This is a genomic window from Sorangium sp. So ce296 (assembly GCF_051529605.1).
Classification (GTDB): domain Bacteria; phylum Myxococcota_A; class Polyangia; order Polyangiales; family Polyangiaceae; genus Sorangium; species Sorangium cellulosum_D.
Map to the genome: position 1 here is coordinate 5,533,805 of NZ_CP150325.1, position 115,343 is coordinate 5,649,147.

Consider the following 115,343-nt stretch of genomic DNA (forward strand, 5'->3'; position numbering starts at 1 on the left):
ACAGCCGCAGGTACGTGAGAGCCTGCGCTTCGAATACTCCGTTGTACGCGACCGTTGCCTTGCACTCGACGATGACTCGCTCGCCTACGAGCAGATCGAGGCGCAAGTCGGACGCAAGGCGCTTGCCCTTGTACACGAGCGGCACCGCCTTCTGGCGCACCACGCTCAGCCCTCGCGACTCAAGCTCGAAGGCAAGCGCCTCTTCGTAGACGCCTTCGAGCAGCCCCGGACCTCCAAGGCCGCGATGCACCTCGATCGCCGCATCGACGACGATCTTGGCTATCTCATTCTCGTTCATCCCCCTCTCCGTCGTTTTGCGCCTTTGCGCCTTTGCGCCTTTGCGTTAAATTCTGCTGCTCTTCAGAACATGCGCTGTTCGTGCGGATGGCCGTCTCGGTCCGTTGGTGCCGAATCCGGATCTCAGGGCAGCGTGTCCTCATCAGAGTCCTGATGGTGTGTCAGCGCCCGAGCCGATCGAGCCTGTCCTCGGCCGCTTCGAGGCGGCTCGCGCCCTCGGCCGCCTTTTGCTGCGCCTCCGCCGCGCTTCGCTCTGCTTCGTCGGCGCGCTTCCTCGCGGCCCGCGCGGCCTCCTCGGCCTTCTCCGCGGCGCGGCTCATCCTGGCTGCCTCTTTCGTGAGGCGATCTGCCTCCTTGGCGGCCCGCGACGCCTCGCGGCTCGCCTGATCCCGTCCTCTCTCTGCCGCCGCGAGCTGCGCCTTCTGCTGGCGCTGCTCTGCCGCGAGTCGCTCCTTCCGCTCTCGCCTCTCGGCGGCGAGCTTCGCCTTTTGCTCTCGCTCGTCGGCCGCGCTCCGCGCCTTTTTCTCGCGCTCCTCGGCGGCGAGCTTCGCCTTTTGCTCGCGCGCCTTCGCGGCGCGCTGCTTCTCGCGCTCCTCTCCCGCCCTCTTCTGCCGCTCCGGCGGCTCCTTCTCCGCGCGCCCCCGGCGTCGCGCCTCTGCCTTCGCCCCCTTGCTCCCGCGGCCCGCCCCGGCTTCGGCGGGCCTCTCGGAGGGCCGCCCTCGCAGCAGCCCGAGCATGTCCGAGAGATCCCCCGGCTCGAGCTCTCCCGACAGCCGCCCTCGCGCGAGCAGCTCCAGATCCGACGGGCTCGCGGTGGGGGTCGCCAGCAGCGAATCCCGCAAGCGGTCCATCGGATTGCCCTTCTCCCGATAGCCCCCCTCCGCGAAGAGCGCCGGCGCCGCCCGCAGGAGCTCGTTCACGATCGCGCGGTGCTTCTGGCTCGCGTCCTTCAGCCCCTGCGCGCCGCCCGGCCCGAGCGCCCCCCGCTGGGCCTCGCGCAGCCGCTCGCCCGCGTCGAGCAGGGCCTCCATCCGCTGCGGATAGCGGCGCGCGAGCTGGTTCAAGGTCCAGGCCGCCGCGGTCGGCCGCCGCAGCGCCTTCACGCGATCCGACGCGCCCTTGTCCCCGGCTTGCCGCAGCCGCTTCGCGAGCTCGTCCCGGGCGCGCGTGAAGTCGGCGAGCGGCTTCTTGTAAAGGGCGTCGACCTCCTCCTCCTCGTCGACGATGCCACCCGGAGGAGGAGCACCGCCGCGCGTTCCCTTGGTTCGAGAGGCCATTCCCGCGCAAGCTCAGCCGAGCTCCCGCGAGCTTACTCCGCTCAGGCGGCCTCGGCCAGCGTCGACGGCACCTCCGGGAGCTCCCAGCCGCGCGTCCGGATCTCCTCGTTGATCCAGCGGATGTGGCGCCGCTCGTCCTGCCAGTTCGCCTCCACCATCCGCCGGACCTCGTCCAGCAGATCGCTCGCCAGCGCCGAGGCATAGGCGTCGTTCGTGAGCTCCTCGTTGCCGCGCATGGCGACGAGCGCCGTCCGCTCCTCGCGCGCCGACAGCTCGGTGTAACGGCGAATGCACTGGCCGCGCTCATCGGGCTGGTCCGGCAGCGAGGCGCCGAGCGCGTCCAGGAGCTCGCGCTCGTGCCGCTCGTGATCCGCCCGGAACCCCTCGAGCTGCTTCTTGATCTCCGGCGTCTTGCACACGCCGATCGCCACGCGGTACGCCTCGGCAGCCGCCCTGTCGAGCAGGATGAGCCCCATGATCTGCTCCAGGGCCGTCGCATCGCCGATCTCGCCGCCGCCCGACGAGCGCCGCTTCGTCGCCGAGCCCGGCTCCGCCTCGGCCGCCCCTCCGGCGCCGGCGCCCTTCCCCGAGGCCCCGGTCGCGCCGCCCAGCGAGCCGCTGCGCTGGAGCTTGCCGAGCATCACGCCGTCGATGCCGGGCACCTGGTGCAGATCCTCCCAGCTGCGGAAGGGGCCGCGCTCGCTCCGGTGCTCGATGATGAGGCGAGCCCGCTCGCCGTCGACACCCTCGATCGCGGTGAGCTCTTCTTCCGTTGCCGTGTTCAGATCGATGCGCGGTTCGCGCGATGCCTTCTTGGTCATGGTCGAGCCTCCCCGGGCCGTTTGTAGGGCCGACGGAAGCCCGCCGAAAGCTGGCATGGCTGTCAATCCGGCGCGGAGCTCGAGCGGCCGGCGCGCTGTGGGAGGAGATTGGTCTGCGCTGCGGGGTTGCGTCAGCGCTAGAGCGGAGCGTCACCCGCGAGGGCGACGGCGGTCACGCGCCGGGCGGCGGCTCGGGCGACTGGACCGGCTGCGGCGGCGGCTCGTCCCCGCCGCGCGCGCGGCGCGTCGCGAAGATCTTCGCGAGCGGGGCGGTCACGGTGCGGAGCGCGGGGTTCACCTCCGACGCGGCCTTGGCGACGCCGTAGGCGACGAGCGAGGGGCTCCACGCCTCCGCCGACCAGGCGAGGCGGCTGTCGGCGAGCCGTTGCCAGAGCTCCTCGACGCGCTCGAAGAGCGGCCTGATCACGTCGAGGTTGTTCAGGTCCTCGAGGACCGCGTCGGAAGAGAAGCCGGCCGCGGTGGCCACCGCCGTATGCTCGGTCATCGCGCGGCAGAGCGACCGCGTCGCCTGCTCGAAGCCCTCTCGCGCCCGCGGCATGGCGGCGCGTTCAGCCTCGTTCAGCACGACGAGATAAGGAGCGAGGAGCGCGAAGGCTTCGTCGATCTTCTTGCGGGCCTTGGCGGTGGCGAGCTCGAGCTCTGCCGTGTCGATGCGGGTCGGAGTAGGCACGGGGATAAACCTCCTGATGCGATGGATGTGGAGCGGTGAAAAAAACAACCAATGTGGCGGAACGCCGCCGTATCGATGTCCCGAGGAGCGCATCGCCGGAGCGCCTGTCAAGGGGAGCACATCGACGAATCGACGTGGATCATCGAAAAACCGATGTAGATCATCGAAAAATCGAGGTGCGGCAGCAGAAAACCGACGTGAGGGATCGAGAGGGCGATGGGGGACAGCAAAAAACCGACGTGCGCCATCGGAGGACCGATGCGCGCCATCGGCGGCGCGAGGTGGGGGTCGGGAGAGCGAGGCGCACCTCGCCGCATCGCCCGGCGCTCAGGGATTGGCTATCTCGGCTCGCTCTCGCGCGAGCTCCACGAACGCTGCGAGCGCGCGGGCGTGATGCTTGTAGGCCGTCGAGAGAGGGAGCCCGCGTCGCCTGGCGATCTCCGCCATGGGGATCTCCTCCACGTGGCGATCGAGGAGCAGCGCTCGATGCTCGGGCGCGAGCGCGTCGATCCACGAGCGCACCAGCCGGCGCTGCTGTTCGCGCCCGATCAGCTCCTCGGCGCAGGGCCGCTCGGCCGCGACCGCGAGGTCCGGCGCTTCTTCGAGGAGCACCTCGCGCCGGTGACGCTGGCGCTCATGGTAATGGGCGGCGACGTGGACGGCGATGCGGTTCATCCAGCGCGCCGGCGCGGCGCGCCCCGGGTCGTACCGCGAGAGGCTCGTGAAGGCCGAGAGGAGGATCTCCTGCGCGAGATCCGGCCGATCGTCGCGCGGGACCCCGAGCCGCCTCAGCCAGCCGAGCACGGCGCGAACGCTCTCCTCCCGGAACAGGCGTCCCGGCATCTGCACCTCCGCGGCCGGCTTCGCCGCCGCCGGGGGAGGCCGGCAGGCGAGGGGCGCCGTGTCCGCCCCGTTCGTTCGTGACGCTGCATTCACGGAGGAGGAATCCGGGCGCTGCCTGCGATGCGTGGCGAAATCGACCGGCCCCAACGATCTTCCGGGCGCGTGGCGCCGAGGGGTCGGGTCGACTCGTCAGAGGTTCACGGCGGCTGTAGCGCGGCGTCGAGCGAGGGCAGGAACAAGCTGTCCGGGAATGCGGTACGGAAGCGCTCGGCCCGAGCGGCGGCCTCGTCGCGGCGTCCAGCAACGACCAGGACGCGAACGGCCAGGGCCTCGCGCTGCTCGGTGCTCGATCCGCGCGGGTATCTCCGCGCGTGCCGCTCCAGGAGATCGAGCGCCTCCAACGCTCGCCCGGCCCCGAGCGCGGCATCGGCCCGCCCGAGCAGGCCGATGTCCGCGCCGCCGCCCTGGGTGGCGGCTCCCTGCGCGGCGCGGGGCGCGGCCCTCTGTGCGGCGCTGCGCGCAGCACGTCCTGATGCCGGAACGGCGGTGGCCGGCGTCGGAACGGCGGTCGCCGGCACGGCTGCGGCTGGCGCGGCAGGCGGGCCTCCGGGCGGGGTCGCGCCGGCGATCGCGGGCGGGAGCCCGGCGATCTCGTCGCGCCGGATCTCGATCGCCGCCGGGGGCGGATCCGGACAGCGCATGGATCGCTCCGGCGCTGGCGGCCCCGCCGCTCAGGAACAGCGCGGCTCCCGCGGCGGCGAGCTTCGCGCGCGAGATCGTCACGGCCGCTGTGGCCAGCTGCGGCCGCGCGATCATGGCCACGAGCGCCGCGCCGCCCGGGGAGCGTGGGTGCGGCACGCGCAGCGGATCGCGCCACGCACCGCGAGCGCCGCCGCCGGCGGCAAGAGACGCCTGAAGCCGGGCCCAGAGCGGAGCCGCGAGCGCCTCGGCGGCCGCATCGAGCCCGCGGGCGCCCCCATCGAGCAACAGCGGCGCGGGCGAGAGGACGCCTGGCACCAGGGTGAGGCGCAAGCCGCGCACCCCGAGCGCGTGGCGGTCGCGGGCGTCGAGCCGCCTCGCGGCCGCCTCGAACTCGTCGCGGGCACGCCGCAGCCGGTCCCACGCGGTGTTCTGGGAGATGTGGAACGCCTGCGCGATATCGCGCATCGACACGCCATCGAGATCGTGCAGGATGAAGATGGGACGCCGGCGTTTCTCGATGTGCTGAATGAGCCGGCGGACCAGCCGTCCCGTCTCCGCCTGCGCGTGCAGCTGCTCCACGTCGAGCCCGGGATCCGCGACGTCCACGGCCTGGTCGTCCTCGGAGAGCAGCTCTCGAGCGTTCCTGGCGAGCTGCCGATGCCGCAGCGCGACCCGGGAGGCGATCGCCGAGAGCCACGCATTCAGGGAGCCGCCGGGCTGGTAGTCTGGAAGGCGCCGGTGGACGACGAGGAAGACCTCGTGGGCGACGTCCTCAAGGTCGCGTGACTCCACCCCCAGCCGCCAGAGCAGCCGGAGCACGTAAGCGTGCGAGGAGCGATAGACCTCCTCGAACGACGGCCGCACGGGCTCGGCCTCCGGAGCAGGAGGGGGCGGCGCAGGAACGGCCCCGGGGGGCGCTGGGACGGCGGGGGGCGGGGTCGGCGGGGGCGTGGAGCGGGAGCGCGGGTCGCTCATCACTACAAATTCCGGCGACGGGGCGCGCTTCGTGGCGAAATCGTACGCCGGGGGGAAGAAAAGTGGCGCGGGGGTCGGAAGCGCGCTCGGCGGCGCGCCTCGCTGCCTCGTTCAGGGAGGATCGCACCCCATCGCGGATGCGTGGTGTTGACCCCATCGCGGATGCGTGGTGTCGACCGAGCGCGAGCCACGGGCGCACCGCCTCTTCCCGGCGCGTTCGGGGCGTGGTCCTCTCGCCGCCGGAGCGGCGGCCGCGCTGGGCCGGTGTGCAGGCTCCGTGGCCGGTGAGGGCTCGATGTGGCGAGGTGCTTCGATGGAACGGCGTGCTGTGCGAGCGAACGTGCTGATGGGGAGCCTGGCGGCGGCGCTGATCGCCGCCGGCGTGGGGGCCGGCGGCTGCACCCAGCGCCTCATCGTCATCTGCGACGACCCGAACACGCCCGAGCAAGAGCTGTGCAGCACCGTCATCGACAGGTACCGGGCGGAGCGCTGCGAGGAGGCCGGCCCCGGCGCGGAGGGCTGCGAGGATGCGGGCGCGCCCGGCGAGCCCGACCCGCAGGAACAGCCTGGCACGCCGGAGGATCCGGAGGGTGAGGAGGGCGGCGCCGACGCGAGCACCTGCTCCGGACAGTGCGTGCCCGGCAGGCCGCTCGGGTGGTTCGAGCCGCTGCTGCTCTGGTTCGGGTCGCCGGGCGATGCGCCGCCGGAGTGCCCGCCCCAGGCGTCGGTCTTCGGCTACGAGGGCCACGGGGATCTCGTGGTCGAGCCGCACCGGTGCGCGGCGTGCGCGTGCGATCCGCCGGACGCCGCGTGCGAGCTGCCCGAGGCGTGGGCCGCCTACGACACGCGGGCGTGCGGCGCCACCGCCGGCGCGGAGCGGACGTCCTTCGCGGCGCCCGAGGGCTGGGACGGCGCGTGCACCGCGGCGGGCGCGATCCCGGCCGGGGAGGCCTGCGGAGGTGGGCCATGCGCGCAGTCGCTCGAGATCCAGGCGCCGCGCGTGGTGCCGGGGGCCTGCGCTCCGCGGCGCGCCGAGCCGCCGCCGGCGCCGCCCGCCGTCCGCTGGGGGACGTACGCCAGGGCGTGCGTCGGCGTGGCGATCGGGCGGTGCGCGGATCCCGGGGAGGTGTGCGCCCCGGCGCCGCCGGCGGGCAATGCTGCGCCGCCGGTCGGCTTCTCGACGTGCATCATCCATCACAACGTCGTCGAGGAGTGCCCGTCGTTCTCGCCCTACTCCGAGCGCCACGTCTTCTACCAGGGCGCGGACGACACGCGCGCCTGCACGGAGTGCTCGTGCGGCGAGCCGGCCGGCGGGGCGTGCAGCATCCTCGCCTCGGCCTACAGCGACAGCCGGTGCTCGCAGGTCGTGGTCAGCGCGCGGGTGTCGTCCGAGGCGACCTTCTGCGGCGCGGTCCCGCGCGGGGTGGCGCTCGGGAGCAAGTCGGCCAGCGTCGTCGACATCGCGCCGGGGACGTGCGCGCCGGGCGGCGGGGAGCCGACGGGAGGCATCGCCCCGCGCGAGGCGATGACGTTCTGCTGCCTCCCGGAGTAGCCGCGAGCCGCGGTGCGGAGGAGCGGGCTCGTCGGCGGATGATTTGCGGATGCGGGGGCGGTCCGTTGGTCGCCTCGGTCCCGGCTATGGGCGGACTTGGCGCATCTGCGAGCTGCTCATTCGTCCTCCTTCATTCGCGGCTCGAGGGGCGGATCGAGCGCATCGCCATGGAACTCGCGCAACAGGATCGCGGCGTGCCGAGCTCCGGTCTCGACCGCATCGAGAGGATCTTCCCCGTATGTGGTAAATGGACGTCCATCCACATCCACCGTGACAGCCCAAGGCCACTTTTTCTCCGGAGGGTTTCGCGTCGGCTCGTGGATGCGAACCACGATGTCGCGCGGCTCGCCGTTTTCCGGGGTCAGCTTGAACGTAAGTTCGATCATCACTTGCACCTCTTGTCGCAGTCCTTGAGACATCTCGAATATTCTTGCATGCACCCGTCCTTGCACTTCTTGTCGCCCTTTGGGCAGCTGTCGAGGCACCGCTCCCAGATGTGATCGCACTTTTCCTTGCATGCCTCTTTGCAGTCGGACGAGCTTGAGCCTGTCGCCCACCGGCACGAGTCGCACGACTGCGCTCCGGAGCCGCTTCGGACCCCAGAGGCCACTTCACATCGATCCTTGGCTTCGTCCAAACTCGCGTGCTCGCCCTGGTACCGCGTTGTGCAGCTACCGGCCGCGCCCTGGTTGCTGCAAACCGCCGACCCCGCCTTCCACGTGACCGTGCACTCCACGGTCTGCGAGCACGGATCCCCATCGAAGCCGGTGTGATCTTGCGGCTCCAGCGGCACATGCCACCCGAAGCCCCCGACCCCTCCGGTCGGGGTGATGATGCTGCCGCCGGCACCTTCGTTCCCCGAACCCCGGACATAGCACTCACCTACATCGTAATTGCACGCCGCGAGACCGAAATATAGAACAACAGGCGCTAGCTTGTTCATCTCGAATTTACCTCAAATCTCCAAATGGGTCCAGTGGTCACCATCACGACCAGACTTCCAGGAAGAACGCGACTACTGCCGCTGGCCCAGTCCGCATGGACGCTGGTGGATACGCCCAAGGGCCCGGCGAAGTACCAGTCGGACTGGGCGCGGCCGCCTGGAGCAACCCCCACCACGCGGTGGCAGATCACGGCACCACACACCGGCATCGAGTAGATCGCCAGGGACGGCCCGAGGCTGACGGTGGTCGTCTTCGTGGCGTACCCGAGAGTGACGGCCGTTCGATCGTAGACCCCTACGCCTGCCCCTGGAACGATGCTGAGCATGTTGTGGACGTCGAGCCGGAAGTCCCCCTCGCTGCGCCAGAGCCACCCGGCGAAGGGACTCACCGCAAGCCTGGGCTCGATCCCGACCTGGATGCCGCCCACGCTCACGCCGCCGGTGAACTCGAGTGCAAGTGCCGGCGCAGGAACACTGCTGACGAGCGCACAGGCACAGCCGCAGAGCACGAGCGCGCTCGCTCTCCCCCTCAGCCCGTCCCCCATGCCTTCCCCTGATTCCGGATGCTCCTTCCATCGGAGGGGCGGGGTCAACGGTAATCTAGTTCCGCCCGCCAGAAGTCCGGCCAGGGATCCGGAGGGAGAGTTCAACGCCAAGGCGCAAAGACGCAAAGACGCAAAAAAGATTTGTAGTTTTGCGCCTTTGCGTCTTTGCGCCTTGGCGTTTATTTCTCTATCGCTCGCGAGGCAGATCCCTGGCGGGAGTTCTGACCCGCGGCACGAGGCCCCATGTTACGTCCTCGCTGCCGCTGCATTGGCGTGCCGAGCGCGGCGGGTCGCGTCATGGCGCGCGACCGCCAACGGACCGCGCGGCGCCCGTGGTAGGGGCGCCGCGTGCGGGTGCGGCTCATCCTGGAGAACGGCGGGCACACCCTGTCGTGAGAATCCGGTGCGCGTGTTCGTAATGCTTCGTCGTAGGGAGCGCCGGTCCCGCACGCACGGGGCCGATAAAACGTGGGGCCCAGGTCGCCGGGGACGCTTCCCGGGGCGCTGCGGGTGTGGTTCTCTCGCGCTCGGCGCAGCGGCGCGCGGTCCGTGTCGTCTCCGCTGACGGTGCGCTGTGCCACTTCCCGGAGATCCTTCGATGAATGCGCAGAATTGGCGATGGCTGATGGTGGTGGTGGGCGGCGCGATCCCCGCCCTGCTCATGGCCGGGATCGCAGGCGGCGGCTGTACCGACGACGCCTACTGGTACAGCTGCGACGACGATATCCCGCCGAACATCGACAACAAGCCCTGCCGTGATGCCGGCCCTGCCGCGGACGCCTGTGACGGCGCGGACGACTGCAACGACGTGGGGACCGGTGGAGGCGGCGCGGGAACCGGTGGTGGCGAGGAGGAGGGCGGGGGGGACGGCATCGGCGGCGGCCTGTCGTCCCTGTGCGTGGGGCAGTGCGTGCCCGCGGAGCCGCCGGGCTGGTTCGAGCCACTGCTGCTCTGGATGGGCCCGCCGGACAAGGCGCCGGACTGCCCGGCGACGGCACCGATCCCGGGATTCGAGCTCCACGCGGATCTCGTGGTGGAGCCGTACCGGTGCGCGGCCTGCGCCTGCGATCCGCCGGACGCCTCGTGCGAGGTGCCGGCGACGTGGAGCGCCGTCGACTCCTCGACGTGCCCGGCCGGTCCCGGAGCGCAGCGGACGTCGTTCGCCGCCCCCGAGGCGTGGGACGGCACCTGCACGACGGCGAACGCGATCCCGGCCGGGCAGGCGTGCGCCGGCGGGCCGTGCACGCAGTCGCTCGACATCCCGGCGCCGCGGGTGCGCGCGGGCGCGTGCGCGCCGTCGGTGGTCGAGGAGCCTAGCGAGGAGCCCGGGGAGCCGCAGGGGAGCTTCCGCTGGGCCACGTTCGCCAGGGCGTGCGCCGGCGTCACCCCGCCCGCTCCGTGCGGCGGTCCAGGGATGAGGTGCTCCCCGGCGCCGCCGGAGGGCGACGCGGCGCCGCCGGAGGGCTTCCTCACCTGCATCCTGCACCACGAAGGGGAGCACGAGTGCCCGCCGACGTATCCTTCACGGCGCGTCGTCTACGAGGGCGCAGAGGACTCGCGCGGCTGCACGGCGTGCACGTGCGGCGAGCCGAGCGGAGGGGCGTGCAGCGTGTGGGTCTCTGCGTTCAGCGACGAGGCGTGCTCCGACGGCGTCGTCAGTGTCCTGATGTCGTCCGAGGCTTCGTTCTGCGGCGCGATCGCTCCCGGCACGGCGCTCCGGAGCAAGTCGGCGGCCGTCGTCGACCTCGAACCAGGGAGCTGCACGCCGGGCGGCGGGGAACCGATCGGAGAGGTCGCACCGCGCGGGGCGGTCACGTTCTGCTGCCTGGACCGGCAGCCGCAGCCGCCGGAACCACCGCGCCTGTGGAACCCCGAGCTCGGGTAGCGCCGCCGCCCTGACGAGGGGCGGCGATGCGCGGCGCGAGCGGCGGAGGGGAGGAGCGCCGCCGCCGTCGGGCGCCTCTCGACCGCGAGGCTTCGCGTGAGGTGGCGCTCCTGCCGCCGGCGTCCGCCCGGTGAACGGGGGGCGCTGCTCAGAACGAAGCGACGAAGCGGAACGCGACGACGCCCGAAGCCGCGCCGGCGAAGGCTGCTTCGCCGTCGTCGAACCAGAGCCGCGGCCGCCGGGCATTGACCAGCAGATCTGCGGTGAGCTGCGCAGCAAGGCGAGGCGCCAAGGGCGCCTCTGCGCCTGCTCGGAGCCCAACCCCGAGGTAGACCCGCGTTTCCAGGAAGGTCTTCTTGGCGCGCAGGTCGCTTCGGAGCTGACCGGCCGTGATGACGCCGCAACCGAAGAACCATGTCCCGTGCAGGCAGGGAACGAGGGATCCACCGAGCCACGACGTGTCGACGGTCAGGCCCGGCCGCGGCGCGGTGGTGACCGGGAGATCGCCGCGCGCCTCGAGCAAGAGCGACGTGTCGGGCCAGCGGAGCCCGACGAAGCCGGAGAAGCCCACGGACAGGCCCGGGGCGAAGCCGGCGGCCAGCACGGGGCCGGCGCCGAGCTGGAGCTTCGGCGGAGCCGGCGGGGGCGAGGAGGGCGGCGCCGGCCGCGCCGGTGATGGGGTGCGACCGGGCGCCGGAGGCGGCGGCGGAGCGGCCTGCGCGCGCGACGACGCGGGCGGCCGCGGCGCGGGAGCGGCCGGCGGCGGCCCCGGGGGCGCCTCTGCGGGGGCCGTGGCGTCGGGCGCGCTCGGCGAAAGGAGCGGGCGCAGGGCGACGCTCAGCGTGAGGGAGACGTCGTCGACGAGCGCGCGGCAGTCCGCGGCCGAGCGCTCGTAGTTTCCGCGCAGCTGACCGCCGCCGTCGTACAGCGCGATCGCCGCCTCGAACGCGTGCGCTCGGCGCGCGAGGGCCACCTCCACCCGCCACGCGCCGTCCGGCGAGAACGGGTCGACGCCGCCGAGCCGCGTGGCCAGGGCGTCGCGGAAGCCCTCCTCGTCGGGGCACGCCGCGGCGGCGGGATCGCGCGCGTAGGACAGCCGCGCCCCGCCCGGCAGCACCTCGCCGGCGGCCGACGGCGCCGCGAGGAGCGAGAGCCCGGCGGCGATGGCCCCGGCGATGACGTGGCTGGGCCGCAGCGTCCGCAAGCGGGGTCTATTTACGGGAGACGCTCTCGATGTGGAACCCCCGGCGGCGATCGGAGGCGGCGGGCTCGTGCAAGCGCGGAGCGCGGCCCGTGAGGGGCGGCAGGGGGCGTTCTTGACGTCAGGAGCTGGTGGAATCGAAGAGCGCTTTCGCGTCGGTGATGAGAACGGCGCGGCGGAGCCAGCGATCGAGCTCGGTCATGTCGGTGCTGCGGGCCATCCTTGGCTCGACCGAGGTACGTCACGTCGCCGTCCGCCCGCGAGGGGCATGGCACATTCCGTCTCACCGCATCACAGCTTGGGCCACGCCGCGGGGGTGATCGGCGCCAGAGGCCGTGATCTTGTCGTGTCCGCACTGGCACACGGGTTGCGATCATGCCGCCGCATGAGGCGCACCTCTTCTGCTCTCGCATTCTTGTCGCTCGTCCCCGTCTGCATGGCGATCGCGTGTGGTCCCGTCGAGACGTCGCAACCCGTCATCCCGGACGACGGCGACGACCCGACGAGCCCGGAGCCGACGTCCGCTTGTGAGCCCCGACAGGCTGGGCTCTCGGCGGATTTCGAGCTCACGATCGAGGGCTGGCCGGGCGACACGAACGGCTACTTTCTGTACAACGTCGCCGCGCCCTGCCTGGTGGAGGCGGCCACCCCGACGTCGCGCGACCTTCGCTGCACGGACGGAGACGGCGAGCACAGCGTGACGCTCACCATCGCCGACTCTCGCATTGCCGACGCCATTCCCGCGAGCGGTCCCGTGTTCCTGCGGGCGGCGCGGACCGACCCGGAGTTCGGCGAGAATCAATGGTTCGCGGTGCGCGCCGGCTCCGAGGTCACGGGCGCGCTGCTCGCGGGGGGCATCCGAGCTGGACACGATACGCCAGAGCCCGGCGACGGCTATTTCTTGCCGATCTGGATGGTGCTCGGCCCGGAGGAAGGATGCCCCGTGGAGGTCGAGGGCCAATGCTTGAACCGCCGCAGAGGGCGGATGGGCTTCTGGGTCGACGACGTCCAGGGCGCGTCGATCCTCGACGGTCACGAGGGGGACATCGACGCGAGCGGGACGTATCTTGCGGTCGTGGGGGCAAGCGTGGAGCACAAGCGGGGAGTCATGCTCTCCTGCGCGGGCGACGATCCGCGCTATGCGGATGATCTGCGCGTCTTGATCGGAGCAAAAGCGCAGGGGGGAGCTCCGGGGACCGCTCGATGAGCGCTGCGACCGGGGCGCGGCGGCTGCGCCGCGCGAGACGCTTGTACGCCGATGGTTGAGCCAGATCGACTACGGCTTCAGGCAAACCGCTTCCAGGTTGTTGCCGTCGGGGTCGTGCAGGAAAGCGGCGTAGTAGGTCGGGGCGTAATCCGCGCGCACGCCGGGCTTGCCGTTGTCTCGGCCGCCGGCAGAGAGGCCGTCTCGGTAGAACCGATCGACCGCGGCACGATCCGCGGCGCGCAGGGCGATGTGCGCGCCGGGGCCCCGGGGGCCGTCGTCCGCTTGCAGATAGAGGGCCGGCGCGCCCTCGGGGCCGAAGCTCGCGGAAGCTTCGTCGCGGGAGCAGAGCACGTGGCCGAGCGGCGCGAGCGCGGCGGTGTAGAAGCGCACGCTCGTTTCGATGTCCTTCACCTTCACGCCGATGTGATCGTACATGGTACCTCCGGTGGAGGAGGGCCCAGGATGGGTGGCCTCCACGTCGGGGACCCTAACGACGGAGCGCGGGGCGTTCTTGGAGAATGTTGCGGTCCATGCGCTCGGTGACGTCCCTCCGCCATGTCTGCCCGCCACCGCGGTCCGGCGAGAACGGCGCGGCGACGCCGAGCTCGCTCGCCCTACTCGCACCTCGTATTGAAGGACGTCTCCGGCTCTAGCCGATCATCGGGGGCGAGCTCCGACTTTTCTGCCGTTGGCGGAGGAGTTGGACTTGCTTGGCTCTCGAGCTGCCGCTTTGGGGCTGCGGCTGGCTCCGTTCGCAGTTCTGCTGTTCTGGGCAGCCTCGGCGCGGAGGCGCTCGAGGAGGACGTAGGCAGGTTCGTCGTTCGGGTCCTGGGGGACGAGCTCGCCGCGGAAGGCTTTGGCCAACAAGGACTTTTCTTGAAGGCTGAGTCTTTGCGTCGCTTGTTTGGCTATTGATTCGATGTTCTTGCTTCGCTCTAGTGCTTGTCGCACACGAGTGCTGATTGATGTCTGCTCTTTGAGCGGCGCCAACGGAAACGGAAGCGGCTTCAGGCGCTCAGAGGTCAGATGTGCAATGTTGGTTGTGAGAGATGCGGCGCTCCGGAAGACTTCTGTATGCAAATGATGTAGAAAGACGAGCTGGGCATACTCGGTAGAAGTGCCAGACTTGTATGGTCTGAACCGATGTACCGTTGCTTGGATACACAGGTTTTCATGGCCGCCTTCATACACGGCGCTCTGTCCGACCAGCTCTGGGCTTTGTCCCTCGCTCAGAATGATGTCTCCAGGCTCGAGGCGGTAGAGCGATAGTTCATCGTCGTTGAACGGCATTTGTAGGACATCGGAGAGATCCAACCGATCTCTTTTTACGTTTGCAACACGTACGTACGGCCTGAGTACACGTCCGTCCTCGCCTTCGACATACTCAGGAGCACGACGCCTACCGAGCAGAAGATGCCCGACGGTATCAATGGTGGCCCAGCACCACCCCTCCGGCAGCTCCGGCAGTTCGTTCGGGTCTACCGGCTCCGGCTCCTCGTAGCGCTCCTTCCACCGATCGTCCCCCGGCACCTTCCCCTTCGCCCGCATCTTGGCGAGCTCCGCCTCCTCCCATCGCCGCCGCCGCTCGGCGCGGATGCGCTTCAGCAGCTCCTCGGCCGGCTCCACGTCGGGGTTCTTCTCCCGCCAATCGGCGGTGAGGTCGCCGCGGAAGGCGGCCGCGAGCACCGACTTACGGAAGCGCTCGAGGAGCGGCGGGATGGCGTCGAGCGCCTCCTTTGCGCGGCGGCTTTGCGAGGTGAGGGTCTCGATTTTGGCGACGATGCGGCGCTGCTCCGAGGCTGGAGCCAGCGGAACGCGCAGCGCTCGCATATCCGCCATGTTAATCCGAAGCCGACCGATTCCGTGCGCCGCGTCCTCGGCACGCTTGCGGCCGTCCGGCGAGTTGAGACAGTACATCACGTATTTTCGCTCAATCTCGCTGTGGACCTTCAGTCGCACGCAGTCGGCCTTGACAACGGCTTTGCCGAGATCGACGGGGAGTTCGATGCAACGCCCGACAGGCTCGGCAAGAGCTGCGATGACGAGGTCGCCTGCAAAGGCCCCGTGCTTTTTTAGCGTTTCATATTTGGATGTAGATATGTACGCTCGATCGTTTTCGAGGAATTTTCCAATGCCGAGGTTTCCTAGCCGTATTACGCGAACCCCTCGATCAACGTAGTCAGACGTCTTGAGGTTGCTGCCAAATGGCCCGTCCGTCATGGCATTGGGCTCATGTGCCGCAATCTCCTGAAGTGTTGCCCATGCCCACCCGTTCGGCAGCTGGCTCATGGTGCGACTCCCAACGCAGCCTGCAACCCCTCCATCTCCTCCATCGCCACCCGCAGCTTCTCCATGATCTCCGCCGCGATCTCCTCCGGCTCCGGCAGATCATCCGCCCCGTGCACGCTCTCATCCCTCAGCCACGCAATATCAAGGTTATCCCCCCTCCCCTTGATCTCCTCCCGCGTGAACCTCCGGAACCGCCCCTCTTCCCCCTGATCCTTCCGCTTGCTCTTCCCGTACGGATCGCTCCCGTACGCCTTCTCGAACTCCGCGAAATGCTCGCGCGTCAGCGGCGTGCGCTTGCCGAACGACGGCATGTTCGCCCGCATGTCGTAGACCCACACCGCCCGGGTGTTCCCGGTGTCCGTCTGCCCGCGCGTGAAGAACAGCACGTTCGTCTTCACCCCCTGCGCGTAGAAGATCCCGGTCGGCAGCCGCAGGATCGTGTGCAGATCGCACTTGTTCATCAGGTCGCGCCGCACCTCCGTCCCCACGTTCTCCTCGAAGAGCACGTTGTCCGGCAGCACCACCGCAGCCCTCCCGCCCGGCTTCAGCCCGCGATAGACATGCTGCAAGAACGCGATCTGCTTGTTCGACGTCGGATACGTGAAGTCGTCCCGCGTCGGCAGCCCGCCGCCCTTCTTGGTCCCGAACGGCGGGTTCGTGAGGATCACGTCCGCCTTCGCGAGCCCGGCCCCCAGGTTGGAGAGCGAGTCCCCGAGCTCCAGCGCGGCCTCGATGTCGTGCAGCATCAGGTTCATCAGCGCGAGCCGGTGCGCGTCCTGCACCAGCTCGACCCCGTAGAACGCCTGCTTCTTCTGGAAGCGCTGCTCGGACTCGCTCAGCTGGAACAGCCCGTCCGTCTGCTCCTTGATGTACCGGTCCGCCGCGATCAGAAACCCCGCCGTCCCCGCGGCCGGATCCTGCACCAGCTCGCCGGCCGCCGGCTTCACCACGTGCACCATCGCGTCGATGAGCGGCCGCGGCGTGAAGTACTGCCCGGCGCCCGACTTCTTCTCGGCCGCGTTCTTCTCGAGCAGCCCCTCGTACAGGTCGCCGAGCCCCTCGGTCTTCGCCGAGTACCAGTCCAGCTCGTCGATCGCGTCGACGAGCTTCTTCAGGTTCCGCGGCTGCGTGAGCATCGTCTGCGCGTTCGCGAAGATCGCCTGCACCCGGCCAGAGCCCCGCGTGCCGAGGTGAAGCAGGAGCTCCCGGTAGAACGTGAGCTGCTCGACGCCGTCCCTGGCCTCGAGGTCGCCCCAGCGGTACCCCTTGGGCAAGAGCTTCTCCTGCTCGGTCTCCTTCATCATCTTGAGAAAGAGCAGGTAAGTCAGCTCGGTGACGTACTGGTGGTAGGTGATGCCGTCGTCGCGGAGGACGTGGCAGAGGTTCCAGAGCTTCTGGACGATATCCTGGGTGGTCATGGCGCGGGCGCTCGGAAGCGATTGGTACGCCGAGCCGGCGAAGAGATCCACAGGGTCGTGCAGGCGGGACGGCGCGCCGGGCTCATCGCTCCTGGGGGGCGACGGCGACGCGAGGCGGCAGCGCGACGAGACGCGGCGGGAAGGGGCTGGCCGGTTACGCGCGCCTCGTCGCGCGCAGGACCGAGAGGCGACGGATGTGCGCTGCCGCCCCCGCGGGCGTGCGCGTGCTACCTTCCAGGCCATGAAGTCGGTCGTCGATGTCGCGAAAGACCTGGCCCTGGCCCACAAGAGAGCGGACCCGGACATCCAGCAGATCTGGATGATCGAGGATCCGGCGGGCAGCGAGGTTCGCCTGCTCGAGGTCTCCGGCTCCGTGGGCAACGTCGGTGCCATCATGCCCTTCCGCTTCAACGCTCGTCCCCCGGACGTGCCCTACCCCTCGGTCGTCATCCTGCTCAGCCCCGAGGAGAAAACCCAGCTCGATCGCAACGAGCTGGAGCTCCCCGCGATCTGGGGGGCTTCCCCGAAGCTCGTCCAGATCGCGTGAGCTGAGCGCATGGCAGCAGACATCGAGAAGCTCACGCGCCGGTGGCTCAGCCAGACGGAGGCGGAGCTCAACGCCACACCCGCGGATACCGCGCGCTGTCAGGCCGCCTTCGTCAACCTCAAACAGCACGTCGAAGAGCTCCTGGGGAGCTACTTCCCGCCGATCAAGCTCTCCGCGAGGCTGTGGTCCGATGCGCTGCTCCTGCAGGCGGACGCAGATCTTCGTGCGGCCGAGGCGCTCGCCCGAGAAGGCGGATCGGCCTCGGTGCTCTGCATGCTGCTGCAGATGGTCTTCGAGAAGCTCGCGAAGGCGGCGCTGGCGCGGTTCGATGCGCAGTGCTTCATCGCTTTCCGGGTGTCACATGCCGCCGCATCGCGGCTCGTGAGCACGATCAAGAACCACGGCGCGTTCGTCGACCTTCGCTACAAGTGGAGGGACGTCCTGCCCCTCGTCCAGGCCCTCGAGCGGGCACACCCCGCGCTCGCACGAGGAGGGCCTCACCTCGAGTACCCGTGGGAGGCCGGCGACCGGATGGGCTTACCGGAGGAGCTGCCGATCGTTCGACAGTTCGATGACCCGCTGGATCCCAAGGGACCGCGGCTCCTCCGCTTTGCGCGCGAGCTGCACGACCGCTTCGACGAGCTGTTCCCTTGAGCCCGCCGGCCGCGCACCGCTCACCCCGCGCTCCTCCAGATCTCCTCCCGCAGATCCCCCAGCACCTCCTCGATCTTTCCCTCGAACACCTTGTCGAGGTGCTTGGACCCGCCGTGCGACCGGAACGCCTCGCCCTCGTCGAGCACCTTCCGGTCGACGACCTTCTCCTTCTTGAGCTGCCCCCCGATGCGCCGCAGCCAGTCGCGCTGCGGCGTCGTCCAGCTCCGGCTCGCCAGGATCCGCTGCAAGGCGCGGTCGACCCGCTCGTCGTACGCCACGAGCGCGTCCCCGAGCGCCGCCTGCCGGATGTAGCCGACGATCGACGCGGCGATGTCGGCGTTCGTCCTCTGCCGCCACGCCTGCTGGAGCGCCGCCTCGGTGTAGCCCTTCGCGTCGAGCGCTAGCTGCAGCTCCCGGAGCTGCGCCCGCGTCAGCTCCCGCGGCCGCTGCGTGACCACCACGAGCGCCGGGATCTTGTTCATGTTCTCCCGCAGGAAGGCGGTGAACCCATCGAGGTAATCCTCGGGCCGCTCGCCCTTGCCGTAGCCGATCTCCGTCCGGACCAGCCGATCCGTGCCCTCGTGCACGTAGAGGGGCCGCCCATCGCCGGAGGGGCCGTCGAGCACCGACACGACGTACTGGTGCTCCTGGAACCACCGCGCGGCCTGCTCCACCGTCTGCCGCTTGAGCAGGCCGCACAGCTCCTTCGGCGGCATCCCGGCGATGCCCTCGAACCGGCCGAGCGCTTCGCCCTTCAGCGTGTGGCGCCGCCGCTGGAGCTTGCCGATGAGCTGATCGAGCACCACCTGCCGCGCCTCGGTGTCGGCCAGCGTCGTGAGCTCCCGGACGAGCTGATGAAACGAGATGTTCGGCGCCGGGACGACCGGCTTCATCTCGGTGTACCGCTCCAGCGCGGCGTACAGGTCCACGGCGTCGAAGATGCGGAAGACCGCCTTGTCGATGTCTGGGCAGAGGCGCGTCGCCCGGCCGAGCATCTGCTCGTAGAGGATGCGGCTCTTCACCCGCCGCAGAAACACAATGTTCGCGATCCTCGGCACGTCGATGCCCGTCGTGAGCAGGTCGACGGTGACGGCGACGTTGGGCAAGCGCTCGTTCTTGAAGCGGCGGATGAGCTGCAGCGGCTGGTCGGCCGCGCCCGTGATCTTGAGCACCGCGTCGTCGTCGATGCCGCCGTACCTCGCCGCGAACGCCTCCTTCAGCAAACGCACGACCATGTCGGCGTGCGTGTCGGTGGCGGCGAAGATCAGCGTCTTGCCGTCGCCCCTCGGATCGAGGTGCTGCGCGAGCGCGTCGCACACGACGCGGTTGAACGCCTCGGTGATCACCCGCTTGTTGAACCCCTCGATGTCGATCTTCACCTCGTCCTCGAGGTGGATCAGGTCGAGCTGCTGCGTGGCCGGGTCGAAGACGCTCACCTGCTCGCCCTTCGCCCAGCGGATCCCGTTCTCGGCGAGCTCGGTGACGAGGCGGACCGGCAGCTCGTGGTCGACGAGGCAGCCGTCGATCACCGCCTCGCGGTACGAGTAGCGGAACGTCGGCTCGCCGAAGATCTCCGTCGTGTGCAGGGCCGGTGTCGCGGTGAGCCCGATCTTCACCGCGTCGAAGTGGTCGAGGATGCGCCGGTACTTCGAGATGTAGTCGTCGAGATCGCGGAAGCCGAGCTCCGCGTCGCTCATCTCCCGGTCGAGCCCGTAGCCGCGGTGGCACTCGTCGACCACGAGGCAGTCGTACTGATCGACCGGCGGCGTCTCGCCGGCCTCCGACGGGTAGAGGATGCGCTTGACCATGCCCTGCACGGTCGCGATGTGGAGCTTCGTGTCGGGATCGGGCTTCTGATCCTTGAGCTCCTTGAGATCGAAGATCTGCGCGAACGTCTGGAGGTTCTCGAGCTTCGTGTCCTTGAAGGCGTTCGCGGTCTGCTCGCCGAGGGCGCTCCGGTCGACCAGGAACAGCACGCGCCGGAACCGCCGGGTCTTGAGCAGCCGGTAGACGAGCCCGATCGCCGTCCTCGTCTTGCCCGTGCCCGTCGCCATCGCGACGAGACAGGTGGTCTGTCCGGCCTCGATCGCGCGCTCGACCGACTGGATGGCGCGGACCTGGTAATCGCGCAGCCCGAGGTACTCCGTGGGCTCGCTCCGGAGCCTGTCGTGCGCGGTCTCGACGTCCTGCTTCAGCAGCGCGGCGAGGCCCTCGGGCGAATACCAGCCCGGCAGGGCGCGCGCGTGGTTCTCGTCGCGGCGCGCGTCGCGGAACCAGATGCCGCTCTTCTCGGCGATCTGCTTGAGGTAAGGGCGGCCGTTCGTCGCGAAGAGGAACGGGACCTTGTACCGGTCCTTGCCCCAGGGGCCGCCGGGCGGCGCCGCGCCGTCCGCCGCGCCGAAGCCGCGGCTGTAGCGCTTGGCCTGCTCGATGGCGCCGGCCACGTCCTTGCGCTTGCGCTTCGCCTCGACCACGGCCGCCGCCTCGAGCCCGAGGAAGAGCACGTAGTCCGCCGGGCCGTTCGCGGTCGGCCACTCGGCGATCGCCAGGTTCTTCCCCTTCTGCGGCCTGGCCCCGCGCTCGTGGCTGAGCCGCTCCGAGTCGACCTCCCACCCCGCGTCCCGGAGCTGCGCGTCGATGAGCCGCCGCGTGGCGGCCTCGTCGAGGTGAACCGCCTGCGCCGCCTCCGCGGCGCGGTCGACCGTCGCCTGGAGGACCTCGGGCGGCGCGGCCGCGGCCTGGGCCTGCAGGGCGGCGAGCTCGGTCGCGAGCTGCGCCTTCTGGCGCTCGACCGCCGCGACGTCCTTCGCCCGCTTCTGCTCGACCTCCGTGGCGAGCGCCTCCCAGAGCGCCCGGTCCTCGGCCTCTTTCCGGGCACGCTGCTCCGCCGTGAGCCGCTTCCTGGCCTCCTCCTCGGCCGCGGCGCGCACGGCCTCGATGTCGACCTTGCTCCTGGCCAGCTCGTCCCGGAGCCGCGTGAGCTCCGCGGCGAGCGCGGCGTCGTCCTTCGTCGCCGGGCCGGGAGGCGGCACGAAGGGGCCCGGGTCGAACTTGCGGTTGTTCCCGAACGAGCGCTGGAACCAGACGGCGAGCTCGCGCGCCATCCTGAGCTGGTGCAGCGCCTCGCGGTGATCGCCCTGGAGCTCGTGGGCCGCCCTGTTGCCGGCCATGCGGAGATCGTGAAAGAGCTGCCGCGCGGTGGCGTCGAGCGCGCCCCGGTCGCGGAGCCGGTTGAGCAACGAAGCCTGGCTCTCCTCGGGTGAGAGGTAGAGCCCGAGCCGCGCGGCGGCGCGCTGGGCGAGGAGCTCGCCGAACTGCCGCAGCTTCACCAGGCAGGTGTTCGGATCCTCGGCGAAGTACCGCTCCGCCTGCGTGCCCACAACGACGAGGCGCGGGTCGTGGTGGCCGAGAAAGGCGAAGTTCGGCGATGGAGTGAGCGGTGCGGTCATCGGCTTACGCGTCGCGGGTGGATCCGTTCATGGAACACCAGCCGACAGCTCGATGGGAAGCGCAACAGGCGGGGCGAGACGCCGCCGCGGTAGACTGACACTGACTCCGTGGAGCTACATCAGCGCCGCAGGCGGGCAAACGTACGCATCGTCCAGCTGCACGAGGACGCAGGCATCGATGAGCAGGAGCACCTACCCTGGTCTCCTCGCGTCGCCACGAATCAGGGCGCGGCGGCGCGCTCGTGCCGCCGCGTGACGGCCGCGACGGCGACGGCGATCAGCGCGGCGAGCAGGAAGCCCCCGCCGAAGGCGAGGACGATGATCCAGGGCTGCATCGCCCTCCCCAGGCCGTCCGCGAAGCCCGCGGCGGCGGCGCGGCTCGCGCGCTCGATCGCGGCGCTCGAGCAGCCCGGATCGCCGGCGGGGCAGCCGGCGAGCTGCTCCACGAGCTCCGCCGTCCCCTCGCGCGCCACCGCCCTCGCCGCCGCGCCCGAGCCCTGCTCGACGAGGGTGACGAGCGCCCGATCGTGCTGGAGGGCGCCCTGGACCACGGCGCTGCTCACCGCCTCGCTGGTCTGCGTGATGACCGGCGACAGGCGCTCCGCCTGCCGCCCCATCTCCGCCGCGCCGGCCCGGACTGCGTCGTGGACGAGCTCCCCCACGAGCGGCCGCTCGCGCGCGCCCTCGGCCGGCGTCGCCTCGGCCGATCCGCCGGCGGGCGCGGACCGGCCCTCCGTGCCGCGATCGAGCGCCTCGAGCGTGCCGCGGGTCGCTTGCTTCGCCGCCTCGCGGACGCACCCCGGCGCGAGCGCGAGCAGGAGCGCGGCGAGGAGCGCCGCGGCGACGGCTCGACCGGAGCGCGCCGGCTCGCCCGCGCGCGGCGCCGCGGGCGCGTCCGGTCCACTGGAGAGCGAGCCTTGCACAGCCGCGATGGCCTTCATCAACCGTGCCCGCCGCGCCCTGCGCAACGCGCGTCGCCCCGGCCCCTCGCTCCCTGCCCTCGCCTGCGCCTGCGCCTGACCGAGCGCGCGGCGCCGAACAGGAGGCCGAAAGGAAGGGACAGGAGAAATTCTTCACGTCGCCCCGCCTGCCCGTGGGCTATCTCTCCCGGCGCAGATCGCGAAACTAGGGAGAATCCATGTACGAAAGAATCATCGCTGGGGTCAGCTGCCTCGGTCTCCTGGCCGCGTGCGGCGACGATCCCGACGTGGGGCCGGGGCCGGTCGGCCAGGGGGACTATCAGGCCACCATCCGCTGGACGAGCCACGGCGTCCCGCACATCCTCGCCGAGGACATCGGCAGCGTCGGATTCGGTCTCGCCTACGCCGGGGCGCGCGACTTCGTCTGTACGCTCGCCGATCAGGTCGTGAAGGTGCGGAGCGAGCGCGCGAAGACGTTCGGCCCCGGCGAGGACGACGCGAACGTCGACAGCGATTTCACCTACCTCGCGCTCGGCGTCGTCGACCGCGCCGAGGCCATGCTCGGGCGGCTGTCCCCCGACGGCAGGGCGCTGCTCGACGGGTATGTCGCGGGCTACAACCAGTACCTCGCCGACACCGGCGCTCAGGGCCTGCCCGAGCCCTGCGCCGGCGCGGGGTGGGTCAAGCCGGTCAGCGCCGTCGATCTCGCCGCCTATTACCTCCACATCAACATGTTCTCCGGGAGCCTGCAGCTGCTCGATTACCTCAGCCGCGCCGCGCCGCCGGAGGCCTCCGGCGAGGACGCGGGGTCGTCCGGCGAGGGCGCGAAGGCCCCCGGCGACCGGGCCCGCTCGCGCGATCTCGAGCTCCCCGACTTCACCCGGCTCCACCTCGGCAGCAACGCCTGGGCGATCGGCCGCGATCGCGCCGAGGGCGGCCGGGGGATGCTCGTCGCCAACCCGCACTTCCCCTGGGAGGGAGAGCTCCGGTTCCACGAGGCCCACCTCACCATCCCCGGGCAGCTCGACGTCTACGGAGCTGCCTTGACCGGAATGCCGATCATCAACATCGGATTCAACGAGCATATCGCGTGGACGCACACGGTCTCTCCGGCCAACCACTTCACGGTCTACCGGCTCTCCCTCGATCCGGACGACCCGACCGCCTACGTCTACGAGGGCGAGACCCGGGCGATGGAGCGCCGCGAGCACACCATCGATGTCCTCGGGGACGACGGCTCGATCGCGCAGGTGTCGCGGGTGATGTACCGGAGCCACCACGGCCCGATGCTCGGGGCGTCGGTCCTCGGCTGGTCCACGAAGCAGGCCTTCGCCCTGCGCGACGCCAACGAGGACAACGGGCTCGCCCTCGACCAGTGGCTCGCGATGGACCGCGCGAGGAGCCTCGACGAGCTCCGGCGGGCGCACGAGGAGCTGCGCGGGATCCCGTTCGTGTTCACGACCGCCGTGGACGCGGAGGGGCAGGCCCTGATCATGGACGGCTCGCGCGTGCCCCACCTGAGCGCCGAGGCGGTCAGCGCCTACGAGAGGGCGCTCGGGCGGGACGGGCTGACCGGCGTGCTCGCGAGCTCCGGCATCGTGCTGCTCGACGGGAGCGAGGAGCGCGACGAGTGGGTGGAGACGCAGGGCGCCGGCGCGCTCGTGCCGTGGGGCGACATCCCCTCTCTCTCTCGGACCGACTTCGTCATGAACGCCAACGACACGGCGTGGCTCGCGAACCCCGCCGCGCCGATCACCGGGTATCCGAGGCTGTTTGGCGCGCCGGGCACCCCGATCTCGGCGCGCACGCGCATGAACCTCGTCCTGCTCACCGAGCAGGGCGAGGACGGCGCCTCGGGCGAGGACGGCCTCTTCTCGCGCGACGAGCTCAAGGACGCCATCCTCAGCAACCGCGGGATGACGGCCGAGCGCCTCCGCGCCCAGGTGGTCGAGCGCTGCGACGGCGCGGCGCCGGTCGACGTCGAGGGCGAGCCGGTCGACATCGAGGGCGCGTGCGCCGCGCTCGCGGCGTGGGACGGCCGGGTGGACCTCGAGAGCGTGGGCGCCGTCGTCTGGCGCGAGCTGCTCGGGCGGTTCTCGGCCCCGGACATGACGGACGCGGGCAAGCTCTACGCTCAGCCGTTCGATCCCGAGGAGCCGCTCGAGACCCCGCGCGATCTCGTCGAGCCCCCGGCCGAGGGCGCGGATCCGATCCTCGTCGCGCTGGCCGAGGCCACGCTCGCGCTCGCGCAGGCGGGGCTCGACCCGACGACGCCGCTCGGCGAGGCCCAGTTCACCACGAAGGACGGCGCCATCCCCATCCACGGCGGCATCAACCGGGAAGGGGTGGCCAACGTCGTGCTCTTCTCCACGGCGAGCCTCAACAGCACCCGCCTGCCCAGGCTCAACACGGGCGAGATCGTCTCCGCGACGACCGGCCTCACCACCTCGGGCTATCCGATCAACTTCGGCACGAGCTTCGTCATGGCCGTCGAGCACACGAGCGGCGGCCCCCGCGCCGAGGCGCTGCTCAGCTACTCGCAGTCGACCGACCCCGCGTCGCCCCATTTCGCGGATCAGACCGAGCTGTTCTCGCGCAAGGAGTGGCGGCCCGCGCTGTTCGCGCAGGAGGAGATCGCCGCCGATCCGGAGCTCGTCGTGAAGGAGGTCTCCGGGCGGCGCTGACCCGCGGCGCCGCTCGCGCGGGCCGCTCCGCTCGCGCGGGCGGCGCCGAGGCGCGGCGCGCCGGCCTCACGCGGCGTCGATCGTCCGGAGCAGCGCGTCGAGCTCGAACGGCTTGCTGATCACCTCGCGCGCGTGCGGCGGCATCGGCTGCTTGATGTTCGACGCCGCGGTCATGATGACGACGGGGATGTCCTCCAGCCCGGGGACGGCGCTGAGCTCGTCGCACACCCTCCATCCGTTCATCTTCGGCATCATCAGATCGAGCAGGATCACGCCCGGCCGCGCGCCGTCGTGGAGGCGCTCGAGCGCCTCCCGCCCGCTGAAGAAGGGCGTGGCCTCGTACCCGAGGTCGCAGAGCGCCTCGGCCAGGGTGGTCGCCAGATCCACGTCGTCATCGATGATCAGGACTGACTTGCTCATGGGGGAGGGGGAGTTCGACGGTGAAGGTGGAGCCGGCGTCGAGCTCGCTCTGCACGGAGATGCGGCCCTGCATCCTCTCCACGAGCTGGCGTGTCACCCACAGGCCGAGCCCGAGGCCGCCGTAGTTGCGCACCGAGACGGCGCGCTCGAATTGCTGGAAGATGCGCGCGTGGTCCGCCGGGGCGATGCCGATGCCGTGGTCCCGGACGACCAGCCGAGCGGCGCTGTCGCTCCGCTCGACGGAGATCTCGACGGGCGCCCCGCGGCCGAACTTCCACGCGTTCGACAGGAGGTTCACGATCACCTGTTCGATCCGGAAGCCGTCCCCCTCGCAGACGACCGGGCCGTCCGCGTGGATCTCGACCTCCGGCGCGACCTCCGCGACCCCCTCCAGGAGCCGGCCAACGACGTCGCGCACGGTCTGGGTGAGGTCGACCGGCGCGCGCTCGACCTCGAGCCGGCCGGACAGGAGCTGCGTGGCGTCGAGCAGCTGCTCGACAAGCTTGAGGAGCTTCTTCCCTTGCCGCTCCAGGTTGCCCAGCTTGGGCGCGATCTCCCGGAGGGGCATCGACCCCGCCGCCCGCTGGAGCCGCTCCAGCGAGGTGATCTGCAGGAGGAGGGTGGCGATGGGCGTCTTCAGCTCGTGCGAGGCCACGGTGAGGAAGTTGTCCCGAGCGCGGAGCACCTCCTCGATGCGCGCGGTGCTCTGGCTGCGCTCGATCGCGATGCCCGCGAGATCGCAGGAGATCTCGAGCAGGGCGAGATCGCGTGAGCTCGGCGCGCGCGGCTCGCGGTAATAGAAGGCGAACGTGCCGAGCGGCTCGCCCTGGCCGTCGAGGATGGGCGCGGAGGTGCATGCCCTGAGGTCGTGAGAGAGCGCGAGCTCGCGCGCCCGCGCCCAGAGCGGATCGTGCTCGATGTCCGACACGATGACGGGCTGCTTGCGGTGGACGGCGGTGCCGCACGAGCCGCTGACGGCGCCGATGCGCAAGCCGTCCACGTCCTGGTTGTATGCCTCAGGCAGGCTGGGCGCCGACGCCCAGCGGAGGTGCGTCTTCGACGCGTCGACGAGGAGGACCGAGCAGAGCGCTTTGCCCGACTGGGCTTCCATGAACCGGATCAGCGCGTCGAGCACCCGGGAGAGCGGCTCTCCGGCCGCGACCATCCGGAGAATCCGGTTCTGCCCGCGAAGCAGGGGCCCGGCGCCCCGCGCCGGACCGTCGGCCCGGGCAGGTTCGCCCTCGTCGAGCCCCACCGCCAGGCAGGGATCCATGGATCTCAACGCCTGCATGCGCCCCCGATTCCATTGCGTAGTCGGGCGTCGCGCTGTCGCAAGGGGAAACGCCGCTGCGTAGGCGCCGATTTTGCCCTTACGACGGACGACGGACGACGGCGAGCGCGCGGCCCGCTCCCGCGCGGCGGCCCGCCCCGCGCGGCGCGCCGACGCCGCAATCGACGCGCTCGTCTGGTGTGGCGGCCGGCGCCTTTGCTTTATGCTGCGGCGCCATGCTCGACACGCGGGAGCTGCCCCTCCTCCGCGCCCTCGCGGGCCGGTATCCGACGACCGAGGCCGCGCTCTCCGAGATCGGCCACCTGCGGGCGATCCTGTCGCTCCCGAAGGGGACGGTGCACGTGGTCAGCGACGTCCACGGCGAGCACAGGAAGCTGAAGCACATCATCAACAACGCCTCGGGGAGCCTGCGGCCGCTGGTCGAGCGGGTCTTCGGCGACCGGCTCACGGCGGACGAGGAGCGCGCGCTGCTCTCGATCATCTACTATCCTCGCGAGAGCTACGCGAAGGTAGCCGCCCGCGGCGAGGCGGAGCGGCGGGCCTTCTTGCTCTGGACGCTCGCGCGCGAGGTCGAGATCATCCGCGAGCTGTCGCTGCGCTACACGCTGCGCCAGGTCGAGCAGGCGTTCCCGGACGACATGCGCGGCCTGCTCCGCGAGCTCGTCTCGGCGCGCGCCGCCCTCGGCGAGGGCTCCTATCTCGACGCGCTCATCGACCCGTTCGTGCAGCATTGCCGCGAGATCGAGATCCTGCGCGCCACCGCGCGCGTCATCCGGAACCTGACCGTCTTCGAGCTCGTGGTCGCGGGCGATCTGGGCGATCGCGGCCCCCGGCTGGACAAGGTGATCGAGTACCTGATGCGCCAGCCGCGGGCGCGCGTGGTGTGGGGCAACCACGACGTGAGCTGGATGGGCGCCAGCCTCGGCCAGGAGGCGCTCATCGCCACCGTGGTGCGCCTCTCGCTCCGGTACGGGCGCCTCTCGCAGCTCGAGGAGGGCTTCGGCATCCCGGTCGCGCCGGTCGATCGCCTCGCGCGCACCGCCTACGCGGACGACCCGGCTGAGCGCTTCGCGGTGCGGGGCGAGGGGCTGCGCGACGCGCTGCTCATGGCGCGGATGCAGAAGGCGATGGCGGTGCTGCAGTTCAAGCTGGAGGGGCAGCTCTGCCGGCGGCGCCCGGAATACGCCCTCGAGCACCGGTGCTTGCTCCACCGCGTCGACCCGCGCGCGGGCACGGTGGCGATCGACGGCGAGGTGTACCCGCTGCTCGACGCGCGCTTCCCGACGGTCGATTTCGGCGATCCGTACGCGCTCACGCCGGAGGAGGCGGCGTGCGTCGCGCTGCTCAAGGAGTCGTTCTCGAAGAGCCCTGCGCTGTCGCGCCAGATGCGCTGGATGGTGCAGCAGGGGACGACGTGGCTGCGGCGCGATCGGGCGCTCATCTTCCACGGCTGCGTCCCGGTGGACGGCGAGGGCGCGTTCTTGCCGTTCGAGGTCGACGGCGAGCCTCGCCGCGGCAGGGCGCTGTTCGACGCGCTCGAGCGCGTGGTGCGCCGGGCCTTCCGGACGGGCGCGCCGGAGGACCTCGACATGCTCTGGTACCTCTGGACCGGCCCGCTCTCGCCCATGTTCGGCAAGGACCGGATGACGACGTTCGAGTCCTATTTCGTCGCCGACGCGAGGACGCACAAGGAGACGAAGAACCCGTATTTCCACCTGATCCACGACGCCGGCTTCTGCGGCCGGGTGTGCCGCGAGTTCGGGCTGGACGAGGAGCGCGGGCTCATCGTGAACGGGCACGTGCCGGTGCGGGTCGAGCAGGGGGAGTCGCCTATCAAGGCGTCGCACCGCGCGGTAACGATCGACGGGGCGTTCTCGGAGGCCTACGGCGACAAGGGGTACACGCTCGTGCTCGAGGCGAGCGGGGCGCGGCTCGCGCAGCACCACCATTTCACGTCGGTCGAGCAGGCGGTCGAGGCGGGGGAGGACATCATCCCCGTGGTCTCGGACGTGGAGGTCTACGAGGCCGAGCGCCGGGTGGGCGACACCGAGAAGGGGGAGGAGCTGGTGCGGGAGATCGAGATCCTGGAGCGGCTCATCGCCGCCTATCGAGACGGAGCGCTCCCGGAGCAGCCGAGGTGAGGTGAGGCGCGGCGGTGATCGCCGCGCCTCATGGGGTCACGGCTGCCGGCCGCCATCGATCCACGCCTGGATGACGTCCTGCTCGTCCTGGGTCAGGCAGTAGGCGTTGTCGACGTCGAGCTCCGGGTCACCGGTGCAGGCCAGGGTGGGATCGGACACGCGCGGCATCTGGCCGCTCTTGATGCGCACGAGGGCGCACTCGCCCTTCGTCATCCCCGCGCAGCTCGCATGGACCGCGGGGAGCTGCACAGTTTCCCAGTCGGTGACCCTGAACCCGCGGCTCGGGGTCGTGTTGGTGGTGTGGCAGGGCGCGCAGTAGTGCTCGAGGATGGGCTGCACGTCCAGCGCCCAGCTCGTGAGCCCCGGGTCCTCGCCGCCCTCGCCGCCAGCGCCGCCCTCGCCACCGCCAGCGCCGCCTGCGCCGCCGACGCCGATGTCGCCGCCCGCGCCGCCCGCGCCGGTGTCGCCACCCGCGCCGCCCGCGCCGACCGCCGATGCACCGCCGTCGCCACCAGCGCCGCCAGCGCCGACCGCGGAGGCACCGCTGTCGCCACCGGCGCCGCCAGCGCCGACCGCGACGGTGGTGGACTCGCCGCCCGCGCCGCCAGCGCCGACCGAGACGGCGGTGGACACGCCGCCCTCGCCGCCAGCGCCGACCGAGACGGCGGTGGACACGCCGCCCTCGCCGCCAGCGCCGACGGTGGTGGACTCGCCGCCGGCGCCGCCCGCGCCGACCGCGACAGTGGTGGACTCGCCACCGGCGCCGCCAGCGCCGACCGCGACGGCGGTGGACTCGCCACCGGCGCCGCCAGCGCCGACCGCGATGGCGGTGGACTCGCCACCGGCGCCGCCAGCGCCGACCGAGACGGCGGTGGACTCGCCGCCCGCGCCGCCAGCGCCGACGGTGGTGGACTCGCCACCGGCGCCGCCCGCGCCGACCGCGACCGTCGAGGACTCGCCGCCCGAGCCGCCGACGCCGGCGCTCGCGGTGGTGGTCGTGGGATCGCCGCCCGAGCCGCCGACGGCGGCGCTCGTGGTGGTCGTGGGATCGCCGCCCGAGCCGCCGACGGCGGCGCTCGTGGTGGTCGTGGGATCGCCGCCCGCGCCACCGACACCCGTCGTGGGATCACCGCCGGTGCCGGTCGCGCCGCCCTCACCGCCGGTGCCGGTCGCGCCGCCCTCGCCGCCGGTGCCGGTCGCGCCGCCCTCGCCGCCGGTGCCGGTCGCGCCGCCCTCGCCGCCGGTGCCGGTCGCGCCGCCCTCGCCGCCGGTGCCGGTCGCGCCGCCCTCGCCGCCGGTGCCGGTCGCGCCGCCCTCGCCGCCTGTACCGGTCGCGCCGCCCTCACCGCCTTCGCCGCCCTTACCGCCGGTCCCCGTGCCAGTTCCGGTTCCGGTTCCGGTGGTGCTGCTGCTGGTGCTACTTGAGCCGGTGGTCGTGTCTGAATCGTCGTCACCGCACCCAGCGAGCGCGACGAGCAGCATGCCCGTGGTCATGAACAGACGGATGGAAGTGCGTGGAATAAAAACCATGCGCGGAGAATAGGCGTGCGTTGCGTCGCGGGTAAATGCCGCTGACAGCGAACGCAGGATTTCAGCATTGCCATCTCGGCGGATTACGCTTTCGCTGCATCCGCGCTGCATCCGCATCACCTGGCGCCCGTGCTCGGCCGGCGGCTCGCCCTGCGATGACGGACGCCGTTCGGCCCGGCTGGCCTCGAGCGGTCGTGTCGGTGGCGTGACGCCCGGCTGCGCCCTCGGGGGGTCATCTCCCGAGGATCGCGCTGCGTGGGCGGCGGCGGTTCCTGCCCGCGAGCGCCGGTCCGCCACCGCGGCGCCGAGCCGCGCGGCGGCGCCCTCATGGCCCGGAGAGGGGTCGCGCGACGTCGAATGACATAGATAGTTAGACGTACGAATCGTTCCGCACGCCTTCGCCCGCCCGCCCCCGCGCGCACGGGCGCCGCGCCCGGCCGGGGTCACTTCGCGCGCACGCCCTCCGGAGCCCCCGTCGCGTTCGGGAACCTGGACTTGAGATCGTCCACGCCCCGCTGTGGGTTCGCGATCGCCGCGAGATCGGCGCGATCCTTCCGTTTCTCGGCGGTGTCGATCCCGGCGCGCTTGTCGCGCGCCTCCACGAGGGCGGCCGGCATCTCCCCATCGCGGTTGTACGACCACGCGAGGAGCGGCTGGCCGACCGGGAGGTTGTGCGCGGCGGGGTGTCCCAGGTGTCCGGTGTCCCAGATGTGCCACGTCTTCCCGTAGCTGTTCATCTTCTTCTTGAGCGCCGCCTTCTCGGCCACCGACGGCACGCCGGGCAGCGTCAGCTGGCCTGAGAGGATCTCGTAGTTGTGCGGGTGCCAGCGCCGCTTCTCGTCCTCGGGCAGGCCCTCGAACATCGCCTCGGAGATGATGTACTCGACCCCGATGATGTTCGCGTCCTTCGTGTTCCCGTCGAAGATCACACACTGCGTGAACTCTTCATTGATCCCTTTGCAATAATGATGGGCCTCCATGTGATGGTCCGGGTTCTCCTTCATCACGTGGAACCCGTCCAGGTAGTGGTCGATCGCTCGCACGGGGCTCAGGTCCTGGAGCGCCTCTGCGCCCTTCTCGAGGATCTTCGTGTCGATCTTCTTCTCCTGTCCCGGCGGCGCGCCTCGATTCGAGGGCGGCGCGTCCGCCTGGCCGCAGCCGGCGAAGGGCCCAGAGGCAAGCACGAGCATGGCAATCGCAAGATGAGGACGTCTCGCCATCGTCAGGATCTCCCCGGAAATGCGGCGTGCGCGATCGGCCAATCGGCCAAAGTAGCGTGCAAATCTGCGGCCACCTCCGAAAAAAGCGCGCGCCCCCGGATCGCGGGGGCAGGCCGTGGCCCTCTTGCGCAGGTTGTGGCGTTCTGCCACGGGTGAATTACCGCGCTGCGCCATCATGTTTCCGTATTGCCGCGCGACTCCGGCCATGGTTAACCGGTGAGCGTTCCAGGACGCACCGTGTCATCCAGCGCGCCACCCTCGCTCGGGCGCATCGCAAGGGCGCGCGGGGCTCATCCCAATCGACGCTTTGCTTGACTGTCACGGTTCACCTCGGAGCCCATCCTTCATCTCATTGACAAAAAGGGGAGCACCTATGCGCCTCACACGGTATGCGACATGGATCATGGCGGCGGCGGTTGTCATCGCGCCGGCCGCCTGCGGTGACGACACGTCCGACAATCCGAGCAGCTCCTCGACCGGAGCGGGCGCCGGCAGCGGCACGAGCGCCAGCGGCAGCGGCAGCAACAGCGGCACGGGCGGCAACGGCACCGGCGCGGGCGACAGCACCGGCGGCGGCGGCAACGGCACCGGCGCGGGCGACAGCACCGGCGGCGGCGGCAGCGGCGCCGGCGACAGCGCGAACCTCCTCCCCTGCGACGCCGGCTGGCCCGAGGTGGAGAGCGCGATCGCAAAGGATCCGGAGATCGAGGCGGCCGTGGCCGAGCTCGTCGGCAAGCTGAGCGTCGAGCAGAAGGTCGGCCAGATGGTGCAGGCCGAGATCGGCTCGATCACGCCGGCCGAGGTCAAGCAGTACAACATCGGCTCGGTGCTGAACGGCGGCGGCTCCTGGCCTGGCAGCAACAAGGGCGCGACGGCGGCGGACTGGGTCGCGCTCGCCGACGACTTCTACCGGGCCTCGGTGGACACGTCGGGCGGCCGCCCGGGCATCCCGATCATCTGGGGCATCGACGCCGTGCACGGGAACAACAATGTCCGCGGCGCCACGCTCTTCCCGCACAACATCGGCCTCGGCGCGGCGAACGAGCCCGGTCTGCTCGAGCGCATCGGCGCCGCGACGGCCAAGGAGGTCGTCGCCACGGGCCTCGACTGGACCTTCGCCCCGACGCTGGCGACCGTCCGTGACGACCGGTGGGGCCGCACGTACGAGGGCTACTCCGAGGATCCCGAGATCGTGAACGCCTACGCGGGCCGCGTCGTGAAAGGCATCCAGGGCGCGGCGAACAGCCCCGACCTCTTCGGCGCTGCGCGCGTCATCGCGACGGCCAAGCACTTCATCGGCGACGGCGGCACCGACAAGGGCGATGATCAGGGGAACAACCTGTCGAGCGACACCGAGCTGTGCGAGATCCACGCCCAGGGCTACCTGTCGGCCATCCCGGCGGGCGCGCAGACGGTCATGGCGTCGTACAACCGCGTGCGCGGCGACAAGATGCACGGCAAGGGCGATCTGCTCACCGGCGTGCTCAAGGACAAGTTCCATTTCGACGGCTTCGTCGTCGGCGACTGGAACGGCCACGGGCAGGTGGACGGCTGCACCAACAGCTCGTGCGCGGCCGCGATCAACGCCGGCGTGGACATGATCATGGTCCCGACCGACTGGAAGGCGTTCTACATGAACACCCTCTCGCAGGTGAACTCCGGCACGATCAAGATGGAGCGGGTCAACGACGCCGTGACGAGGATCCTGCGCGTCAAGATGCGGGCCGGGCTCCTCGGCCCGAAGAAGACGAAGGGCGCCCCGTCGGAGCGCATGTTCGCGGGCGAGCAGTCGGTGCTCGGCGCCAGGGAGCACCGGGACCTCGCGCGCGAGGCGGTCCGGAAGTCGCTCGTGCTCCTCAAGAACGCGGGCTCGGTGCTCCCCCTCGAGCGGTCGTCGCGCGTGCTCGTGGCGGGCAAGTCCGCGGACAACATCTCGAACCAGGCCGGCGGGTGGTCGCGGACGTGGCAGGGCACGGAGAACACGAACGCGGATTTCCCGGGCGCCACGTCCATCTACAAGGGAATCCAGGAGCTCGTGTCGGCGGGCGGCGGTCAGGCGACGCTGAGCGCCGACGGCGCCGCCGCCTCGTCGGGCAATTTCGACGCGGCGATCGTGGTGATCGGCGAGACGCCCTACGCGGAGATGAAGGGGGATATCCAGCCCGGGAAGGACGCCGACGACAACATCGAACACGCGAAGACGCTGGAGCACGCGCGCTTCCACCCCGAGGACCTCCAGGTGCTCAAGGCCATCCGCCAGGCCAAGCCGGAGCTGCCGATCGTGACGGTCTTCCTGTCGGGCCGCCCGCTGTACGTGAACAAGGAGCTGAACGCCTCCAACGCCTTCGTGGCGGCGTGGCTCCCCGGCTCGGAGGGCGGCGGCGTGGCCGACGTGCTCTTCGGTGTGCAGGAGTTCCAGGGCAAGCTGTCGTTCTCGTGGCCCGGGAGCGAGTGCCAGCGCGTGAACCGCAACGACGGTCAGATGGCGCTGTTCCCCTACGGCTTCGGCCTGAAGACGACGGACCAGGACACGCTCGGCACGCTCGAAGAGACGTCCACCGGGAACGCCTGCAACTGACCCCCTCCCACCGCGCCGCCGCCGCTCGCCGGAGCGACGGCGGCGCCCCTCAGGGCTTCGCGAGGAGCACCACCTTGCCGGTGGTCGCGCGGGACGCGACCGCCGTCATGGCGGCCTTCGCCTCGGCCATCGGCAGCGCCGCCGAGATGAGCGGCTTGATCGCGCCCTGGCCAACCATCGCATAGAGCGCGTCCTGCGCGGCTCGCGTCACGGCGGGCTCTGCGCGGCTGTAGGTGCCCCAGTAAAAGCCGAGGACGTCGTAGTTCTTCACGAGCATGTGGTTCGCGCGCGGGGCGGGGAAGCGGCCCGACGCGAAGCCGATCACCACGATGCGGCCCTCGAAGGCGACGCATTTGGTGGACTGGTCGAAGACGTCTCCGCCGACGGGGTCGAAGATGATATCGGCGCCTCGGCCCGCGGTCCGCTCCTTGACGATGGCGACGAAGTCCTCGCGCCGGTAGTCGATCGCGACGTCGGCGCCGAGCGCGCGGCAGACCGCCGCCTTCTGCTCGCCGCCGGCGGTCGCGATGACGGTCGCGCCGGCCGCCCTGGCGAGCTGGATCGCCGCGCTGCCGACGCCGCCCGCGCCCGCGTGCACGAGGACCGTGTCGCCGGGCCTCACGCGGGCGCGCCGGTGCAGCGCGAGGTAGCCTGTCTGGTACGTGATGGTCAGCGCCGCCGCGTCCTCGAACGGCATGCCGGCCGGGAGCGCGTAGGTCGTGCGCGGGCCGGCGATCGCGTGCGTCGCGTATCCCCCGGAGCCGGGCAGCGTCGCGGCCACGCGGGTGCCCGTCGGCAGCGACGGCGCGCGGCTCTCGACCACCACGCCGGCGACCTCGAAGCCGGGGATGAACGGCGGAGTCGGCTTGACCTGATGGGCGCCTGCCGTGAAGAGCACGTCGGGGAAGTTGATCGCCGAGGCGGCGATCTCGATCCGGACCTCCCCTTCGGCGAGCGAGGGGTCGTCCACCTCTTCCCAGACCAGGATCTCGGGGGAGCCGAAGGAGTGTCCGCGCCAGGCGTGCATCGTGCGCGGACCTTAGCAGAAACGCCGGGCGACCCCGGCGCTGCTCCCTGCCCCGGCGTTGCTCACTGACCGGCAGCGGAGCGTCGCGCCGGGCGTCCCGGCCGCTGGCTAGCGGACGATCTCGATCGGCAGCTTCGCCGTCACGGAGCCCTGCTCCTCGCCGTCGAACGTCACCTCGACATCGTAGGTCCCCGGCGGGAAGAAGTCGTCTTCCGGGTTGTTCGTGTCGGAGGGCCCGTTCCACTGCCGCCCCGACCAGCGGAACGTCTGGGTCGCCGTCGTCGCGTCGACCTGCACGGTCGCCGCCTCGTCCGGCGCGCAACATCCCACGTCGCACAGGCAGTAGCTCTGCGGATCGCCCGCCTCCGACTCCCCGCTGATCCGGTACGCGACGAACGAGAGCGGATCCGCGCTCGGCTCGACGCAGCGCCCGCACCCGTCGGAGGCCGCGATCGCGATCGGAGGAACGCTGGAGTCGGTCGTGACCTCGTACGTGAACTCCGCCGGCTCTCCCACCCGGTAAATGCACCGGCTCGACGAGATCGATATCTTCACGCCCGGGATCGTGCCCTCCACGTCGCGCACCGCGCACGGCTCGGCCCCCGGCGGCGCCCCGCCGCCGCCGGCGTCGGTCCCGCCGCTGCCGGCGCCGCCCGCGCCGCCCCCGCCCCCGTTGCCGCCGCCGCAGCCCGTCAGGCACACGCCGGACAGCACGGCCACCGCCAGAGCTCGAAGCATGTCATTCGCCATTCGCTCACCTCTCATCCTTCGCGCCACCTTGCTCGTCGGCTGTGGCGCACGGGCATCAGCGCGGCAAAGAAGATACCTCCGGCGAGGGCGCGCGAGATCGGCCGGAGCAGCGCAGGGCCCTGGCCGCCCCGAGCCAGCGGTTGTGCCACCCTGGGCCGCCGCGCGCCGGGAGCGTGCCGGCCGCGCTGGCTCACTCGGCCTCGGGGTACCAGCACGCCACGCGGTGGCCGCTCCCGGGGACGAGCTCCTCGAGCGGCGGGATCTCGACGTCGCACTTGCCCTCTTCCGCCTTCCGGCAGCGCGGGTGGAACACGCAGCCCTCGGGCGGGTTGATCGCGCTCCCGGGCGCGCCCGGGAGCAGGCGCCGCGCCTTGCCCCCGCGCTCGATCGAGGGCGTCGCCTCGAAGAGCGCGCGCGTGTACGGGTGGTGCCGCCGCTCGGTCACGCGCTGCGCCGGGCCGATCTCGACGATCCGGCCGAGGTACATCACGGCGACGCGGTGGCTCACGTGCTCGACCACGCGGAGGTCGTGCGAGATGAACAGGAGGCTGAGCGAGAGCTCGTCCTGGAGCTCCTCCAGCAGGTTGACGATCTGGGCCTGGACCGAGAGATCGAGCGCGCTCACGGGCTCGTCGCAGACGATGAAGTCCGGGCGCACCGCGAGCGCCCTGGCGATCGCGACCCGCTGCCGCTGCCCGCCGGAGAGCTCGTGGGGGAAGCGCTCCATCATGTCCGGCCGCAGCCCGACCCGCTGGAGCACGCCCTCGACCATCGCGGTCTCCTCGTCGCGGCTCCGCGCGAGGCGGTGGATCACGATGCCCTCGCCGACGATCTCGCGCAGCGTCATGCGCGGGTTGAGCGAGCCGTACGGGTCCTGGAAGACGATCTGCATCCGCCGGCGCGTGGCCCGGAGCGCGCGGGCCGAGAGGGTCGTGAGGTCCACGCCGTCGAAGAGGACGCGGCCGACCGTGGGCTCGATGAGCCGGATCGCGAGGCGCCCGAGGGTGCTCTTGCCGGAGCCCGACTCGCCGACGAGGCCGAGCGTCTCGCCGCGGTCGACGTGGAAGCTCACCCCGTCGACGGCCTGCACGAACGCCGGCTTCGCGAAGGGGCCGCGCTGGACCGGGTACAGCTTCGAGAGCCGCTCCGCCTGGACGAGCGGCCGCTCGCCCCGCGCGCTGTCGAAGCGCAGGCTCCCGGGGGGCATGCTCTCGGGGCGCAGGCTCCCGGGGGGCATGCTCTCGGGGCGCAAGCTCCCGGGGGGCATGCTCTCGGGGCGAGCGCTCTCGGGGCGCATGCTCTCGGGCGGCATGCTCTCGGGGCGCGCCGCGCCGGCGCCGTCGCTCGGACCGGGCGGCGGGAGGACGCGGTCGCGCGTCACGCGGCGCCCTCGTCACCCGCGCGTCCCGGGCCCGTGAGGAGAAAGCAGCGCGCCGCGTGGCGCCCCGTGCCGGGCGGGACCGCGTACATGTCCGGCGGCTCGACGCGGCAGCGATCGAACACGGCCTCGCAGCGGTCGCTGAAGCGGCAGCCGCGCGGCGGATCGCGCAGATCGGGCAGCCCGCCCGGGATGGTCGGCAGGCGCATCGAGCGCTGGCCGCGCACGCGGGGCGGGCGGAACCCGCGCGCCGGGATGCTCCGGAGGAGGGCGCGCGTGTACGGGTGCGACGGCGCCGCGAGCACGTTGCGCGCGGGCCCCTGCTCCACGACGACCCCGGCGTAGAGGACGACGATCTCGTCCGCGAGCTCGCCGACCACGGCGAGATCGTGGGCGATGAGCAGGAGGCTCATCGACGTTTCAGCCTTGATGCGCTCGAGGAGGTCCAGGATCTGCGCCTGCGTGGTCATGTCGAGCGCGGTGGTCGGCTCGTCGGCGATGAGCAGCGAGGGCCCTGGCGCGAGGGCCATCGCGATCATGACGCGCTGGCGCATCCCGCCGGACAGCTCGTGCGGGTAGCTGTTCGCGCGCACCTCGGGCTCGGGGAAGCCGACCTTGCGCAGCAGGCTCACCGCGTAGAGCCGGGCGTCGCCGCGGGACATGGGCAGGTGCAGCCGGACGGCCTCGGCGATCTGCGCGCTGACCGTGTAGACGGGGTTCAGCGAGGTCATCGGCTCCTGGAAGATCATGCCGATCTTCCCGCCGCGCACGGCGCGCATCTCGCGCTCGCCGAGCGCGAGGAGGTCCTGGCCGTCGAGCTCGATCGAGCCGCCGTCGATGGCCGCGTAGGGCGCGGGCAGGAGCCGCAGGATGCTGAGCGCGGTCACCGTCTTGCCGCACCCCGACTCGCCGACGAGCGCGACGGTGCGCCCGCGCGGCACGGTGAACGACACGCCGTCGAGGGCGCGGGTGACGCGGCCGTCGGCGGTGAACGAGACGCGGAGGTCGCTCACCCGGAGCAGCGCGGGCGGCGGGGCCTCCTCGGCCACCGGCGGCGGCGCCGGGCGGAGCAGCGGGAAGGGGCGCACGCTCGCCGCCGAGCGCTGGGTGACGGCGGGCTCGTCGTCGTCGAGCAGGCCGCGGGCGAGGGGCGGCGCGCTGGGCGAGAGCGGCGGGGCGCCGGGCGTGAGCGGCGGGGTGCTCGGCGTGAGCGGCGGGGTGCTCGGCGTGAGCGGCGGGGCGCTCGGCGTGAGCGGCGGGGCGCTCGGCGTGAGCGGCGGGGCGCTCGGCGTGAGCGGCGCGCCGGACGCGGGCGGGACGCTGGGCGTGGCGGGCCTCCCGCCGCGGTCGTGCCGGATGAGCGGCAGGGGGAGCGAGTGCCGCGCGCCGGCGTCGTCGTCCTCGTCGTCGTGCCCGGTGCTCACCGTACGTACACCTCGAGGAGAGGGCCGGCGCCCTGGGAGATGCCCATCGACGTCGCGGCCCCGACGGCGTCGCTGCCCGGCGCGAGGATGGCGATGCCGTGGTCGTCCTTGCGCCGCCTGGCCCAGTCGCGCACGAGCGAGGTGACGTCGATCCGCAGCGGCGTCGCTGGGCGGCGCCGCACGATGGCGGCGGCCTCCGGGATCGACAGGCGCGGCTGCCGGCCCCACGTCGCCGTCTCCGAGCGCCACGGCTCGAGGATGCGCGCGACCTCCAGGGTGAGCGCGCGCTCGGCGGGCGGCGCCAGCGGGGCGGGCTCCAGCAGGACGAACGCGCTCGCGATGTCGGCGTCGACGCCGAAGGTCGGCGTGAACCGGAGCAGCAGGACGACGTCGCCCGCCCCGGCGTGGCCGAGCGCGACCGCGTCGGGCACGCCGGGCGCGGCCGCGGCGCCGCCGTCCTCCGCGAGGACGGCGAGGTCCGCCGGCGGGAGCAGCACGCGGCGCGCGTCGATGGGCGAGGGGAGGTCGCTCGGCGGCCGGCAGCGCCCTGCGACGCAGTAGCGGGCCCCGCAGACGCCCGCGCCCGCGCACACGCCCGCGTCCGTCGCGGGGGCGCCGCCGCAGCCCAGGAGCGGCAGCGCCGCGACGAGCAAGGCCACGGGCGCGAGGGCGGCGAGCAGACGCACGGCGGGGGCGACCATAGCAGAGGGCGGCCCCGCTGGCAGGGCGCGGTTCGCTGGGGGCGCGGGGACATCGCGTGTCCGGGGCGCCGCGGGGAGGGCGAAGGGGAGGGGAACGAAGGGGGAGGGGAACGAAGGGGAGGCGGTGAAGAAGCGGAGGCGATGCGAGGCCGCGGGCCTCGCGATTCCTGTTGTCGGGCAGCGGCCGCTCTGCTGGGATCCCGCGTCGTGCGCGTTCGAGCCATCGCCGCCCTGAGAGCGCTCGTGATCCTGGCCACCTTGCCTGTGGCGCTCGCTGCCTGCGGGAAGAAGGCGCCGCTCGGGTCGCCGTGCCGCGCCGACGACGACTGCGCTTCCGGGCTCGCGTGCCACCGGGAGCAGTGCTTGCACGAGGGGAGCGCCCGGCGCCTCCGCGACGAGGAGCAGCGCGCCTCGGGCGGCGCCAGCGCGAGGAAGGTCGGCGATCGCGTCGATGTCGAGTGGAAGGGGGCGTACAAGCCGGCGATCATCACCGGCGTCGTCGCCCCTGGCTCCTACCGGGTCCACTTCGAGGGCTACGACGCGCAGTGGGACGAGGTCGTGACCGAAGCCCGCATCAAGGGCGGCGCGCGCCCGGGTCCGGGGTCGAGGAGGGCGACTCCGGCGGCGAGCAGCTCGCTCGCCGAATGGCGGAACGAGGGGGCCGGGGCGCGAGCAGCTCGCCCGCAGGACCGGGGATGGCGCCGCGAGGGCTGCTGAGCGGCCGTTCGTTCAGCGGGTCTTCGCGCGCGGCGAGACGGCGGCCCTCCGCCGCGAAGCGACGCGGTGACGGGCCGGCCGGCGGCCCATTCGGCGCGCGGATCTGCGCGCCGTGCGGGAGCTCATCCACGAGGAGTGCCCCCGCTGCCGGCGCATCATACGGCACGACGTGAGTGCCAGAGGGGAGGTCGCATGACGAGCGCGGGACTTTACACGGAGGGCGGGTACCTGGAGAACAACAAGACTTGGCACGCGGAGGACTCCCCGTGGAAAGCCAAGCAGATCCTCCGGATCCTGGAGAAGAACCACATCCAGCCGAAGGTCGTGTACGAGGTGGGGTGCGGCGTCGGAGAGGTCCTGAATCAGCTGCATCAGCAGCTGCCGGCGTCGGTGGACTTCCACGGCTACGACATCTCTCCCCAGGCGTTCCAGCTGGCGAAGGCGAGAGAGAAAGATCGGCTGACGTTTCATCAGGAAGACCTCCTGGAGAAGGATTTCCAGTGCGACGTCCTGATGATCATCGACGTCATCGAGCACGTGGAGGACTACTACACCTTCCTGCGGAAGCTGAAGGGCAAGGCAGAGTACAAGATCCTGCACGTGCCCCTGGACCTCTCGGTCCAGGCGGTCCTGCGGATGAAGCCCATCCTCGACGTGCGCAGGAACGTGGGGCACATCCACTATTTCGTGAAGCAGACGGCGCTGGCGAGCTTGCAGGAGGCCGGCTACGAGATCGTCGACTATTTCTACACCGCCGGATCCGTGGAGCTCTCGAGCAAGTCCTTCAAGGCGAAGCTACTGAGGTATCCGAGGCGGCTCTTGTTCGCGCTGGATCAAGACTTCACCGCCCGCGTGCTGGGCGGGTATTCGCTGCTCATCCTCGCGCGATGATCGATGCCCGGGAGGGCCCGGCTCGACGGCAGCGCGGGCGCGCCCGCTCGGCTCAGGGCTTCCGGGCGACGGTGGCCCACATGCGCAGGTCGACGACCAGCGCGAGCTCGCCGCCGCGCTGCCGCGCCATCGCCTCTTCCTGCCGGATCCGGTCGACCCCCGCCGCGAAGGCCTCCGGCGTCAGCAAGGCGAGCTGGCTCGTGTCGCGCGGATCGATGCCCTTCGCGAGGGCCTCCGAAGCGGGGACCTGCCGCTCGATGTGCGCGGCGAGCCTCGTCCCGTCGACGCGGAACCCGCTCTCGTCGAGCCAGCGCCGCACGGTGTCCACCGATGCGTACCGCTTCAGGTCGAGCTCCCGGGTCGAGTCGAAGTAGTCGTAAACGAACCAGCGGTCGATCCCCTGGTGCGGATCGAGGCCGATGTTGATGAGGATGCCTCCGGGGCCGAGGACCCGGTGCGCCTCGGCCATGAACCCGCGCGGCTCACCGAAGTGGTGCAGCGCGTTGACGCAGAGCACGCAATCGAACCCGGCGTCGGGGAAGGGGAGCTGCTCCGCCGAGCCGTGGACGAGCGTCGCCGACGGCAGGCGAGCGCGCGCTTGCTCGAGCATGCCGGGCGACGCGTCGAGCCCGGCCACCTCGAACCCGTTCTTGTGCAAGAGCTCCAGCCAGTGCCCCGTCCCGCACCCCACCTCGAGCGCGCGCCGCCCTCGTGAAGGCCCGAGCACGTCGAGCACCACCTGCTCGGCCCCGGCGTACCTGCCCCCCTGATAACGCCGATCGAAGACCCCCGCGATCTGTTCGTAGTCGGTGCGTGTCATGCCGTGTCTCCTCGGGCCTCGCGCCCGGCCTCGCCGTCGCCAAGCTCGCCTGTCGCAGCCGGGCCGCCGTCGCGCCGGCGCTCGGCAGTGAGCCTGCAATATACCAGATTTGGCCTCCTGTAACTTCGGCTAGCGCCGAGTCAGGCGCGCGGCAGACAGCGATCCGCGCCATGCGGCGATCAGAGGAGCATGCTATGGGAATATGATCCCTGCCCCGAGCAGACGCCGGGGCGCGCACGTACCGCCTTGCTTCAAAAGTGCGCCTCAGACCACGACGCCGCGCATCGCCGAAATGTCTCGGCGTGCGCCAGGTGCGCTCCACCGGAATGGCTGGTCACTCCATGAGCAAGACAATGCCGCCCGACACCGATCGATCGGTACCGTTCCTCCGGCGTTCCCTCGCGGTGGGCATGTCCGCCGTGGCGCTCTTCTGCCTGACGGGGATTGCCTGTACCGGGCAGCTCGGCAACAGCGACGGCAGCCCTGGTGGCGACATCAGCGACCCCATCGATCCCGTCACCGGGCAGCCGACGGCGCAAGACTGCAGCGTCGCTCGAACGAGCCCGAGCGTCCTGCGCCGCCTGTCCCGGCTCGAGTACCAGCTGACGCTCCAGGATCTGTTCCAGCTCGCCGAGCCGCCCGTCGTGGACAGCATCCCGGAAGATACCGGCCAGGGCGGATTCCGGACGATCGCCGCCCTCCAGAACGTCTCGGATCAGCATCTCCGCGCCTATCTGGCGACGGCGGAGTCGCTCGGGCAGGAGCTCATGGCGGACGAGGCGCGCCGGGCTTCGGTGCTCGGCTGCGAGCCGGAGGCCGCCGATTGCCTCGAGCGCTTCGTGCAGCGCTTCGGCAAGCTGGCGTATCGAAAGCCGCTGTCGGCCGAGGAGGTCAGCGACCTGGTCGCGCGAGCGACCGACGTCGCGCAGGACAGGGCGGACGCGTTTCGCTTCGTCATCGAGGCGCTGCTCACCTCGCCCAGCTTCCTGTTCCGGATCGAGGTCGGCGCGAACGGCGCCGAGACGTCGCCCCTGTCGTCGCTGGAGCTCGCCTCGCGGTTGTCGTTCACGCTCTGGGGCCGGTCGCCGAGCGCGGCGCTGCTGTCGCGCGCGGAGGCCGGCGAGCTCGACACGCCCGATGGGCTCCTCGCGGTCGCCGAGGAGATGGTCGAGGACGAGCGGACGCCGCTCTTCTTCAACGCCTTCTTCAAGCAGTGGCTCACCTTCGAGCAGCTCCGCCCGCCGGCCAACCCGGACGCGGCGACGCCCGCCCTGCTCGCGGACATGATCACCGAGAGCGAGCTCGTCCTCGACGAGCACGCCTTCACCCCCGGCGTCGACTTCTTCGACGCGCTCACCGCGAACCACACGTACGTCACCCCGGCGCTCGCGAAGTTCTACGGCCTCGAGGCGACGGGCGACGGCGTGACGCGCGTGGAGCTCCCGGCCGGGCACCACCGGGCGAACACCGGGCTGCTCACGCACGCCAGCCTGATCAGCGCCAAGAATGACGGCGACCTCATCGCCGTGCGCGGCCAGTGGCTCCGGGCGGCCTTCCTCTGCCAGAAGATCACCATCCCCGCCGGGCTGCTCGAGGAGCTGGAGAGCGAGCTGTCCGGCCTGAGCTACCTCGAGGTCCTCGAGAAGCGCAACACCCAGGCGGGGTGCGCCGGCTGCCACGCGCTCATTGATCCCATCGGCGTCGGCTTCGCCCAGTACGACAAGGAGGGGCGGTACGACGGGAGCATCGGTATCGACGAGTTCGGGCTGGAGCCGCGCTTCCAGGGCGCAGCCAACGAGTCGTTCGACTCGCTCGCCGCCCTGGCGGCGGAGCTCCGGCGCAGCCCCGATCTCGCCGCCTGCGTCGCGGAGAAGCTGTTCACGTACACCCAGGGGCGCGAGCCCGCGGTCGAGGATCGCTGCGCCATCGACGCCGCCGCGGAGAGCTTCGCGCAGGACGGCAACCGATTCCGTTCCTTCCTGACCGCCATCGTGCGGTCTCCGGCGTTCCGGCTGCGGAGGGCGCCAGAGTGATGTGCTCGCAACCCGTCCGACCGATGATGGAAGAGGAGTGTCGCCAGTGAAGATCTCGAGAAGAGCTCTGCTCCGCGGCGCCGGCGTCGCGGTCGCCCTCCCGTTCCTCGACGCGATGCGGCCGCAGCGCGCCAGCGCCGCGCCGGCGGACCCGAAGCGCTTCGTGGCCTTCTTCGTCCCCAACGGCACCGATCCCGGCGCGTGGCACCCGCGCACGGCCGGTCCGCTCTCGGCCGAGGGCCTGACGCCGTGCCTCGTGGACATGAAGGGCTTCGACGCCGAGCGCGAGTGGCCGGCGGGGGATCCGATTTGGCGCGATGTCACGATGGTGTCCGGCGTCGATCACCAGGTGATCTGCTCCGACATCCACAGCCCGGCGATGGCGCTCTGCGCCCACACCGACGGCGGCGGGCAGGCGGTCCCGAAGAAGGCGACGCTCGACCAGTACCTGGCCGATCACATCGCGGCCGAGACCCCGTACCGCAGCCTCAACCTGTCTCCGACGGGCGACACGGCGGTCACGCAGGGCTTCATCTCGTTCCGGGACGGCGGTCAGGTCGAGGACGCGTTCCGCGAGCCGGCCACCCTGTTCGACACGCTCTTCAGCAACCTGGGCAGCCCGAACGAGGAGATGGACAACATCCGGCGGCGCCGCGCCAGCGTCCTCGACTGGGTGAGGGAGGACGCGAGGCGGCTGAACCAGCGCCTCGGCGCGGCGGACCGGGCGCGCGTGGAGCAGCACCTCGAGTCGGTGTTCGAGCTGGAGAGGCAGATCCAGTCCACGACCCAGTCGAGCTGCACCGTCCCCGGCAAGCCCGCGCGGGGCCTCGACCTGCACGGCAAGTTCAAGCAGATGATCGATCTCGGGCTGCTCGCGCTCACCTGCGATCTGACGCGGGTGCTCGTCTTGCAGTACTCGAACAGCTGGGGTCTCGACTTCTCCGGCTACGACCTGCCCGACGGCGTGGGGACCTGGAGCGACCACTTCATCTCGCACAAGCTCGGCGACCGCGATCGCGCGACCGACCTCGACAGCCTGCCGCAGGCGGAGGCGATGCGCATCGCCAACGCCCGCGTCGTGCAGACCTCGCGGTTCAAGGTGCGCCGCTTCGCGTACCTGCTCAACGCCATGAAGGCCGCGACCACCGCGACGGGCAACCTGCTCGACGAGTCGCTCGTGCTCTACACGTCCGAGAACGGCGACGGCGACTCCCACGGTCGGAAGAACATGCCCATCATGCTCGCCGGGCACGTGGGCGGCTTCGAGACGGGCCGCGCCGTGCACGCGAACAGCGCGCCCACCGGCGCGCTCCATTGCTCGATCATCAACTACTTCGGCGTCGAGCTGTCGAAGTACGGCGACCCTGCGGGCGGGCCGATCGCCGGCCTGTAAACCTCCCGGCGGCGCGGGCGACGGCGGAACAGGCTCGGCGCGTCGAGGCCGGCCGCCGCGCGGATGGCCTCGGCGGCCTGGGCGCCGAAGCGCTCCGTTGAGCAGCTCGTCCGCTGCCGGCGGGCAGGGGACGTGCATTCGCTCAGGGCAGCGTGAATCCGAGCGGGCAAGAGCGGTACAGCGCACCGCGAGGGAGCGGCAGCGCGCGGCGTGACCAGGCGGCGCGCGTCTGCTGAGAGCGAGCGCCGTGGGCGCCAGAGGAGGGGGAAAGCATGGAGCTGCTGGGGCGGTATTGGTGGGTGATCGCCGTGAGGGGCGTCGTCGGGATCCTCATCGGGATCCTGTTCTTCCTGTGGCCGCTCCCGTCGCTGGCCACGCTCGTCCTGCTGTTCGGCATGTGGGCGCTGCTCGACGGCTGCGCCGCGCTCGCGTCCGCGATCGGCGGCCGGGGCGGGGGGATCACCGTGGTCGAGGGCCTCTTCGACATCGGTATCGCCCTGCTGACGTTCTGGCGGCCCATCATCACCGCGCTCTCGCTCTACGGCCTGATCGCGGCGTGGGCCATCGTGACCGGCATCTTCCGGATCATCGGCGCGGTGCGGCTCCGGCACATGATCGCCAACGAGCTCTGGCTCGGGCTGAGCGGCGTCACCTCGGTGATCTTCGGCGTCCTCATGGTGGCGCTGCCGGCGGCGGGCGTGCTGGCGATCAGCTGGCTCATCGGGTCGTTCGCGATCGCGGTGGGGGCCATGCTCCTGGCGCTCTCGCTGCACCTGCGCCGCGCGGCGGGCCCGGCCGCGCCGGTGCGTGTCAACTGACGCGCCCTGCCCGACCGCGGCGCGTCCGTGGACGCGCCACGGGGAGGCCGGAGCCGGCGACCTGGAGCGGCGGCCTGCTCGTCAGTCGATCTGCAGGTGGTAGTGCGCGGGCGTCGTCTCTTCGATGACCAGGACGCCCCCGACCTCGGAGGCGCTCTCGAGGAACGCGCGCTTCTCCTTCGGCGACATGGTCCTGTTGCGCACGTCCACGGCGCCTCGGCGCAGGTGCGCGGAGACGTAGACCCCCCGGTCGATCTGGTCCTGGATCACGGCCTCCATGGCGGCGACCACCTGCTCCGGCGGCTTGCCCGAGCTCGCCCGGTACGCCTTCGTGATCTCCTGGACCGCCGCCTTGTTCCGGTAGAGCTTGAGGAGATCCTCGCCGAGCCTGAGCTTCGTGAACATGGCCCGGGCCTGTCGGTTCGCGTCGCGTGTCCCGCTCGTGATCACGAGGTGCTCGCGCGTGCGGCGCGCGTAGCCCCGGTCGATCCGCTCGAGCTTGGCGGCGATCGGCGCGGGGAGCGTCACGCCCGGCAGCACCTCGTACGGCGGCGGGGTCCACGGCTCCGTGGGCACCGCCTTCCCGAGCGCCGTCAGGGGCGGCAGCTGCGCGCGCCGCTCCTCCTCCTCCGACGGCAGCTCGTCGCACTCGGGCTGGCTCGCCGCCGCGGCGGCGCGCGCCCCCGGGGGCCGCGGCGCCGCGCTCGCCGCGCCGGCCGCGCTCGCCGCGCCCTGGGCCCGCGGCGCCGCGCTCGACGGCGCCGCGGGCGCGCTCGTCTTTGGCCAATCGAGGCCCGGCAGGTCGATGCCCGGCAGCTCGACGGACTCGAGCTTCTCCGTGCATCCGGCCGCGCAGAGCAGCGCGGCGGCGAGGGCGCACAGGCGGTGCGGCGGCTCCTTGGAGCGTTCCTTTGCGGCGGCTCGGCGTGTCGGAGGCATCGGCAAAGCCGCGCCAGCGTGCCATGGCGCGCGGCGCCGGCGAAAAAAACGGCGGCGCGCGGCGGAGCGCGGCGGAGCGCCGCCGAGCGCCGGCCGGGCGACGCGTCGCCGGCGATCTCGACGCGCGCGGCCCCACATCGGCTACAGAACCCCTCATGCCCCATGTTCCCTTGACCGGCCGTGTCGCCCTCGTGACCGGCGGCGGCACCCGCCTCGGCGCCGCGACCGCCCGCGCGCTCGCCGCCGCGGGCGCCGACGTGGCCGTCCACTACGCCACGAGCGGCGCCGGCGCGGACGCCGTCGTCGACGAGGCGCGCTCGCTCGGCCGGCGCGCCGTCGCGCTCCAGGCCGACCTCCACGATCGCGCGGCGGTCGCCGCGCTCGCCCGAGCGGCGCTCGACTGGTCGTCTGGCCGGCTCGACCTCCTGGTCCACAACGCGGCGAACTTCGAGCGGGTCCCGCCGGCCGAGCTCTCCGCCGACGCCTGGGATCGCGCGCTGGCGCTCAACGCCACCGCGCCGTACCTGCTCACGCTAGAGCTCGCTTCCGCGCTCCGCGAAAGCCGCGGCAGCGTCGTCGCGATCGTCTGCGTGAGCGCCGAGCGCCCGTGGAAGAACTACATCCCTTATTCGGTCTCGAAGGCCGCGCTCGCCCACCTCGTCCGCGGCCTCGCGGTGGGGCTCTCGCCGGACGTGCGCGTCAACGGCATCGCGCCTGGGACGGTCCTTCCGCCGTCGTCGTATGACGAGGCCACGCTCGCTCGCCTCCGCGAGCGCATCCCGCTCCGGCGGCTCGGCGAGGCCGAGGACATCGCGCGCGCCGTGGTGTTCCTCGCGGAAAACGACTTCATCACCGGCCAGATCCTCGCGATCGACGGCGGCGCTTCGGTCGCGTGACGCGCTGCCTCCCCTGCGGGGCGATCCGCGCGCGGGGTCGGGCGAGCGCTTTGGCTTGAACGACCCTGCCCGATCGACCCATAGTTTGAGCCCCATGAGCACCACGCCCGAGACCAGCGCCGCCCCCGTCCAGGCGGATCCTGCCCACAGCGCGCCCACCGGCAGCGGCCCCGCCGAGGCGCCCGCCGCTGCGGCCGCCGGCTCCGAGGCCAAGCCGGCGAGCCACGACTCGACGCTGCCGGAGGCCCTGATCGCGTTCATGCTGGATCGCTGGGCGCCGGCGTCCCGCGAGCTCCCCGAGCCGATCGCGCACGCGGACGCGTTCGCCGCCCGCCGCCGCGCCCTGTCGAAGCTGTTCCCGGCGGAGACGCTCATCATCCCCACCGGGCACGAGAAGGTGCGCTCCAACGACACGCACTACCGCTTTCGCCCCGGCTCGGACTTCTTTTACCTGACGGGCAACCTCGAGCCGGACTGCGTGCTCGTCCTGCAGCCGCAGGAGGGCGGCGGGCACCGGGACATCCTCTTCGTCGAGCCGAACCCCGGGCGCAGCGACAAGACGTTCTTCACCGATCGCGCGAAGGGGGAGCTCTGGGTCGGCCCCCGGCTCGGCGTCGAGCAGAGCCGCGCGCGCTTCGGTGTCGACGAGTGCCGCGGGCTCCCCGAGCTGGACGCGTACCTGAGCGGCCTCGTCGGCACGGTGACGCGCCCGCACCGCGTGCTCCGCGGCATGTCCGATCGCGTCGACAAGCTCCTCGCCAAGCACGATCGCGACAAGCAGCTCGGCGAGGCGCTCTCGGAGATGCGCCTCGTCAAGGACGCGCTCGAGATCGAGGAGCTCGAGGCGGTGGTCGCGTCGACGAAGCGGGGCTTCGAGGACGTCATCCGCGCGCTCCCCAAGGGGCGGAGCGAGCGAGAGCTCGAGGGCGTCTTCAACCTGCGCGCCCGGGTGGAGGGCAACGACGTCGGTTACGGGACCATCGCCGCGGCGGGCCACCACGCCTGCATCCTGCACTGGACGAGGAACGACGGCGCGCTCGAGCCGGGCAAGCTCGTGCTGCTCGACGCCGGCGTCGAGGGCAACGCGCTCTACACCGCCGACATCACCCGGACGCTGCCGATCAACGGGAAGTTCTCCAAGGAGCAGCGCGAGATCTACGAGCTCGTGCTGGAGGCGCAGGAGGCGGCGATCCACGAGGTGAAGCCGGGCAACGACTTCATGGAGCCGAACCGGGCGGCGATGCGGGTGCTCGCCCGGGGGCTCGAGCGGCTCGGCATCCTGAGCGTCTCGGCCGAGGAGGCGCTCAAGGAAGACAAGCAGTTCTACCGCCGGTACTCGCTCCACAACGTGAGCCACATGCTGGGCCTCGACGTGCATGACTGCGCGCAGGCGCGGCAGCAGGTCTACAAGTACGGCAAGCTCAAGCCGGGGATGGTGCTCACGGTGGAGCCTGGCCTGTACTTCCAGCTCGACGACGAGACCGTGCCGGCGCGCTATCGCGGCATCGGCGTGCGCATCGAGGACGACGTCCTCGTCACCGAGACGGGGAGTCGGAACCTGTCGATCGATATCCCGCGGGCCGTGAGCGACGTGGAAGCGTGGATGGCCGACCTCTGGGCGGCGGCGAAGTGACGTGAGCGGCGGGCCGCCCTGAGCGGCGCGGGCCGGGCGGCATTCCACGCGCGGGGGAGCCGCCGGCGGAGGGGGGGAGGGGCGCGGGCGGGCGGCGGGGGTCCCCCCACAAACTCGCGCCTTGTGGGGGGCTATTGCCACTCGGACGGGTGAGGGAGGACTGGGGGCGACTCGCTTCGATGCGGGCCGGCGCTCGGGGTTGTGGGGCCCACCCCCGCCGCCCGCCCGCACCCCTCCCCCCTCCGCCAGCGGCTCTTTCCAGGGGAGCAGCGGGGGCGGGAGAGGGGGAGATTGCCGAGCTCGTCAGGGGGGAATGTGGGGGCGGTTCCAGGATGTCCGTGGTCGCGGGGGCACCGCTGCGCTGCTGATGCCGCGGCCATGGGCGCAGCGGGCGCGCGGGCGCGGCACGGTGATGCGTCGGCGCGGAGTACGTCGACGCCAGAGCGATGGCTGCTCGGGGACGGCGGCGCTACCCTGCCGATGAGGAGACCCCTATGCACAAGTCTCGCCTTCAGCGTGGGTCAGGGACCGCAACTCACCCAACCGGACGCGCGGTCGCGACGTCGTTGCTCGCGGCAGCGGCGCTGGTCGCGGTGTCCGGCGCGGCCAGGGCCGACGGAACGGACAACCGCGGCGCCGGGGTCGCGCTCGCGGCGCGCTCCCCCGGGATGCTCGAGCCTCGCCTCCCCGGATACGTCAGCCCCGCGCTGCCCGGCGACGTCCATCGCTCGAGCGGCTTCAGTGGCCTGAGCGAGCCGGTCGCGACCGCGGGCGAGCCGCTGCACGGGCTGGCCTCCGAGCTCGACGAGACCAGCTACGACATCCCCGGGCAGATCGTCGTCGACGCGCGCGACGACCTCGACGAAAGCGCGCTCGCGGCGCTCGTGCGCGACTTCTCGCTGACCGCCATCCCGACCGCGCTCGCCTCCGAGACCCGGATCCAGATCGCCACCGTGGAGGGCTCGGTCAACGAGACGCTCCAGCGGCTCGCGCAGGACCCGCGCGTGGAGGCCGCCGAGCCGCTCGCGTGGGTGCGCGCCTCGTTCGCCGCGAACGACCCGCTGCTGAAGGACCAGTGGCACATGGCGCGCGTGGGCGCCGAGCGCGCATGGGACTTCGCCACCGGCCGCGGGGTCACCGTCGCCGTGGTCGACACCGGCATCGCCTGCGAGGACCACGGGCCCTTCACCAAGGGGACCGACCTCGCGTCGACCGAGTGCGTCGAGGGATGGAACTTCGTCACCAAGACGAGCCACGCGAACGACGACCAGGGCCACGGCACGCACGTGGCGGGCACGATCGCGCAGTCGACCAACAACGGCATCGGCGCCGTGGGGCTCGCGTTCCACGCGCGGCTCATGCCGGTCAAGGTGCTGAACGAGAGCGGATGGGGCACGACCGCCGACGTGGCCGACGGCATCCGCTGGGCGGCCGAGCACGGCGCCCACGTCATCAACCTGAGCCTCGGCGGGCCCCGCAACTCCAAGGTCCTCCAGAGCGCGATCGACTACGCGATCTCGCGCGGCGCGGTGGTCGTCGCGGCGGCCGGCAACACCGGCGGGCGCGTGCAATTCCCCGGCGCCTCGGACGGCGTCATCGGCGTGAGCGCCACCGACGCGAACGACAAGATCGCGCGGTTCTCCTCGCGCGGCCAGGGCGTCGACGTCGCGGCGCCCGGGGTGAACGTCACCCAGCAGACCATCTGCAACCGCGGGCGCGACAAGTGCGAGGGCTACCCCGTGTACAGCGGCACCTCGATGGCCGCGCCCCACGTGGCCGGCGCGGCGGCGCTGCTCGTGAGCCTCGGCGTGTCGGACCCGCGCGCGGTCGAGGACGCGCTCCGCGCGGGCGCGCGCGTGGTCGACGACTCCGACGGCGGCAAGCTCCTCTACGGGGCCGGCATCCTCGACGCCGCGAGCTCGGTCGTGCGCGTCACGCAGAGCCACATCGCCGTGCGGCTGCTCGCGCTGCTCGTGCTCGCGACGTGGGTCGGCCGCCGCGCCCGCAAGAAGGAGGCGAACGCCACGAGCCCCTGGCAGGCGAGCTTCCTCCTCCCGGCGCTCGCGGCGGGGCCGGGGCTGTTCTTCTTCGCCCCGTGGCTCCTGCCGCGCGTGGACCTCGCCGTCGACGTGCTGGCCCGGCCGATCGCCGACCTCGACCTGCTGATCGGCGCCTCGGTCCACCGCTGGCTGCCGCTCGCCAACGCGCTCATCCCGCTCGGCCTCACCTCGCTCTTCTTCGGCGTGAAGAAGCTCCGGCCGGCGATCGCGGGCCTCGCTGTCGGCACGGCGGCCTACCTCACCTCTGTCGTCGCGCTCGGCGAGGTCGCCGGCCCCCTCGGCCGGATGGCCCTCATCGTCTGGTGCGCGGTCAACGCCGCCGCCTGCCTCTGGATCGCGCGGACGAACCTCTCCACGCGCTGAGCCGGAGCGCCGCGCTGAGCCGGCGCGCCCCGCTCGCCCACGGCCGCGCGCAGGAGCCGGTCGTTATGACCTCCCCCTCAAAACGAGCTAGGATGCCGGCCATGCGGTCCGGCACCTTGCTCCTACCTTTCGCGCTGCTCGTCGGGGCGTGCGGCGGCTCTTCCAGCGAGACGCCGTGGCCCGCCGAGCCAGCACGCCCCGCGCTCGGCCCCGCCGACGAGGCGGCGCCGGAGCCGATCGACTCGAACGCGATCCCCGAAGGCGCGGGCGAGGGCTCGGCCGGCCAGGCCGACGCCGGCCGCTGAATCGACGGCAGAGGACGGCATGACGGACAGCCGGACGGCGGGCGCGCAGCGAAGGGCCTGGCTCTCCGCGGCCCTGCTGTCCGTGGCGCTGCTGGTGGCGCCGCTCCTCTTCTGGCTGCTCGTGCCGCGCCCCGAGCCCGTGATGCCGGCGCGGCGCGAGCCCGCCTCGGCGCTGCTCCCGCCGCAGCCGGAGCACGCGGCGCCGCGCGAGGTCGAGGTCGAGCCGCCGCCGGCTCCGCCGCCGCGCGAGACGACGGTCGCGCGCGCTGAGCCGGTCCGCGGCGTCGTCCTCGATCCGGAGGGCCGCCCGAGCGCCGGCGCCGTGGTCCGCTGCCGCGATGAGCCGGGCATGACCGCGAGCGCCGACACCGAGGGCCGCTTCGAGCTGCCGCCCGAGGCCGACGGGTGCACCGCGACCGCGGCGCAGCCCCCGCTCGGGGACGCCGAGCCCACGCGCCTCGCCGCGGGCCGCGACAACGTCCTCCACCTGGTCGCGGCAGGCGCGATCGCGGGCGAGGTCGTGGATCAGTCGGGCAGGCCCGTCGAGGCGTACCTCCTGGCGATCGAGTCGTTCGTGCCGGCTGGGGACGCGGTGCGCGGGAGCGTCGACGGCCGCGCGCGCCAGGTGACCGATCCGGGCGGCGCGTTTCGATGGAACGCGCTCGCGCCGGGCCGCTACGTGCTGACGGTGAGCGCGGCCGGCCGCCCGCCGACGCGGAGCTCGGGGGTCGACGTCGAGGCGGGCCGCACCACCGAGGGTGTGAGGATCGTGCTGCCGCAGGGGGCGACGCTGAAGGGCAGGGTCATCGACGCCGCCTCGCGGGCGCCGGTCGTCGAGGCCCAGGTCGAGCTCGACTCCGTGACCTCGTCCGGCGCCAACGCGATCTCGCTCGTGCTCACCGACGCGAACGGCGAATACGCGCTCGAGGGGGTGCCGGCGCGCGGCCCGTTCTCGGTGCGCGTGCGCCACGAGGACTACATGTCCAAGATCGTCTCCGGCCTCGACGCGCGCGGCGCGGGCTCGGCGCGCGCCGACATCGAGCTCCGCATGTTGGACGACGGCGGATCGCGCGAGGAGCTCACGGGCATCGGCGCGATGCTGTCGGTCTCGTCGAGCGGCGTCACGATCGCGGGCCTCATCGAGGGCGGGCCCGCCGCGTCCGCCGGGCTCCAGCAAGGCGACGTCATCGTCCGCATCGACGGCGAGAACGCGAAGGAGCTCCCGCTCGCCGATTGCATCCAGCGCCTCCGCGGCCCGGTGGGGACGCGCGTCTCTGTCGGCGTCGAGCGGGACGGGCAGGTCATCGACGTGACAATGCGGCGCGACATCGTGGTTCGGTGAACGTCGGGGCCCCGAGGTGCTAAGGGTCGGTCCATGTCCACGCGCCCTACCGCGCTTCCCCCGGCCGGAGCTCCGGACGTCCTCTACCTGATCGACCTCTCGGGCTACGTCTTCCGTGCGTACCACGCGATCAGCCCGCTCTCGAGCCCGAGCGGCGAGCCGACGCACGCGACGTACGGCACCGTCGCGATGCTCGCGAAGCTCGTGGACGAGCGGAAGCCCGCGTACCTCGGCGTCGCGATGGACTCTCCGGGCAAGACGTTCCGCGACGATCTCGACCCGCGCTACAAGGCCCACCGGCCGCCGCCGCCGCCCGACCTCGGGGTGCAGATGAACCGGTGCCGGGAGATCGTCGAGGCGTACTGCATCCCGATCTTCATCCAGGAGGGGCTCGAGGCGGACGACCTCGTGGCCGTCGCCGTCGAGCGGGCCAAGGAGCGGGGGCTGCGCGTCGTCATCGCGTCGAGCGACAAGGACCTCATGCAGCTCGTCGACGGCGACCGGGTGATGCTCTGGGACGCGATGCGCGACAAGGTCTACGGGCACCCCGAGGTCGTCGCGAAGTTCGGCGTGCCTCCGGAGCAGGTGCGCGACCTGCTCGCCCTCGTCGGCGACAGCTCGGACAACGTCCCCGGCGTCCCCGGCGTGGGCCTGAAGACGGCCGCCGAGCTGCTCGCGCAGTTCGGCTCGCTCTCGGCGATCTACGCCCGCCTCGACGAGGTGAAGAAGCCTCGCATCCGCGAGTCGCTCAAGCAGCACGAGGCCGACGCGTTCCTGTCGCAGAAGCTCGTGACGCTCGACGGCAGCGCCCCGGTCTCGCTCGACCTGGAGACGCTGCGCTACGGCGGCGCGGACACCGGGAGGCTCCGGGAGCTCTTCACCGAGCTCGGGTTCTCGCGCTTCCTGAAGGCCGTCCGCGCGCCCGAGCCCACGGCGCGCGCGTCGACCTACCGGGTCGTCGCGACGCGCGAGGAGCTCGAGGCGTTCGCCAAGTCGGCGCGCGCGGCCGGGCGCCTCGCCATCGACGTGCACGCGACGAGCCGCGAGCCGATGAGCGCCCACGTCTGTGGCGTCGCGCTCGCCTGCGAGCCGGGGCAAGCCGTCTACGTCCCCCTGGGCCACCGCTACCTCGGCGCGCCGGCCCAGCTCTCGATGGGCGACGTCGACGCGGTGCTCGGCCCGCTGCTCGCCGACCCCGAGCTCCCGAAGGTCGGCCACGACGTGAAGTTCTGCGAGGTGGTCCTCCTGCGGCACCGCATCGGGCTCGTCGGCGTCGCGTTCGACACGATGCTGGCGAGCTACCTGCTCGATCCCGAGGGGAAGAACCAGCTCCACGAGCTCGCCGAGCGCGAGCTCGGCGCCATGATGCAGACCCTCGACGAGGTGGCCCCGAAGCGCCGCGGGCAGGCGCAGCGCGGCCTCGACGAGATCGAGATCGGCGAGGCCACCACCTACGGGGCGGCGTCCGCCGACGTCGCGCTCTCGCTCACCGACCGGCTGCGCCCGCGGCTCCGCGCCGAGCGGCTCGAGGATCTGCTCGTGCAGATCGAGCTGCCCCTCTCCGCGGTGCTCGCGGAGATGGAGCTCACGGGCGTCCTCGTCGATCCGCAGGCGCTCGCGCAGCTCGGCGCGCAGATGACGACCGAGCTCGCGGCGCTGGAGCAGAAGGCGCGCGAGATGGTGGGGCACGACATCAACCTGGCGTCGCCGAAGCAGCTCGAGACCGTCCTGTTCGACGAGCTCAAGCTGCGCTCCCAGCGCAAGACGAAGACCGGCCGCTCGACGGACGCCGACGTGCTGGAGACGCTGGCGGAGGACCACCCGTTCCCCGGCGTGGTGCTCGAGCACCGCGTCATCGCCAAGCTCAAGGGCACGTACGTGGACGCGCTGCCGCGCCTCGTGCACCCGACCACGGGCCGGATCCACACGCGCTGGAGCCAGGCCGTGGCCGCGACGGGGCGGCTCTCATCGCAGGATCCGAACCTGCAGAACATCCCGATCCGCACGGAGCTCGGCCGGATGATCCGGCGCGCGTTCGTCGCGCCGCCCGGGAGCGTGATCGTGAGCGCCGACTACTCCCAGATCGAGCTGCGCGTCCTCGCGCACCTGTCGAAGGATCCGGTGCTCGTCGAAGCGTTCCGCACCGGGCAGGACGTGCACGTGCGCACGGCCATGGAGATCTTCGGCGTCGACGAGGCGGGGGTCACCGACGAGATGCGGCGCCGGAGCAAGACGATCAACTTCGGCGTGATCTACGGGATGGGCGAGGCGGCGCTCGCGAAGCGCCTCGACATCTCGCGCGCGGAGGCGGCGCGCTTCATCGACGCCTACTTCGCGCGCTACCGCGGCGTGCACGAGTTCATGGAGCGGACGATGGCCGAGGCGAAGCGCTCCGAGTCGGTGCGCACGCTGCTCGGCCGGCGCAGGCTGCTCCCGGACCTGCGCAGCAGCGACCGGATGCGCCGCGCACAGGCGGAGCGCATCGCCCAGAACACCCCCATCCAGGGGACGGCGGCGGATCTCTTGAAGCTCGCGATGGTGCGCATCCCGCGCCCCGTGGTCCCCGGCGCGCGCATGGTGCTCACGGTGCACGACGAGCTCGCGTTCGAGGTGCCGATCGAGGCGGTGGACGAGGCGAAGGCGAAGGTGCGGGAGGCCATGGAGTCGGTCTTCCCGCTCGACGTGCCGCTCGTCGTCGACATCGGCCACGGCCCCACCTGGGCCGACGCTCATTGAGGGGCGGACACCCGCTTCGGATACGGGCCCATCTCGGCGTTTTCGGTGCTCGGCGTACCGGAGTACGCCTCCGCGCCGAAAACGCCGAGCTGGACCCGTCTCCTGTGCGGGTGCCCGCCGCTGGCGTCGTAGGTGGAGAGAGGGGCGGGGCTACGCTCGCAGCGGCCGCGACGGCAGCGGCGGAATGGCAACGGGCCTACGGTGGTGCGGGGGGACAAAACGACGACGCCCGCTTCACCTTGCGGTGAGCGGGGCGTACGTACGGAGGGGTTGTTGCTCAGCCCGCGGCGGTCTTGGCGGCGACGCTCGCCTTGTGCAGCGCGAGGGCCAGGCGGCTCTTCACACGCGACGCGCGCTTGGCGGGGATCGTCCCCTTCGAGGCGGCGCGATCGAGCGCGCTCACCGCGGCGGTGACCAACGCGGTGGACTCTTGCGGGACGCCCTTCAGCCCGGTGCGCGCCTTCTTGACGACCGTGCGGAGCTCCGACTTGGCGGCGCGGTTGCGCGCGGTCCTGGTGATGCGCTGGCGGTTGCGCTTGTCGGCGGATGCGTGATTGGCCATGAGAAAAGCTCTCCTACTTCTTCGCCTGCGCCTCGGCGGGCGTGGCAGCGCGCTGGGCGTCCGGCGCGTTCTGATCGTAACCCGCCGGATGGATCGGGAACTTGGGGGTGCCGTGAGCGCGCTCGAAGCGCTTGCGGCGGGTGCCCGAAGTGCGCGCCTTGCGCCGACGGATGCGCTGGGTTTGCTGAGTCGCGGAAACCATGGGGGCGCGCATTCTACCTGCGGGCACCCTCATGTCAACCGGGACGTGGGGCCCTCCGGTGCGCGAGTCCGCCCAGGTCCGCCAGGGGGTCGGGGCCCCCTGGATTCCCGAGAGCTAGGGCCGGATCGTGGCGTTCACCGAGAACGAGGGCTTCGAGAACGGGCCCACGTTCGCGGCCTTGAGCGCCGCCTGCACGCAGCTCGACTGGCCGTTCGAAGCCGCCCAGCCGCTGACGCTGACCTTGCTCACCTGGCCGGTCGACGAGAACGTGATCTGCGCCCGCGATACGTCGTCCGCGCCCGCGACGCACGCCTTCGCGTTGCCCATGACCGAGCCGAGCGCGGCCTGGACCGAGCCCTGCGACGGCTGCTCGGGGACGTTCTGCTGCCGCAGCGGGCCCGAGGCCGGCACCGGCGCCTCCGACACCACCGACGGCTGCTTCTCCCCCTCGTCGCCCACGGCGGCCTGCATGGCGGAAGGCAGATCCCCCGGCTTGCCCGCCGGCGTCGGCGCCGCCGCCACCTTTCCCTGCTCCGGCTTCGGCGCCGCGGCGGGCGCAGGCGCCTCGGGCGCAGCCGCTGGCGCCGCCGCGCCGGCGCCGACCGGCGCGGCGGCCGTCTTGGGCGCCGCGGCCAGCCTCTCCGCCGTCACCGTTTCCACCGGCTGCGGCTCGGACTCCGCGTTCTCCGTCGGCGCGGCGGGCGCGGCGGCGACCGGGGCAGCAGGCGTAGCCGGCTTCTCCTCGCGCGGCGCGGCGGGCGTCACGTCCGTGGTCGGCGCCGCCGCGGTGGCGGTCGCCGTCTCCTGCTGCGACGGCGCCTTCGTCTTCACCACGACGGCCACCGCGGCGGCCAAGCCCAGGGCCGCGAGCGCTGCGCCGGCGATCATCCCGCCGGACCGCTTCTTCGCAGCAGGCTGGGCGACGGGCGCGGACGGGGCGCGCGGCCTCCTCGCGGACACCGCCGCGACCGCGTCCTGCCTCTCGCTCTCGAGCGTATCGGCCATGCCGAGAGGCGCCTTCTCGGCGGCCTCCACGTGCTCCGGGGGGACCGACGCGCTGAGCCGGTTGAGATCGATGACGCCGGAGTCCTCGGTCACCCCCTCGGCCGGCCGCAACGCAGGCGACGACGCGCGCATGACGCCGGAGATCGACCCCCGCCCCGGCGGCGACGACACGCGCCCGGGCGGCATCGAGCCGCGTCCCGAGGCCGGCAGCGGCGTGGACAGCGGGCCGCGTCCGGACGGCACCGGCGTGGACAGCGGACCGCGCGCGGACGGCACCGGCGTCGAGAGCGCCGGGCTGCTCCCCGTCGCGCCGCTCGCGCGACCCGGCGCCTGGCTGGCGCGCTCGGCGATCTCCTTCAGCGACTGGCGTTTCTTCTCCGGGGGCCGCGAGGCGCTGCCGCCCGACAGGCGCGCTTCAGACTTCGAGGCCCTGCCTGCTTCCGATCCGTCCGCCATGGTACTGCGCTCTCCTGCGGTGCGTGCTTCTCGCGAAATGTCCCCGGCCTGCTCCTCGCCAGGCTCTGCGGCGAGATCCGGGGCTGCGAGGAGGTCGGCCACCGCCGCCGCATCCTCCGATCGCCGGGATAGAGCGACCTCGACGATGCGAGCTGCCCGCGTCTCCCACGCCGCCTCGTCGACGGTGGGGGCAGGCCAATCGTTGAGCATCTGGTCGAGGTCGAGCTTGCTGGTGACGTTCATTCGGCGTCCCCTCCGAAACCACGCTCCGCGAGGTATGCGCGGAGCTTGCGGCGCGCCTCGTGGACGCGCCAGGCGACTGTTCCTTCCGGACACCCCAGGATCCTGGACGCGTCCTCGTGGGGCACGCCGTCGATGCACACGAGGATGAGCGTCGTCCGCAGCGTGTCGGAGAGCGTATCGATGCCGTCGCAGAGCGCCGCCGCGAGCTCGCGCCGCTGGGTCGTCGCGGCCGGATCGACGCCGTGGCTCGGGCGCGTCTCGAGCAGCAGCGCCTCGATCCGCGGATCGTCCGTGGGGGTCGAGTTCCTGGTCGGCTTGCGCGCCCGGATCATGTTGAGCGAGAGGTTCACGGCGATCCGGTAGAGCCAGGTGAAGGGCTCGCTCCGCCCGTCGAACCGATCGAGCGCCTGATAAGCCCGGACGAAGGTCTCCTGGGTCACGTCCTCGGCCTCCGCGCCCGAGCGGACGAGGTGGAACGCCAGCCGGAAGATGCGCTTCTGATATCGACGGACCAGCACCCCGAACGCCTGGGCATCTCCGCCCCGGGCTTGATCGACGAGCTCACGATCGGTGGTCTTGGCCATCCTAGCCGCCTCGCGGTGCGAATTGTCTCCCGCGCACGGACGACAGCGCAGCCGCGGACAGCTCTTCGCGACGGCCGCTGACCGTCTCGGCGAGAGAAGCCCCTCGCGGCAAGCCCTGCTTCGCGGAGGCGGAGCAGGGCGATGAGGAGGCAAGTTCCACGTTCAGGCGCGCGAAGATAGCCGAACACTCCTCCTAGGACAAACCATGCGCCCTGGACCTTGGGCGTCGCGGCGCGACTTCGACCGGCCCGGCGGCACGCCCGCGCCGGCGCGCCCCGGCCGGCGCTTGCCCGGCGGCGGCGCCCTGGCCGGCGCGGCGCCGGGCGGGCGCCGATCGGGGCGCGGCCGGCGCGCTGGCCGCGCTCGCCCGCGTCGCTGCTATGGTCGGCGGATGCGACGCTTCTCGAGCTGGATGCGCACCCTGGGGCTCATCGCTGCGGCCTTCGCAGGGGGGGCGGCGACTTCCCACCTCGCGGGCGCGAGCACCCAGGCGCAGAGCCCCTACGCGCCGCTCGAGCAGCTCGCGCGCGTGCTCGTGCTCGTCGAGAACAACTACGTCGAGCCGGCGCAGCGCAACAAGATCATCGACGGTGCCATCAAGGGCATGGTCGCGGAGCTCGACCCGCACTCCGCGTACATGAACGCCTCCGAGTTCGCCCAGTTCCAGGAAGAGACCGGGGGGACGTTCGGCGGCGTCGGCATCGAGGTCGACACGAAGGACGACCAGATCACCGTGATCGCGCCGATCGAGGGCTCGCCTGCGGCGCGGGCGGGCATCCGCTCCGGCGACCAGATCATCGCGATCGACGGCCGACCCGTGCGCGGCGAGCGCCTCGACAAGCTGGTGAAGATCATGCGCGGGGCCCCCGGCTCGCGGGTGAAGCTCACGATCCGCCGGCAGGGCGCGGCCGAGCCGCTCACGTTCGACCTCGCGCGGGAGCAGATCCACGTCACGAGCATCGCCGCGAGGCGCCTCGATCGCGACGTCGCGTACGTCCGCGTGAAGCAGTTCCAGGACGGCACCCACGAGGAGATGCTCCGCGCCGCGGCGACGCTGCGCGCCGCATCGAAGGCGCCGCTGGCCGGGGTGATCCTCGACCTGCGCAACAACCCCGGCGGCCTCGTGCACGAGGCGGAGGCCCTCGCCGACGAGTTCCTCTCGTCGGGGACGATCTACTCGACGCGCCAGCGCAACCAGGTCGTCGACGAGGCGAAGGCGCACGACGGCGGCGCGTTCGCCTCGCTGCCCGTGGTCGCGCTCGTGAACGAGTACTCCGCCAGCGCCGCCGAGCTCGTCGCGGGCGCCCTGCAGGACAGCGGTCGCGCCACGGTCGTCGGCGCGACGACCTTCGGCAAGGGGTCGGTGCAGACCATCTACGAGCTCCCCGGGGGCGCCGGGGTGAGGCTCACGACGATGCGCTACTACACGCCGAAGGGGCGCTCGATCCAGGCCCAGGGCATCCGGCCGGACATCGTCATCGAGAGCGCGCAGCAGCCGCTGCCGGCCGCCATCCTCCGGGAGCAGGACCTCGAGGGGCACCTCCCCGCCGAGGGATCGATCGGCGACGGCTCGCCGAAGGCCGTGCTCGTCGAGAAGCGCGCGCAGGCCGCGGCGCGCGGCCCGGAGGGCGACGTGCCCGCCGATCCCACCCGCGGGAGCGATTTCACGCTTGCGGTCGGCTACCAGCAGCTGCTTCGCGCGATCCCGGCGAGGCGCTAGCGCGAGCACACGCGCGGAGCGACGGGCGCCGACGGCCCCTCGCGTCCGCGTCGGCCCTCGGCGCCGGCATCGATCCTCGGCGGCGTCAGGCCTCGGCGCCGGCACGGAGCCCGGTCGTCACCGCGTCGAGCACGGTGCGCGCTCTCCCGGCGATGGTCGCCCCCGCCGCCAGGATCCCGGGGGCGGCGCGGACGCCGTCGCACCGCACGCCCACCGACTCCAGCGCGCCCGGCCGCTCGCCGCGCGGCCAGGCGACGACATCGAGCTCCGGGCCCTGCATCGAGCTCACCACGCCGAACGCGCCGCGCGCGTCGCCCAGCGTGACGGGCGCCTCGACCGAGAGCGCGAACGGCGCGCCGCCGCGCGCCGGGAGGTCGGGACCGGCGCCGCGCTCGGGCGGGGCATACGCGATGCCCCCGCCGGCGAGGCCGCCGATCGCCAGGATCACCGCGTCCGCGGCGAGCGGCACGTCCTCGCCCTCCACGTGGACCGAGACGCCCTCGCCCGGTCCGCCCGGCCCCCCGGGGTCACCGCCCACCGCGCGCACGCGGCCGTGACGCCGCGCCGCCCCGATCGCGGCGAGCAGCGCGTCGCGCGCCGCCTCGAAGCGGAGCCCCGCCGGCGAGCCGGCGCCGATCAGCGCCTCGCCCACGGGGACGCCGAGGCGCGCCGCGAGCGCCTCGGCCCGCGGCGCGCGCGCGCCGAGCCAGGGGCCGAGCAGGATCGCCCCCGCGCCGCCCGCGCCCTCGAGCGCCTGCCGGAGCCGATCGAGCAGCCAGGAGAGCCGCGCCGGATCGTCGTGCCGGGCCGCGAGGTCGCCGTCGGCGATCTGCCGCTCGTCGTCGAAGCGCAGCACCGGCGCGTCGACCGGCAGGAAGCGGAGCCCCCGCGCCCGGGCGAACGGCTCGTCCGTGAGCGCCTCCGCGAGCGCGTCGGCGTCCCAGGCGGCGCGCGCGGCGCGCGGGATGAGGACGCGCGTGCGGCGGAGCGAGCCGAGGTCGAGCAACGCGCGATCCCGGCCGCGGGCCGGGCGGATCCGGCCGGCGACGGTCGCGAGGCGCACGCCGGACGCCTGCGGCACGTCCCACAGGCCGAGCTCCGCCGCGAGCTGCCTCGCCGCCGGCGCGAGATCGCTCGCGGGCAGATCGCTGCCGAGCAGCCGCGCGGCCCGCTCGACCTGCTCCCACGGAACGTCGTCGACCGCGCCGCCCGCGAGCGCCGTCTCCCCGACGCCCGCGGAGATCACGGTGACCTGCGCCCCGCGCCGCCTCGCGCTCCACGCGGCGGCGAGCCCGGCGACGCCGGCGCCGATCACGAGGATCGATCGCGCCACGCCCTCTCCTCCGGCTCCCGCGCGGAGCGCGGCGACCGGCGATCGCTGTCCTCGCACGCCGCCGCGGTCGCCTCGTCGCCCGCGGGCGCGCCGAGCTCCGACCGCACGCTGGCGATCGCGAGCGCCTCCTGCCGCGCCTGCTCCGGGCCGAGCGCGACCGCGCGCGTCATCGCCTGCCGCGAGAGGAACTCCACGGCCTGCCGCATCCCGTCGCGCGGCGGGAGCGAGAGCTCCTGCGCCACGATCTGCCCGCACCGCGCCGCGCAGCGCATGCCCCCGCACGCGCCGAGGCCGAGGCGCGTGCGGCGCGCGACGTCGGCCACGCTCCGCGCGAGCTCGTGCCGGAGGACGTAGCGCACCTCGGCCTCGACGACGGGCTCGCAGGGGCACACCGTCGCCGCCTCGCGCGGCCGCTCGCGCACGCGCTCCTCGATCCGGAGCGCGCGGGAGCCGTGGCGGTAGACGAGCCGCCGGGCGGCCACCGCGTCGATCTCCATCCGCCGCGAGAGCGCGAGCGCGTCCACGGGGCGGTCGCCGCCGGGCAGCGCGGTCGTGTGCGTCACGCAGCGGGCGCCGAGATCGAAGCGCCGCGCGAGGACGTCGGTCATCTCCTGGGCGAAGAGCCGGAAGCTGGCCAGCTTCCCCCCGATCATCGAGTAGAGGCCCGGCGCGCCGTGCGCCGCGTGGTCGATGATCTGGTGCTCGCGCGAGAGCGCGTCCTCGGTCGGCCCGTACGCGTAGAGCGTGGGCCGCACGCCCGCGTACGTGCCGATCGCGCGCGCCTCGTGGATCTGAGGGAACACGCGGGCGATGCCCTGGACCAGGTACCTCACCTCCTCGCTCGTCGCGCGGACCTGATCGAGGTCGCCGTAGAAGTCGTCGTCGGTCGTGCCGATGACGCTCATGTTCTGCCAGGGCTCGAGGAAGATCTGACGGCCGTCGATCGTCCTCGCCATGATCGCGTAGTTGGTGAGGCGACGGTCGAACACGACGTGCACGCCCTTGCCGGGCCGCACCCGCGAGCTCGCGGCGGGGAGGCCCGCGAGCGACGCCGTGATCGGCGACCACGCGCCGGTCGCGTTCACGACCGTGCTCGTGCGGAGCCGCCCGCCCTCTCCGGTCACGCGGTCCCGGTAGCGCACGGCGACGACCTCGCCGGTGTCCTCGCGGCGCTCGACCCGCTCGACCGTGTGCCCGACGTACACCTTGGCCCCTCGCTCGATCGCGTCGACGGCGTTGGCGATGCAGAGCCGCGCGCCGTCGATCCCCCACTCGTCGAAGCTGAAGCCGCCCACGAGATCGCCGTGCAGCCCCGGCTCGAGCCGCCGGAGCTCGTCGGGCGAGAGGCGCGCGTGCGGCTTGCCGCGCTTGAGCGGCTGGTACTTGTCGTACGCCTCGAAGAAACCGTCGGCGAGCGTGTAGAGGATGCGCCCGTGCCTCGCGTCCTCGAACGGGACGAGGAAGGGGATCCGGAACAAGAGGTGCGGCGCGATCGCCTGGATGTGCCCCGAGTCGCGGCACGAGTTCTCGGTCACGTGCGGATCGCTGGTCAGGTACCTGAGCCCGCCGTGGATCATGCCGCTCGAGTTCCCGCTCGCGCCGAACGCGAGATCGTTGCGCTCGAAGAGGGCGACCTTCAGGCCCCGCTGCGATGCATCACGCGCGACCCCCACGCCGTTCACACCGCCGCCGATGACCACGACGTCCACGTCGGTGTCGGCGCGGCGGGCCGGCCTTGCGGCGCTCGAGGGGAGGATCGTCACCTGCGGCGTATTAGCATGCCAGAACTTTTCCACGAGCGGGCCCAGCCTCGCGCGCGGCGCTGCAGATGCTGGCCGAGGCCGCCCGTCCGAGGCCGGCCGTCAGCCGCGGACCCGGATCGCCCAGGTCAGCTTCGCGAGGTTGCGGAGCACGTTCGGGACGCGGCGCGTGAGGTTGATCGAGGGGCGCCGCTTCTCCAGCACGCGGACGGGGATCTCCTCGATCCGCAGGCCCGCCCGGTAGGCGCGGATGACGAGCTCGCTGGCGAAGACGTCCTTGTCCACGACGCACTCGCGCACGATCCCGAGGAGCGGCTCGCGCAGGAACGCCTTGAGCCCGTGCGTGTCCGTCCCGCGGAAGCCGAGCGTGGCGCGGAGGAGCCCGTTGTACATCTGGCTCGCCGCGTGCCGCGCCCACGGGCGATCGTCGCGCGCCCCCTGGATGAGCTTCGAGCCGATCACCATGTCGACGCCGCCCGCCCGCAGCATCGCGATCGCGCGGCGCTGGAAGTCCACGTCGCACAGGTCGATCTCGTCGCAGAGGACGAAGCGCCCGCGCGCCCGCTCGATGCCCGCGCGGAGCGCGGCGCCGTAGTTCGGCTCGCCGATCGAGAAGTGCCGCACTTCCGCGTACTTGCGCTCGAGCTCGCCGGCGATGGCGAGCGTCCCGTCGCGCGAGCCGTTCTCGGCGAGCACGAGCTCCCAGCGCCACCCGAGCGGCAGCAGCCGCTCGCGCAGGTCCACGACGGCGGCGTGGAGGATCGCCTCCTCGTTGTAAACGGGGATGACGATGGAGATCTCCGGCGCTTCGCCCGCGTCCCCGCGGCCAGGCTCGGCGGCGCTCACGGCGCACCTCCGAGGAGGGCCTGCGCGCGGAGCGCCGCGTCGCGCCCGAAGTGGAGCGCGTCCTCCATCGAGGAGTAGTTCCAGCCGCCGTACCGCCCGCACGAGAGGATGCGCTGGCCCTCGAGGAACGGCCGCACGGCCTCCAGCGACCCGAAGTAGCTGTGATCGAACACGACGTACGCGTGATCGATGCGGCGCAGCCGGGCGAAGCGGACGGCGCTCGGGGCGGGGATGAGGCCCATCTCGACGAGGCCCTCCGCGACGCGGGGGAGCAGCGCCGCGAGGTCGGGCTCGGCGCGATCGGCGAGCTCGACGTAGAGGCAGGCCTTGCCCGGCGGGGCCATGGCGGGGGAGAAGTTCGAGTAGCAGCCCACGCGGTAGAACGGGTACTTCGCCTCCGGGACGTAGACCCAGTGCAGCGGCTTCCCGCACGGGGTGTCGAGCGCCACGTCGAGGTAGTGGAGGTGCGTGCAGCGCAGCCGGGAGGCCGCCTCGGCGACGGACCGAGGCGCGTCCGCGAGGAGCCTCACGAGGGCAGGCAGCGGCGCGGACGAGATCAGCACGTCGTACCGGACGATCTCGTCGTCGAACACGAGCTCGCGCGCGCGCCAGTCGATCGCCGCGGGCGCGCGGCCGAGCTCGATCGCCGGGGCGCCCGCGTCCCGCGGCCGCTGCTCGGCGAGCGCCCGCGCGAGCCCGTGCGTCAGCTGGCCGATGCCGAGCCGCGGATAGAGGAACTTCGCGTTGTAGCCGAGCTCGCGGTCGTTCAGCCCGACCGCTCCGGCGAGCACGTCCTCGAGCTTCGGCAGCGGGACGAAGCGGGAGCACCAGTCGGCGGTGATCTCGCTCGGGTGCACCCCCCAAAGGCGGCTGTTGTAGGGGATCATGAAGTGGCGGCTGATCCCCTCGCCGAAATGCGCCAGGCAGAACTCCTCGAAATTCTTGGGCTCGGGCCGGTCCTTGGCGAAGTGCGCCTCGATGAAGCCGCGGAGGCACTCGTAGGCGACGGCGGGCGGCAGGCCGAAGGTGTTCGCCTGGAACGGATAGCGGGTGTACGTGCCGTTCGACCAGATCATCGAGCGCCGCTCGATCTCGAGGGGATCGGGGCCCAGCCAGCCGAGCGCGAGCGCGCGGGTCGCCGGGTCGCGCAGGTGGAGGAGATGCCCTGTCCGATCGAAGCGGAAGCCGTCGTCCTCGAGCGTGATCGCGTGGCCGCCCGGGCGCGGCAGGCGCTCGAACAGCCGGTGCGGCACGCCCGCTCGCCCGAGGTGGTACGCGGCCGCCATGCCCGTCAGGCCGGCGCCGAGGATCGCGACGGGAACGCTGGAAATCGTGGGTCGGGTCATCGCTCGCGGCCCGGCCGCGGCCGCGGCCGCGAAGACACCACCTCCCCGGTGCGCGGTCAAGGCGCGGTGCCCGGCCGGGGCGCTCGCCCATGCTGGATTTCCTGCCCTCGGCGTGAGGCGGCCCGAGCTCCGCGCGCGCCGGCGAAGAGCGCCGTTGGCGCCTCCGCCCAGAGCGACTAAGTGTGTCTAGGTCCCGTCGCGCGCGCCCGGCGCTCCGCGGCGTCCGAGGTATCCGAGGTCGAAGATGCCCATCCCCCGCCGGAAGTCGGTCCAAGTCACCGGGAGGACCCTCTACCTGACCGAGGACCCGGAGCTCTTGAAGCAGCAGCTGGCGGGCGGCGAGCTTCGCTTCGATCCCGCGCAGCACGCGCTGATCGACAACATCTCGACCGACGAGCTCACGCCGGGCTGGGTCTGTTACTACTACGACGAGACGCTCGCCCGGTACTGCCTGGTGGGGCTGCGCGGCGGGCTCGTCGAGCGCGACGCCATCAAGAACGGCGGCTTCGGCGTCATCGTCAGCGGTCGCTCGAAGGGGTGCGGCAGCTCGCGCGAGACGGCGCCGTACTCGGAGCGCGAGGCCGGGATCCAGATCGTCGTCGCGCGCAGCATCGAGAAGATCTACGGCCAGAACTGCCAGAACATCGGGCTGCTCACGACGACCGACCTCTCGCTCCTCGATCGGCTCGCGCGGGGCGAGGAGATCGCGATCGGCGAGTTCACGCGCGGGCTCGACCCGATCAGCGCCGACGTCGTCGAGTACGGCGGCCTCTTCGCCTACAACAAGGCGCGGATGGCCGGCGAGGTCTCGCCGCCGACGCTCGACACGCCGCCGCGGCCCATGACCCTGTGCGAGAAGATCATCGCGGCGCACGCGATCGTGGACGCGAGGGCGGGCAAGATCGGGGTCCCGTCGGTGAAGCCGGGCGACGCGCTCTTCGTCCGCATCGACGTGCGCTTCTCGCACGAGTACGTCACGCCGATGGCCGAGTCGCTCTTCCGGGCGGGCTTCGGGCCGGACGCGGTCGTGACCGAGCCGGAGAGCGTCTTCGCCTTCCGCGATCACCTCACGTTCCTCGATCGCGTGATGCCGGAGGCGCACCTCAAGCTCGGCCTGCGCGAGCAGGCGGCCTCGCTCGCGACCGTGCAGCAGGCCTTCACCGAGCGGCACGGGGTCAAGCTGTACGGCGAGGTCGAGCGCGACGGCAGGACCGTGGGCTCCGAGGCCATCTGTCACAACAAGGTGATCGAGGAGCTCGCGCTGCCGGGGCAGATCGTGGCCGGGACCGACTCGCACACCTGCATGGCGGGCGCGCTCGGGTGCTTCGCGTTCGGCGTCGGCTCGACCGACATGGCGAACGCGTGGCTGACGCGCGACGTCCGCGTCGCGGTGCCGCAGTCGGCGCGCTTCAACCTGACCGGGCGGCTCGGGCCGGGGGTCACCGCCAAGGACGTGATGCTGTTCCTGCTCTCGCAGCCGTTCTGGAAGACCGGCCAGGGCATCGGCAAGGTGCTCGAGTTCGCGGGCGACGGCGTCCGCGCGATGGGGCTCGACGAGCGCGCGACGCTCACGAACATGGCGGTCGAGGCGGGCGGCTTCACCGGCATCATCGAGGCCGACGAGGAGATCGTGCGCTACCTCGTCGAGCAGCGCGGGCTCGCCGCGGAGGACGTGCGCGCGCGCATCGTGCGCGCGGACGCCGGCGCGGAGTACGTGGCGACGTTCGACATCGATCTCGCGGCGATCGAGCCGATGGTCGCGACGCCCGGCGATCCGCGGAACGGCGTGCCGCTGCGGTCGCTCCGTGAGGTCGCGGGCGGCGAGGTGAAGATCGACATCGCGTACGGCGGCTCGTGCACGGGCGGCAAGAAGGCCGACATGGACATGTACGCGTCGGTGCTGCGCCGCGCGGTGGAGCAGGGCAAGCGCGTCGCCGACGGCGTGCACCTCTACATCCAGTTCGGCTCCCAGGACATCCGCCGCTACGCCGAGGCGAAGGGCTACCTCGAAATCTTCGAGAAGGCGGGCGCTGAGCTCGTCGACCCCTCCTGCGGGGCGTGCATCAAGGCCGGACCCGGTGTATCCGACCGCAAGGATCAGGTCACGGTTTCGGCCATCAACCGGAACTTCCCGGGCCGAAGCGGACCCGGCCGGGTCTACCTGGCCAGTCCCCTGATCGTCGCGGCCAGCGCGATCGCGGGGAAAATCGCTTTCCCGGAGTCATGACGCAGAGCGCCTATCGCGGAGTTACACACATAGTGGCCGCAATCGGCATCATGGAAAAACGAATGCTTTCCACGGAAGTGCGCCGTACGCTAAGGTGCTCTTCTGTGGCGGATCGGGAGGAGCCCCAAGAGCGTATGACCGACAAGGACACGCTGGCGAAAAACAACGAAGCCTCGAAGACGGACAAGCGGAAGCAGAGCCTCTACTTTCCGGAGTCGATGCTGCAGGAAATCAAGGAGGAAGCGGCGCGGCTCGATCGCTCGCTTTCTTGGGTCGTGCAGCGCGCGTGGAAGCTGGCGCGGATAGACATCAAAAAGCTTCCGAGTGTCAACGACGTGGCTGACGACGAGGACAGCGGCGACTAACATCGCCGCGAGCCTCGCGTAAGCCGCGTCGCTCGGGGATCGATGGGTCGAGAGCTCTTCGCCGCCGGGAAGGACGGCACGCGGATCTATGTCCGCTACCGGGAAGGTCCCGGCGGCATCGGAAGCTTGGCCAGCGGGGTCGGGGCGGGCTCGGAACGCCTCACCGCGGTGCTCTGTGACGGCATCGCGTGCGACGGCTTCATCTGGAAGTACCTGTGGGACGACCTGGCCCGTACGGTCAACGTCGCCCACTGGAACTATCGCGGCCACGGGCGGAGCAGCCTGCCGGTCGATCCGAAGGCGGTCGAGCTCCGCGACCACGCGAGCGATCTCGTCGCGGTGCGCGCGGCGATCGGCGACGGCCCCGTGGTGCTCTTCGGGCACTCGATGGGCTGTCAGGTCATCCTGGAGCACCTGCGGACCCACCGCGAGGGGGTGCGCGGGCTGGTGTTGATCTGCGGCTCGTCCGGCAGGATCACCCACCATTTCAAGGGCACGGACGTGCTCGCGCAGCTCCTGCCGCGGCTCATCGAGCAGGTTGATGCGTACCCGCACATCGCGCGGGCGATCTGGAGCCGCGTGCCCGCGCCGATGGCGCTGCGGATCGCGCTGCTCGCCCGCGAGGTCGACGCGAGCGCGGTCACCCCGGCGGATCTGCTGCCGTACATGCGGCACATGGTCGACATCGACTTCTCGATGTTCCTCCACATGCTGCGCAGCGCCGGCGAGCACTCGACGCTCGATCTGCTCCCGCAGATCGATCTTCCTGCGCTCGTGATCGCCGGCGACCGCGACACGTTCACCCCGCCGCGCCTCGCCGAGGAGATGGCGGCGGCGCTGCCGCGCGGCGAGCTGATGATGGTGAGCGGCGGCACGCACGTCGTCCCGCTGGAGCGCAAGAAGATGGTCATCGAGCGCGTGGAGCAGTTCCTGCACGAGCGCGTCCTCGGTGGAGCCCCGGTCGGGAGAGGCGCGAGCGTCGGGCCCTCGCAGGCGTCGGCCAGCGGGGAGATGCCGCACCTGCCGACGGAGGATGGATCGGCGCAGCCTTCGGCCAGCGATGAGTCGGCGCAGCCTTCGGCCGAAGGAGAGCCCTCGCCGGGGGATCCGCGCGGGCTGTCGAACGACCGATGAGCCGCCGCGCACCAGACGGACCAGCGCGCGGGCGGCTGCGACGGCGCGGCGGCGCGGCGGCGCGGCGCCTGCTCGTCGCGGCGGCGCTGATCGCGGCCTCGTGCGCACGGCCGTCGTCCGAGCAGGGCGGCGGGGCCGCCGGCGCGATCGCGGCGCTGGCGGAGAACGAGATCGCGCTTGCGCCCGGCGGGGTCCCGGCGCGCTCATCGGGCGAGCCGCCCGCGTCCCCGGCGCCGCGCGTTGGAGCGGCAGGGGACGCGCAGGTCGCGCGCGCGGCAGGGGACGCGCAGGTCGCGCGCGCGGCGGGGGACGCGCTGGTCGCGCGCGCGCTCCAGCGCTCTCCGCTGCGCGCGCTCCGGCTCACGGGCAAACCGACCGACGGTCGATTCGAGGCGATCCTGGCCTTCGGCGCGGGCGTCGAAGCAGCGGCCCCCCGCGAGGTGAAGGTGAAGCTCGCGCCGGCGCAGAAGAAGGCCCCGCTCGCGTTCCGGCGTCCGGTCGCGTTCTACCGGCTGGCGAGGGCGCTCGGCGCGCACGTCGTGCCCGCCGCGACGGCGCGCCGGATCGGCATCGGCGAGCTCGCGGCGCTCATCGGCCGCGAGCCGAACGGGCGCAAGCTGCTGCGCCGCTTCGCGGTCATGAACGACGGGACGGTCGACGCGCTGGTCCTCGCGCCCGCTCCCGGTCCGCCCGGACCGCGCTGGGTGTCGTCCCGGCGGCGGTCGGTCCGGTTCGATGACGCGCCCGAGCTCGACGTGTGGGCGCGCTGGGCGCGCGCTCGATCGCCGGCGCGCGGCGAGCGCGCCTCGATCCTCCGCGATTACCTGGAGGTGCTCGCGCTCGACTACCTGGCCGGCAACGGGCTCCGGAAGGAGATCGTCATCGACGTGAGCGCGGGGGCCCTCAGCCTCGAAGCCAACGCCAGCGCGTTCCCGCTGCACGTGAAGGCGCACGAGCTGGATCGGCAGCTCGATCGCCTGGTGGAAGCCGCGCGGTTCCCGCGGGCGCTCCGCGACGCGCTCGCGCGCTTCGGCCCCGAGCAGGCCGCCGCGGCGCTGCGCCCCGGCGGGATCGAGGACGAGCTGGTGCCGCCGCGCGCCCTCGTCGAGCTCGAGGAGCGGCGGCAGGCGCTGCTCAGCCTCATCGAGGCGAAGATCGCCGACCGGGGAGAGGACGCCGTCCTCAGCCTCTAGCGCGGCGCCCCGGCCCCGCCTCGGCCCAGCGCGAGCGCCTCGCCGCGCGCGCATCTTGATCTCCGGCGGCAGCGGGGCGATCACGGTGAACGTGATCGACGTGGCGACCCTGCAGCGCTGGACGGAGGACATCGGCTACAGCGCCGAGCTGACGAAGCCGTCGACCCTGCGCATCCGCCCCCGCGAGGAAGGCGTCGTCGAGCTCCCGCCGTTCTACGTCCAGTGCACCGAGAACTGGGTCGTGCTCTCGATGTTCGGCGTGTTCGACTCCATCGACATGCAGGGCCGCGACGAGGCCGGGGCGAGGCTGACCCCCCTGGCCGAGGACACCGGCCAGATGCTCGGCCTGCTCCGTCACCTGCTCGAGGCCAACCGCGACATGCGCACCGCCAAGTTCGCCCTCGACGATCGCAACGAGATCCTGCTGTGCGCCGAGCTGCCCACCGAGTCGCTCGACCGCTCCGAGTTCGTCGACGCGGTCGAGCGCATCATCGAGTACGCCACCGCGTACCGGCACGCGCTGCTCGGCACCGACACCTGAGCGGCCGGCGAGGGACGGGCGCCCTGCCAGCGCCCGGCGCGATCACTTCTGCGTGATCACCACGCGGTTGTCGTCCCGGTACGTGATGTTTCCCGACTCTCCGCGGCAATCCCAGCAGGTCGCCCACGTGAGCCGCCGCCGCACGTAACCGTTGAAGCCGAGCGCGATCGGGCCCGGGTCGCCCTTCAGCAGCAGCGACGACGCGATCCGGTACCGGTCCCCGGGGAGCTTCAGGAACGCGACGATGAACGAGTCCTCGTCGGACTTCCCCGTCACCACGAGCACCTCCTCGCCCGGCACCGGGTTCCAGAGCAGCGGCGAGGTGGTGAGCGTCGTGTTCGGGGGCGGGCTCGCCTCGGGCTGGACCGCCGGCGTGCCGCTCGGCGAGAGCCGCGTCCGGCCCCGGCTGAGCACGACGTTCACGTCGTCGGGCTCCTTGAAGAACTTGACCTCCCCGCCGAGATCGCGGAGCTGCGGCACCGACGCGAGCAGCTCCGCGACCTGCTGCGGCCCGATCTCCGCGCGCCGGTACGTCTGCTGCCACTGCGGCGACGGGATCGACGCCGCGTTCGGCGCGCCGTGGCAGCACCGGAAGCCGATGTCGTCGCCCGACGCGCCCGGATCGACCGCCGCGCGGCGCGCGCACCGGTGATCCACGCCGCTCGCGCTCGCGGTGGCCCCGCGCACGGCGGCGGCCTTGGGCTGGAGGTTCTCGATCGGCGCGACGTCGCTCGCGGTCCACTCGCGCACCGCGGCCCCCATGCCGAGCACGCCGAACCCGGACGCGCACGACGCCGGCGCCTTGGCGCACGCCGGGTCCCACGCGGCGCCGCCCGCGTAGGGCGTCCCCTCGGGGCCCTTGCACGCGCGCTCCCACTCGAGCTCGGTGCACAGCCGGCCGCCGGCCTGCTCGCAGAGCTCCGCGGCGCGCGCCCGCGTCACGCCCGTGAGCGGCGCCTGCGCCGGATCGTTCGGGTACAGGTAGCGATCGATGGTGAAGCCGCCCAGCTCGACGTCGAGCAACGCCGGCTCCAGCGCGGGATCGCGCCCCTTGTCCCCGGGCGTGCTGCCCGCGACGAGCTTCCCGGCGGGGATCTCGACGCGCGCGGGCCCCGCGGGCACCGCGCCGGCCTGCGGCCTCGCGCTCGCGGCGGGCGACTCGTTCTCGGCCGCCTCGAGCACCTTCCCGGACGGCGCGGGCGCAGCCGGCGCGCCGCCGTCCGCGCGCTTCTCCCCGGCCTGCTGCTGCTGCTGCTGCTCCGCGCGGTCGCAGCCCGCCCCTCCGGCGACGCCGGCGGCGACCAGCAGGATCAGGGCAGCGGCGGGCGTCCTCGTCGGCACGGTTCCTCGCAAGCGCTCCGCCTTATGTCGCAGGACCCCTCGCCCGTCAAAGTGCCCGCGCTATGCTGGCCGGATATGGGGCAGGGCGTGAGCGACGCACCGGATCCGATGGCCTCGCAGATGGCGCAGCTCCTCGCCGGCAGCGACCTCGACGAGCTGCGCGAGATCGTGAGCCGGTGGGTCGCCGAGGCGCCGACCGAGGGCGTGCGCCGCCACTACCAAGAGCTCGGCGGGCGCCTCGTCGATCTCAAGGCGGCGCTCTCCGAGAACCCCGTGCAGCCCACGGTCGCCGAGCTCGAGCAGGCGCTCACGATGATGCTCCGGCTCGCCGCCGCGAGCCCGAGGATATGAGCCGAAGGTGACGCTCGCCGACTTCCCCCCGTGGTTCCTGCGCGCCTTCGCGCTCTGCTTCGGCCTCCTCTGGGGGAGCTTCCTCAACGTCGTCATCCACCGCGTCCCGCGCGAGCTCAGCGTCGTCCGCCCCGGCTCGCGCTGCCCCGCGTGCGGCACGCCGATCCGCGCCTACGACAACATCCCCGTCCTCAGCTACCTCCTGCTGCGCGGCCGCGCCCGCTGCTGCGGCGCCCCCGTGTCGCCGCGCTACCCCCTCGTCGAGGCGGTCGGCGGCGTCCTGTCGCTCGCCATCGTCGAGCTCATCATCCTCCGGCTCCCCTGGTCGACGCCGATCCTCCACGCGCTCGCCACGTACACCGCCGATCTCGCGCTCGCGCTCGGGCTCGTCGCCGCGACGTTCATCGACCTCGAGCACATGTACATCCCCGACGGGATTACCATCGGCGGCGCGGTGCTCGGCGTCGCCACCGCGTCGCTGCGCTCGATGGGCTTCACCGACGCGCTCCTCGGCGCCGCGGTCGGCTTCGCCGTCGTCTGGCTCCCGTTCGTCGTGATCTACCCGCGGCTCCGCGGCGGCCGCGTGGGCATGGGCCTCGGCGACGCGAAGCTCCTCATGCTGGCGGGCGCCTGGTTCGGCTGGGGGGGCGCGCTGTTCGTGCTCGGCGCCGGCGCCGTCCAGGGCTCGATCGTGGCGATCGCCCTGCTGCTCCTGCGCGGGAGCATCGAGGAGCCCGAGGCGGTGCGCCTCGAGCGCGAGCAGATCCGCGCCGAGCTCGCGGGGATGTCCCCCGAGGAGCGCGCCGCCGCCGAGAAGGAGCTCGCGCAGGATCCGCTCGCGGAGGAGCCCGGCGAGGGGTTCGGCCAGGCCCGCATCGCCTTCGGCCCGTTCCTCGCGCTCGCGACGCTGGAGTGCCTGCTCGTCGGGCGCGACATCCTCGAGGCGTATTTCTCATGGATCGACGCTGGATGAAGGCCCTGCTCCGCCGCGCGCTCGCGCTCCCGCTCGCGCTGACGCTCGCCCTCGCGGGCTGCGGCAGCTCGCTCCCGCTGCCTCCGACGGGCCCTCACTTGCCGAGCGAGCCCGCCGTGGTCGTGCCCTACCCGCCGCCGCCGGCGCGGGTCGAGATCATCTCGCCGCCCGAGAAGCCGGGCCTCGTCTGGATCGACGGCGAGTGGCAGTGGCGGAGCCGCCGCTGGGCGTGGCAGCCGGGACGATGGGAGGCCGTCCCGCCGGGCGGGTATTTCGCTCCCACCGCCACCGTGCGCCGCGCCGACGGATCCCTGGTGTGGTTCGCCGGGGTATGGCACGTGCCCGGCAAGAAGTGATCGACGCCGCGCCCACGCGATGGAAAGTCACCCCGTGCCGAGCTGCCCGACGCCCGCGCTCGCCTGAACGGCGCCGGCGAGCGGGCGCGGCGCGCCGTCACCTGCACGGATCGATGAGCCCAGCCCCATGATGCTTGCCTGGTCGTTCGCAGCGCGCACACCCGACGAAATCGCCCGCCTCCTCCGTGCTCTCGGCAAGCACCGCTACGTGCGCGAGGTCGATCACCGGCTCCACTGGTCCGTCGATCACGCCCTCGCCGAGCTGCCGGAGTTCGCGCCGCACGCCGCGGCCTTCGAGGCGCGCCTCAGGAAGGAGCGGGGCCTCGAGCTCGGCTCGCGCGATCCGTCGCTGTGGCGCGAGGCGAAGACCGAAGAGGTGATCGCGGCGCTCACGGCGTTCTGGACCCCCGACGCGGCGGCGCTGCGCTACCAGGACCGCCTGCTCGAGGCGCTCGCGCGGACGGGCCTCCCCGAGGCCACGCACGCCCCCTTCGCGTCGGCCCCGGACGATCCTCCGCACCCGGAGCTCGTGCTGCTCGACTGGGAGCTGTACCCCGTGGACGAGCTCGACGCGGACCGGCACGCCGGGGCGCTGGCCGCCATGGAGGAGGCCGAGGAGGAGGTGAACGCGTCGGCGCCGATCTACAACGAAGGCCCTGTGCTCGCCGCGCCGGAGCTCTGCGAGGGGGCGCCGGACGGGGCGCTCGAGGACGACTTTCTCGTGTGGTCGGACGGCCCCTACAGCTACTCGGACTACGTGTTCCGCGGGGTGGCGAAGGCGGCCAAGCTCGTGGATCCGCCCACGGGCTACCGCGATCTGTAACCGCGTTCGGCCGCATCAGTACGGGTCGGGCTTCGGCGGCGGGACGGTCGGATCCACCTCGGCAGGGGGCGCGGCCGGCTGAGAGGTCGCGGAGGCCGCGGTCGCGGTGGTGGTCGCTGCGGCGCTCGCTCTGGCCGTGATCGCGGGAGAGGCGGCGGGCCCCTTCGGCGCCTGGTGGAGCGTCACCTCGAGCTCGATGTCCCTGTCGAACACCAGCATCCGTCGCTGCGCGACGTGGCCTGGAGCGGAGACCTCGATCCGGTGCGCCGCGCCGTCCTTGAGGAGCTTGCCGTCGAAGGGGTTCGAGGGGAGCTCCACCCCGTCGACGAGGATCTTCGCGCTGGCCGGGCTCGCCTTGAACGACGCCCGGAGGAGCGCGGCGTCGGTCCCGGGCCGCGGAGGGCTGCTCTCGGCCGCCGATGAGGAGGGCGCGGGCGGCGCTGGCGCGGGCGGCGCGCTCTCGGCCGGCGGCGCGATCGCGCGGGCGCTCGGCCGACCCGGATCGCGGACCTTCAGGTACAGCGTCGCGGCGCCGATCAACGCGATGACCGCGGCCGCCGCGACGAGCGGCAGCCGCGAGCGCCGCGGCCCCGGCTCGGGCCGCGCGGCCGGGGCAGGCTCGGTCCGCACGACGGCGTGGAGCGTCGCCTGCGGAGGGTTCGAGCGGTGGAGAGGGCGCGCGGGCGCGGAGGGCTCGGAGGCCGTGATCGCCCCCTCTTCGGCGGAAGGAGTCGAGTCGAGCGGCTCGCGCATCGGCAGCGAAGGCAGCCTCGACGCGCGGCCGCCGAGCTCCGCGCTCCCCGCGTCGGGGCCGTGCTCCTGCAGCTGCTTCAGCTGGCGATCGATGATCGCCCGGATCTCGGAGCGCTCGCTCGCGAACAGCTCGCTCACGAGCGCGCCGACCTGCTCGGCCGTCACCTGCTCTCCCAGGCGCTCCGCGCAGCGATCGAGCTCCGCGCGGAGGTCGGCGGCCGTCGAGTGGCGCCGGTCGCGTGCGTGGGCGAGCGCTCGGGCGCAGATGCGCGCGAGATCGGCGGGCACGTCGGGGCGCGCGGAGCGCACGTCCGGGATGTCCCGCATCAGGCGCGAGATGATCTGCGGATCCGTCAGCCCGCGCCAGAGGCGGCGGTTGGCGAGCATCTCCCAGAGGATGACGCCGGCCGAGAAGATGTCGGCGCGCCGATCGATCTGGGACGAGTGCGAGAACGCCTGCTCGGGCGCCATGTACGCGACCTTGCCCTTCAGCGTGCCGGCCTCCGTCTCGACCACGCGGTGCGCGGCGAGCGCGATGCCGAAGTCGACGATCTTCACCTGGCCGTCGTACGTGATGAAGATGTTGTGGGGGCTCACGTCGCGATGCACGACGTTGAGCGGCGCGCCGTCGTAGTCGACGAGCTCGTGGGCGTAGTGGAGGCCGGCCAGCACCTCGCTGAGGATCCACAGCCGCACGGTGAGCGGGATCGCGCGCGCCTGCTCGCGCGCGCGGGAGATCACCCGGCTGAGCGGCTGCCCGTCGAGGTACTCCATGGCGATGAAGTACTCGCCGTCCGCGATGCCGACCTCGTTGGTCTGCACCACGTTGCGGTGGTTCAGCCGGGCGGCGAGGCGGGCCTCGTCGAGCAGCATGTCCCGGAACTCGGGCTCGTCGGCGATGTTGGGCCGGAGGCGCTTGATGACCTGCAGCTTGCTGAAGCCTGCCGGCCCCACCGCGACCGCGAGGTGCACGTCCGCCATGCCCCCGCGCCCGAGCGTCGCGATGAACCGATACTTGCCGAGGCTGCGCGCGTGCCGGTCGGGAGGGGACGGCGGCACATCCGGCGGCGCGTCCGGGCCGACGGTGGTCGGCGCGTCGCGGTCCGGGCGCCGCATGGGGATCGTCGGCGGGGGCTCGGAGGAGGCCACGGGGGCGGGCAGCTGCCGGGAGCGCAGGGTCCTGGCGTCGATCGCGGCCTGCACGTGCTCCGGCGGGCCCGAGGCGGCGAGCTCGTTGCTGCGAGCGGAGTCCACCGCCCAGTCAGCCTCGTCGTTCGTCCCCTTGTGCTCGCTCACCGCAGAATGGTCCTGATCCAACGCCGTGCAGTCAAGCCGACGGCAGCGCGCGCAAGCGCTCGCGCAGCAGCGGGCGGACGCGGAGCGGCGCGCCCACGACGGCGCGCCGGCGTCCAGCCCGTAACCGCAGCATGGACCATCGCCCGGCGCCCCGCACCGGAGCGCGCATCCAGCCTCGAGAACCGCCGAGGCCGGCATCGGGCGCCGCTGGACACACGAGCGCGGCGGGGCGTCTCCCCCCGGCAACCCGAGGCGGCTCCTGCTATTGTGAGAAGCGTCACTTTCTGCGAGCTTTCTGTACCTCAGAGGAGAGCGTGAGAAGCTCGCCTGGACGTGCGCACCATGTTTCGTGACGAGGTGGCCGATGCCCTGTGACTCGATTCCGCGGCGCCTGCTGGGTCAGGCGAAGGTGCGGCCCGAGGCTCCAGCCCACTACGTGAAGGAGGGGGGGTTCTGGAGGATGACCAGCTTCCGGGAGTACGCGAGCGAGGTGCAGCGCGCCGGCAAGTCGCTCATCGCGCTCGGCGTCGCGCCCGGCGACGCGCTGAGCCTCCTCGGCTTCAACCGGCCGGAGTGGGTGGTGCTCCACGTGGCCGGCATGGCCGTCGGGGGCGCTCCCGCGGGCATCTATACGACGTGCTCGCCCGAGGAGGTGCGCCACGTCGTGCACCACTCGGCCTCGAAGCTGGTGCTGGTCGAGAACAGGGCCCAGCTCGAGAAGATCGTCCACCAGTGGGATCGGCTGCCGCAGCTCGCGTGGGTGGTGCTGATGCGAGGCGCCGCGCCGACGGGCGATCCGCGGGTCTTGTCGTGGGACGAGTTCCTCGCCAGGGGCAGCCGCGTCCCGGACGAGCTGTTCGAGCAGCGGCTCGACGCGCTCGAGCCGCGGGGGCTCGCGACGCTGCTCTACACCTCCGGGACGGTGGGGCCGCCGAAGGGGGTCATGCTGAGCCACGAGAACCTCACGATCTCGGCGGACGTGGCGGCGCGCATCGTCCCGTTCTCGCCCTGGGACATCGGCCTGTCCTACCTGCCGCTGTCGCACATCGCCGAGCAGATGTTCACGATCCACCTCCCGGCCTCGGTCGGCGCGGCCGTGTACTTCGCCGAGTCGCTGGAGGCGCTCGCGGACAACCTCCGGGAAGTGCGGCCGACGGCCTTCTTCGGGGTCCCGCGTGTCTGGGAGAAGATGCGGGCCGGGATCGACGCGAAGCTCTCCGGGGCGAAGGGCCTGCAGAAGCTCACGCTCCAGCAGGCGCGGCGCGTCGGCCTCCAGCACAGCGAGCTCCGCGCCCAGGGCGAGCAGCCGGGGCCGCTGCTCGCGCTGCAGCACCGCCTCTACGACAAGCTTGTCTACTCGAAGGTGAAGGCGGCCATCGGGCTCGGCCGGGCGCACGTCTGCAGCACCGGCGCGGCCCCCATCGCGAAGGAGCTCCTCGAGTTCTTCGCGTCGCTCGACATCCTGGTCACCGAGGTCTACGGCCAGTCGGAGGTGACCGGCGCGACGACCTACAACCTGCCGGGCAGGACGAAGCTCGGCTCGGTCGGCCCGGTGGTGCCGGGCATGGACGTGCGGATCGCCGACGACGGCGAGCTCCTCGTGAAGGGGCCGACCGTGTTCCTCGGCTACTACAAGGACCCGGAGGCGACGGCGCAGGCCCTGGTCGACGGCTGGCTGCACACGGGGGATCTCGGCCGGTTCGACGAGGAGGGGTTCCTCCACATCACCGGCAGGAAGAAGGAGATCCTCATCACGGCCGGCGGGAAGAACGTCTCCCCCAAGAACATCGAGGAGGCGCTGAAGCGCCACGACCTCATCGCCGAGGCGGTGGTCGTCGGCGATGGGCGCAAGTTCCTCACCGCCCTGCTCGTGCTGGCGCCCGACGCCGTGAAGCGCTTCGCGGCCGAGCGCGGGCTGAGCGGCGACCTCTCGCCCGCGTCGCCCGAGCTCCGGGAGGCCGTGCAGCGGGCCGTCGACGAGGTGAACGGTGAGCTGGCGCAGGTCGAGACGATCAAGAAGTTCTCGATCCTGCCGCGCGGCTTCACCATCGAGGACGGCGAGCTCACGCCGACGTTGAAGATCAAGCGGCGCAGCGTGAGCCAGAACTTTGCGCGCGAGATCGAGGCGATGTACGCCGAGTAATCATGCGCAACGAGCCCGCGACCGCCGTCTCCTTCGATTTTGGTCAGACCCTGGTGGAGCTCGACACCGGGATGCTCTCCGCCCGCCTCGCCGAGCGGGGCATCGCCGTGTCCCGGGAGCAGCTGGACGGCGGGGTCGACGAGGGGTGGCGCGTCTACAACGACGCGATCCGGCGCGGGCTCGGCGGGCACCCGTGGAAGATCATGATGGGCCGCCTGCTCGAGGCGGGCGGCGTTCCGGCCGGCGCGGTCGACGCGGCGGTCGACTGGCTCTGGACGGAGCAGCCCCGGAAGAACCTCTGGCGCCGGCCGATCGCCGGGATGATCGACGTCGTGGTCGAGCTCGGGCGGGCCGGCGTGCCGGTCGCGGTGCTGTCGAACTCGGAGGGCCGGCTCGCGGAGCTCGTCGAAGAGCTCGGCTGGTCAGCGCACTTCGTGGCGATCGCGGATTCGGGGCGGCTCGGGTACGAGAAGCCGGGCCGGGAGATCTTCGCGTGGACGGCCGAGCGCCTCGGCGCGCCGCTCGCCGCGGTGGTGCACGTGGGCGATTCGCTCGCTGCCGATGTCGACGGCGCGCTCGCGGCGGGGATGCGGGCCGTCTGGTTCAAGGGCGATCCGCAGGGCGCCGCAGCGCGGCCCGACGCCGATCGCGTGGCCGTGTGCGACGGCGCGGACGCGCTGCGCCGCGCGCTCCGGGCGTTCGGCGTGCGGTTCTAGGCGGCCCGCCGCCGTCGCGGTCGGCGCGGGCGCCGCGCGCGCGGCGCCCGTCGCCTGGAGGGCGGTGGCCCGCGAGGGCGCGGCCGGCGCGCGAGGCCACCGCGGGCGGCGCTCCCCTGGCGCTCTCCTTTCGGTGAGCACGAACGTCCCGGGAGGCGCCGCCGCCCCGCGCGCGTCCCGCGCGCTCCGCTCCTGGATCTGCTCGCCCTGCTGCCCCGCGCCGGCGCGGCGGTCTCCGGATCGTGCACCCGATGCACGTCTTCCGGATGGTTCGGGCATTGCTGGAGCCGGCTCACGATGGTCGTCAAGGATGCAAGCTTCGAACAAGAGCCCGGGAGCGGAGTGCGGCAAGCGGACGTTCCCGCCGTCGTCCCTCGCGTCCTCAGCGAGGTTCGCCGCGCGGACGAGCGGCTTGTCTCGCTCGTGCAAGAGCGCCCCGTGGCCACGCTGTGCGCGGTGGCTGCGGTGGGATACCTGATCGGACGGGTCGTTACACGGCTGGGTTGAGGAGGTCACCATGACGGAAGGCGAGGTCGAGGCGACACAGGAGCGCGAAGCGCGAGACAAGGCGAACGACGCGCTCGGCCGGCTCGATGCAACCGAGGTCACGCGGGCGGTCTCGGCGTTCGCGCGGGAAAACCCGCACGTCGCGCTCGCTGCGGCGGCTGGGCTCGGGTTCCTGCTCGGCGGGGGCCTGACGCCGCGCGTGCTCAGCAAGCTCGGGTCCCTCGCGACCCGGAGCTACGTCAAGAGCACCTTTGCCCAGGCGATCGGTGCCTTCGTCGACGAGCAGGCGCGGTCCCAGGGCCAGCTCGGCTCGTCGCCCTGATCCCCCGCGCCCGCGCGAGCGCGCCCTGCGCCGCCGGTGTGCGGGATGCGCGTCCGCCGCCGTGCGCGGAGCGCGCGGCCCCACCCTCCGTCCCCCCGATGCGCGCTGCCCCCCGGGAAGCGCGCTGCCCCACCTCGCGCCGTCGCGCTGCGCCGGGCGAGCCCCTTCAGGCCCTGCGGCTGTACGTCTTGCGGATGCGTCGACCGCCGCTCTCGCTCAGCACCTCTTCGACGGTGCGGGACACGTCGGGCAGACATCGGACCGAGAGCACCGCGCCGCCGCCGGCGCCGCTGGCCTCGTCGAGCCGGCGCGCCTCGTACTCGGGCAAGCGCGCGCCGAGCACGGCGCCGAGCAGGGTGCCGGCCGCGCCGGCGGCGCCCGCTCCAGCGAGGCACGCGACGATGGGCCCCGCCAGGAACGCGTCGAGCCTCGGGATGATCAGCGCGCCTCCGGCCGTCATCGCGGCGAGCGCGCCCCCGACGAGCCCTCCGATCACAGCGCCCAAGGCGGCCCCTTCGGACGCCTTGCTGTGGATCGTCAGCTCGAGCTCGTCCAGACGGGAGTGCTGCTTGGGCACCATGCTGATGTCCTCGGCCGCGACGCCCAGGGCGAGGAGGCGGCCAAGCGCGCCCGCGGCTTCCGTGCGGCCTGGGAAGAATGCAGTGAGCGTCCGGTAATACATCATTCGACGAGGACCCCTGTGACGCGCTTCGCGAGGTGTCTCGCTCAATCCATCTGCTCTCGGAAAAGCATCGCTTGTGCCGCTCCGGCTGCGCAGATGTCGCTCGGCCGCCGGAAAGCGCTCGGGAAATGATGGAAGGCGCCGCACCGCGCTGGGACGGTGCGGCGCCTTCGCGCCCTGCTCTGGGGGCTCGCTCAGCGGACGCCGAGGTCGTTGACGAACGAGCGCTCCGCGGTGGGCGCGCTGGTGCTCTCCTGGATCTCTTCCTGGGCCCGCCGCGCGGCGCCCAGGGCGCGATCCTTGACCTTCTCCGCGCGCTCGCGCAGCCGGCCGGTGCTGTCGCGCAGCCGGCGGCGCGCCTCGTCGCCCGACGTCGGCGCGACCAGGACGCCGACCCCGACGCCCACCGCGACGCCGAGGCCGAGCCCGACCGAGACGGGGACGATCCAGTCGAGTGAGCTCCTTCTCCTGTAGGGGAACATGTCGGCCATGTAACTGACGAGATCGGTTGCCTTCATTGTGGCTCCGTCGGTTCACGCAGCGTGCGGGGCGCGAACATCGCGCATCCCTCAGCGTGGATTCACGTTGGTTGGAACGGTGACCGGCGGGACGTGAGGCAGCGCGCATGCCAAGGGCATATTGCGCACGAAGGGAGCAGGGCGCGCGGGCGCCCTGCCCGAGAGGGAGGGTGACGCGGGGGAGCGCCGCGGCGTCAGCGGCAGAAGCCGTCGACGCAGATCCCGCCGTCGGCGCAGGACGTCTCGGGGTCGCACTCGCCGCCGAGGTTGTCGCTCGACCCGCACACCTGATGCACGCCGGAGAACGTCGTCACGGTCCTGCACTCGCTCAGCGAGGGCGACTGGTTGGCGCAGGCGTTCGGGTTCGACGGGCCGCACGAGATGTAGCAGCTGTGGTGCAGGCAGATCGACCCCGGCGCGCAGACGTCCTGCGCCCCATCCTCGCCGCACACGAAGTTGCTCGACTGATTCGGGATGCAGCCGTTCTCGACCCAGACGTCGCCCTCGGGGCAGTCTTCGCCGTCGCTCCTCGGAACGCAGGCGCCGTCGACGCAGACGGCAGAGGGGCCGCCGCAGTCGTCGGTGATGACGCAGGGCTGCGCAGGCTGGGAGCAGATGCCGAGCGTTGTGTCGCAGCGGTAGCTGCTGGGGCAGTCCGCGTCCTCGCTGCAGGCGGGCGTGCATTTGCCCTCGACGCACTTGTCGTTGACCGGACACTGGGTCTGGTCGAAGCACTGGTCCTGAGGCGCGGTGCAGATGCCGCTCACGCAGAGGTAGTCGGCGCCGAGGCTGGCGCAGTCGGCGTCGGCGCCGCACGCGGCCGGGGTCGCCGGGACGCAGGTCGCGTCGTCGCCGGCGCCCTCGCAGACATAGCCGTGGACGCACCCGAGGGGCTCGCCGCTCGGGAGGACCTGATCGCAGCTGCCCGGCTGGCAGGTGCCGTCCGGCGCGCAGGTCTCGCCCTCGGCGCAGTCGTCGGGGTTGCCGCAGTACACCGCGTCGCTGCCGCCGCCGCCGCCGCCGCCGCCGCCGCCCTGCCCGGTGGAGCCGGTCGCGACGCACGAGGCGGTGTGATCGTCGTCGACGACGCACTCGAAGCCGTCGCTACACCCCCAGGCGGTGCAGTCGCCGACGTGGCATTCGTTGTCCTCGCCGCAGGTCTCGTTGATCCCGCAGTCGGCCGGCTCGTCACAGCCGTCCGAGCTCGGGATGCCGGGCCCGCAGTCCTCTGCATCACAGAAGTGGCTGTCGGCGTCATCGTAGATGGGGCAACCCGCGAGGAGGGGCGCCAGCACGCTCGCGAGACCCAGCAGAGTAAGTCGCTTCATTCACCGTCTCCCGAAGGCATTCGGCCGCCCGGCGTCGAGGGGCGGCGCCCTCGCGCGTGACGGTCGCGACCGGACGAGCGTAGCAAGCGACATGCCCCGAACAAGCCCAGCGAGACGCGGCGCATTTCGGCGGCCCGCGCGCGCGCCGTGAAGCCGCGTTCACGTCGGGATGTGGCCCGAGCGCGCGACGGTTCGCGGCGGATGCGCCGCGCCCGGCGGAGGCTGGGGAGGCTGGCTCGCGGCGGGTGGACGCGGCGGGTGGACGCGGCGGGGAGCTCGCGCGGCCGGCGCTCGGCGGCCGGCTCGCGGCGGCCGGACCGGATGGCGCGGCGCGGCGCGGACCGCTTGGGGCATGCAGGGGAACCCGTGCTACCGTTCCGCCGAGTTCCGGGCGGCCACCTCCGAATGAGGGATCCCGGCAGGCTCGCGCCTGTGGGCCAGCCGTTCGCGAGGACACGGGGACCGGTCGAGCCGATGGATGTCACCTGCGAGCGTTGCAGCACCGAGTACGAGTTCGACGACGCCCTCGTGTCGGAGCGCGGTACGACGGTCAAGTGCACGAACTGCGGCTACCAGTTCAAGGTGCGCCGCACCGACGGCGCCCTCCCCGAGAAGTGGCTCGTGCGCACCCTCGGCGGCCGGGAGCTCGAGTTCAGGATGCTCCGGGAGCTCCAGGCGGCGATCTCTCAGGGCCACGTCACCCGCGACGACGTGATCTCGCGCGGGAACGCGCGGCCGCGGCGGCTCGGATCGATCGCGGAGCTGGAGCCGTTCTTCAAGGGCCCGGGGAGCATGGTCATGGCCGGGACCGCGCTGGGCATCGGCGGGCCGTCGCCGATGCCCAGCCGCTCGAGGTCGCTGACGCCTCCAGGGCTCGGCGGCCCGGCGCCTGTGCAGACCGAGGTCTCGGTCGCGATCCCGCTCCCGCGCGCAGAGCCCAGCGCGGAGGCGGGTCCCGGGTCGATCCACGACGACGAGACGGTGGTGCGCGACGTGCGGGAGGTCCAGTCCGCCAAGGAGCGCCCCTCGCCGCGCCGCGCGACGCTGCCCGCCGCCTTCGAGCCCGAGGCCAGCGCTCCGGCGCGGGCGATGCTCAAGCCGAGCGCGCTGCCCGGGGTCGTGGTGCCGCCGGAAGAGGCGCCGCCGCTGCCGGACGCGCACCCCGCGCGCCGGCAAGAGCCGCGGACGCTCCGCGGCGCCGGGGTCGCCGAGGCGCGCCCGGGCAGCGTCAAGCCGGGGGCCGAAGCCGGCGGTGAAGCGCTGGGGCGGGCCTCCGGGCTCGGCCCGCTGCGGATCCCGAACAGCGCCCCGCCGCCGCGCGCCGACCGCGCGGCCGCTCCTGCTTCGGCCGACGGCCAGGGAGACGAGGGCCCCGTGGCGAGGCGCGGGTCGCCGCGCGCGGCGGCCGAGGATCGCGCGGGGCGGAGGGCGGGGGCGATGCCGCTGGTGTCGCCCGCCGACCCGGACGGCGGCCCCTCCTACGCCGACGACGGCGACGGCGACACGCGGATCACCTCGCTGCCGATGAAGAGGACCGGGATCGCGCGGTGGATCGTCGGGCTCGTCGTCGTCGGTCTCGCGGTGGTGAGCGTCGCGACGCTCGGGCCGAGGTACTTCAAGCCGGCCGTCCAGGCCCGTCCGGCGACGAGCGACGATCGCGTCGCGACCCTGCTCGCCGACGGCGAGCGGAGCCTGACCGAGGGAGATCTCGAGACCGCGAGGGACAAGCTCGTCAAGGCGAGCGCGCTCGCCGAGGACGATCCGCGCGTCGCCGCGGCGCTGGCCCGGGTCGAGACGGTGAACGCGGACATGCGGTGGCTGCGGCTGCAGCTGCTCGCCGAGGGCGATCCGGATCTGGACACGATGCGGCACGAGCTCAAGAGCGCGATCGATCGCGCCCGCAAGGCGGTCGATCACGCGCGGCGCGTCGCGCCGGCGGATCCAGAGGTGAGCCGCGCCGCGATCGATCTGCTCCGGGTGCAGGGGGACCTCGCCGCGGCGCGGCAGCTCGTCGCCTCGATCTCGGCCGAGAGCGCGCAACCCGAGAACTCGCTCACGCTGGCCGCGCTCGATCTCGCGGAGGCTCAGCCGAGCTGGGCCACGGTCGTCAAGCGGCTCCGGGCGGCGGCGAGCGTCGAGCAGATCCCCGGGCGGGCGCGGGCGCTCCTCGTCTATGCGCTCGCGCGGTCCGGCGATCTCGCGGCCGCGCGCGTCGAGAACGACCGCCTGCTCGCCATGAGCCCGCCGCACCTGCTCGCGCGCCCGCTCCGGGCCTTCATCGACCGCGTCGAGAAGGCGCCGGACGAGCACGACAAGCCGAGCGGCGGCGCCGAGCCGGCCTCGAGCGCGCGCCCGGAGAGCTCTGCGGCGGGCGCTCCCGTCCCGAGCTCTCCGGCGGCGGGCGCTCCCGGTCCGAGCTCTCCGGCCGCGCCGGGGCGCGTTCGCCGGGAGCCGGACGACGGCCGCGTGCCGGACGACTACGTCGCCCCGGGGGGGACGATCGATACGAGCGACCTCCCCGGCGTACACCCGCCGCCGACCGCCTCGCCGAGCACGACGGCGCCTGTGATCGACACCTCCGATCTGCCCGGGATCAAGCATGAGTAAGCGCCGAGCTCGACGGATGCGGTGGCTCGGTGCGGGCGCGCTCGCGGCGGCGGCGTCGATGGCGGGGTGCACCGGCAGGGAGCGGGCGGCGCCGCTGCCGGCCCCGGCCGGCGGGCGCCTCGACGAGCCGGCGGTCATCGAGATCGATCTCTCGCGCGGGCTCCCCGAGAGCGCGTCGGCGTCGCTCTTCGGCCCGCCGAGCGGCAGGACCCATGCGCAGCTCGTGCGGTCGTTGCGGGAGCTCGCCGAGGCCGAGCGCGCGAAGGGCGTCCTCGTGCGGCTCGGGAGCGCGCGCCTCGCCTTCGCGCGCGCCCACGAGATCGGCCGGATCCTCGGCGACGTCCGCAAGGCGGGGCGACCGGTCGTGTGTCACGCGGACGAGTACAACAACGCGACGATGCTGCTGGCGGCCGCCGCCTGCAGCAAGCTGTGGCTGAGCCCGGCCGGGCAGGTCGACACGGTGGGGATCGCGGCGCAGCTCATGTTCGCGAAGGGGCTGCTCGACAGGCTCAACGTGGACGTCGACTTCCTCCAGGTGGGGAAGTTCAAGGGCGCGAGCGAGCCGTTCACGCGCGAGGGGGCGAGCCCCGAGGCGCGTCAGTCGCTCCAGTCGGCGCTGGGCGGGCTCCGCGAGGCGTGGCTCTCGGGCATCGTGGAGGGGCGCGGCAAGCAGGAGCTCCGCGAGGCCGTCGAGGACGGCCCGTTCGCCCCGGAGGAGGCGAAGGCGCGGGGGCTCGTGGACGAGCTCGGCGACGTCGAGGCCGCGCTCGAGGACGCGAAGAAGCTCGCCGGCACCGAGCTCTCGGTGCCGCGGTTCGGCGGCGCCCCGCGCGACCCGAGCCTCTCGCGGAGCCTCGTGGACGTGTTCCGCTCGATCTCGGGGGCGAGCACGCTGGGCGCGCCGCACGTGGCGGTCGTGCCGGCGATCGGCGGCATCACCATGACCGCCAGCGGGATGCCGCTCGGCTCGTCGGACGGGATCGGCGAGCGCGAGCTCGGGCGGATCATCACGCGCCTGACGAAGGACACGAGCGCGAAGGCGGTCGTGCTCCGGATCGATTCGCCCGGCGGGTCCGCGCTGGCGTCGGATCTGCTCTGGCAGAAGCTGATGCGGCTGCGGGAGGAGAAGCCGCTGGTCGTCTCGATCGGCGGCATGGCGGCGAGCGGCGGCTATTACCTGGCCTGCGCCGGCACCAAGATCCTCGCCGAGCCGACGAGCATCATCGGCTCGATCGGCGTCGTGGGCGGCAAGTTCGCCGTGGGGAAGGCGCTCGCGGACATCGGGATCAACGCGGAGACCGTCGCGGCCAACCCGGATCCGACGCGGGCGGCGCGCGCCGCGTACATGTCGGCGCTCACGCCCTGGGACGAGCCCACCCGCGCCCGCGTGCTCGCCAGCATGGAGGCGGTCTACGATCTGTTCCTGAAGCGCATCACGGCGGGGCGGAACCTCCCGCTGGAGACGATCGCGCCGTCGGCGGAGGGGCGGATCTTCGGCGGGGTCGAGGCCCAGGAGCGCTCGCTCGTCGATGAGCTCGGCGGGCTGGAGCGGGCGATCGCGCTCGCGCGCGAGCTGGCGGAGCTGCCCGAGGACGCGCCGGTCGAGATCGAGCAGGACGATGGAGGCCTGCTCGAGCTCCTGGCCGCCGGAGACGAGACCGGCGAGGACGCCGCGCGGGCCCCGGACCGCGCCGCGCTGAAGGAGCGCGCGCGGGAGGCGATGGCGGGCGCCCTGCTGCCCGAGTGGCTCGGCGTCGCGCCGGAGATCGGGACCTTCGCGGCCTCCATGGCGCCGCTCCTGGCCGGAGAGAGGGCGCTCACGGTGCTACCGTTCGCGGTGACGCTCAGGTAAGGCGCGAGATCGCACCGGAAGACTGGCCTTGTACCACGGTCGTTCTGTTAGGCTGTTCGGGTTCAGCATACCCGAAGCGGGTCGCCGAAATGAGCTCTTCACCTCCGGAACGGGCAGCATCAGCGTCGGGCGCGCGGAGGTCGCTGCATTCGCCGGAGCTGATGGAGCCAGCGGGGCCCGCCTCCGCGGGGCAGCTGCTCATCGGAGGGAGCCGGGCCGTCGCGCCGGTGTCGCGCCACCGCGGCCCGCGCGCTGAGGAAGCCTACTGGCGCGCGCGCGTGGACGAGCGCCGCGCCGCCGGCGACGCGCAAGGAGAGCGCGAGGCGGCCCTCGCCCTCGCGAGGATCCTCGCCGCGCGCGGCGTCGAGCTCGATCGGGCGGCGGCGCTGGCCCGGAGGGCGCTCTCGCTGGGCGACGACGCCGCGATGAGGAGCGAGCTGGCCGGCTGGCTGGCCGGGCTGGGCGAGCCGGCCCTGGCCGCAGCGGCGCTGCGCGGCCTCCGCGACGACGCGCAGCCGCCCGGCGCGACGGCGCGGATGCTGGTCAAGATCGCCGTGCTCCTGGCGCGCGCCAGCGACGTCGCGGGCGCGGTCGACGCGCTCGAAGAGGCGAGCGAGCTGGCCCCGGACGACGCGATGGCGAGCGAGCTGCTCGGCACGATCGCCGCCTGGGCGTCGGAGGAGGTGTTCCCCGCCGCCGCGGCGAAGGCGTACCTGGAGGCGGCCAAGCGGCGCGAAGCGGCGCGCGAGCGGGAGGCGGCGTTCGAGGACCGCCTGCGCGCCTTCGAGATCGCCCCCCACGACGACATGGCCGCCAAGGCCATGGCCGCCGCGCTGTTCGTGCGCAGCCGGCACGGCGCCGCCGACGAGGTGCTCCGGGCGCACGCCGAAGCGCTCGCGGCGCGGGCGTCCAGCGGCGAGGGCGCGTCGGCCGGCCCGCCCGCGCTGCAGCGCGCGACGGAGGTCCACGGCCACCGGCTCAAGGGCGCGACGAGCGAGGGCGACTGGGCGCGCGCGGTCGGCTGCGTGCTCGACGCGGGCCTCGACGGGGAGGTCGACGGCGACGCCGCCCGCGCGATCGACGAGGTGCTCGAGCAAGCAGGGCTCTACGAGCTCGTGGCCGCGCGGCTCGAGATCAGGGCCGAGCAGCGGGCCGGGGCGCCGAGGGCCGAGGCGTACGCGGCGCTCGCGCGGCTCTACGCCGGCCCGCTCGCGAGCCCCGATCGCGCCGTCGAGGCCTGGATCGAGGCCGCGGCGAGCGACTCCAGCAACGCGGCGGCGCGCTCGGCGCTGCGCGAGCACGCGGCGACCTTGCACGACATGGCGCCCCTCGTCGAGGCGCTCATCCGCATCGGCGAGGGCTCGGACGCGCGGGCGAGGGACGACGCGGCGGCGCGCATCGACGCGCTCGCGGAGCTCGCGCGCCTCGCGGAGGAGAAGATTGGCGACCCCGGCCTCGCGCGGTGGGCGTTCGAGGCGCTGAAGCGCGCCGGCGGCGACCCCGAGCGCTCCGCGGCGGGCCTCGAGCGGATCGCCGAGCGGCTCAAGGCGCAGGACGAGGCGCTCGCCGCGGCGCAGCGCGCGCTCCGCGGCGCGGACACGGCCGAGGGGCGGATCGACGCGCTCCGCCGGCTCGTCGTGATCTACCGCGGCCGCCCGGACGAGCGCGCTGCCTACGAGGAGGCGCTCGTGGGGCTCGCCCGGGCGCTGCCGACCGACCGCGGCTGCCTGCTGGCGCTCGATCGGGTGAGCCGGCGGACCGGGGGCGGCGCCGCGCTCGACGCCCTGCTGCGCGCGCGGCTGGCCGACGCGGCGCGGCCGCCGTCCCCGGAGGGCGACGGCGCGCGCTCCGTGAGATCCGAGGCGATCCGCGCGTCCGCGCTGACGCGGGTCGAGCTGGTGCGCGCCCGGCTCCTCCTGTCGGCGATCGCCCGGCGGCAGGGCCAGGACGCCCGCGCGCTCGACGAGGTGTCGCCGCTGCTCGGCGAGGCGCCGGGGCACCGCGGCGCCGCCAGCGCTGCGCTCGTGCTGGCCACGCGGGCCGGGCGCCTGCGGGAGCGCGCCGACGCGATCGTGCAGCTCGCCGCGCCGGTCTGGCCGGCGCTGCGCGCGGTGCTGCTCGCGGTCGCCGCGGCGCTCTACGAGCGGGTGCGCGCCGCGCCGCTCGCGCGCGAGGTCGCGGTGCTCGCCTGCGAGGCCGATCCGTCGAGCACGCGCGCCGTGGCCACGCTCGCGTCGATCCTCACGGCGGAGCTCTCCGCCGCCGCCGAGGCGGGCGAGGCGCCTCCGTTCGAGGTCGACCGCGCGGTCGCCGCCGCGATCGAGCGCTCCATCACCACGGTGTTCCCGCGCGGCGCGCTCTGCGACGGCCTCGCGAGGGCGCTGGAGGCGCTGGGAGAGCTGCCGCTCGCGCTCGCGTGGACCCAGCGGTGGCTCGCGCTCCGGCCCGGGTCCCCCCCAGGCGACCACGGAGCTCATCCGCCGCGCCGCGGTCGCCGGCGACGCGGCCCGGCTCTCGGACGCGCTCGCGTGGATCCTGGCGCAGCCGAAGCCGCTCGGCGAGATGGCGGCCCCGCTGGCGAGCGCGCTGCACGCGCTCTACGACCTCGACCCCGAGCGCGGCACGGCGCTCGCGCGCCGATCGCTCGACGTCTTCGGCCCGCAGAACCCGCTCCTGCGCGAGCGGCTCCTGGAGCTCGCGCGCCGCGCCGGCGATCCGCACCTCGCCGTGACCGTGCTCGAGCGGTGGCTGGCCGTGGAGATCACGGCGTCGCACGCCACGGAGCTCATGTTCATGCTCGCCGACTGTCGCCTCGACGGCGGCGACCCCGACGGTGCGGCGCAGGAGCTCGCGCGCGCCGCCGCGGAAGAGGCCGACCCCCACGAGGTCCTCGCGCGGGTCCAGCGCATCGAGGCGTCGCTGCTCTCCAAGGGGCTGAGCTCCGACGGCGCCATCGCGCTGGCCGACGCGAAGGCCCGGGCGTTCACCGCGCAGGGCGGCGACGCCGCGGCGGAGGCGGCGGCCGCGTGGCGCGAGCTCGGGAGCCTGCTCTGGGACCTGGCGGAGGATCATCGCGGCGCCGAGACCGCCTTCTTCCGGGCGAGCGAGGTCGCGCCGAGCGGCGGGACCGAGCGCTACGCGCGCGACATGTGCGAGTTCGCGGGCGTCGAGGCCGCGATCGACGCGATCGTCGCCCGGGCCGCCGAGGCGCGGGGCGACGGGGGAGCGCAGCCCGCCGCCGAGGAGAGCGCGTGGTCGGGCGACGTCGGACCCGAGCGGCGCCGGCGCGCCAGCCTGCTGATCGAGGCCGCCAACCTCGCGCACGAGCACGGCCTGCCCGAGCGGGCGCTCGCCGCGGCGGCGAGCGCGATCGAGCTCGATCCGCTCCGCGCCGACGCCGTCGCGCTCGTCGAGAAGTCGGCCGACGCCGACGGCGGCGTCGCCGTCCTCGACAAGACCTACCGGCTGCTCGCCGACGCGGCCCTGGGCTGCTACGGCCGCCGCGCCGCCCATTACCGCGCCGCGCGGCAGCTGGAGCGACGCGGCGCCTTCGAGCTCGCGCTCTCGCACGCCGTGGCCAGCTTCGAGGCGGTGCCCACCGAGGGCACCTCGTACGTGCTGCTCGCGCGGCTCGCCGAGCACGCCGGCGAGCCCTCGGAGGCCGTGCGCGCGCTCGAGCGGGTGGCCGCGACCGCCGATCCGGCGTCGCGCAACGCGTGGCTGAAGCGCGCCGCGGCCCTCACCGGCCGCACCGAGGAGGGCCTCCGGCTGCGCCTCGACATCCTGCTCCGCGCGATGGTCGTGCGCCCGGATCCGGCGATCGTCGAGGACGTGGGCGCGGCGATCCGCGACCTCGTCGCGTTCAACGGGCAGCCGGAGGTCGAGGCCATCCGCTTCGATCGCGCTGTCAAGGCCAGCATCGCGAAGCTCGAGGGGCCCGACGGGGCTCGCGCGGGGCTCGCGATGGCGCGCATCGCCGTCGAGGTCCTCGACGCCCCCGCGCTCGCGCTCGCCGCGATCGAGCGCGCGATGCTCGCCGACGGCGACGTCGACGAGTTCCAGACGCTGCTCGACATCGTCGGCCAGCTCGCCCGGCAGACGGAGCCGGCGTCGCACCTCATCGCGGCCGTGTACGCCGCCGCGATGAGGCCGCACTCGAGCGTCGGCCCCGGCCTGCTCAGGTGGGCGAGCAAGCTCGCGGGCGCGCTCAACGTGCCGCCGGTCGCGGCGGCGCTGCTCGTGGAGGCGGCCCGCCGCGCGCCCGAGGACGACGTGCTCGCCTACGAGGCCGAGGCGGCGGTCGAGGCCAGCGGCGACGAGGGGCTGAAGCGCTCTCTGGACGACGCCCTGCCGGTCGCGCGGCGCCTCGAGGCGCTGCTGCACCTCGCCGACAAGCACGAGCGCGAGGGCCAGCGCGCCGAGGCCATCGTCGCCATCGAGCGGGCGCTCGCCGGCGGCCAGCTCCAGGGCGAGGCGCGCGCCGGGATCGTCGCCCAGCTGCGGCGGCTGTACGCGGCCGAGGAGCGCGGCGGCGATCTCTTGGCGCTCCTCCAGGCCGAGCTCTCGCGCGTGGACGTGACGGGCGCCGCCCGCCTCGAGATGACGCGCGAGCTCGCCGGCATCCTCGCCGCGGGCGGCGATCTCCACGGCGCGCTGGAGCTCCTCCTCGAGGCCGCGCAGAAGACCCCGTTCGACAAGGCGCACCTCGACGAGCTCATCCGGCTCGCCCGGCGCGGCGACGATCGCCGGCAGCTCTTCGACGTGCTCACGCGCCTCCAGGGCGCCGCCTCCAGCGACGAGGAGCGGCTGCTCGTGCTGCGCGAGCTCGCGCCGCTCGCCCAGGAGCTCGGCGATCGCGGCACCGCGGTGGCGCTCTTCGAGGCGATCGCCCGGCTGGACCTCACCGACCTGCACGCCCTCGAGGTCGTCGAGCAGGACGCGAGCGATCGCGGCGATCACGCCGCCGTCGCCGCCCTCCTCGCGCGCCGCATCGAGGCGGCCCCGCTGCCGGACACGCGGCGCGCGCTGCGGCTCCGGCGCGCTGCCCTGCTCGAGCAGCGCCTCGGCCTCCTCGACGAGGCGTGCGCCGAGCTCGAGGCCCTGCTCGCGGCGTCGCCGGACGACGTGAGCGCGCTCCGGTTCCTCGCGGACATCTACGAGCGGCTCGGGACGCCGCTCCGCGCCGCCCCGCTCTGGTGCAGGCTGGGCGATCTCGCGACGACCACCGACGAGCGGGCCGAGTACAACCTCCGCGCGTGCAGCAGCTACCTCGGCGGCGGGGACGTCGAGTCCGCGAAGGACACCCTGGAGAGCGTCGCGCGCATCGCGCCGCGCGAGGCCGTGATCGAGCTCCGCGTCGAGATCGCCCGCCGGGAGGGCGACGGCCACGCGCTCGCCGCGGCGCTCGATCAGCTCGCCAGCGCGTCGCGCGACGCCCCCGAGCGGCGCGCGCAGCTGCTCGTCGAGGCGGCGCGCGCCACCTCGATGCTCGGCGACGACGCCACGGCCCTCGAGCGCGCTCGCCGCGCCGTGAAGCTCGCCCCGGAGTCGCCCGACGCCGTCCTCGAGGCGCGCCGCATCGAGTATCGCCTGCGCGGGACCGGGACGCCGCGCGACGCGCAGGCCGCGGTCGAGGAGCTCGGCCGCATCGCGCCGCGCCTGCGCCCCGCGCACGTCGATCTGCACGCGTTCCTCCTGGCCGAGACGCTCGACGTCATCCAGGGCCACGGCGCGGGCATGCGCGAGCTGACCCGGCGCCACGCCGAGGTCGGCCCGAGCACGCTCGTCGCGCTCGGCATGGCGGAGCGCCTCGCGCTGAAGCGGAACTTCTCCGCCGCCCTCCCGCTGTTCGAGCGCGCGCTCGGCGGCGATCTCCAGGGCATGCGCGCGCGCGGCCGCGTCGCGCTCGCCGCCGCCGAGACCGCGCAGAACGCCGGCGAGCTCGAGACGGCGGCGCGCCTGCTCGAGGAGGCCGCGGCGGAGCCGGAGACGCGCGCGCTGGCGCTGCGGCGCCAGCTGGAGCTCACGGCTTCCCGGGGCGAGCCCGAGGCCGCCCGCAAGGCCCTCGAGGAGCTCGTCGCGCAGAGCTCGGGGATCGACCGGGCGCGCGCGCTGACGCAGCTCGCGCGCCTGCACGCGTCGAGCGATCCGGAGCGCGCGGCGCAGATCCTCGCGCAGGCCACGGTGCTGGCGGGCTCGGATCGCTCGCTCGGGTTGAAGATCGCCGAGCTGAACGCCGAGCTGGCCAGCGAGCGGGCGACCTTGCCGCCCGAGGAAGTGCCTCACGCCGGACCGGCCCGGGTCGTCGTCACGGAGCCTGCCCCGGCGGCGCCCGAGGCGCAGCCCGGCGGTCCAGCCCCGTCGGCCGGCGGCGCCGCGCCCGCGAGCAGCCGCGCGCCGTCGGTCGGCGCCGCGCCCGCGAGCAGCCGCGCGCCGTCGAGCGGCGCCGCGCCCGCGAGCAGCCGCGCGCCGTCGAGCGGCGTCGCGCCCGCGAGCAGCCGCGCGCCGTCGAGCGGCGCCGCGCCCGCGAGCAGCCGCGCGCCGTCGAGCGGCGTCGCGCCCGCGAGCAGCCGCGCGCCGTCGAGCGGCGCCGCGCCGGCTTCCGGCAATCCGAACATCGATCTGGTCGAGCTCAACGACCCGCTCGACGAGTCGCTGATCGCGGCCGACGCATCGCGGGCCAGCTCTCCCGCGCTGTCGGACGACGACCTGCTCGAGGGGCCGGCGGTCGCCCCGCCCGCGGGGGCGTCGCCCTCCGGGGCCGCGGAGGGCAACGCCGCGCGCAGCGGCGCCGCCTCGGGCCGCGCCAGCGCCGGCGCGCAGCACGCCTCGCCGCCGGTCTCCGCCCCGGTGTCGCTCCAGCCGCCCTCCTCCGCGACGCGGCTCCTCACCACGTGGCCGCCGTCCGCGGCCGAGAGCTTCGAGGAGGCCGCGCTCTTCCGCGAGCTCGCCGCCGGCTCGTACGAGGCGGGCGAGCGGCTCATGAAGAGCTTCGCCCCGCGCGACGATCGCTCCCGCGAGGCGCTGGCGGTCCGCCGGATGCAGGCCCACCTGCGGCTCGGCGATCGGGGCGCCCTCGAGCGCCTGCAGGCGGCCGCGATCGCCGACAAGAACATGACCTACGCCCGCGCCATCGAGCACGTGCTGCGCGCCTTCGAGGGCGACGAGCCGTCCGACCGGCGCGGCGACGGCGCCGTCCTGCCCCCGCTCCTCGCCGCGCAGCGCGACGCGCCGGAGCTCGTGAGCGCCCTGCTCTTCCGCGACCTGGAGTCTCCGGTCAACGAGGCGCTCGCGCTCGTCTGGGAGACCGGCCTCTACCGCCGCGACGCGGGCCAGTCCGGGCTCGTCGCCTCCGAGCGGGTCCAGCCGACCTCGCCGACCGTGCTCGGGGAGCTCTACGGCGCCGTGGCCGGTCACCTGGGTCTCCTGCGCACCGCGCTCTTCCACCAGCGCGCGCCGTCGCCTGCGCCCCCGTCGCCCGAGGGCCAGGTCATCCGGGTCAACCCGCCGGCCGTGCTCCTGCGGGGCGAGATCCGCGAGGACAGCCCCGAGCTGCGCTACCTGCTCGGCGCTCACCTGGCCGGCGCCATGCCCGACTACGTCCTCGTGAACACCAGCACCGAGGACGAGCTCCGCACGCTCCTCTCCGCGGTCGTCGCCGCCTTCGGCCCGCTGGAGGCGACCGCGCACAGCACGCGCGGCAACCCGGCCGTGGTGCGGCTGGAGCAGAACCTCTGGCAGCTCATCCCTCCGCGCGCCGAGCGCCGCCTCCGCGAGATCTGCGACAGCGCCAGCAAGATGACCTACGAGGCGGCCGTCAAGACGACCCGCACCGCGATGCGCCGCGCCGGCCTCTTCGCCGCGGGCAACCTCGCCACCGCGGTGCGCGCGACCCTCAAGGAGCGCGGCCTCGAGCTGGCCGTCCCGCTCTCCCAGCCCGAGGGGCTCGCCGCCGCGTGCGCGGCGCACCCGGAGGTCGCCGATCTCGTACGCCTCGCGACGCGGATGGAGTACGCCGAAGCGCGATGGCAGCCCGGTACGGTGCCCTCACTCCGGCGGGTCGACACGGGCAGCTCGCGCTTCCGCGCTGGCACGTAGGCGTCGTTGCCGCCGCCGCGCTGCAGCCTTCGCCGCCGTGTCCTCCGCGCCCGACCGCGCGCCCCGCGGCGCCGGCAGCGCCCCTGTTGCACCCCGTCCATCCGAGGTCTCCCGTGTGCACGCCCACGCTTCACCCCGCTGCGACGTTTGCGGCCTGGTCACCTCGGTGCGTCTGTCTCAACGCGACAGCGCTGTCACAGCCTCGCCGCCCGTTGCGCGCCGCCCAGCGGGCAGGATGCACGCCGCGCGCTGCTCCGTCGACGGCACGCACGGCACGCACGGCACGCGCGGCACGCACGCCTCGCGTTGCCCGGAACGCCGGCGGCGCGTTGGCACGAACATCGCCTTCTCTTTCCAGCGTGATTTTTTCCTGCGCCTGCTCGGGTGCGGACCCGTTCGGGCCGCGCGCGTTCCCCTCCTCGGCTCGGCGGCTTCCGGTCGCCAGCGTCCTTCCGGCGCCGCCGCGCGCTCCCACGGCGCCGCGACCGCGCGCGCGCTGCGCCGAGCGCGCCGCGCTCTCGGCGAGGAGGGCGCCGTGAGCCCGCGACCCGCCGTGCGCGCCCTGCTGTTCGCCTGCCTGCCGGCCTCGGTGGCGTGCAGCATCCCCCTCGAGGACGCGGCCGCGGGCCCCACGAACGCCTGCGACCGGTCGGTCGAGTGCGGCCCGGGGGCGACCTGCGCGGAGGTCGACGGGCACCGCGCGTGCGTCTCGACCAGCGCGCACCTCGACGGGCTCCTCCTGGAGATCCGGCCGCGCGTCTCGCGCGAGGTGAGCGCGGAGGTCTCTCATCTCCTCGATGTCGACGCCGGCAGCATCTTCCCCCCGGACGACGCCGGCGGGCAGGTGCATTCCCTCGATCTCCGGATCCCCCCGCCCGCGCGCGTCACGGTCACGTTGCGCCTCGGCGGCTCCTACTGCGGCGACCTCACCGGCGGGGACTTCCCGGTGAAGGCCGAGTTCCGGCGCATCGCACCCCTGCTGGGCTTGCCCGCCCAGAGCTACGCGGCGATCTCGGAGCCGAACGGCTCCGGTGGCCACCGGTTCCAGCTCGCGATCCCCCCCGGGAGCTATCACCTCTACCTGGTACCGCAGCCGCACAGCCGCTGCAGCGGCGACCTCCCCCCGCCGATCTTCCTGCCGAACCAGCAGGTGCCCGAGCAGTGGACGCTCGGCGTCAACGCCGAGGCTCCCGCGGTGCTTCAAGGCAGCCTGCAGGTGCCGGCGGGCCTGAGCGTCGACGGGTGGAAGCTCGACGTCGTCGACCCGCTGACCGGCAGCGTCATCTCGCAGGTCGGCGTCCTCGAGCAAGGCGAGCCCAGCCCGCCGGGGACCGCAGCGCGGGTCGAGTTCAGCGTGAAGTTCTACTGGACCGACAGGGAGAAGAGCCAGAAGAGCCCGCTCATCCGGCTGCGGCCCAAGGACGGCGAGCCGCGGCCCACGGTCTACTGGGAGCTCGCCGCGATAGCGCTCCACGGGTCCACGGCGAACCTGACCCTCTCGCTGCTCCAGCTCGACGCGGCGGCGCGCCGCGTGGAGGGCCGGACGCTCGACGCGAGCGGCAACCCGGTGCTCTCCGCCGTCCGCATCCAGAGCGCGACCATCGACCAGGCCCCGACCGCCGCGTACAAGCTCGACACCGAGACCGACGCGAGCGGCCTCTTCCGGGCCGACCTCCCGCCCGGCGAGTACGTCGTCTTCGCGCAGCCGATCAACGACACCACCAAGGCGAGGGCCAGGCAGTCGCTCAGGTTCGCCGCCGGCGACGACTGTTACTGCGGCCAGTCGATCCTCATCCCGGAGGCCGGGGCGCTGCGCGGCCGTGTCCAGGGGCCCGCGGGCGAGCTGATGGACGGCGCGAGCGTGGTCGCGGTCCCCTCCCTCGGCGACGCCACGAACTACCTCAACCAGGTGCTCAACCCGGAGCCGCTGCTGCCCCGGCAGGCGTCCGGGGTCCTGCGCAACGGCGCGTTCTCCATCGGCGTCGACCCCGGGGAGTTCGACTTCTCGGTCCGGCCGACGCCGGGCTCCGCCTACCCGTGGCTCGTGCGGCCGCGCCTGGTGGTCCCTCCGACCGACGCCGCGGTCATCGATCTGGAGCTCGCCATGTCGTACCCGGCCGTGCTCCAGGGCGTGGTCCGCGACGCGTCGTCGGGCGACCGGCTCGCCGACGCCGCGGTCGTGGCCTGGCTGCCGGTCGAGAGGAAGACCGCGCAGGGGACGGTGACGGGGGTCATCCAGATCGGCGAGACCCGGTCGGAGGCCGACGGCTCCTACGTCCTGCCGCTCCCCCCATCGACGTCCCGGTGAAGTCGGAGCGAAAAAGGGCGGTACCAGCTCAGCGCAGAGCGAGATAGGCTAGCGCCCGTGGCGCAGCCGACGCGCGGTGGGACATCGGAGCCTTCAACAGAGGATGGCTTGACCCTCGCGCCACCTCTGCGCGGCGAACCGGGGCAGCGTACCGAGGAGGAGCGCGCGAGCGCGTCCCTGCCGTCGGCGCAGGAGCTCGCCGTCGCGCTGCACGAGGTCTCCAACGCGCTGACGGTGATCGTTGGCTGCATCGAGCGGGCCCAGGCCGATCGCGGCGCTGAGCTGAGCCGCGCGCTCGGCGTCGCCGTGTCGCGGGCGCGCGACGCCCGCCGCCTGATCCGGCGGGCGATCGGCGCGGACGCCGAGGGGCGTCCGGCCGGCGACGGCGAGGTCGCGTCGACGCCGCTGGGCGAGCCGACGCGGCTGCTCGCCGATGTCATCGACGACGCGGTGACCGGGCTCGAGCCCGAGGCGCGCCGCTCGTCGATCGCGCTCCGCGCCGAGATCGATCCCGACGTCGCGCGGGCTTGCGTGAGCAACGGCGCCGCGGTGGTGCAGATCTTGACGAACCTCTTGCTCAACGCGGTCGCGCTCTCGCCGCGCGGCTCTGCGGTGCGCGTGGATGCCAGGCTGGACGGCGCGGCGGTGATCGTCGGCGTCGCGGATCAGGGGCCTGGGGTGCCGCCGTCGCGGCGCGCGACGCTGCTGAGCTCCGGCGTGTCGACGCGTCCTGGCGGGGCGGGCATCGGCCTGCGCCACTCTGCGGCGCTGGCGAGCTCCGCGGGCGGCGCGCTCGCGCTCGTCCCTTCGGACGAGGGCGCCCGCTTCGAGCTGCGCTGGCCGATCGAGGGCTCCGCGCCCGCGCTCGCGGGCAGCGCGCCCGGCAACGACGGGGAGGCTGGGGAGGCGGAGGCCGGGGAAGGGGATGCCGACGAGGCGCCGCCTGCGCCGCGCAGCACGACGTCGCCGCTCCCCGGGGCGGTCCTCGAGGGCGTGAGGATCCTGGTGGTCGAGGACGACGACGCGGTGGTGGATCTGCTCGACACGGCGCTCACGGCGCGCGGGGCGAGCATCGTCAGCGTGCAGAGCGCGGTGGAGCTCCCGGGCGCGCTCGCGTCCGGCCCGTTCCATGCGGCGCTGCTCGACATCTCGCCGATCGCGCAGGATGTCCTCGGCACCGTCTCCGCGGTGCGCAGCGCCAACCCCGACGTGCGGCTCGTGGTGATGTCCGGCAGCGCCGTCGCGGCGCCCCTCCCGCCGAACTCCGGGGTGTCGTGGGTGCGCAAGCCGTTCGAGATCCGCGAGATCGTCGAGGCGCTCGTCCGCTGACGGGAGGGGCGGCGCGGAGGCTGGCGCGGCGTCTGGAGGCGCGGCGCGGGGGCTCGCGCGGCGCTTCCGTGGGGTGAGGGCGCGCTCCGGGGGCTGCTCCTGGTCGGCCGGCGCGGATGCGTCCCGGCCGCGCGGCGCCGCAGCGGACGATCGGTCGAGGCCGCGCGGCCGCCACGCCGGCCAGAGAGCTGCCTGGGTGCCGCGCCGGCCGTGTGACGACTTCGAGAGGATTAGCTTGACTTCCCTGGCCAGCTGGGTAGGTTCCGTCCCGCGACCCACTCGCGAAGGTGGCGGAATTGGCAGACGCACTAGCTTGAGGTGCTAGCGGGTAACACCGTGGGGGTTCAAGTCCCCCCCTTCGCACTCTGTCTCTCTCTCTCGACGCATCGTTCTCCAATCCTTGTGCGCACCTGGCTGAGCGGGTTCCCATCAGCTGGTGTGCAGTGCCAGCGGCGGCCATCCCGCGTCGCGGGGGCCGCGCGGTTTTGGAGATCGCGTCTGAAGCTCGCCGGCCTTCCCTGACGCCGCGCTGCTGAGCGCTCGTCTGTGCCCAGCGCGACGCACGCGAGCTGCACCCGCCGTGGGGGAGGGGAGCTCCGGGAGCGTGCGACAGGACCAGAACGCCTGTTCTGGGCGGACTTCACGCGAGTGCGCGCGGAGCATGCACGGGAGAGCGAGCTTGAGAGCGCTTCAGGGCTCCTCGCTCGGGGCCCCGACGTGCCATTTCGGCTGCCCTGGCGCGGTCCGGTCGTGTTCGGCATCTTCGTGCGATTGCCGACGAGAATCGGCAGTCATCTCGCTCGCCGCACATTCGCAGAGACGTCGCCGCGGGCTGCGATGCATCGGAGATGGGCGTCAGCCTGCGCGCGATGTCCTCGACTCGTTGGTTGATCTCGGCGCCGACGACGAGCGCGCCACGGTCGATTGAGCCATCTTCGCCAGAGAATTTCTGGCGCTCGACCGGAATGCTTTCGCGGAAGAGGCGGCGCGCGATGGAGACGACGGACGCTTGACCGCCGCGCCACGACAGGGTGCTATGCGCGACAGACGAAACGACGCCGCGCTGGGCAAGCCAGCACGGCGGCAGCTTCCCTCGATGGCGCGACGTGAGCCACGCGTATGTGCATCTGCCGAGAATGCTTGTCGCAGGCTGAGATCGCGCCATCTTGCTTCGTGGCGCTATCGTTTCTAGCCGCGAGCCTGGCTGTCGCCGAGCCAAGCCGCGCCGACCCACCTCGGCTCGACGAGGGCGGGCCTGCGGCGAAGGCGGAAGGCAAGCCCAGCGTCGATGTCCAGGCGCTGATCCGCGTGGGAGACGTCGCCCGCAACCAGGGACGATGGGAGCGGGCAGAAGAGGCCTATTACCTCGCGTACAAGCTCGGCGCAGGCGGCAGGGCTCGCTGCGAATGGGGAATGGCGCTGCTCGCCCTCCGGCGGCACGTCGACGCCGCGATGGCCATCGATAGATGCCTGGAGGATCCCGGGGCGGGAACCGCCGCGCAGCGGCGCAGTTACACGGACGGCCTTGAGAGAGCCCGGCGCGAGGTGGGCCAGATCGACTTCGACCTGAGCCATCCGGGCGCGCTGGTGACGATCGGCGGGGAGGTCCGGGGCAGGGACGCGTCGAAGTCCGGCTATACGTACGTCGAGCCCGGCACGCACACAATCAGGGCCACGCTCCCCGGCTTCCTCGATGCCGAGCAGACCGTCCAGGTGGAGAAGGGGAAGGCGATCAAGGTCGCGCTCCGGTTCGTCGAGGAGCCCAAGGAGGCCCCGGCGCCCGCGCGGGCTTCGATCCGGCCCGCGACCCCCAAAGAGGCCGTGGCCAAGCCCCCGCTCGAGCCGCCGGCCCAACCGGCTCCGCCTGGGCCGTTCGATGGAATGGCGGGCGCGCAGCGGCTGTGCGGGATCGGCGTGACCGCGCTCGGCCTCACGGGAGGTCTCGTCGCCTCGGTTCTCGCGGCGCAGTACGCCGAAGAGGCGGAGCGGCGCGCCGCGCGGCTCCTGCGGAACAACGGCAACAGCCGCTCGATCTGCGCGTCGCCGTCGCCCGAGAACGCCCTGGCATGCGCTGAGATCAACGATTTGTACGATGCGCACGAGGTGGGCCGGGACGTCGCGACGGGCTTCTTCATCGGCGCGGGTGTCGTCGCTGCCGCGACGATCGGCTCGTTCATCATTCATGGGATAGAGCGGCGCCGGCCGCCTGTGCGTGTGGCGCCGGTGATCGCCGGCGATCGGGCCGGCGTGTCGGTCAACGGGGTGTGGTGAGGTGACTGCGATGCCGCGATCCATCCAGCGCGCGCGTTCGTGGCGCTCTGCCTTCGCGGAGGCCGTGGTCCTGATGCTGGCCTCCTGCGCCTTCGGGACCGGGTGCGCGGAGGTCCCCTGTGGGCCTCGCCTGCGCTGTGAGCCGCCGGCCGAGGAGGAGCTGCCCGACAAGGAACCGCCTTGTCCCGACGAACCCCAGGGGGGCCTCGTTGCTACGGACGAGTGCGGCGTCTTCGTCAGCTCGAGCCTTGGCCACGATCGGAAACGGGGAACGCGTGAAGCTCCCGTCAAGACGATCGCCAGGGCCATCGAGCTCTTGGCCCAGGAGCCACAGAGGCGTCCGAGGGTGCATGCCTGTGCCGAACATTTCTACGAGGCCGTGCGCGTCCGCGGGACCCTGGAGATCTGGGGTGGGTTCGAGTGCGATCGGGGGTGGCGTCACGGTGGCGGAGAGAGCAACACCGTGATCGAACCCGGGCCGAACGAAACACCGCTCACGTTCGAAGCCAATGCAACGGCGACGATCTTCGATCTGGAGGCACGGGCGGCGCCGGCCACGACGCCGGGCGGCTCCTCGATCGCGGCGATCGTGCTGGAGGGCGCCGCGATCACCCTGCGCCGCGGCGAGCTGGTCGCGGGTGATGGCGCGCGGGGCCGCGACGGTGCGCCTGGCGCTCCGAAGAACGAGCCGGCCGAGGCGGGGCGCCACGGACGGTTCGGGCAGGACGCGTGTACCGGCGACGTCGTGCCCGGCGGTGACCAGGTGGTGCAGATCGGCTGTGAGCTAGGGGACTCGATCGGGGCCCGAGGCGGGGATGGAACGGTCGACCACGGAGCGCCTGGCGGCGACGGCGAGCTGATGCCGATCCCGAACCCCAGCGGCTTCGGCCTCGGTGGCCAGGGGGCGACCCGCACCGACGATTGCTTGGCCGGGCAAACTGGCGCGAACGGTCCTGACGGCGCGCACGGGCTGGGTGCACGCGGGCTGGGCGCGTTCAGCTCGCGAGGGGATTACCTCGGGGTGAACGGCGGCGACGGCGGCGACGGGTTCCCCGGGCAGGGGGGTGGTGGGGGGGGCGGGACGCGGGCCGGCGCGATGTTCTGCGGCACCGCGCGTAAGGCCGGCGGCGCGGGCGGTGGCTCCGGCGGCTCGGGAGGCTGCGGCGGGCGCGGCGGGCACGGCGGTGGCCATGGGGGCGCGAGCGTCGGCCTCGTGATCCTGAACGCGCGCGTGGAGCTCCACGGCACCGGGGTCACAGCCGCGCGAGGCGGCGACGGCGGCCATGGCGGTGTCTTCCAGATCGGCGGGGCACCCGGGCTCGGGGCGCCCGGCGGGCAGGGCTCTGGCGGCTCACCCTTCGGATGCTCCGGCGGCGACGGCGGCAAAGGAGGCAACGGCGGGCACGGCGGCGGAGGGCAGGGCGGGCCCTCGATCGCCGTCGCCATGGTTGGAGCCTCGCTCCCGGTGGTGACGGAGGCTGAGCTCAAGTCGGGAACGGGTGGCAAGGGCGGGCTAGGGGCGAATCCAAGCGTCGCTGGGTCCGCCGGCGACGATGGGTTGGCCATCGACGTGGCCGGCTTTCCCCAGTGAGCCGAAGGAGGAACGGATGCAGCGGTCGATGCTCGTTGGAATCGCGATGGTCGCGCTCGCGGCGGTCTCCTGCGGCGACGACGCGGGCGATCACCCCCCGGTCCCCGTGGACGTCGCCGAACTGCTCGCGCGAGCCGGGCACAGCAGGAACGATCACAGGTTGGCTTCGGGCCTTTGGGAGCGTGGTCTCCTGTGCAAGGACGACATCTGGCTCCCCGAGCTCTACTGGCCCCCGCTCGGGCCGCCGCGGCTCGAGCGCATCGTGTTCGTCGCATGGGACATGCCCGCTGGCACGCTCAGAGGTTGGGAACTCGTGCGGAGCGAGTCGGACCGCCGCTACTGGTCCGTGGCGCTGTCCGCCGAGGAGGTGGGCTTCGGTTGCGAAGAGCGCTACACGACGAGCTTCTTCTTGCTGGCCAGCTGGCCGGACAACAAGATCTCTCGAGCCATCGGCCTCGAGCGAGCCGAGCAACTTGCGCTCCAGGACGACATTTTTTCTGATGACGCTGTGCTGGTCAACCACGATACCTTGATCGATGTCGAGAGGGCGAGCGTGCCGGTGCCGGACACGGCGACCTATTACCTGCAGAACCTGTTCACGGGCGCCACATTCAGCACCGACGTTCCAACCGAGGGCGACGGTTCTCCGGATTATGTGACTCAGCTCGAGGTCGATTACGGCGAGCTCGGTCTTGGCGCGATGACCGATGTGGCGACCGGCGTGGTGTACAAGCGCGAGGGCGTGGAGCTGACGAACCATTGCCTTACCGTGAGGGACACGACGCTCCCGTAGCGCGCGGTCGAGAGGTTCGACGCGCAGAGGACATTGCCACGACCGGCCGCGCTCGGAGGGAACGGTGGCGCGCGAGCGCCCTCGGCGCGGCCGTCACCGGCCTGTCGATGTCCATCGGTGGTGCCGGCCCCTCTCGGTTCCTGGACGGCGCTGTCCGGTTCCTGGACGGCGCTACCTGGTTCCTGGACGGCGCTACCTGGTTCCTGGACGGCGCTACCTGGTTCCTGGACGGCGCTACCTGGTTCCTGGACGGCGCTACCTGGTTCCTGGACGGCGCTACCTGGTTCCTGGACGGCGCTACCTGGTTCCTGGACGGCGGCAAAAAGGCGCGCGAGGGGCTCGTCTGCGCAACAACGTGATCGGGCTCCTCCGTTCGCGCATGTCGGTCGTGCGCGCGGCAATGCAGTCGGCGCGCACCACCGGGGGATCGAGGCCGCTGCTCCCCATCGGCCGGCGACCGCTTGAGCCGCAGATCAAACGCCGTCAGGTTTTCTCTCTCGTGTCGGAGCAGCGCCAGGCGTAGGCTGAGCGCCATGAAAGAGGCGGCAATCGCGCTCTTGTTCCTGGCGTTGGCAGGCTGCGGCTCTGCCGGCGCGCGTGCTCGGTACGGACAGCCTGATCCCGTAGCGAGGGACGAGGTGGTCGGAGAGATGCGGTTTGGAGAAGAGCTGCACCGGCTCGACCTGCTCGAGGCCGAGATTTACGCTCCTTTCCGTTCCGCGGCCCCCGGGCATCCGGTCGATCGCTGCAATAACGGCGACAGCGAGGTGATGTCCAGGATGCTGGCGTTTGGGCTCTCGGTGGGGAAGCAGGAAAAGAAGGCCGCGGACAGGAAGTACTACGCGCTGTTGCAGACAGGGAACCCGGAGGAGCTCTTTCCGGCGATCTACTTACGGAGGTACTATCTCGAAGGTTTGCTGGAGTGTGTTCGCGATCTGACGGGCACAGGGCCCCGCCAGGCGAGGGAGGGGCATCACGTCTCCATCCTCACAAGGTCGAACTTCGGCGCTGCAACCAGCCACGGGCTCGTTCTGGTGGATTTCACGACCCACTGGTGCGCACCTTGCAAACTCATGGCGCCCGAGCTGGAGAAGCTGGCGCGTGAACCTCGAGGAGAGCTCCGGGTCGGGAGGTTGACCGCCGATCGGCACCAGGAGCTGATCGATAGGTTTGAAATCACGACATTCCCGACGCTGGTCCTCCTGAAGGATGGCGATGAGGTGGCGCGGCTCGACAAGTATCACACCTATCCAGAGCTGCTGAAATGGATCCGTGGTGCGCTGCCGGGCCAAAGCTCGTCCCAGAGCGAGCATTCTGCCCAGGGGGGCGAAGCGGTCCGGGGCAAGCGGCGATGCCGCCAGAGCGTGGAGCGGCCACCTGGAAGCAGCGCTGTCGCGGTCACTCGATAGGTTTGTCGCCCCAGCTCGAGGGCGCAGGGCGCCGGTTCAGCCACGAGACATGACATCCCGGGCGGGAGATCGCGTTCTTGCTGTGGACGTTGCCTGGGAGAGAGCTCGGCCCCGGCGCGCGGCTGTGCCCGCGCGCTCCTTGACGCTCGCCCCATCCTCCTCCACCCTCGCATCGGATGTCCCGCGTCCGGCGACCCCACCGTAACCGCAGCGCGATCCTTCGCTGGATCTGCGCCGCGCTCTCGGTGTTCCTCGTCGTCGGCCTCGTCGCTCAGGGACACACCTTCCAGGCGCTCGGTGTGGCGCTCGCGTGCGAGCACCCGATGCTCGAGCCGTCGTCCTCCCATGACGACGGTGAAAAGAACGCGGCGCCGGACGGCTCGCACGACGACGACTGTCCGCCCGGGTGCAGCGACTGCGCGTGCGGCCGCATCCCCATGACGCTGTCCCTCGAGGTGGTGCTGCCGTACATCCTCCTCGAGGCCTACGAGATCCCCGGATCGTCGCCCCCGGAAAGGCCAGGGCGCTCTCCTACCTACCGCCTCGAACGGCCGCCCCGACGCCCCCGCGCTTGAGGCGCCCGCGTCAGGCATCGCATCCACGAGCACGGCCGCCGGCCCTTGGCGCGTGAGCGCCCCAGCGCCACGCCGCCACGGGCTCGGCCCCCTCGCGCGCTCCTGACCGGACTCAACCGCGGTTCTTCGCGCGAGCGCTCCACGCGCTCGAGGGCTGCCCGTCCATGCTTCGCTCCTGCGTGCCTCGTCCGTTCGTCGTTTCCTCGATTGCCCTTGGTCTCCTGCTGTCCCCGTTGTTCTCACCCGCGGCCGTCCTCGCCGCGGAGCCGCCCCTCGGCCGCGCCCGCGTCGCCGACCTCGCCCGCGCGGCGCCGGGCGCGCGCGTGGCCACGGCAGAGGCCGGCGTCGCCCGCGCGGCGACCTCGGCAGCCGGCGTGCTCTCGCTCGAGAACCCCGTGCTCACCGGGATGGGCGGCGTCCGGCTCAACCCCGACGGAAGCAAGCCGGCGGCCGCGACGGCGTCCCTCGAGTGGCCGATCGAGCTCGGCGGCCAGCGAGGCGAGCGCGTCGCCACGGCCAGAGCCGAGCAGCGCGCCGCCGACATCCGCGCCGAGGACGGCCGGCGCCGCGTCCTGCTCGCCGCCCTGCTCCAGCACGCCCTCGTGCTCCGCGACGAGCGGCAGGTGCAGCTCGCCCGCGCGCGCGTCGCCCTCGCAGAGCGGCTCCACGCCGCGGCGGAGCGGCAGCGCAAGGCGGGCGAGGTGCCGGAGGTCGACGTCGCCCTGGCGCTGCTCCAGAAAGGGCGCGACGTCGCCGCCGCCAAGGCGGCGGAAGGCGCGCGCGACGCCGACAAGGCCGCGCTCCTCGCCCAGCTCGGCCTCCGCTCGCCGGCGGCGCAGGCACTCCCGGTGGAGGGACCCCTCGTGCCTCCCGGCGAGCCGCCGCCGCTCGCGTCGATCCTCGGCGAGGTGGAGCGGCGCCCCGATGTCGGCGCCGCCGACGCCTCGGTCGACGCCGCCCGCGCCAAGGCCGAGCGAGAGCGCGCGGCCGGGTGGCCGACCGTCAACGTCGTCGCCCAGGTCGAGCGCGACGACGGCGCGAACATCGGCATGCTCGGCCTCGCGGTCCCGCTGCCGATCCTCAACGCCAACCGGGCCGGCGCCGCGACGGCCGCCGCCGAGATCGACGTCGCCCGGGCGCACGCCGACGCCGCGCGGGCCGGCGCCGTGGGCCAGATCCACCAGCTCTACGCGCGTTACCGGGCGACGAAGGAGGCCCTCCAGGCCCTCGCGCCGACCGCCGCCCTCATGGAGCAGGCGGCCGCGATCTCGGCGCGCGGGTACGAGCTCGGCGAGAAGGATCTCGCGAGCGTGCTGCTGGTGCGCCGCGAGGTCATCGAGGCAGAAGCGGCGCTGCTCGAGGCCGAGCACGCCCACGCGGCGGCCAAGATCGAGCTCTTCGTCGCCGCGGGGAGGGCCCTCCGATGAGCGCCCCCCAGCGAAAGATCGAGCTCTCGCCGAAGGCGATCGCCGCGACCCTCGCCGCGGTGCTGGCGCTCCTCGTCGGGGCCGTCGCCCTCACCGTGCTCATCGAGCATCGACGCCACGGGCACGACCACGAGGCCGGCCATGGAGAGCGCGACGGGCACCACCACGGCGAAGGCGAGCGAGGGCACGCCCACGGCGACGAGCACGACGAGGGCAAGGGCCGCGCGCACGGCGACGACAAGGACCACGAGCACGGCGACGACAAGGGCCACGCGCACGGCGAAGACAAGGACCACGCGCACGGCGACGACGAGGAGGCGCACGCCCACGCCGGCGGCAGGCTCGAGCTCTCGCCCGCGATGCTCCAGAACGCCGGGCTGGAGATCCTCACCGCCGGACCGGGCAAGGTCGCGGCGACCGTCACGCTCCCCGGCGAGGTGGCGCTCAACGCGGAGGCCATCGCGCACGTCACCCCGCGGGTGCCCGGCACCGCGCGGGAGGTGAAGAAGCAGCTCGGCGACACGGTGAAGCGCGGCGAGGTGCTCGCCGTGCTCGACAGCCGCGAGCTGGCCGAGCTCCAGCGCGAGCTCCTCGCGGCCAAGGAGCGCCTCGCCCTCGCCGAGGCGAGCTTCACGCGCCACGAGGCGCTCTGGCAGGAGCGCATCTCGGCCGAAAAGGAGTACCTCGCGGCCAAGCAGGCTGTCGCCGAGGCGCGGATCGAGCACCGGAGCGCCGCCCAGAAGCTCAGCGCCGCCGCCGGCTCCGGCGCGGCCAAGGGCACCGGCTACGCGCTGGTCGCCCCGATGGACGGCACCATCATCGAGAAGCACATCGCCATCGGCGAGGTCCTCAAGGAGGACACCCAGGTCTTCGTCATCGCCGACCTGTCCACCATCTGGGTCAACGTCACCGTCTACGCCAAGGACCTCAGCCGCGTGCAGGTCGGCCAGACGGCCTGGGTCAAGGCCGAGGGCATCGACCAGCTCGCACGAGGCTCGGTGGCGTACCTCGGGCAGGTCGTCGACGAGCAGAACCGCTCCGCGGTGGCCCGCGTCGTCCTGCAGAGCCCCGGCGCCGCGTGGCGCCCCGGGCTCTTCGCGACCGCCGACATCGCCGTCGAGGAGGCGGCCGCGCCCGTCGTCCTCTCGGACGAGGCCATCCAGCGGGTCGAGGGCAGGGAGGTCGTCTTCGTCGAGGAGGGCGGCGGCTTCGAGGCCCGCGCGGTGAAGGTCGGGCGGCGGGGCACGAGCGCGCCGGGGCTCGGGGCCGAGGGCGCCGACGCGCAGCCAGGAGCCCAGGGCGCCGAGCCGCAGCGCGGCGCGGCCGTCGTCGAGATCCTGGCGGGGGTCGCCGCCGGCGAGCGCTACGTCGGCAAGAACAGCTTCATCCTCAAGGCGGAGCTCGGCAAGTCCGAGGCCGGCCACCAGCACTGAGGAGCGCGGCGGCCCATGCTCACGTTGCTCTCGCGGCTCCTCTCGTTCTCGGTGCGCCACCCCTTCCTCGTCGTCGCCCTGACGATCGCGGTCGGCGCGCTCGGCGCCTACAACTTCACGCGCCTGCCGATCGACGCGGTCCCGGACATCACCAACGTCCAGGTGCAGATCAACACCTCGGTCAAGGCGCTCTCCCCCGTCGAGGTCGAGCGGCAGGTCACGTTCCCCATCGAGTGGGCCATGGGCGGGCTCCCGGGCGTCCAGCAGGTGCGCTCGCTGTCCCGCTACGGGCTCTCCCAGGTGACGGTGATCTTCGACGACGGCACCGACATCTACTGGGCGAGGCAGCTCGTGGCCGAGCGCCTCGGCGCCGCCAAGGAGAGCCTGCCGCCCGGGCTCGGCGAGCCGCAGCTCGGCCCCATCGCCACCGGCCTCGGCGAGATCTACATGTGGACGCTCGAGGCCGCGCCGGACGCCCGGCGGCCCGACGGCCAGCCGTACGATCTGACCGATCTGCGCACGATCCAGGACTGGATCGTGCGGCCCCAGATCCGGACCGTGCCCGGCGTCACCGAGGTCAACTCGATCGGCGGCCACGAGCGGCTCTACCAGGTCTCGCCGGACCCCGCGAAGCTCGTCGGCTACGGGCTCTCGTTCCGCGACGTGCTCGAGGCGCTCGCCCGCAACAACGCCAACGCGGGCGGCGGGTACATCGAGCACAAGGGCGAGCAGTACCTGGTCCGCGCCACGGGCCTCGTGCAGAGCGAGGAGGACATCCGGGGCATCATCGTCGGCAACCACGGTGAGGTGCCGATCCGGATCGAGGACGTGGCCGAGGTCGGCGTCGGCCGGGAGCTGCGCACGGGGGCCGCGACCGAGGACGGCGAGGAGGCGGTCATCGGCACGGCCATCATGCTCGTCGGCGAGAACGGCCGCGCCGTCTCCAGGCGCGTGGACGAGCAGATCAAGGCGGTCAACAAGTCGCTGCCCGAGGGCGTGACGGTCAAGACCGTCTACGACCGCACCTACCTCGTCGACGCCACCCTGAGCACCGTGCGGAACAGCCTGCTCGAAGGGGCCGCGCTGGTCGTGGTCGTGCTCTTCCTCCTGCTCGGCAACCTCCGGGCCGCGCTGATCGCCGCGCTCGCCATCCCGTTCTCGATGCTGATCGCCGTCACCGGCATGGTCGAGGGCAAGATCAGCGGCAACCTGATGAGCCTCGGCGCCATCGACTTCGGCCTCATCGTCGACGGCTCGGTGATCATCGTCGAGAACTGCGTGCGGCGCTTCGCCGAGGAGCAGCGCCGGCTCGGCCGCGCGCTCACCCGGGAAGAGCGGCTCGACCTCGCCTACGACGCGTCGCAGGAGGTCCGGCAGGCGACGATCTTCGGCGAGCTGATCATCGCCATCGTCTACCTGCCCATCCTCACGCTCACGGGCATCGAGGGGAAGATGTTCCGGCCCATGGCGCAGACCGTCGTCCTGGCGCTCGCGGGGGCGACGATCCTGTCGATGACGTTCGTCCCGGCGCTCGTCGCGCTGCTCCTCACGGGCAAGGTGTCGGAGAAGGAGAACTTCCTCTTCCGCCGGGCGATGAGCGCCTACGGCCGGGCGCTCGCCTGGGCGCTGTCCCACAGGCCGCTCGTCGTCGCCGCCGCCGGCGTCGTCCTCGTCGCCTCCGGCCTGGCCGCCGCGGGGCTCGGCCGCGAGTTCGCGCCCAAGCTGAGCGAGGGGGCGCTCGCGCTCCAGCCGGCGCGCATCCCCTCGATCAGCCTCACGACGAGCGTGGCGATGCAGGCGAAGCTCGAGCGCCTGCTCAAGGAGCGCTTCCCGGACGAGATCGAGCACGTCTTCGCCCGCACCGGCACGGCCGAGGTGGCGACCGATCCGATGGGCCCGAACGTCTCCGACACCTACCTGATGCTGAGGCCGCGGAGCGCCTGGAAGAAGGCGGCCACGCAGGAGGAGCTCGCCGAGGCGATCGAGGAGGCGATCCGGGAGCTGCCGGGGCAAAACTACGAGTTCAGCCAGCCGATCGAGCTCCGGTTCAACGAGCTGATCAGCGGCGTGCGGAGCGACGTCGCGGTCAAGGTCTTCGGCGACGACCTCGGCGTGATGCTCGAGCAGGCGAACAAGATCGGCGCGCTCCTGCGGGCGACGCCGGGCGCCGCCGACGTCAAGGTGGAGCAGGTCACGGGCCTGCCGGTGCTGACCATCGACGTGGATCGGCGCATGGTCGCCCGCTACGGGCTCAACGTCGCCGACGTGCAGGAGGTCGTCGAGGCCGCGATCGGCGGCGTGAGCGCCGGCGAGGTCTTCGAGGGCGACAAGCGCTTCGACCTCGTGCTGCGGCTCCCCGACGCCATCCGCCGCGACGTCGCGGCCCTCGAGCGGCTCCCGATCCCGCTCCGGGGCGCGCCGGAGCACGCGGCCGGGCCGAGCGGCCCGACCGTGGCCGCGGCGGCTCGGTCGCCCGAGCGCGCGGCGTTCGTGCCGCTCGGCGCGGTGGCCGACCTCCGCCTGGAAGACGGCCCGAACCAGGTCAGCCGCGAGAGCGGCAAGCGCCGCGTCGTCGTCCAGTGCAACGTGCGCGGGCGCGACCTCGGCGGCTTCGTCGCCGACGCCGAGGAGCGGATCGACGCCGAGATCAAGCTCCCGCCGGGCTACTGGATGTCCTGGGGCGGCCAGTTCGAGAACATGCTCGCCGCCCAGCGGCGCCTCGCCGTGGTGGTCCCGCTGGCGCTCGGGCTGATCTTCGCCCTGCTCTTCCTCTCCGTCGGGACGCTCGGGAACGCCGCCCTGATCTTCACCGGCGTCCCGCTCGCGCTCACCGGCGGCATCTTCGCGCTGTGGGGCCGCGGGCTCCCGATCTCGATCTCGGCGGCCGTGGGCTTCATCGCGCTCTCGGGGGTCGCCGTGCTGAACGGGCTCGTGATGGTGACGTTCATCGAGAACCTGCGGCAGCGCGGCGAGGGGCTCGACGACGCCGTGCTCCACGGCTCGATCGCGCGGCTCCGCCCCGTGCTCATGACGGCGCTCGTCGCGGCGCTCGGCTTCGTCCCGATGGCGCTCGCCACCGGCACCGGCGCCGAGGTGCAGCGCCCGCTCGCGACGGTCGTCATCGGCGGGATCCTCTCCTCCACCACGCTCACGCTGCTCGTCCTGCCGGTCCTCTACCGGCTGACGCACCGAGAGGAGGCGCCGGCCGCCCGCGAAGCGCCGGCGGATCCCGGAGCGAGCCCAGCCAGTTGAGCGAATCGCGCCCGTCGACGCGGCGGCGGGCGCTCAGCTCGCCAGCGGCAGCGAGAAGTGGATCGTCGTCCCCTGGCCCGGGGTGCTCTCGACGGCCACGGTCCCGTGGTGCGCCTCGACGATGCCGCGCGCGATGTACAGGCCGAGCCCGGCGCCGGTGCGCGACTCCTGCGCGGCCTTCCAGTAGCGATCGAAGAGGTGCGGCTGGTGCTCGGGCGGGATGCCCGGGCCCGTGTCGGCCACGGAGAAGCGCGCGAGGCCGGCGATCCGGCAGAGCGACACGCTCACGACCCCGCCCTTCGGCGTGAACTTCAGCGCGTTGCCGAGCAGGTTCGAGAACACCTGCAGCACGCGATCCCGGTCGGCGAGGACCTCCAGGCCCGCGTCGAGCGGCCCCTGCGTCACCCGGCAGCCCTTGGCCTCGGCGAGCGACGCGGCGGCCTCGAGCGCCTCGCGCACGAGCGCCCCGCCGCGCTCCACCCGCGGCGACACCACGAGCCGCCCCGCCTCGATGCGCGACGCGTCGAGCAGATCCTCGATGAGCCGCGTCATGCGCTGGATCCCGCGGTCCATCCGGTCGACGAGCTGGACGGCGTCGTCCTCCTCGCCGTCCTTCCGCTGGAGCAGATCGCTCCGCAGGAGCGACGCCGTGATCGCGATCGTGTTGAGCGGGTTCCGGAGGTCGTGCGACACGATCGCCAGGAGGTCGTCCCGGGCGCGCGTCGCGGCCTGCGCCTCGTTGTAGAGCCGCGCGTTCTCGAGGGCGACCGACGCCGACTGCGCGAGCTGCGTGAGCAGCACCTCGTCGCTCTCCACGAACGGCCCGTCGCGCCGGTCGAGCAGCAGGATGCTCCCGATGCTCTGGCCATCCCGGCCGCGCAGCGGCGCCGCGACGAGCGAGCGCGGGTGCAGCTCCGAAGGCGCGCGCGACAGCACGTCGGCGCACGTGGGATCGCTCGCGATCTCGTCGCCCGTCAGCCGGACGCCCGTGCTCCGCCGCTCGATCAGGCCGAACGCGACCTCGCGGATGCTGTCGCGGTCCTCCCGCGCGGCGTACTCCTCGGACAGCGAGATGCCGGTCATCGACCGCTGCGCCACGCCCCGCGCGGCCAGCCGCGCGACGGCCACGTTCGCGTCGAGCAGCGCGCGCGCCTCGTCGGTGGTGCGCTGGATGAGCTCGTTCAGCGAGAGCGACCGGTGGATGCGCAGCGTCGCCTCGGTCAGCTGCGCGAGCTGGTTCGCGTGGCGCGCGAGCGCCCGGCGCGCCTCGTCCTCGCGGCGCTCCGCCTCGTTCAGCCGGAGCACGTAGCGCAGGCTCTGCACCAGCCGCTCGGGCGTCAGCAGGTTCTTCGGCACGTAGTCCGCCGCCCCCCGCTTCATCAGATCGACCGCCAGCGACTCGTCGCCCTGCCCGGTCAGCATGATGAACGGCGCCGTGAGCTTCGCCTTGCGCGCCGCCTCGATCACCGTGAGCCCGTCGCCCCCGGGCAGGTAAAAATCGAGCAGCACGCAGTCGATCTGCTGCTCGTACAGCACCGCGAGCGCCGAATCGACGGAATCGGCCTCCCTGATCTCGGCGTCGACGCGGCCGCTGCGCAGCGCGCGCAGGATCGCGATCCGATCGACCGTGTCGTCGTCGACGACGAGGAGACGAACCGACCTATGGCTCAAGGCATCTCCACGAGCGTCCAGTACCGGTTCAGTGCCGTCATGAGCTCGACGAAGCTCAGGAAAGTCACGGGCTTGAGCAGGTAGCCGGCGACGTTCAGGTCGTACGCGTCCACCTTGTCCCGCTCGTCGTTCGAGGTGGTCAGCACGACGACGGGCGTCGCCCTCAGCGAGGCGTCGGACCGGAGCTCCCGAAGAAACTCGATGCCGTTCATCCTGGGCATATTCAGGTCGAGCAGGACGAGGCGCCGGTCCCTGGGCACCTGCGTGCCGCGCAGCAGGTCGAGCCCCTCGACCCCGTCACCGGCGACCCAGAGCGGGTTCGTGATCTTGCCCCGATCGAACGCCCTGCGGACGTTCATCACGTCGACGGTGTCGTCCTCTACCAGGATAATATTCAGGATTTTACCGTCCATCCTCGTCCTCGCTGAGGGGCAAAACGCTGGCCCGTCGATAGCATACGAGAGCACCGCTGCACGTGGGCAGGGCGATGGCGACGGAGCTGGAGGCCGGCTCACTCGTTTCCGCGTTACGGAGACACCGCTTACGGCCTGCTTCGCGCGGCTGAAGGTAACGTGGGCCCGCGGCGCCGGGAAGAGGCGATCGGCGGCGAGGTAAGCCCGGGCGCCCCACGACGGCCGCCCGCGCCACGCCGGTGTGCTCGCCCTCGTCGGGGGCGCGCCCGCGCTCGAGGCCCACGGTCGCGCCGCCGGGGCGCGGCCCTCGGGGCTACGGCCAGCTGCCGCGGTTGCCCGCGCGGCCGACGAGGTGCGCCACCGCCGTCACCAGGCTGTTCGGC

General features: G+C 72.7%; 89 protein-coding genes, 1 tRNA gene and 1 pseudogene (2 of these 91 running past the window's edge). 47 read left to right on the forward strand and 44 right to left on the reverse strand.

All coding sequences use genetic code 11. The features are described 5' to 3' along the window. The 8 genes and pseudogenes from WME98_RS20515 to WME98_RS20550 form a co-directional block, all read right to left on the reverse strand. Positions 1-298: the 5' portion of a GxxExxY protein gene (locus WME98_RS20515; protein ID WP_437952808.1), read on the reverse strand. The gene continues 89 nt to the left of window position 1, outside the view; only the first 298 of its 387 coding nucleotides appear in the window; it begins with the start codon at positions 296-298; its stop codon lies beyond the left edge, outside the window. A gap of 160 nt (positions 299-458) precedes the next feature. After that, a complete protein-coding gene (locus WME98_RS20520; RefSeq protein ID WP_437952809.1) occupies positions 459-1,574 on the reverse strand; it encodes a hypothetical protein in 1,116 nt (371 codons plus the stop codon). A 41-nt stretch (positions 1,575-1,615) separates the two neighbouring features. Further along, positions 1,616-2,395, reverse strand: coding sequence for a helix-hairpin-helix domain-containing protein (locus WME98_RS20525; protein WP_437952810.1), 780 nt, complete (start codon positions 2,393-2,395; stop codon positions 1,616-1,618). Between the two features lie 172 nt (positions 2,396-2,567). Beyond that, a complete protein-coding gene (locus WME98_RS20530; protein WP_437952811.1) occupies positions 2,568-3,086 on the reverse strand; it encodes a hypothetical protein in 519 nt (172 codons plus the stop codon). 107 nt (positions 3,087-3,193) lie between these two features. Next, entirely contained in the window at positions 3,194-3,355 is a 162-nt protein-coding gene (locus WME98_RS20535) for a hypothetical protein (RefSeq protein ID WP_437952812.1), read from the reverse strand. Between the two features lie 58 nt (positions 3,356-3,413). Next, a complete protein-coding gene (locus WME98_RS20540; protein ID WP_437952813.1) occupies positions 3,414-3,929 on the reverse strand; it encodes an RNA polymerase sigma factor in 516 nt (171 codons plus the stop codon). Positions 3,930-4,126: 197 nt separating this feature from the next. Next, complete coding sequence (locus tag WME98_RS20545) at positions 4,127-4,507, reverse strand: hypothetical protein (RefSeq protein WP_437954182.1); 381 nt, start codon at positions 4,505-4,507, stop codon at positions 4,127-4,129. Positions 4,508-5,081: 574 nt separating this feature from the next. Next, a pseudogene (locus WME98_RS20550) lies at positions 5,082-5,606 on the reverse strand (RNA polymerase sigma factor); the annotation flags it as partial. Positions 5,607-5,919: 313 nt separating this feature from the next. Here WME98_RS20550 and WME98_RS20555 point away from each other — a divergent pair. Continuing rightward, positions 5,920-7,158 carry a hypothetical protein gene (locus WME98_RS20555; protein ID WP_437952814.1) on the forward strand — a complete coding sequence of 413 codons (1,239 nt, stop codon included), beginning with the start codon at positions 5,920-5,922 and terminating at the stop codon, positions 7,156-7,158. Positions 7,159-7,274: 116 nt separating this feature from the next. On the opposite strand, the gene WME98_RS20560 is transcribed toward WME98_RS20555, so the two are convergent. Together WME98_RS20560 and WME98_RS20565 are read right to left on the reverse strand one after the other, a co-directional pair. Continuing rightward, positions 7,275-7,544, reverse strand: coding sequence for a hypothetical protein (locus WME98_RS20560; protein WP_437952815.1), 270 nt, complete (start codon positions 7,542-7,544; stop codon positions 7,275-7,277). A gap of 553 nt (positions 7,545-8,097) precedes the next feature. After that, entirely contained in the window at positions 8,098-8,646 is a 549-nt protein-coding gene (locus tag WME98_RS20565) for a hypothetical protein (RefSeq protein WP_437952816.1), read from the reverse strand. Positions 8,647-9,244: 598 nt separating this feature from the next. On the opposite strand from WME98_RS20565, the gene WME98_RS20570 reads away from it, so the two are divergent. Beyond that, entirely contained in the window at positions 9,245-10,531 is a 1,287-nt protein-coding gene (locus WME98_RS20570; RefSeq protein WP_437952817.1) for a hypothetical protein, read from the forward strand. Positions 10,532-10,679: 148 nt separating this feature from the next. On the opposite strand, the gene WME98_RS20575 is transcribed toward WME98_RS20570, so the two are convergent. After that, entirely contained in the window at positions 10,680-11,735 is a 1,056-nt protein-coding gene (locus WME98_RS20575) for a hypothetical protein (protein ID WP_437952818.1), read from the reverse strand. A gap of 412 nt (positions 11,736-12,147) precedes the next feature. Between WME98_RS20575 and WME98_RS20580 the strand changes: the two genes are divergently transcribed. Beyond that, positions 12,148-12,939, forward strand: a complete 792-nt coding sequence (locus WME98_RS20580) for a hypothetical protein (protein WP_437952819.1) — start codon at positions 12,148-12,150, stop codon at positions 12,937-12,939. 69 nt (positions 12,940-13,008) lie between these two features. On the opposite strand, the gene WME98_RS20585 is transcribed toward WME98_RS20580, so the two are convergent. The 3 genes from WME98_RS20585 to WME98_RS20595 form a co-directional block, all read right to left on the reverse strand. Next, positions 13,009-13,374 carry a VOC family protein gene (locus WME98_RS20585; RefSeq protein ID WP_437952820.1) on the reverse strand — a complete coding sequence of 122 codons (366 nt, stop codon included), beginning with the start codon at positions 13,372-13,374 and terminating at the stop codon, positions 13,009-13,011. Between the two features lie 222 nt (positions 13,375-13,596). Then, a complete protein-coding gene (locus WME98_RS20590; protein ID WP_437952821.1) occupies positions 13,597-15,228 on the reverse strand; it encodes a hypothetical protein in 1,632 nt (543 codons plus the stop codon). Next, the gene (locus WME98_RS20595) at positions 15,225-16,646 is read right to left on the reverse strand and encodes an N-6 DNA methylase (protein ID WP_437952822.1); all 1,422 of its coding nucleotides are present in this window, start codon (positions 16,644-16,646) and stop codon (positions 15,225-15,227) included. Before WME98_RS20595 ends, WME98_RS20590 begins: the two co-directional genes overlap by 4 nt. Before the next feature lie 241 nt (positions 16,647-16,887). Here WME98_RS20595 and WME98_RS20600 point away from each other — a divergent pair, with 241 nt between their 5' ends. Beyond that, positions 16,888-17,193, forward strand: coding sequence for a hypothetical protein (locus tag WME98_RS20600; RefSeq protein ID WP_020741761.1), 306 nt, complete (start codon positions 16,888-16,890; stop codon positions 17,191-17,193). Positions 17,194-17,202: 9 nt separating this feature from the next. After that, a complete protein-coding gene (locus tag WME98_RS20605; protein ID WP_437952823.1) occupies positions 17,203-17,847 on the forward strand; it encodes a hypothetical protein in 645 nt (214 codons plus the stop codon). A 20-nt stretch (positions 17,848-17,867) separates the two neighbouring features. On the opposite strand, the gene hsdR is transcribed toward WME98_RS20605, so the two are convergent. Together hsdR and WME98_RS20615 are read right to left on the reverse strand one after the other, a co-directional pair. Next, on the reverse strand, positions 17,868-21,296 hold the full coding sequence (gene hsdR / locus WME98_RS20610; protein WP_437952824.1) for a type I restriction-modification system endonuclease: 3,429 nt from the start codon (positions 21,294-21,296) through the stop codon (positions 17,868-17,870). A 221-nt stretch (positions 21,297-21,517) separates the two neighbouring features. Then, positions 21,518-22,237 carry a hypothetical protein gene (locus WME98_RS20615; protein WP_437952825.1) on the reverse strand — a complete coding sequence of 240 codons (720 nt, stop codon included), beginning with the start codon at positions 22,235-22,237 and terminating at the stop codon, positions 21,518-21,520. 197 nt (positions 22,238-22,434) lie between these two features. On the opposite strand from WME98_RS20615, the gene WME98_RS20620 reads away from it, so the two are divergent. Beyond that, positions 22,435-24,900: an acylase gene (locus WME98_RS20620; RefSeq protein ID WP_437952826.1), complete on the forward strand. Its 2,466-nt coding sequence runs from the start codon at positions 22,435-22,437 to the stop codon at positions 24,898-24,900. Between the two features lie 66 nt (positions 24,901-24,966). Here WME98_RS20620 and WME98_RS20625 read toward each other — a convergent pair whose 3' ends face one another. Both WME98_RS20625 and WME98_RS20630 read right to left on the reverse strand, forming a co-directional pair. Continuing rightward, positions 24,967-25,320, reverse strand: a complete 354-nt coding sequence (locus WME98_RS20625) for a response regulator (protein WP_437334711.1) — start codon at positions 25,318-25,320, stop codon at positions 24,967-24,969. Continuing rightward, complete coding sequence (locus WME98_RS20630; protein WP_437952827.1) at positions 25,292-26,593, reverse strand: sensor histidine kinase; 1,302 nt, start codon at positions 26,591-26,593, stop codon at positions 25,292-25,294. The genes WME98_RS20625 and WME98_RS20630 overlap by 29 nt, the downstream gene beginning before the upstream one ends. Before the next feature lie 233 nt (positions 26,594-26,826). Between WME98_RS20630 and WME98_RS20635 the strand changes: the two genes are divergently transcribed. Then, entirely contained in the window at positions 26,827-28,752 is a 1,926-nt protein-coding gene (locus tag WME98_RS20635) for a fructose-1,6-bisphosphatase (RefSeq protein WP_437952828.1), read from the forward strand. Between the two features lie 36 nt (positions 28,753-28,788). Here WME98_RS20635 and WME98_RS20640 read toward each other — a convergent pair whose 3' ends face one another. Next, positions 28,789-30,246, reverse strand: a complete 1,458-nt coding sequence (locus WME98_RS20640) for a hypothetical protein (protein ID WP_437952829.1) — start codon at positions 30,244-30,246, stop codon at positions 28,789-28,791. Between the two features lie 479 nt (positions 30,247-30,725). Beyond that, complete coding sequence (locus WME98_RS20645; RefSeq protein ID WP_437952830.1) at positions 30,726-31,472, reverse strand: OBAP family protein; 747 nt, start codon at positions 31,470-31,472, stop codon at positions 30,726-30,728. Between the two features lie 433 nt (positions 31,473-31,905). On the opposite strand from WME98_RS20645, the gene WME98_RS20650 reads away from it, so the two are divergent. Beyond that, a complete protein-coding gene (locus WME98_RS20650; RefSeq protein WP_437952831.1) occupies positions 31,906-34,080 on the forward strand; it encodes a glycoside hydrolase family 3 protein in 2,175 nt (724 codons plus the stop codon). Between the two features lie 49 nt (positions 34,081-34,129). Here WME98_RS20650 and WME98_RS20655 read toward each other — a convergent pair whose 3' ends face one another. From WME98_RS20655 to WME98_RS20675, 5 genes are all read right to left on the reverse strand, one after another. Beyond that, positions 34,130-35,107 carry an NADPH:quinone oxidoreductase family protein gene (locus tag WME98_RS20655; RefSeq protein WP_437952832.1) on the reverse strand — a complete coding sequence of 326 codons (978 nt, stop codon included), beginning with the start codon at positions 35,105-35,107 and terminating at the stop codon, positions 34,130-34,132. Between the two features lie 108 nt (positions 35,108-35,215). Next, positions 35,216-35,845 (reverse strand): hypothetical protein, encoded by a 630-nt coding sequence (locus WME98_RS20660; RefSeq protein ID WP_437952833.1) that lies wholly within the window; start codon positions 35,843-35,845, stop codon positions 35,216-35,218. 202 nt (positions 35,846-36,047) lie between these two features. Beyond that, a complete protein-coding gene (locus WME98_RS20665) occupies positions 36,048-37,238 on the reverse strand; it encodes an oligopeptide/dipeptide ABC transporter ATP-binding protein (RefSeq protein ID WP_437952834.1) in 1,191 nt (396 codons plus the stop codon). Further along, positions 37,235-38,659 (reverse strand): ABC transporter ATP-binding protein, encoded by a 1,425-nt coding sequence (locus WME98_RS20670; RefSeq protein ID WP_437952835.1) that lies wholly within the window; start codon positions 38,657-38,659, stop codon positions 37,235-37,237. Before WME98_RS20670 ends, WME98_RS20665 begins: the two co-directional genes overlap by 4 nt. Continuing rightward, positions 38,656-39,345 (reverse strand): hypothetical protein, encoded by a 690-nt coding sequence (locus tag WME98_RS20675; RefSeq protein WP_437952836.1) that lies wholly within the window; start codon positions 39,343-39,345, stop codon positions 38,656-38,658. Before WME98_RS20675 ends, WME98_RS20670 begins: the two co-directional genes overlap by 4 nt. A gap of 222 nt (positions 39,346-39,567) precedes the next feature. Between WME98_RS20675 and WME98_RS20680 the strand changes: the two genes are divergently transcribed. Both WME98_RS20680 and WME98_RS20685 read left to right on the forward strand, forming a co-directional pair. Beyond that, on the forward strand, positions 39,568-40,077 hold the full coding sequence (locus WME98_RS20680; RefSeq protein ID WP_437952837.1) for a hypothetical protein: 510 nt from the start codon (positions 39,568-39,570) through the stop codon (positions 40,075-40,077). 192 nt (positions 40,078-40,269) lie between these two features. Next, entirely contained in the window at positions 40,270-40,968 is a 699-nt protein-coding gene (locus tag WME98_RS20685) for a class I SAM-dependent methyltransferase (RefSeq protein ID WP_437952838.1), read from the forward strand. Between the two features lie 52 nt (positions 40,969-41,020). On the opposite strand, the gene WME98_RS20690 is transcribed toward WME98_RS20685, so the two are convergent. After that, complete coding sequence (locus WME98_RS20690; RefSeq protein ID WP_437952839.1) at positions 41,021-41,788, reverse strand: class I SAM-dependent methyltransferase; 768 nt, start codon at positions 41,786-41,788, stop codon at positions 41,021-41,023. A gap of 341 nt (positions 41,789-42,129) precedes the next feature. On the opposite strand from WME98_RS20690, the gene WME98_RS20695 reads away from it, so the two are divergent. The 3 genes from WME98_RS20695 to WME98_RS20705 all read left to right on the forward strand — a co-directional run bounded on the left by WME98_RS20695 (position 42,130) and on the right by WME98_RS20705 (position 46,032). Further along, positions 42,130-43,821, forward strand: coding sequence for a DUF1592 domain-containing protein (locus WME98_RS20695; protein ID WP_437952840.1), 1,692 nt, complete (start codon positions 42,130-42,132; stop codon positions 43,819-43,821). A 46-nt stretch (positions 43,822-43,867) separates the two neighbouring features. After that, positions 43,868-45,214, forward strand: coding sequence for a DUF1552 domain-containing protein (locus tag WME98_RS20700; RefSeq protein ID WP_437952841.1), 1,347 nt, complete (start codon positions 43,868-43,870; stop codon positions 45,212-45,214). A 272-nt stretch (positions 45,215-45,486) separates the two neighbouring features. After that, on the forward strand, positions 45,487-46,032 hold the full coding sequence (locus WME98_RS20705; protein WP_437952842.1) for an HdeD family acid-resistance protein: 546 nt from the start codon (positions 45,487-45,489) through the stop codon (positions 46,030-46,032). A gap of 81 nt (positions 46,033-46,113) precedes the next feature. Here the strand turns inward: WME98_RS20705 and WME98_RS20710 are convergent, their stop codons facing one another. Then, positions 46,114-46,971: a hypothetical protein gene (locus WME98_RS20710; RefSeq protein WP_437952843.1), complete on the reverse strand. Its 858-nt coding sequence runs from the start codon at positions 46,969-46,971 to the stop codon at positions 46,114-46,116. Positions 46,972-47,126: 155 nt separating this feature from the next. Here WME98_RS20710 and WME98_RS20715 point away from each other — a divergent pair, with 155 nt between their 5' ends. The 6 genes from WME98_RS20715 (at position 47,127) to polA (ending at position 56,306) form a co-directional block, all read left to right on the forward strand. Then, on the forward strand, positions 47,127-47,867 hold the full coding sequence (locus WME98_RS20715) for an SDR family oxidoreductase (RefSeq protein WP_437334728.1): 741 nt from the start codon (positions 47,127-47,129) through the stop codon (positions 47,865-47,867). A gap of 94 nt (positions 47,868-47,961) precedes the next feature. Further along, on the forward strand, positions 47,962-49,500 hold the full coding sequence (locus WME98_RS20720; RefSeq protein WP_437952844.1) for an aminopeptidase P family protein: 1,539 nt from the start codon (positions 47,962-47,964) through the stop codon (positions 49,498-49,500). 566 nt (positions 49,501-50,066) lie between these two features. After that, on the forward strand, positions 50,067-51,923 hold the full coding sequence (locus tag WME98_RS20725; protein WP_437952845.1) for a S8 family peptidase: 1,857 nt from the start codon (positions 50,067-50,069) through the stop codon (positions 51,921-51,923). A 101-nt stretch (positions 51,924-52,024) separates the two neighbouring features. Then, the gene (locus WME98_RS20730) at positions 52,025-52,228 is read left to right on the forward strand and encodes a hypothetical protein (protein WP_437608622.1); all 204 of its coding nucleotides are present in this window, start codon (positions 52,025-52,027) and stop codon (positions 52,226-52,228) included. A gap of 19 nt (positions 52,229-52,247) precedes the next feature. Beyond that, a complete protein-coding gene (locus WME98_RS20735; RefSeq protein ID WP_437952846.1) occupies positions 52,248-53,570 on the forward strand; it encodes a carboxypeptidase regulatory-like domain-containing protein in 1,323 nt (440 codons plus the stop codon). Between the two features lie 33 nt (positions 53,571-53,603). Further along, positions 53,604-56,306 carry a DNA polymerase I gene (gene polA / locus WME98_RS20740; protein ID WP_437952847.1) on the forward strand — a complete coding sequence of 901 codons (2,703 nt, stop codon included), beginning with the start codon at positions 53,604-53,606 and terminating at the stop codon, positions 56,304-56,306. Between the two features lie 277 nt (positions 56,307-56,583). On the opposite strand, the gene rpsT is transcribed toward polA, so the two are convergent. The 4 genes from rpsT to WME98_RS20760 form a co-directional block, all read right to left on the reverse strand. Next, positions 56,584-56,868: a 30S ribosomal protein S20 gene (rpsT, locus tag WME98_RS20745; protein ID WP_129580564.1), complete on the reverse strand. Its 285-nt coding sequence runs from the start codon at positions 56,866-56,868 to the stop codon at positions 56,584-56,586. Between the two features lie 13 nt (positions 56,869-56,881). Then, entirely contained in the window at positions 56,882-57,070 is a 189-nt protein-coding gene (locus tag WME98_RS20750) for a hypothetical protein (RefSeq protein ID WP_020741788.1), read from the reverse strand. A 114-nt stretch (positions 57,071-57,184) separates the two neighbouring features. Then, complete coding sequence (locus WME98_RS20755) at positions 57,185-58,774, reverse strand: hypothetical protein (protein WP_437952848.1); 1,590 nt, start codon at positions 58,772-58,774, stop codon at positions 57,185-57,187. Then, positions 58,771-59,358, reverse strand: coding sequence for an RNA polymerase sigma factor (locus tag WME98_RS20760; protein ID WP_061624415.1), 588 nt, complete (start codon positions 59,356-59,358; stop codon positions 58,771-58,773). Before WME98_RS20760 ends, WME98_RS20755 begins: the two co-directional genes overlap by 4 nt. A 391-nt stretch (positions 59,359-59,749) precedes the next feature. Here WME98_RS20760 and WME98_RS20765 point away from each other — a divergent pair, with 391 nt between their 5' ends. Further along, complete coding sequence (locus WME98_RS20765) at positions 59,750-61,078, forward strand: S41 family peptidase (protein ID WP_437952849.1); 1,329 nt, start codon at positions 59,750-59,752, stop codon at positions 61,076-61,078. Between the two features lie 85 nt (positions 61,079-61,163). On the opposite strand, the gene WME98_RS20770 is transcribed toward WME98_RS20765, so the two are convergent. From WME98_RS20770 to WME98_RS20785, 4 genes are all read right to left on the reverse strand, one after another. After that, the gene (locus tag WME98_RS20770; RefSeq protein WP_437952850.1) at positions 61,164-62,411 is read right to left on the reverse strand and encodes an FAD-binding protein; all 1,248 of its coding nucleotides are present in this window, start codon (positions 62,409-62,411) and stop codon (positions 61,164-61,166) included. Continuing rightward, positions 62,390-64,174 carry a glycerol-3-phosphate dehydrogenase/oxidase gene (locus WME98_RS20775; protein WP_437952851.1) on the reverse strand — a complete coding sequence of 595 codons (1,785 nt, stop codon included), beginning with the start codon at positions 64,172-64,174 and terminating at the stop codon, positions 62,390-62,392. The genes WME98_RS20770 and WME98_RS20775 overlap by 22 nt, the downstream gene beginning before the upstream one ends. A gap of 99 nt (positions 64,175-64,273) precedes the next feature. Beyond that, positions 64,274-65,017 carry a glycosyltransferase family 2 protein gene (locus WME98_RS20780; RefSeq protein ID WP_020741795.1) on the reverse strand — a complete coding sequence of 248 codons (744 nt, stop codon included), beginning with the start codon at positions 65,015-65,017 and terminating at the stop codon, positions 64,274-64,276. Beyond that, positions 65,014-66,363 carry a protoporphyrinogen/coproporphyrinogen oxidase gene (locus WME98_RS20785; protein ID WP_437952852.1) on the reverse strand — a complete coding sequence of 450 codons (1,350 nt, stop codon included), beginning with the start codon at positions 66,361-66,363 and terminating at the stop codon, positions 65,014-65,016. Before WME98_RS20785 ends, WME98_RS20780 begins: the two co-directional genes overlap by 4 nt. 244 nt (positions 66,364-66,607) lie before the next feature. Between WME98_RS20785 and WME98_RS20790 the strand changes: the two genes are divergently transcribed. The 5 genes from WME98_RS20790 (at position 66,608) to WME98_RS20810 (ending at position 71,823) form a co-directional block, all read left to right on the forward strand. Further along, the gene (locus WME98_RS20790; RefSeq protein WP_437952853.1) at positions 66,608-68,590 is read left to right on the forward strand and encodes an aconitase family protein; all 1,983 of its coding nucleotides are present in this window, start codon (positions 66,608-66,610) and stop codon (positions 68,588-68,590) included. A gap of 134 nt (positions 68,591-68,724) precedes the next feature. Next, on the forward strand, positions 68,725-68,955 hold the full coding sequence (locus WME98_RS20795) for a TIGR04563 family protein (protein ID WP_012241296.1): 231 nt from the start codon (positions 68,725-68,727) through the stop codon (positions 68,953-68,955). Positions 68,956-68,997: 42 nt separating this feature from the next. Next, entirely contained in the window at positions 68,998-70,089 is a 1,092-nt protein-coding gene (locus WME98_RS20800) for an alpha/beta fold hydrolase (RefSeq protein ID WP_437952854.1), read from the forward strand. Continuing rightward, positions 70,086-71,282, forward strand: a complete 1,197-nt coding sequence (locus WME98_RS20805; RefSeq protein WP_437952855.1) for a hypothetical protein — start codon at positions 70,086-70,088, stop codon at positions 71,280-71,282. The genes WME98_RS20800 and WME98_RS20805 overlap by 4 nt, the downstream gene beginning before the upstream one ends. A 55-nt stretch (positions 71,283-71,337) precedes the next feature. Beyond that, the gene (locus WME98_RS20810; RefSeq protein WP_437952856.1) at positions 71,338-71,823 is read left to right on the forward strand and encodes a YbjN domain-containing protein; all 486 of its coding nucleotides are present in this window, start codon (positions 71,338-71,340) and stop codon (positions 71,821-71,823) included. A gap of 42 nt (positions 71,824-71,865) precedes the next feature. On the opposite strand, the gene WME98_RS20815 is transcribed toward WME98_RS20810, so the two are convergent. Continuing rightward, positions 71,866-73,164 carry a formylglycine-generating enzyme family protein gene (locus tag WME98_RS20815; RefSeq protein ID WP_437952857.1) on the reverse strand — a complete coding sequence of 433 codons (1,299 nt, stop codon included), beginning with the start codon at positions 73,162-73,164 and terminating at the stop codon, positions 71,866-71,868. 87 nt (positions 73,165-73,251) lie between these two features. Here WME98_RS20815 and WME98_RS20820 point away from each other — a divergent pair, with 87 nt between their 5' ends. From WME98_RS20820 to WME98_RS20835, 4 genes are all read left to right on the forward strand, one after another. Further along, on the forward strand, positions 73,252-73,515 hold the full coding sequence (locus tag WME98_RS20820; protein WP_437952858.1) for a hypothetical protein: 264 nt from the start codon (positions 73,252-73,254) through the stop codon (positions 73,513-73,515). 7 nt (positions 73,516-73,522) lie between these two features. Next, a complete protein-coding gene (locus WME98_RS20825) occupies positions 73,523-74,488 on the forward strand; it encodes a prepilin peptidase (RefSeq protein ID WP_061621969.1) in 966 nt (321 codons plus the stop codon). Further along, positions 74,485-74,844, forward strand: a complete 360-nt coding sequence (locus WME98_RS20830) for a YXWGXW repeat-containing protein (protein ID WP_437952859.1) — start codon at positions 74,485-74,487, stop codon at positions 74,842-74,844. The genes WME98_RS20825 and WME98_RS20830 overlap by 4 nt, the downstream gene beginning before the upstream one ends. Before the next feature lie 127 nt (positions 74,845-74,971). After that, a complete protein-coding gene (locus WME98_RS20835) occupies positions 74,972-75,667 on the forward strand; it encodes a hypothetical protein (RefSeq protein WP_061621967.1) in 696 nt (231 codons plus the stop codon). Positions 75,668-75,682: 15 nt separating this feature from the next. Here WME98_RS20835 and WME98_RS20840 read toward each other — a convergent pair whose 3' ends face one another. Beyond that, entirely contained in the window at positions 75,683-77,716 is a 2,034-nt protein-coding gene (locus WME98_RS20840; RefSeq protein ID WP_437952860.1) for a serine/threonine protein kinase, read from the reverse strand. A 364-nt stretch (positions 77,717-78,080) separates the two neighbouring features. Between WME98_RS20840 and WME98_RS20845 the strand changes: the two genes are divergently transcribed. The 3 genes from WME98_RS20845 (at position 78,081) to WME98_RS20855 (ending at position 81,404) form a co-directional block, all read left to right on the forward strand. Next, the gene (locus WME98_RS20845; RefSeq protein ID WP_437952861.1) at positions 78,081-79,859 is read left to right on the forward strand and encodes an AMP-dependent synthetase/ligase; all 1,779 of its coding nucleotides are present in this window, start codon (positions 78,081-78,083) and stop codon (positions 79,857-79,859) included. A gap of 2 nt (positions 79,860-79,861) precedes the next feature. Further along, on the forward strand, positions 79,862-80,575 hold the full coding sequence (locus tag WME98_RS20850) for an HAD family hydrolase (RefSeq protein WP_437952862.1): 714 nt from the start codon (positions 79,862-79,864) through the stop codon (positions 80,573-80,575). 517 nt (positions 80,576-81,092) lie between these two features. Beyond that, positions 81,093-81,404 (forward strand): hypothetical protein, encoded by a 312-nt coding sequence (locus WME98_RS20855; protein ID WP_061626827.1) that lies wholly within the window; start codon positions 81,093-81,095, stop codon positions 81,402-81,404. A 166-nt stretch (positions 81,405-81,570) separates the two neighbouring features. On the opposite strand, the gene WME98_RS20860 is transcribed toward WME98_RS20855, so the two are convergent. The 3 genes from WME98_RS20860 to WME98_RS20870 form a co-directional block, all read right to left on the reverse strand. Next, positions 81,571-82,089, reverse strand: a complete 519-nt coding sequence (locus tag WME98_RS20860) for a hypothetical protein (protein ID WP_437316682.1) — start codon at positions 82,087-82,089, stop codon at positions 81,571-81,573. A gap of 191 nt (positions 82,090-82,280) precedes the next feature. After that, entirely contained in the window at positions 82,281-82,604 is a 324-nt protein-coding gene (locus WME98_RS20865; RefSeq protein WP_437316683.1) for a YtxH domain-containing protein, read from the reverse strand. A gap of 194 nt (positions 82,605-82,798) precedes the next feature. Then, positions 82,799-83,932, reverse strand: coding sequence for a hypothetical protein (locus WME98_RS20870; protein ID WP_437952863.1), 1,134 nt, complete (start codon positions 83,930-83,932; stop codon positions 82,799-82,801). Between the two features lie 474 nt (positions 83,933-84,406). Here WME98_RS20870 and WME98_RS20875 point away from each other — a divergent pair, with 474 nt between their 5' ends. Both WME98_RS20875 and WME98_RS20880 read left to right on the forward strand, forming a co-directional pair. Continuing rightward, positions 84,407-86,539: a zinc-ribbon domain-containing protein gene (locus WME98_RS20875; RefSeq protein ID WP_437952864.1), complete on the forward strand. Its 2,133-nt coding sequence runs from the start codon at positions 84,407-84,409 to the stop codon at positions 86,537-86,539. A 16-nt stretch (positions 86,540-86,555) separates the two neighbouring features. Then, positions 86,556-88,391, forward strand: coding sequence for a S49 family peptidase (locus WME98_RS20880; protein ID WP_437952866.1), 1,836 nt, complete (start codon positions 86,556-86,558; stop codon positions 88,389-88,391). A 119-nt stretch (positions 88,392-88,510) separates the two neighbouring features. Here the strand turns inward: WME98_RS20880 and WME98_RS20885 are convergent, their stop codons facing one another. After that, positions 88,511-90,868, reverse strand: coding sequence for a hypothetical protein (locus WME98_RS20885; RefSeq protein WP_437952867.1), 2,358 nt, complete (start codon positions 90,866-90,868; stop codon positions 88,511-88,513). An 85-nt stretch (positions 90,869-90,953) separates the two neighbouring features. Between WME98_RS20885 and WME98_RS20890 the strand changes: the two genes are divergently transcribed. The 13 genes from WME98_RS20890 (at position 90,954) to WME98_RS20950 (ending at position 112,876) form a co-directional block, all read left to right on the forward strand. Further along, positions 90,954-96,488, forward strand: coding sequence for a hypothetical protein (locus tag WME98_RS20890; protein ID WP_437952869.1), 5,535 nt, complete (start codon positions 90,954-90,956; stop codon positions 96,486-96,488). A gap of 535 nt (positions 96,489-97,023) precedes the next feature. Next, positions 97,024-98,796, forward strand: a complete 1,773-nt coding sequence (locus tag WME98_RS20895) for a carboxypeptidase-like regulatory domain-containing protein (protein ID WP_437952870.1) — start codon at positions 97,024-97,026, stop codon at positions 98,794-98,796. A 108-nt stretch (positions 98,797-98,904) separates the two neighbouring features. Next, on the forward strand, positions 98,905-100,125 hold the full coding sequence (locus WME98_RS20900) for an ATP-binding protein (RefSeq protein ID WP_437952871.1): 1,221 nt from the start codon (positions 98,905-98,907) through the stop codon (positions 100,123-100,125). 281 nt (positions 100,126-100,406) lie between these two features. Next, positions 100,407-100,488: transfer RNA gene (locus WME98_RS20905), tRNA-Leu, on the forward strand. 810 nt (positions 100,489-101,298) lie between these two features. Next, positions 101,299-102,396, forward strand: a complete 1,098-nt coding sequence (locus tag WME98_RS20910) for a PEGA domain-containing protein (RefSeq protein ID WP_437952872.1) — start codon at positions 101,299-101,301, stop codon at positions 102,394-102,396. Positions 102,397-102,742: 346 nt separating this feature from the next. Next, entirely contained in the window at positions 102,743-103,987 is a 1,245-nt protein-coding gene (locus tag WME98_RS20915; RefSeq protein ID WP_437952873.1) for a hypothetical protein, read from the forward strand. Between the two features lie 46 nt (positions 103,988-104,033). Beyond that, entirely contained in the window at positions 104,034-104,780 is a 747-nt protein-coding gene (locus tag WME98_RS20920) for a hypothetical protein (protein ID WP_437952874.1), read from the forward strand. 107 nt (positions 104,781-104,887) lie between these two features. Then, the gene (locus WME98_RS20925; protein ID WP_437952875.1) at positions 104,888-105,139 is read left to right on the forward strand and encodes a hypothetical protein; all 252 of its coding nucleotides are present in this window, start codon (positions 104,888-104,890) and stop codon (positions 105,137-105,139) included. 174 nt (positions 105,140-105,313) lie between these two features. Then, positions 105,314-106,189 carry a thioredoxin family protein gene (locus tag WME98_RS20930; protein ID WP_437952876.1) on the forward strand — a complete coding sequence of 292 codons (876 nt, stop codon included), beginning with the start codon at positions 105,314-105,316 and terminating at the stop codon, positions 106,187-106,189. A gap of 176 nt (positions 106,190-106,365) precedes the next feature. Continuing rightward, positions 106,366-106,764, forward strand: coding sequence for a hypothetical protein (locus tag WME98_RS20935; RefSeq protein ID WP_437952877.1), 399 nt, complete (start codon positions 106,366-106,368; stop codon positions 106,762-106,764). Between the two features lie 233 nt (positions 106,765-106,997). Continuing rightward, positions 106,998-108,191 carry a TolC family protein gene (locus tag WME98_RS20940; protein ID WP_437952878.1) on the forward strand — a complete coding sequence of 398 codons (1,194 nt, stop codon included), beginning with the start codon at positions 106,998-107,000 and terminating at the stop codon, positions 108,189-108,191. Next, positions 108,188-109,624 carry an efflux RND transporter periplasmic adaptor subunit gene (locus WME98_RS20945; RefSeq protein WP_437952879.1) on the forward strand — a complete coding sequence of 479 codons (1,437 nt, stop codon included), beginning with the start codon at positions 108,188-108,190 and terminating at the stop codon, positions 109,622-109,624. The genes WME98_RS20940 and WME98_RS20945 overlap by 4 nt, the downstream gene beginning before the upstream one ends. Before the next feature lie 15 nt (positions 109,625-109,639). After that, on the forward strand, positions 109,640-112,876 hold the full coding sequence (locus WME98_RS20950) for an efflux RND transporter permease subunit (protein ID WP_437952880.1): 3,237 nt from the start codon (positions 109,640-109,642) through the stop codon (positions 112,874-112,876). Positions 112,877-112,909: 33 nt separating this feature from the next. Here WME98_RS20950 and WME98_RS20955 read toward each other — a convergent pair whose 3' ends face one another. From WME98_RS20955 to WME98_RS20965, 3 genes are all read right to left on the reverse strand, one after another. Beyond that, the gene (locus tag WME98_RS20955) at positions 112,910-114,547 is read right to left on the reverse strand and encodes an ATP-binding protein (RefSeq protein ID WP_437334767.1); all 1,638 of its coding nucleotides are present in this window, start codon (positions 114,545-114,547) and stop codon (positions 112,910-112,912) included. After that, positions 114,544-114,960: a response regulator gene (locus tag WME98_RS20960; RefSeq protein ID WP_437952883.1), complete on the reverse strand. Its 417-nt coding sequence runs from the start codon at positions 114,958-114,960 to the stop codon at positions 114,544-114,546. Before WME98_RS20960 ends, WME98_RS20955 begins: the two co-directional genes overlap by 4 nt. Before the next feature lie 313 nt (positions 114,961-115,273). Beyond that, on the reverse strand, positions 115,274-115,343 hold the 3' end of the coding sequence (locus WME98_RS20965) for a PAS domain-containing protein (protein ID WP_437952884.1). 2,777 nt of this gene lie beyond the right edge of the window; 70 of the gene's 2,847 nt are visible here — the last part of the coding sequence; its start codon lies off the right edge, out of view; the stop codon is at positions 115,274-115,276.

Coding starts and splice junctions, on each gene's coding strand:
- WME98_RS20520 (WP_437952809.1), bottom strand. CDS start 1,574: ATGGCCTCTCGAACCAAGGGAACGCGCGGCGGTGCTCCTCCTCCGGGT.
- WME98_RS20525 (WP_437952810.1), bottom strand. CDS start 2,395: ATGACCAAGAAGGCATCGCGCGAACCGCGCATCGATCTGAACACGGCA.
- WME98_RS20535 (WP_437952812.1), bottom strand. CDS start 3,355: ATGGCGCGCATCGGTCCTCCGATGGCGCACGTCGGTTTTTTGCTGTCC.
- WME98_RS20540 (WP_437952813.1), bottom strand. CDS start 3,929: ATGCCGGGACGCCTGTTCCGGGAGGAGAGCGTTCGCGCCGTGCTCGGC.
- WME98_RS20555 (WP_437952814.1), top strand. CDS start 5,920: ATGGAACGGCGTGCTGTGCGAGCGAACGTGCTGATGGGGAGCCTGGCG.
- WME98_RS20560 (WP_437952815.1), bottom strand. CDS start 7,544: ATGATCGAACTTACGTTCAAGCTGACCCCGGAAAACGGCGAGCCGCGC.
- WME98_RS20565 (WP_437952816.1), bottom strand. CDS start 8,646: ATGGGGGACGGGCTGAGGGGGAGAGCGAGCGCGCTCGTGCTCTGCGGC.
- WME98_RS20570 (WP_437952817.1), top strand. CDS start 9,245: ATGAATGCGCAGAATTGGCGATGGCTGATGGTGGTGGTGGGCGGCGCG.
- WME98_RS20585 (WP_437952820.1), bottom strand. CDS start 13,374: ATGTACGATCACATCGGCGTGAAGGTGAAGGACATCGAAACGAGCGTG.
- WME98_RS20590 (WP_437952821.1), bottom strand. CDS start 15,228: ATGAGCCAGCTGCCGAACGGGTGGGCATGGGCAACACTTCAGGAGATT.
- WME98_RS20595 (WP_437952822.1), bottom strand. CDS start 16,646: ATGACCACCCAGGATATCGTCCAGAAGCTCTGGAACCTCTGCCACGTC.
- WME98_RS20600 (WP_020741761.1), top strand. CDS start 16,888: ATGAAGTCGGTCGTCGATGTCGCGAAAGACCTGGCCCTGGCCCACAAG.
- WME98_RS20605 (WP_437952823.1), top strand. CDS start 17,203: ATGGCAGCAGACATCGAGAAGCTCACGCGCCGGTGGCTCAGCCAGACG.
- hsdR (WP_437952824.1), bottom strand. CDS start 21,296: ATGACCGCACCGCTCACTCCATCGCCGAACTTCGCCTTTCTCGGCCAC.
- WME98_RS20615 (WP_437952825.1), bottom strand. CDS start 22,237: ATGAAGGCCATCGCGGCTGTGCAAGGCTCGCTCTCCAGTGGACCGGAC.
- WME98_RS20620 (WP_437952826.1), top strand. CDS start 22,435: ATGTACGAAAGAATCATCGCTGGGGTCAGCTGCCTCGGTCTCCTGGCC.
- WME98_RS20625 (WP_437334711.1), bottom strand. CDS start 25,320: ATGAGCAAGTCAGTCCTGATCATCGATGACGACGTGGATCTGGCGACC.
- WME98_RS20630 (WP_437952827.1), bottom strand. CDS start 26,593: ATGGATCCCTGCCTGGCGGTGGGGCTCGACGAGGGCGAACCTGCCCGG.
- WME98_RS20635 (WP_437952828.1), top strand. CDS start 26,827: ATGCTCGACACGCGGGAGCTGCCCCTCCTCCGCGCCCTCGCGGGCCGG.
- WME98_RS20640 (WP_437952829.1), bottom strand. CDS start 30,246: ATGACCACGGGCATGCTGCTCGTCGCGCTCGCTGGGTGCGGTGACGAC.
- WME98_RS20645 (WP_437952830.1), bottom strand. CDS start 31,472: ATGCTCGTGCTTGCCTCTGGGCCCTTCGCCGGCTGCGGCCAGGCGGAC.
- WME98_RS20650 (WP_437952831.1), top strand. CDS start 31,906: ATGGCGGCGGCGGTTGTCATCGCGCCGGCCGCCTGCGGTGACGACACG.
- WME98_RS20655 (WP_437952832.1), bottom strand. CDS start 35,107: ATGCACGCCTGGCGCGGACACTCCTTCGGCTCCCCCGAGATCCTGGTC.
- WME98_RS20660 (WP_437952833.1), bottom strand. CDS start 35,845: ATGCTTCGAGCTCTGGCGGTGGCCGTGCTGTCCGGCGTGTGCCTGACG.
- WME98_RS20685 (WP_437952838.1), top strand. CDS start 40,270: ATGACGAGCGCGGGACTTTACACGGAGGGCGGGTACCTGGAGAACAAC.
- WME98_RS20690 (WP_437952839.1), bottom strand. CDS start 41,788: ATGACACGCACCGACTACGAACAGATCGCGGGGGTCTTCGATCGGCGT.
- WME98_RS20695 (WP_437952840.1), top strand. CDS start 42,130: ATGAGCAAGACAATGCCGCCCGACACCGATCGATCGGTACCGTTCCTC.
- WME98_RS20705 (WP_437952842.1), top strand. CDS start 45,487: ATGGAGCTGCTGGGGCGGTATTGGTGGGTGATCGCCGTGAGGGGCGTC.
- WME98_RS20710 (WP_437952843.1), bottom strand. CDS start 46,971: ATGCCTCCGACACGCCGAGCCGCCGCAAAGGAACGCTCCAAGGAGCCG.
- WME98_RS20715 (WP_437334728.1), top strand. CDS start 47,127: ATGCCCCATGTTCCCTTGACCGGCCGTGTCGCCCTCGTGACCGGCGGC.
- WME98_RS20720 (WP_437952844.1), top strand. CDS start 47,962: ATGAGCACCACGCCCGAGACCAGCGCCGCCCCCGTCCAGGCGGATCCT.
- WME98_RS20730 (WP_437608622.1), top strand. CDS start 52,025: ATGCGGTCCGGCACCTTGCTCCTACCTTTCGCGCTGCTCGTCGGGGCG.
- WME98_RS20735 (WP_437952846.1), top strand. CDS start 52,248: ATGACGGACAGCCGGACGGCGGGCGCGCAGCGAAGGGCCTGGCTCTCC.
- polA (WP_437952847.1), top strand. CDS start 53,604: ATGTCCACGCGCCCTACCGCGCTTCCCCCGGCCGGAGCTCCGGACGTC.
- rpsT (WP_129580564.1), bottom strand. CDS start 56,868: ATGGCCAATCACGCATCCGCCGACAAGCGCAACCGCCAGCGCATCACC.
- WME98_RS20750 (WP_020741788.1), bottom strand. CDS start 57,070: ATGGTTTCCGCGACTCAGCAAACCCAGCGCATCCGTCGGCGCAAGGCG.
- WME98_RS20755 (WP_437952848.1), bottom strand. CDS start 58,774: ATGAACGTCACCAGCAAGCTCGACCTCGACCAGATGCTCAACGATTGG.
- WME98_RS20760 (WP_061624415.1), bottom strand. CDS start 59,358: ATGGCCAAGACCACCGATCGTGAGCTCGTCGATCAAGCCCGGGGCGGA.
- WME98_RS20765 (WP_437952849.1), top strand. CDS start 59,750: ATGCGACGCTTCTCGAGCTGGATGCGCACCCTGGGGCTCATCGCTGCG.
- WME98_RS20785 (WP_437952852.1), bottom strand. CDS start 66,363: ATGACCCGACCCACGATTTCCAGCGTTCCCGTCGCGATCCTCGGCGCC.
- WME98_RS20790 (WP_437952853.1), top strand. CDS start 66,608: ATGCCCATCCCCCGCCGGAAGTCGGTCCAAGTCACCGGGAGGACCCTC.
- WME98_RS20795 (WP_012241296.1), top strand. CDS start 68,725: ATGACCGACAAGGACACGCTGGCGAAAAACAACGAAGCCTCGAAGACG.
- WME98_RS20800 (WP_437952854.1), top strand. CDS start 68,998: ATGGGTCGAGAGCTCTTCGCCGCCGGGAAGGACGGCACGCGGATCTAT.
- WME98_RS20805 (WP_437952855.1), top strand. CDS start 70,086: ATGAGCCGCCGCGCACCAGACGGACCAGCGCGCGGGCGGCTGCGACGG.
- WME98_RS20830 (WP_437952859.1), top strand. CDS start 74,485: ATGAAGGCCCTGCTCCGCCGCGCGCTCGCGCTCCCGCTCGCGCTGACG.
- WME98_RS20835 (WP_061621967.1), top strand. CDS start 74,972: ATGATGCTTGCCTGGTCGTTCGCAGCGCGCACACCCGACGAAATCGCC.
- WME98_RS20845 (WP_437952861.1), top strand. CDS start 78,081: ATGCCCTGTGACTCGATTCCGCGGCGCCTGCTGGGTCAGGCGAAGGTG.
- WME98_RS20850 (WP_437952862.1), top strand. CDS start 79,862: ATGCGCAACGAGCCCGCGACCGCCGTCTCCTTCGATTTTGGTCAGACC.
- WME98_RS20855 (WP_061626827.1), top strand. CDS start 81,093: ATGACGGAAGGCGAGGTCGAGGCGACACAGGAGCGCGAAGCGCGAGAC.
- WME98_RS20860 (WP_437316682.1), bottom strand. CDS start 82,089: ATGATGTATTACCGGACGCTCACTGCATTCTTCCCAGGCCGCACGGAA.
- WME98_RS20865 (WP_437316683.1), bottom strand. CDS start 82,604: ATGAAGGCAACCGATCTCGTCAGTTACATGGCCGACATGTTCCCCTAC.
- WME98_RS20870 (WP_437952863.1), bottom strand. CDS start 83,932: ATGAAGCGACTTACTCTGCTGGGTCTCGCGAGCGTGCTGGCGCCCCTC.
- WME98_RS20875 (WP_437952864.1), top strand. CDS start 84,407: ATGGATGTCACCTGCGAGCGTTGCAGCACCGAGTACGAGTTCGACGAC.
- WME98_RS20880 (WP_437952866.1), top strand. CDS start 86,556: ATGCGGTGGCTCGGTGCGGGCGCGCTCGCGGCGGCGGCGTCGATGGCG.
- WME98_RS20885 (WP_437952867.1), bottom strand. CDS start 90,868: ATGAGCTCCGTGGTCGCCTGGGGGGGACCCGGGCCGGAGCGCGAGCCA.
- WME98_RS20890 (WP_437952869.1), top strand. CDS start 90,954: ATGGCGGCCCCGCTGGCGAGCGCGCTGCACGCGCTCTACGACCTCGAC.
- WME98_RS20920 (WP_437952874.1), top strand. CDS start 104,034: ATGGTCGCGCTCGCGGCGGTCTCCTGCGGCGACGACGCGGGCGATCAC.
- WME98_RS20925 (WP_437952875.1), top strand. CDS start 104,888: ATGTCCATCGGTGGTGCCGGCCCCTCTCGGTTCCTGGACGGCGCTGTC.
- WME98_RS20930 (WP_437952876.1), top strand. CDS start 105,314: ATGAAAGAGGCGGCAATCGCGCTCTTGTTCCTGGCGTTGGCAGGCTGC.
- WME98_RS20935 (WP_437952877.1), top strand. CDS start 106,366: ATGTCCCGCGTCCGGCGACCCCACCGTAACCGCAGCGCGATCCTTCGC.
- WME98_RS20945 (WP_437952879.1), top strand. CDS start 108,188: ATGAGCGCCCCCCAGCGAAAGATCGAGCTCTCGCCGAAGGCGATCGCC.
- WME98_RS20950 (WP_437952880.1), top strand. CDS start 109,640: ATGCTCACGTTGCTCTCGCGGCTCCTCTCGTTCTCGGTGCGCCACCCC.
- WME98_RS20960 (WP_437952883.1), bottom strand. CDS start 114,960: ATGGACGGTAAAATCCTGAATATTATCCTGGTAGAGGACGACACCGTC.